The following is a 114,109-nucleotide window of genomic DNA, read 5'->3' on the forward strand; positions in this document are numbered from 1 at the left end:
CGGGACATCAAGCAAGTCAGGGAAGCCCGCCGCATGACCTTGAAGGGGCTTGGGCAAGCGACGGGCTACTCAGAGGGCTACGTGAGCAAGGTTGAGAACGGGCATGTCCTGCCCAGCGCCAAGTTTGTCCAGGGGTGCGACCGGGCGTTTGCTCTGGGAGACGTCTTCACGAACCAGCGCGAACGGCTGCTTGAGGGGGCCTACCCAAGATGGGTCGCCACCTACTTGGAGATGGAGCGCCGAGCATGGCGGATCTCGGACTACTCCCCGATGTACGTGATGGGGATGCTTCAGACAGAGGAGTACGCCCGTGCAGTGCTGCGTGCCGACCCCCGGGAAAGCGCGGACTCCTTGGAGGGCCGTGTTGCCTCGCGGTTACGCCGTCGCGAAGTCATGAAGCGTGAAGTGCCGCCTCACCTCTGGGTCATCGTTCACGAAGCGGCACTACGAACCGTGGTAGGTGATGCGGCAGTTATGGCACGGCAGCTTGAGCATCTAGTGCACGAGGCCGGGGCGCCGAACATCACCCTTCAACTGTTTCCCTTCGATGCAGGGCCACCGCCGACCGGGGCCGCCTTCACATTGCTGACCTTCACGAAGGGCCCTACCGTGGCTTACGCCGAGGGAGTTCAGGGGGGACGTCCGTACGACAACGCGGAGATCGTCAGCGCCGCAACGGACACCTACAGCCAGCTTCAGGCCGAAGCCCTGGGCGTAGCCCGCTCGACAGCCCGCATCATGGATATCTGCAAGGAGTACAGACGCGATGAGTAACCAATACGACTGGGTCAAGTCGTCGTACAGCGGGCCGGACGGTGGCCAGTGCCTTGAGTGGGCGCCGGAGTACGCGTCTGCCCATGGCGTCGTCCCAGTCCGCGACAGCAAGAACGCCACCGGCCCGATACTCAGCCTCTCGCCCGGCGCCTTCGCCGGTCTGGTGGCGTACGCCAAGCAAGACCGCTAGCCCAGCCTGAGCGAGCCCCGCCACTCCACCCCCTCCGGAGCGGCGGGGCTTCTCAGTTCCTGAAGCGGCTGGGTCCCGAGGCAAGGATCTACTTCGGTCGACGAAACGGCAGCAAGCGGAGATGGCCTGAGGGGCGAGGATCACGGGTGCCCAAAGCGGCACCGCCCCATAGAATCCCCTGCATGGCACAGAAGATCGTAACCATCTACACAGATGACCTCACGGGCGAAGAGTCCGCCGAGGCCACCACACACCAGCTCGTCATTGACGGGGTGGCTTACGAGGTCGACCTTGGCCCCGACAGCTACGACAAGCTCATGGAGGCCGTGGGTCCCTTCCTCAAGGCTGGCCGACGCGTCCGTGGCAACCGTGCAAAGTCCGCCCCTTCCCGCCACGCTGGCGGCAACAAGGACACTGCAGAAATCCGGGCCTGGGCCAAGGCGCAGGGGTACAAGGTGAATGACCGCGGTCGAGTGCCGGCCGACATTCGTGAGGCCTTCGAGAAGGCCAACTGAACACGGCGCATCATAAAGAAGGCCCCCAGCAATGGGGGCCTTCTTGCGTCTCAGGCCAGTACTCCGAGGGTCGTGAGCACTCGGAGCGGGAGCGTCAGGGAGCCATCGAAGGCCAAGGTGCACCGTGTGATGCGTGCAAGCAGCCGACTGCCGTCAAGCTGGGCAAGCATCCCTACGACCCCCGACGCCAGCCACACGAGGACGTCACCCATTCAGGGCCAGTGACTGTCAGTCATTGCGCCAGATCTGAAGTGTCCACCGCCAGGAACCGGAGTTGTCTCCGATGTTGTCGTCATTCATTCCTACCCCCATGCGCACCGGAAGCGCGGGAGCGGCCCAGCACCGCTCGATGTTGAGTTCCCGGAGGAAGTGGGGGTTCCAGGGATTGGAGTCGTTTCCGCTAGCCACCCAGCCGCCCGGATTGTTGTTCATCCGGAAGAAATTCGCATACTTCTTCCAGCCGGGGAAGGGGTAGCCAGAGGTCGCTGCCTCGTTCTTGCCGTCGATGCCGTAAAACTCGGTGTTCCAGTTGGAGATCGAGACCTTCGCGGACTCGTTCACCACCACATGCAGGGCATTCCCAGGGAAAATCCCGTTCGGCGGGTTGGGGCCTCCAGGAAAGCCGTCGTTCCCTCCACCTAGCTGGGTGAAGGGAACAGACACATCAGGTTGACGTCCATTCAGGCATTTCTGTATGCCTGTCTGGCCGGCGACCGCAGGAGCCGGATGCAGAAGCATTGATGTGCTGACTGCGGCCGCGATCAACGCAGCTGCTGTAACGTATCGACCGCGTCGGCCGAACGGTAAGAGGGTGGATGGAGTGCTCATGCATTCCTCGCATGCCTCGGGCTGTTGAGCCTGGTTGACGGGGTGCCAGTAAACCCGTGATGGTCGGCCCTTGGTAGAGCGCGCGAGGTCTTATGGGAGCGCATGGCAGTGCCGGGTGAATTGTTCCTGGTGTTGGTCGGACTCCGGGTTTGGATGGGACACGTGGGCAACGTGTGACGTTGGTCAGGCAGGGGCAACGCTATGGCCTGCGGCCACCGCACGATCTTCAGGAGTTCACACAACTCTCGATGATCACGCGGTGGCTGCACTTGTATCCAACCGGGGCCGCCTCAAGATTGCGAAACCAGATGGGAGTGCTAGATCAGTAAGGTCGGTCGGCGAGTTGAGTAAATATCTCGTCACTGGTGATCGCCAGATGCGTACGTAGAGCGAGGACGGGCCTCGGCTGGCGGTTCCGACTGAGGTAGCAAAACATTACCCCACCTAACCTTCTACCTATTTAATTCTTCATGGCCCAAGCGTGTGCATTTAAAGCGTGAGGCGACTTAAGGGTGTAAGCCTAAAGGTCTCGGGTTGAGTAGTTAAGTCGAACGCCGTGTAAATTCCGACCATCGCTGATGGTGGGCATGGCTGCCGGATCGAGCACGGGAAGTGTTGATATGAGTAGCACCGGAATGGGCCCCAGGTGCCCCACTGAGGGGCAAACTCCGACCGCGAAAGCAACAGGTCATTGCTGCAATTCTAGGCCGTCAGGCGGTCGGAGAATGGGCTGGGGATTCTCCCCGTAGGGACTTTCTTAAGTGTGCACAGTGGGCTATAGTTAAGACATCGCCGAGAGGGAAAGGCGAAAACCGGGGCCGTAAGGCTCATGGGGTCCTCTCTCGAAGCGTGTATGGCGCCCGGAAGGGAGGTCACGTGTAGAGCCTGAGTCGTGCTTACAAAGGCGCTCGTTAAGGTCAATCAAATCGTGGCTGAACGAAAGGAAGCGTGCGTTCATTGTGAACTAAATACTGCTTGTTCGCGGGTGGATACCTTTACTAGCGATGCGGCGATACGGCAGACGGGATACTTGTATCCCTGACTAGCTCCATAGGCTTGCCTGGGGATGACTACCGTAGTGCGCGTCAATGGTACGGCCTTGTGTCGTGATCCCATCTGTTTTCGATCCCGCGAACTTCTCCAATTCTTTCTTTCTCTCTTTGCGCTTCGGTGCAGCGTGGAGGATAGGTCGAGGTGTCTGCCTGCCTAGGTAGTCCTCTTATGCCAGTCCTATCCTCGGCGCTGCCCTTGCAGGCCTTTGCGGCCTGCCGGGCAACTCGAATCGGAGAGAGTGGTGGGTATTTTTTTGGCCACTTTCTTAAGTGTGCACACCTTGATTGAGGGGGACGTTGATGGACTGCTGGGACTGCGAAGACGGACGCCTCGCGTGTCTAGATGACCGCTACCCGAAGGAACTGCCCTGCACTTTTATTGCGCCGGGCAGTACTGGAGATCAGGCGATGGAATATCTCGCTGAGTTCTACGAGCCCTATGAGTACTAGCCGAAACACCCTCTTTCCTCGCAGCCGGCCAGGGGAGAGGTGTGTCCGCGGGAGGTGGCCTACCCGCGCTGATGAGGCAGGCCGAAGGAAAGGGAAGGTGACCCTTCGATGATTGATTGGGATTACGGATACGTGGTTCTGGCGAAGGTGACACGCCGAAAGGAGTTCACTCTTGGCAAGTCGACTGTTCTGAAGAGTCGCGCGGTCATTGTGCTGGATAGCGGGCAGATACGAACTGTCGTCAAGCGTTGCGATGGGCTGGTTGTGTCTTCCAGGTTGTGGGCCCAGTCCTTTGAGGTGGCAGTCCATCAGGCTCGCGAGTTCGAGCGGGCTTACATAACTGAGGAACTGCCCGAACAGATCTTGTGGAAGGGCAAGTGGGTCAACCATTAGCGATGCCGAAACACCCCAGTTTGGGGTGTCCGTGGGAATTGGCTTACCCACGCTGATGAGGCAGGCCGCTGGAAGACAGGAGATCTGTGATGACTCGGAGCATCGATTCAAATGATGGCTTTGTCGAGGCGGGCGAACAAGAATATTCGCCCTGTTCAGGGTGCTGGCGGTGTCACGGATCGCGGGACGTCTTGGCGGAAGTTGAGCAGTCGATAGAAGAGGACCGAGTGAAGAGCTACGTCCTTGATGTCTTCGATAGCGACACTGACGAGACGGTGCATTTCGTCACCCTCAGGTGTAGGCAGTCTGACTATGTAACCCGGATCACTGAACTTGTTAACGCTCTCAGCGCCGTTACGGGACGGGGCGTCGAAGTCTCGATGGTCCACGAGAAATAGCCGAAACGTCATTCCGGGGGTCTTCTCTGGAATGACGTCCACGGGAGTTCGCCTACCCGTGTTGATGAGGCAGGCGTAAGAGAAAGGAGAAAATCGTGTCTTGTGTCCCGGTCATCTGTGCCACTTGCAATATTGGCCTGTTCAAGGAAACGGTTTGGGGGCCATACAGGTGCACTCATTGCGATGAGCCTCTGCTCCCCGTTGATCTCATACTTGAACGAGGTGAGAGGACTCTCATGATTCACAGTCGACTCTATATCGAGCGCACAGATGAAGGGGAGTCCGCTGATGGCTAACTCTGCAATGGCTGCCTACCGTGATTTGGTGCTCAAACGGCTTTACGGGAGTGGAGTCAGTCGTACTGAGGCGATTCGTCGTAAGCAGCACGGTGCCCGTCTGACGGCCACGAAGATGGAGGCCCGACGGGTCGACTGTGTTTCGGGTAAGTGGATCGGTGAGTTCTTATATCACTTCGGTGATCGAACTTATGGATTCACCGTTGGGCGTCTGGGCCGTGGAAGTGGTCATGGCTACAAGGTGTTCGCGTATTGGCCTGGCGAGTACTCGGCGGTGAGTCAAACGTATCTGTTCCGCGATAGGCGGGAGGCGATACGTGCTGTTCAGCACCGCAGGGTTCAGGAAACGGCAGCCTACGTGTATTGGTCGGTTCGAGCTTATCGACGTGCGGAGAAACGGCGTCGCTATGTCGGTGACCAGCCGTTCCAACGCACGGTTCTTTGGCACAGCGAGGAGCAGTGGTGACGTAGAAATAGCCCCGGATCACCCATGGGTGAACTGGCACACGTGCAGGTTCGATTCCTGCCCGGGGCGCCGCAGCCAGAAGGTTGCGAGAGAAAGATCGGAGAACAATGGAATATCGAAACGTGGCATTCGGGTACGTTCCGCAGGCTGGTTATGTCCGTCTGCAATGGAACCCCGAGGGAGGCATCCGCGCCACCCGCGTTTTCACAGGCCAGACCATGGACCTGTGCGCGCGATGCGATTTCCCGATACCTCATGAGGCGGAGCCCGAGCACCTATTCATGGCTCTGGCGACGTGCAACAAGCACAGCCTCTTTGGTGCGCCATCCGCTTGGGACCGGTACGACGCCCTGTGGGGCGACGAGTCCATGCACCGTCGTGCCCGTCATGGGCACGGACTGGGCATCACCTCTGACGATCTCCTGCGGGTGCTGGAGACGGCAGCCAAGTGGGGTCGGATCAGGGTGGAGGTGGAGCACCTACAGGGGCCACAGGTTTGGCAGGCCCGTATGTGGGTGCGTCACCCCGACGAGGACCAGGAGGCCGAGCTCGGGCCGGTGGTTGTCGATGCCGGCGACGTGCGCACGATGCTGCGTGCTGCCGACTACCTCATGCCCAAGGACAGCTATGCCGCAGGCGAGTTGATCGACCTGATGCAGCTGGATGCGGACCGGATCACGCAGTTCATTGACGAGGAACTGCATCCGGCTCAGGCGGACGCGATTCTGTGCCTAGCCATCTTTGGCGGCGATCTGTACGGCCCACCTTTCTGATTCAACTGATTTAAATCAGCCCCTACCCCGCATGGGGAGGCGAACCGGTTCGATTCCGGATAGGGGCACTGTGGCCTGCCCAGGTCACGCGAGAGAAGAAGGAGAAGGATGAACACTGACGACTTAAGGTTCGGCAACCTCAAGCACATGCAGACCGCATGGAGCGAAAGGACTCCGGGTGTGGCGCATGCCTCGTGGTCAGGCCACCTCACCGCATGTGGGGTACCAGTGATCAAGGCCAAGCCTGTCAATGACTCGCACCCTCGTGACATCACGTGTGCGGAGTGTGGTGCAACGGCAGTTTTCGACCTGAATACTGCAAGAGGCGGGGCCAGGGCCGTTACTGAGAAGTATGAGGCCAGGGGTGCCATCACGCATTCCTTCGCATTGAGCTTTCGAGAGGAGGCCCTTGCGGCTATCGCCCCGAAGGCTTTTGAGATGCGCAGGAACGGTGACTCGTGGAACAAGATCACCACGGATTTCCTGATGATTGCCGCACCGGGCGAGGACGGCACGTCGACATTTGTCGGAAAGGTCGGCCTGGCCGTGATTGAGGGCCTGGAAAAGTCCGAGTATCAAGGGGGTTACTGATGTGGGTTCGATATCACGGTCGTGATGTCCATCCCGCTGAGCCCTTGAACGAGATGGCGGTAGAGCTGAAAGAGCGCCGGGTTGAATACCGTCTGCTCATCGGCCTCGGTGCCCTTCTCGTCACCTCGGGTGTGTGGGCTGAACGAATGCTGATCTCCTACGACAGTGATCGGAGATTCTTCGTGGCGGATGTGATTCCGTTCGGAGAGTCCGATTGGCGGCAAGTGGGATTTCTGCCCCCAACATCAAATGCGCGCTACTTCGCGCAGCGAACCTTCGAGAAGTAGGGGGATCGGTGCGTACACAGCAGATCAGTCCCAGGTCTCTCGTACTCAGTGAAGATCTCGGGTGGAACTGCACGGTTCAGGTTCACATGGACCGGCGTGGCTCACTCGTCTCCCAAAGCGATGTGACGTTCTGGATCAGGGACAAGCCATTCGACGGCGGCCCCTGCCCAGCAATGCCCGGAGATCATTGGGACATCGGACTCATGCGGGTCACGTGGTGGCTCTCCGGCAATGTGAAGTACCGAGCGAACATCGTGCTGCCCAAGCACGGATACTCCCCGCTCTATTGCACCGGCCAGCCCGGATGCAACTGTGAAGTACACGCGAGTTAGATAAATACTCGCAGCCCCCCTAGGTGGATCAGGCCGGTTGCAAATACCGGCCGGGGCACAATGCTGCCTTCTTCAGGCAGTAGAGAGAGAAAAGGAGAAGGTCATGCGATGTGGACCCTGCGCAATGGAGGGAACCACTACCGCTGCCGTAGGTCTGCTCAGCATGACCTTCGGCAGCGTGGCCGAGACCGGAATGTGTCAACGCCATGGAAAGGTCTTCTGGGACTTCTTCATGGAGGCATTCGGCTCGGTCGCCGTGATCGACGGAGAGGAACAATGAACGGATCGCGGGACGTAGAACTCTACGGACCCATCGGTGATGCTGTGAAGCGCATCGCTCCGTATGTGGAAACGGATCCCGTCGGCATCTATGCGGCATGCCTGTCCATGTGGTCAATGGCCATCGGGAACAGGGTCTTCATGGATGCTGGCCGACGGCGTAGCCCCCTTGTGTCCACGGCCCTCGTGGCTGACACGGGTACAGGTAAGGGCGTGTCGCTTGAGGCATCTCGACACATCATGGCCGAGTCAATCGGCCGTGACATCGAGCTGCGGGAGACCTCCGGCCTGACATCTGGTGCCGCCCTGGTGGACCACGTGTACAGGCAGATGGTCAAGACGGAGGAAGCCTACGGAATTGCTGACACCCGGGTCCTGGTCATCGAGGAGGAGTGGCGGGAGATCCTTGAACGGACCTCTCGGGACTCGTCTTTCACGTCCAAGATCCGGCACTGCTGGGACTGTGCCACTCTGCGGAACACGACGAAGAAGAAGTCCGAGAACGACGTCCCCCAGGAAGTGCGTAACGCGCGGGTGGTCTTCCACACGCACATCACGCCCTCCGACTGGAGGAAGTTCGTCAGCTTCACGGACGCGGCGGGCGGGTCCTTCAACAGGATCCTGCCCATCGCCCTGGATGACGTGCCGCTTTTGCGGAAGCGCAAGCTTCCCCCTGTGGACACCACGCGCCTGATAGACGCGTGGGACTGGGCCTCAAGCGAACGACACGTCATGCAGCTCACGACCAGCGCGGACAACCTCAACTGGGTATTGCGCCGGGGGGAGCGGGTTCTTCTGAAGGCTCTGCCTGCACATCAGGGGGACTTCGTTGCCCGAACTGCCGAGCAGACCACGCGTGTTGCGGCTCTGCTCGCGACGTCGGAGGGCACGGACCGTATTACGCGGGCCCACATGAACGCCGCCGTCACCTTCGTGCGGCACAGCGTGAGAACCGTCCTCGACCTGACGAAGGACGGGCCTGGCAAAAAGGCGAAGGCGACACCGGAAGACCGGGTGCTGGCCGAGCTGGGCAGGCATCCCGGAGGGATGCGCTCAGCCGTCTTGCAGCGGGCCTCGGGGGCACTTGCTCACGACCTCCAGAGCATGGAGGAGCGCGGTCTCATCATGCATCGCGAGATCAAGGACGGCCCTGGGCGACCGGTGAAGCTGTATCAGCTCATCGGCAAGTCCGGTCTGCTCCCGCGGCCGGCCCCGGGCAAAGCCATGCCCTCTGCCGGGTCCGTAAACCCGTTCCTGATGGCGCTTCAAAGCGCCTGACCTCTCCGTGGTCACACCGTACCCCCGCCGAGGGGTAGCGGTATTCAGTATAAGAAATAGGGAGAACACATGCTGTACAAGGCGCCGACAGGCAAGGTGCATTCGTCGCTGACGGATCACGACCTGTGTGTCTTCGTTCGCAACAACGCGAAGACGGACTTCGCGGGAGCGGAAGAACTCCCGATCGGTGACTACCAGCCCGGGGACGACTGCGTCAACTGCGCAGAGGGAATCCGGCAGGAAGTCAAGGTCGAGAACCGAAGGGCTCACCCTGACCTCGGCACCGATGCTGTGGAAAAGGGAGGCCTCCCGTCAGCCGTCAGCGATGAGCCGGACGACGAGGAAGACGACTGGGAGGACGAGAGTGAATATGTCGTCGACCCCGAAAAGAAGGCTGCCGTAGAGGCCGAAATGGGCCTCTTGGATGCCGAGGAAGCAATGGAGAACTGGACCTACATCGCATCGCGGTCGAGGTCCGAACACGGGCGCACCTTCTGGAACGACAAGGTCGCGGCGCTGAGGGCTGCCATCGAATTTGTTCCCGGCCAGGACGAGCAGGCTACTGAGCCTCCTGCCGAAGACGATGTCCCCTCAGCAGAGGAAGAGGCAGAGGTGACTTCGGAACTGCCCTTCATTGAGGAACCTGAGAAGAAGACCCCGGCCCGCCGACGTACGGCGAAGAAGCCGGAACCCGTAAAGGCCTAGTGATCAGCCCGCCTAGCTTGGGTGAACCGGGGTGCAAATCCCCGGCGGGCACCATGCCGGAAAACTCCGGCAGCAGATAGAAGGACAGGGAGACGAAGATGGCTAGGAACGTGCGTCAGGTCATCGACTACACGGACGACATGACAGGCAAGGGCCTGGAAGAACAGTTCGTTGACGAACGCTTCTCGTTCTCAATCGACGGCGCTCACTTCAGCCTTGACACACACTGCGAGACGGCAAACAAGATCAGAGAGCTGCTCGCCCTTGCGGCGGCCCATGCCGAAATCGATTACTACCGGACCAAGCCCCAGGCTCCGACCGTGAAGCCGAAGAGGAAGAGCAACCCGGAACGCGACCGGCTTTTGAAGAAGATCCGTCACTGGGCCAACGAGAACAACTTTGACTGCAAGGAAACAGGCAAGATCCCGGACCGGATCATCGAAGCCTACAAGTCCTCGAATCCCGGCGTGGATATGAGTGTCTACACGATGACTGCCTAATAGTCGGCCTCGATAGGGGCGCGGTCACCCAGTGGGGTGGTCGCGCCCTTTGTCGTGGCCGCCTATCGGAGACGGCCAAGAAGAGAGGCAGGCCATGGGAACGTGGGGATACGAAGTATGGAGATGTACGACCGGATACACACGGCCGTACGAGCATGACGGGAGCTGCGGTAGCTGGGAGCGGGATTCCATGGTTTGGAATTCCGGCTGGTTCACCGCGATTCAGAAGGCTTCCACCCACGCGCACGCCTTCGTGCAGCGCGTCAACACCGTCAACCGCTCGACGGACACCATCTTCGAGCATGTAGAGGGCGGCGGGCTGTGCAAGGGGTGCTGGAAGCAGCACGAGAACACGCACGCCGATCACGTCCTGGACGAGCTCGGCGTGTGCCTGCCCTGCGTCGAGGCACAGCAGCGGCGCGGGCCACTCACCCGGACACCTTCCGGGCGGGAGTTCATGTGTGAGCCCTGCCGGGACGACGCTCGGAGCATGCACGTTGTGCTGGCGTACATCGAGGGCAGGGACCCGAACCCGCGCCTGTACCGGCCTGAGTTCGACATCGCCCGGGAGGATGCGGAGACAGCGAGTGAGTGAGGAGCCAACAGCCCACACCGTCGTCCAGTTCCTCGCGGACAGCGGGACACCGGTCCGGGCGACCACCCTTCTGCGGGCGACAGGTCTGAGGGCGAAGGACCTGTTAGACCTGGAGAGCCAGGGCGTGATCTTGGGCGAGCTGGTGTACGCCGATGGGCCTGGTCGGCTTGTCCGTCTGTACCGGCTGCCGTGCGCGCCGCTCGATCCTGTGGCGGTCCGGGCTTATACGGTCTCCAAAGGGCTCTGTGAGGCGGATAGCCCTGCTCCTGTGGGGCCTCCGGAGTTCCGGGCCTACGAGTCCCATCTGCAACACCTGGACCGCCTTGCTCAAGCACAGAGGGCACGTGAGATGAGGCAGGCCGCTGATACTCGGCGGCAGCACCGCAGGGACCTCGTGGCGAGCTGGCCAAGCAAGAGGATCCCGCGCATCCGCGCGTGGGCCGAGAAGCAGAGGCTTGACGTGGGCACCCGGGGCCGCTTGCCGCAGTGGGTTGTCGACAAGTACGACCAGGAGGTAGACGACCAAGCAGAGCTTCAGTCCTTACTGAAGAGCCTGGGGCTATCCGATGAGGGCAACGAACGGGATGGTGCCGATGCCTAACAGACAGGGCACCCGCTCGAACGAGTACATGCTCAACGGGCGTCACATCGTGGTTCGAAACCACGACGGCAGGACCGTAGGCGTTGAGATGGATGGGCAGGAGGTTGCTAGAGGCCGAGAGTCCTACATGGCGGAGATCATCACGCGGGTGCTTTTCGAGGCCGGCCAGGAGGGCAACGCCATACGCCTAGGGTCGACCACTGCGTGGTTGTCGCCGGTCGTCGTCAACCGGGATGACCTGTGGTGCCTGGTCTTCCGCAACGGATACGGCGCCCGCTCGCACCTCATCACAGACCTCGACCAGATACAGAAGCTCCTCGACGACGTGAACCGGTAGAACGCAGAAAAGCCCCCAAGGCACGCCGTAATGGCACGCCTTGGGGGCTTCTGTTTTAGGGAAGAGGAATGGGCTCGTTGGTGGTAGTGGGCTCCTGAGCCGCTGCTGTGGTCTTGCTGTCCTCGGTGCGCTGGACGGCTTCACCGGTACCGAGGATGGCCGCAGCCAGGCCGAGGATCAGTGCCGAGGGGAGATCAGGCACGTAGTGCACGACCAGGGCGAGGGCCGCGACTAGGACGGCGTAGAGGCGTGCGGGGTGCTGCTTGATGAACTGCAAGAAGAACCTTTGCTGTTGAGGGAACAGGGATGGGAAACGGGTGGGCTAAACGGCGGGGACCTTGAGGGCGTCCCAGGATGCACGGCCCGGCCAGCCGTCGGCGTCGCTCCCGGCATAACCAAGGTGGCGCTGCCACTTTGCGTACGAGCGCTGGTCGGCAGCAGTCCACTGCGGGCCGGGACCGTCCTCGTAGGCGGAGCAGCCCTCAGAAACCAGACGCTTGCCCATGGCGGTGATCAGCGCGGAGCGCGGTTCGCCCTTGAACCAGGCAGGCCCCGGAAACTCTGCGTACCGAGCACCGGTGCCCGTGGAGCCGCCACTGGGGATGTCTGCCTCGCTCGCCTCCTGGCCGAAGTAGACGACACCCGCGCGACCCTTCCAAGCCGGATCGGCCACTACCACCCCCTCGGGAAAGTCCGGGATGCCGTACCCGTAGATCCACGCACTCTTGCGGGGACGCTGACGCAGGTACACGCCGTCCCCCTCAGCGCTGCCGTTGGTGTTGGTGTTGCCTTCGATGGTGAAGATGGTGTCCGCGTTGTAGGCGTAGACGATGCCGGTGTGCACGCTGCCCTGCGGGCCGTAGAAGGCCTGGCCGCCGATGATGGGGTACTCGCTGAACCGGCCGCGCCGCTGGAACCAGGCAACTCCCTCAGAGCAGGAAGCGGTTCGCGGGTACAGGGCTGCCGCGCCCGCCTTCAGGGCTACCCATGAGGTGAAGACGGCGCACCACGGCTCTTCGTCGTCACTGACCCAGCCAAGCCCAGGAACTTCATGGGCGTACTTTTCCTTGTTGTTCCAATGGCCATTACTGCGGCCTTCGCGATATCCCTCCTCGGCCTTGGCGATGCGGATGACGTCCTTAGCGACGGACAAGTGTTTCTTCCTCTGTTCGGTGACATGAAAAAGGCCCGCTATAGCGGGCCGTTGTGTGTTGCGGTGGGGGTTAGCTGCGTGCGATCTGAACGAGGGCTACAAGCGCGGATGCCGTCGATGTAACGACCGATGCGGAGATGGCGTACTTCCATCGTTCGACGCCTCGGATACGTGTCTCATGGTCGTCAAGCCGGTTGGCATTACCGTCCATGGTCTGACCGATCCTCTGTACCTCGATCGACAGCGTCCTGAGTTCCAGGTAGATATCGCGTGCGGTAATCGTCACGATCGCGTCATTGTCTTCGGAAATCGTTGAGCCTTAGCTGTGCGTGCCTCCGGGCGAAAGAAGGATCGCGGAGAACATGCTGACTGGTGGCGATGGGTTCTTAGGGATGGTCCAGGGCTTGGCGCTTGAAGCGGGCGTCTCTACGGAGAACGAGAGACGCGCCCCCCGCACTGCGTAGGTAATACCTCTGAGGGAGCACGTCACGTAGGCGGTCGGCGCGTTGGTGTAGTTGCCCGAGCGGAACCACTCAACGCGTGCGGAGTCCGTGCCCCAGGCCGTGAGACTCAGGCGGGTGTCAACGGCCTGGGGAGCTGCGGGCGAGATGGCTGTAAAGGACGCCGTGACGTAGTAGTACCCGGATCTGGGTATGGTGAATTCGTCAGCAGTGTTGTACGTCCATCCGCCGTACTGTTCGACCGCATCCCAAGGAATAGTGAGGGATGGTTGGTCCGAGGAGGCGGGGATCTGACTTATCTTACTTACGCCGGTTCCGGTGATGCGCACCGGATTGGCGAGCTCTCGCAGTGGATCGCGGATACGGCCATTGAATAGGGCCGCCGTAGTGAGATCTCTGGACTTCCATTCGGAAAGATCTATAGCTCATCCCTGCATGCTGGTGGCGGATGGGGCAAGAAGAACCCCAGAGAATGAGTGCCATACTTCGTTTGTGCCGCTATCTTGCGTCGGATTCCTCCACGTCGTACCAGCCGTCGCCGCGGAAAGTTCAACCGAGAGGGCGTCGCCAGCCTTGAGAAACACGAGCTCGCTCCCAATGCCAGATGCCCACATGCCGGTACGCGTGTGCTGCCGGTGATGCACTGCGATCGGTACGCCGTTGCGAACCAGGTAGATCTGAAAGGACGATCCGGCGGTACCCGAAGTACCAGCGCGCTCGACCGCCGTAAAGTAGGAGATGAGGTAGACGCCGGATCTTGGGGCGGTGAGGGTGGTACCGCCCGCGCCCAGGATCCATCCTCCTGCCTGCTCAAACGCGGACCCTCGCCAAGGGATCGAGCGACGCTGTCCGGCTGACGCCGTGTACGAGTAGTCGAGTACCGACTGCACAAGGAACGCCGGGGGAGAGTAGAGGACTTGAAGCGGAGTGGTGATCCGGCTCGCCAAGTCGGACGGCGCCAGAACCTCGCTGTCTGCCCAGCTGGGGATCGTGATCGGCGGGTTCGTCGGCCCGCTCTGTAACGTGGCCGCCGCACCCACCATGTGAGCACTGATGGAGTGCTGTGCCTCGCTGCCTGCCGTAAGTCGGTAGGCGTCGCTCGGTGATCCGCTGTCGAGGTAGAGGGCTACACCGATGGACTCTCCGGCCTGGAGGTAGGCGAGGGTCTGGACGGAGTAGAGCTGTGGAATGCCGGGCCGTTGATAGATCTCCCGGACAATCGCCATGCTGGTCTGTGTACCAGGCGTTGCCCGCTTGGTCAGGAAGAGGACGACACCGTCACCATCGACCTGAGTTGAGCCGATGGAGTCCACAGTCACCGAGGCGGATACGAGGTAGATGCCGCTGTCGGGGACGGTGAACCACTGTGCGCCCGCGTCGGTGGGAAAGCTGCTGTCACTGCTGTTCGGGGGAGTCCATCGCACGTAGAGCTGTTGGCCACGCGGCACCTTCTGGCCGGAGGCCACACCACGGCAGATCAGGCGTGGAGGGTTGGATAGATAAGTCAGGGGGTCGCGGACGGCGGCGTTCATCTTGTCGGCGGTGACGACCTCGCGTCGCGTCCAGGCGGGCAGTGGTGGTGCGGGAATGCCTACTCCAGGATGGTGGTCTTTCCCAGGACGGATGCGGCCTGGTCGCCGAGGATCCACACTCCGCGGCCATCGGCATTGGGTTTGCCGGGGATGGTGATCAGAGCAACGGCCAGCTGTTGCACGGTGGCGTCGAGCTGGAGGATGCCGGGGGATGCCGGGGCACCCACCGTGTTCGCGGTCATCATGTGGACCTGAAGATCACCGAACCGCCCGAATGATTCGCGGGGGGAGGTGAAGCCTTCGGGCCACTGGTTGCCGGTCAGTTCCGTGGAGAGGGCGACCGCCACGTACAGGGACTGGAAGTCCGTGCCGGCCTGGAGACTGATGCGGTCCGTGTTCATCGCGGTCTGGTAGTCAACGACTGGTTCCGCGGGCAGCTTGGTGCTGTCTGCCTTCCGGTAGACCAGGTTCATGACGATGGCATTGGTGTCCTGCTTGCCGGACACTCGCCAGGACACGGAGCGGCCCATGTCGGGCGTCCACTGGAACATCGACGTCTTCAACCGGAGCCTCGTCGGATCCAGGGTCGCGGCATGCGCTGCCCGCAGCGGATCGAACTCCGTCTCGCTCAACGGTTCCGGTGCCAAGGCGAAAGCGCGGGCCGATGGGGTGGGCTCGGTGTCGCTGTGCGAGGCGCAGATGGACACCACAAGGTCGCCGAACCGAAGCGTGTCAGGCAGGCGCAGCGTGGCGACATCGCTGTTGGTGAAGCTGCCACTCGTGCTGTCAGAGAAAGCCGGAAACTCAACAGGCGGAGGCGTGTCCCAGGCCCATGTCGTCCCGTCCCAGACTGCAAAGCCGGGGTTGAGTTGCCAATCTGACCCGGTCCACACGTACTTGGACATCTCAGCCCACGCCACCCCGTCCCAGACGAGCACCGGATTGTAGTTAGCCAAACTTCACCCACACATCCCCAACCTGTGGATTGGTCGGTGGGGTTGGACCGGAGAAGAGGCGCGCCGTGCCGAGGTTCTTGCCCGTGACGGTTCCGGCTGCGATGACCGAGCCGTCCGAGGTGACGGTGAAGACGGAACCCGCAGTTGCGGGTGTCGACCGTCCGTTGTGGGCGGTGATGAAGTTGCCCGTTGCCGTCGACCCGAGGGAGAGGGAAGTGGGGGCTCCCATGGTGTCCACGTGCAAGGCGCCATTGTTGTAGAGCCGAGTGAAGGCCGTGGTGCCATCGGTAAGTTGGTAAGCGGTACCGACACCGTCACCGGGACCACCTGTGCCGTCGCCGGGTACGCGAATGGTGAGCCAGTCGCGTTTCTCCGGGGCTTGGACGGTCCCGCCGGCCTTCGGCAATGCCCGGTCGAAGACGCTGTTGGCGTAGCTGCGATCGCCGTGGGGATCAATACCCTGAAGGTGCTCGTCGAGACGGGTAACCGTGTCGGTGGGCACGAGCATGTACTTGCCCGCGCCGAAGTCCACCCACAGGTAGCGGTACCCATCGGGGCCGTAGAAGGCCGGAAGCATGCCGGTCTTGTCGGCGGTGATCAGACTCATCGGGTTGCCGTTGATGTCAATCAGGTCCGTGAGCTGGACGGCGTCAGTTGCTCCCGAGGCCCATACAGTGCCCACGGCATTGGGCAGTCGTGCACCGGTGGCCGTCTCAGCGGCGGTATCGGTGGTGCCGCCGAAGAGGTAGCGCATCAGGTCCCCTCGTGAAAGTAATCAGCGATGAAGGTGCCACTGACGATCATGGTGGAGCCCTTGGGGAAGTGCATCCACCAGTCACCTCCGCGGCTCGGATCGCCCGTCGTCTGGAGAACGGGCTGGCAGGTGGATCCTCCGGCGAGATATGCCGTGCCGATGACGTAGTTCGGCATGCCGCCCGTGTTGTCGTTCGTCTGCGACTTGTTGTTGAGCAGGGTGCAGGTGACGACCTGGAACAGCCCACCCCGGCTCTTGGTAGGGAGCGTGATGGAGAACGGCGGACGCCCCTCGGACGCGATCCAGGTGAAGCCGGAAATGTTGGTGACGTTCGCGGAGAAGGCCATGGTGTTGGAGGAGAGCCACTGATAGCGGCCGATCGAGGTGTACCGGTCCTGGAGGCTCCAGTTCAGCAGCGGCGTGTAGGTGCGGTCCCGGCCGACCGAGGCGGCGATGGACCATCCGCCGTTGGCCGCGTACATGTGTAGCTCTTCAGCACCCGTGCTCGCACTCTTGTAGTAGGCCAGATCGCCGGGCACCGGGTTGGTGGGAACGCCTGTCGCTGCCACAGCGGGCGGCCGTCCCGCATCGAGGAGTGTGCGCACATCGCGGATGGATTCGACCGCGGTAACTCCACGCCGCACGGTCACTTGCGCCAGCGGGTATTGCCAGACGCCACCGTCGATCTGCCGGACACCAGGTGGGACCGGCGTGGTGGCGGGCTGGCCCTTGAGGATCCGTGCCTGGGCCTTCCTGGCGGCCATGTCGAGCTCAATGACTACAAGGTCGATGCGGGGAACAGGCTCAGTCTGGGCATTGAGCGTGAGAGTCACCGGCTGATCCGTCTGGTAGACGACGCCCCGGATAAGGGCCTTGCCGGGCGCGACTTCGACGGCACCGTCCTGTGCGGTCGACACCGAAACAGACAGGGCGTTGTCGCCCCACCGGCCGATCACACCACTGGCGGCGCCGGGGGTGACGAGGGACTGCCAGCGAACCGGATCAACGCGTGCGCCATCGCCGGTGTCGAAGGGCCAGGACGTCTCAGTCAAACAAATCCTTTCGTCAGCCCAGGTAGGAGAGATACCGGGGCGTGTAGTGCAGGCGGATGAGCGTGCTCGGTGTGCCATCGCGCGCGGTCACCCGCACGGTGTTACGGCCGGGGCGCAGCGACCACAAGGCGGAGTCGGCCCGCATCTGCGGCCACGCGTTCACGCCGTCCAAGGTCACGCTCTTGATGCCAGGACGCGTGTCGATGATCAAGGTTTTGCCCGGCGGTACGGTCGCGTCATCACGGAGCCGAAAGGTCTGTCCAGTCGCGGTGTTCTCCAGGGACAGGCCCGCGATCGGCCCGGTACAGGTCCACACGGGCCAGGCCACCACGGAGGAATCGTGGATGATGTCGACCAGGCCGCCGGAGTTGAGGGCGCTTGCGCTGATCCGCAGGGGAAAGAACGCCGGGTAGTTGCTGTTCGACAGGAACGGCCGGGACACCGCGGTGGGGTCGACGCTCCAGTCGTATTGGCGCTCCGCATCGGAGTACCAATAGGGGTCCATGGCGCGCAGAACGAGGGCTGTCTTGATCCAGGTGAACCCGGCGTTCTCCTGCGTTTCTGAGCCTTCGGCGCCGGACACGTAGTAGCACTCCAGATGCCGGGCGATGCCGTCGCCCTCGGTTGCAGTGATCCAGCCCGGTCCCAGCGTCGGATTGAGCGCACGCAGAAGCCGGTTGTGCATCTTGAGCAGACTCGTGCGGTCAACACCCCTGATGATCAGCGGAATCGTAATGTCCCGCGTGGTCGCCCTTGTCGAGCGGAACAAGCCGCCGTCCATGTTGGGCAGTTGATCGTTCTTGAGGTCGAACGTGGGCATTCCCAGCCCTGCGGGCCCCTTGGTCAGGGCAATGCCGGCCGGTGATGTCCGACCGGTGATGTCACCGGTCAGGGGAATGATGTCCCCGGCGGCACCGGTCCAGGTCAGGAACGTTCGCGGCCACCCAACAGGCGTGTACGTCGGGTCGCGTGGCTGCCCCGGATCAGGTTGGACGTTGTAGGTTGCCGGAATCGGCATCAATCACCTCACATTCTGGTGCTGAGCTGGTTGACCCGACGCCACAGCGCCTTGATCTCCGAAAAAACGTTGCTCGGCTGGTCGGTTCCCTGATTGCCGATGTTGGGCGTGATGGTCGAACCGTCGGCGGAGTCCGAGATGGTGACCTGGCGGACGATGTCCTGATGCACCGTGCCGTCGACAAGGCAGGTGACCTTGTCGCCCAGGCGCCAGTGCACGCCGTACGTGCAGGTGGGTGTGTCGATGGGGTAGACCTGCATGTTCCCCACGGCCTGACCTTCACTGAGAGCGGCTGCCGCGCGCTGATCCATGGTGGCCTGAGCAGTTGCCACAGTGGTTCCCTCCTCTGTCTTGGCAGCGAGAGCGGCCTTGCCGTCCGCGCCTTTCACCAGCGGAATGTCGCGGGCGTCAACGAAAGCTTCCGCGATCAACCCCCAGTACGCTTCCGCGTCGGCATCGGTGTACTGCTTGATCCACCGGTCCTTGCCCTCACCCTGGGCCGCGACGATTACGCGGGTGACCTTGGGTGCGGTCTGGCTGTAGACGATCTGCTTGAGGTTCCCCAGGTCCGGGCTGAAGCGGACAACGTCTGAGCGGTCTTGGACCCGGTAGGTCTCCAGGCGGATGCTGCGGGACTCAGGGTCATAGACGTTGCGCCATCCCAGCTGGCCAGCCTCAGCAATGGGTCGTACAACATCGCGAAGATTATCGAACCGAACACTGAACGGAACCTTCGGGCCCCAATGGTCGTAGGGCCACGTGGACCCGTTCGGCGTCGCGTAGTTGATGGGCCGACGGTCACTGCGGGAGTGCGATCCCGCGTTCCAGTCGATGAGGGATTGCAGCGCGTAGGCGGCTTCCCTATCGGTTGCACTGTCGCTTACCCGTGTCTGCTGATCGGCTGGGTTGCCCGGGGCGGGGAAGGCGAGACGGCTGGCAACGAGCTGGTTGTCGTCGACTCCAGTAATGAACAGAGCGCCATCGCCCGAGTCGGTGTCGACGGTCCAGTACTTCTGAATCCCCTGGACCGGGCCACTCAAGATGGGGGCCGTAACGCCCTCGCGGTAGACGGCAATGCCGCATCCGGGCTGAAAGAGCTTGGCATGGTAACGCCCAGCGTTGATCTTCAGGGTCCATGCCCCGACGTCGTTGAACTTCGAGACCATCTCAAGCGAGAGGTAGTCATCGACCATGCCGATCGGCACAAGCTGGGCGTCACGGACGATGACGCGGTACTCGCCCAACGTCCCCCTTCCCTCAGGCTGAAACTGCACGTTAAGGCGGGTGATAGCCATCAACCAACTCACCGACTGGGAAACTGGCTAAATATGCCCTGTCGAGCAAATGTCAAGCGGGGCATAGTTGGGTGTACGGCTGGTCACTCAAAGGTAGGAGATATGGAAACCAGGAGTCTCAAAACTCTGATCAAAGTGGCGGCTGCGCTAACGCTCACTGTTAGTGTATTCGCCACACCTCAGGCGGCATTTGCGTCACCGCAGAGTAAATCTGACGACATTCCATCACTTCAGGTCAGAATTCAGACGACCTATTCGGATCAAGTTGATATCCATGGATGGAATCAGCATGACACGCGTGTAAACACGGGCTGGGAATACACGCCCAATGAATACACGTCCTTCCCGGGGTGGTGGTGGCAGATCAATCAGCCGATCGACATCCACTATCGTGGGAAGCACAACGGCAAGTGGGAATCCGGAGAAACCAGGTGCGTGATCAAGAAGTCCGGCACAAAGTATTGGGCAAAGGACTGCTCCACCTGGTAGAGGAATTGCAGGCGGCCCGCACAGGTAGTGCGGGCCGCTCACAGTCCGTGCATGATGTGCGCGCGTTCCAGAGCCCGAAGGATGGTCTCCTCGGTGGGTACGTCGGGAGCGGCGTACACGTTCACCGTGACGTTCCGGCCTCCCAGCATGGAGGCGGTGTCACGAGCGGAGAAGACCTGCTCTCCGCCCTTCATGTTGATCAGTTCGGGTCCTTGCTCGCCGACCAGGGCAAGGCCCGGCGACGCGCTCTTGGTGCCTTTGGCATACCAGTGGTTGCGCTTCCAGAAATCCCAGGCCTTCGCCGGGTCCCCGTAGCGGTCCTTGATGTAGCCGAGGCCCCACTGCTCCTGTGTGACAGGGTTGGTGAGCCAGTCCCGACCAGACGATGCCATCTTGCTTGCGGGCAGCGACTGCGGGATGCCGTACGCCCCGCTGCTGGGGTTCTTGGCGAACTGGTTCCATCCGGACTCGCGCGACCAGATCGCATCGAGCGCCCCGAACTGGGTGCCCCAACCCATCTGGTTGAGGAGCTGCTTGGCGACGCCCTCGTTCTGCTGGGGAGTGCCGCCATCCAGCCCACCAGATGTCGGGATGTCCACCCCGGTCGGGTAGGCGCCGGGCCAGCCAGAGAAGGAGGCTCCTTCGGCCTGGCCGCCCTTGGGCCGGAACACGTGATCCGGATCCGTGAATGCCCTTGTGAGGCGTCGGACGGACGGGCCGGTGTTGCCTTCGATGGTGTGCAGGACGCCATTGGCGACTGATTCCACCAGGCCGATGTGCCCGCCGTTTCGGAAGGAGACGACGTCGCCGGCACGGGCCTGCAATCCGGAGATCTGCGAGCCTGCGGCCTCGCTGTTCCAGGTGGAAACACTGGGCCACCGGTTGTCCGGCGTGCCCGTCGGGCTGTTCCAGTACGACGAGTTCGCGGATGCCTTGTCGACGACCCAGGAGAGGAAGTCGGCACACCATTCCTCGCCGTTGAACTGGTTGTACTTGACCATGTTCGGGCCGGTCTCGGTGTAGCCAAGCTCCTTCTGTGCCTGCTTCACCACGGCCGATGCGCCGCCTACGTGGTCATCGAGGTACTTGCCCCAGGACAGGACGGAGCCCTTGAAGTGCTCCACTGTCCCCGAGCTGACGACACCCGCTGTGGCGAACGCATCCTTGACCGTCGCTGTCATCGCCTCGACGATCAGAGACCAGCCGTGCTCCAGCGCATCGGTGTAACCGGTGTAGGCGTCGTTCTTGTGCGCCTGAACCCATGTGCTACCAGTCGGGGACTTCCAGCCGATGGGCTGAACGATCCCGCCGTTGGCGAACATGTTGCCGCCCAGACGAGCCGCCCGGTTCCACGCGTGGATCACATCCGGACCGAGAGCTCGGACGACTTCCGGGCGCAGGATTCCCTCACCGGGACTCAGGACAGCCGGCACCGTGTCGTTGCCCGGCGAATAGCCCGGAACAACACCACCGCGGGCGAACTGGAGCGGCTTCAACGGGGCCGAGGCACCCGAGAGGGATGCCATGGCCGACGTCATCGACACGACACCAGCGTTGTACGGACCGGTGAGTGTCGAGCGGGTGGAGGAGTCCACATAGGACATGGCGGTACGCCATGAACTGGTGATCTCCGAACCCGCCGACCCGAATACGTCCCGCAGCCCGCCGACACCGGACGCCAGGGAGGTGAACGACGACAGTGACGACGCCTTCGACTGATCCACTTGCTGAGCAGCAGCCGACCACACGCCCTGATGTGCGATGAGGAATCCCTGCTCGGCGGTGGTGAGTTCACCACGTACGCGCGAGGACCAGGCGCTCATCGCCGGAAGGATGCCGGTTTGCCACGCTGTCCGTACCGTCGTGCCCACGGTCGTCCAGGTGTCCACCGAAGTGGCCTTGAACTGCTCCGTGGTCGGACTCAGGTCGGTCTTGACCTCCTGCGACATCGACACGAAAGAGGGCTGGATCAGCGTGCGCCACATGCGCTCGATCAGCTCGGCCAGGCCCTGGAAATTCCCGGCCCGTGCGGCGGCGTTCATGCCGTCGATCTGATCCGTACCGAGCATCCGAGTGATCTCCGGACGCAGAACCGCCTCGCCAGGGCTCAGCATCGCTCGGACGCTGTCGCGGCCTGGCGCAAAGCCGGGCACGACACCACCAGTGGCGTAGCCCTGGGAGAAGTCGAACAGCCCGGCCAGGTTCGGGAGTGCGTCCTTGAGGCCCTGGAGGAGGTCGTCAAGGACTTCCTTGGCGTACTCCGAGGGGCTGGAGGCGATCGTCTGCACGACCTTCCACGCGTCCGAGAACATGCCAACAAAGCCCGCGAACTGATCAGTTGCCCAGGACTTCAGGTCACCGAGCACACCACCCGGGTCGGTGACGAACCGTCCCGCGAGCGACACGAGACTCTTCACACCGGTCCACGTGTCCTTGATCAGACTCAAGAGGTTGCTGAAGACCTCCTTGAGCGTGTCCAAGGTGAAGATCTCCCCAGCCATCCGCTTGGAGCGGCCCACGATGTTGCCTTCACCGTGGTAGACCTGCGACATGAAGGCATCGCCCACTGCCGGAGCCGCCAGGCCCATTCCCAGGCCCGCGAGCTGAGCCCAGGGTGTTGCCTCCGCCTGCCCCATCAGGGCGGACGGGAGCTTCTTCGTGACCCACTGCTGAAGCTGGTCAGGCAGGCCCCGGAATCGGCTGCCTGCCCAGGTGACCTTGGTACCAACGAAGTCACGGATGCCCGCACCCGTCCGCCCCAGCCGTGTGGTGGCACCGTCCACCCCCAGAGCGGCCGTAGCCGTACGGGCAAGGCTGGACAGGTCGAGCATCCGGCGCAGCTCGTCAAACTGCGCGAAGAACCCGCCGAGTCGGCCGCCTGCACCACTGTGGCCCCGTGCTCCTGGCACTCCCGCAGCACGTGCCATCGTCGGCGCCGCCATGAAGGAGAACCCGGCACGCGGAGCCGCCGCAGGCGCGGCCATCAGACCGGAGGATCCCGCACCGCCGACCCCGGCGGCCGGACCGATCCCACCGCCACCAAATGAGGCGTGCACCCCAGTGTCGACGAATCCGCGGACACGGGGAGCAGGGGCGGAACGGGTCTTCTTGCCCCCGTCCTTCCCCTTGCCTCCGCCACCGCCGCCACTGCCCTTGGTGTCACTGCCGCCGGTGGCTTCGTCCACCGACTTCAGCGCAAGCAGAAGGGAGCCGGTCGCCTTTGTGACCGCATCAACCTTCGCCTTGAGGTCGTCGAGCTTGCCCTCAATGCCCTTGAAGGTGACTTTATTGATCTTATCCAGCGCCGGGTTCAGGCCCGCCCTGGACGAGGGAAGGCCAACGGCGTTCTTGGTGTCGTTGACTGCGGACGTGAGGCTGTTCGCCCCGTTGAACTTGGCCTTGATCCCCTCCAGGCTAATGCCCTTCAGGTTGTCGATCGCGGTCGCAAGGCGCGTCACTGCTGCCTTGGAGTTCTGCACAGCAGCACGCAGTGACGTTTCTGCGCCGTCGAACTCACGGCGCACCCGATCCGTGGAAGCGGTCTGATTAAGATCAGTAAGCGCAGTACGAACCCCAGCCACGTGCCGTTCAGTCGTACCAGCCGAGGCGGCAACAGAGCCCGCTTCGCCACCAAGTTCGGCCTGAACACGGCCCAGGCTGGTGCTGTTGAGTGGTTCCAGCGCCTGGGTTTTGATTGCCTTGACGGCGTTCTCGGCCTTGGCTGCCGAGGACTCCAGAGAGTCGCCGCCGTTCTGTCCCGCCAGTCGGCCCCGGAGCTGGTTCACGTCCGCGTTGTTCAACGGTGTGATACCGAGGGTGCGGATGTGGTCAATGCCCTCCTGAGCCTTGACCGCCAGGTGAGAAATCGACTGGGGCTGACCGTCGAACTCCCCCTGAACGTGGGCCAGTCGAACATCATTGACGCGCCGCAGGTCCAGATCGAGGGCCTTGATCTTCTCCTGGAGCTGCTTGATCGCCTTCTCGGCGTCCGAGACATCAAGCCTCAGCCGCTCCTCCGGCGGCATCGGCACCGCAGGCAAGTGATCACCCGCAGCCCGCCGGGACGTCCGGCGCCGCTCCTGACGCTCTCGATCTCGGTCAGTGCGCAGCTGGCGGGCCAGGGAAGCACGCTCATCCTCGGAGATGTCCCCCCGGCTCCTGGAGCGTGCAAGGCCGTCAATGGCGGCCGAATACCGTTCGTTCTCTCGCTGCCGTGGAGTCCGGCGCGCGTCTCGCCACTGCTGCCGGTTGTCCCGGATAGCCCGCTCTGCCTGAACGTGATCCATCCCGTGTTCAGCGGTCTGCGGAAGGCGGTCCCGGCGCAACCGCAACGCTCGATCGCGCTGCTGGAACTCCCGGGAAGCAGTTCTACGGACTTCACGTTCGTCCAGGTCAATGCGACCGCCCGAACCGTACTGGAGGGCAGCACGCGTGTATCCGCGCACTGTGTCAATCCGACTGGCTCCCCAACGGCGACGGGCATTGTCACGCTGATCGCGCAGGTTGTTGGTCCGGTCCCAGCCCTGTTCGCGGGCCGTGGCGGACCGGGTACGCGAGGCGCGGTATCCGGCGAGAAACCCCTCCCCGTTGCGACTGGAGAGCGCCCCGGATGCGGTGTGCTTGAGGCTGCGGGAGACGGCCATTCCCGCTCTTCCGATGCCCTTCGCGGCTCCCGTGATGGTCTTGCCGGCCCCGGCAATGCCACCGACGATGCCACCCAACTTGCCCAGGACCTTCGCGGCCACACCGAAGGCAATGAGCAGCGGCAGAGCCTTCACGGAGAACAGCGCGACGGTACTCAGCGCGCGCTGGATCGCCGGGTGGTCCCGGATGAACTCGACCGCGGATGTGGCGATCGAGATGACCGTGTTCACCCCGTCGACGAACGCCTTCGCGGCAGCCTTCAGGCCAGGAAACGAGACCTGCCACAGCTCTTGCAGGCCGTCCAACACCTTGAGGACCTGCTTGTACAGGTCGGTCTGGACGTGCGTGAGCATGCCCGTGGCGGGGTCGCGGCGAACCATGAAGTTGCCATCCGCATCACGCTGGGCGAACAGGCCCATGAGGTCTCTCTGCGCACTCTCCTTCATCGCCTGAAGGCGGCCCTTGACCGTGGCGTTCTGCGCACGCTTGGCCGCGTCGTCGATCTCCACGCCGCTCTTGATCAGCGCCTCAATGAAGGTGTGACCGGACGGTGCGGCCGATGCGGTCATGGCGGCCATCAGCTGGGCCGACGCGCTCTGACCCTTGCCTGTGGCCTTGTCGGCCGCATAGGCGGGCTTGCCGTCCTGGAAGCCGGTCTTAAGGAACTTGCCGTCGTCGTCCTTGACCCACTTGCCCTTGATCTTGCTGTAGTGCTGGCCCTTGCTTCGCGCCGGGCCCGGCAGATCCTTGTACCCGAGCATGGTCGCGATCTGCTCCATGCTCATGTTCGTGGCGTTCTCGAATGGCTTGAGGTTGCGAAGCGTCAGCTTGTCGGTGTCGAGGATGTACGCGATCTGCTGCATCGCCCGCGCCAGCTTGTCAGGGTCGGTGATACCGCCCTTGGCCGCGTTGTTCGCGATGGCCTTGATCAGCGCCTCGGACTGCCGTGCTGCCGCGTCCGGCTTGGCGCCATGAGACGTCAGAATTCGCACGTACTGCGGTGCGAACTCGTTCATGTCCTCCAGCGAAAAGCTGGAGTTGATGGCGAACTGCTGAAGGTCGTTCAGCATGACCTTCGTCGCCTGGATGGACACCCCGAGCCCGCCAAGGGCGTTGGCCGCCTTGTCGAAGCTGTCGGTCGCCTTAACACCAAAGGCGGTGGCCAGACCGCCCGCAGTGGCCAGCGGCGTAACCACGTTACGGTTGAGCAGGTTGCCGAGTTCCACGGACTGGGTTCCCAGGTGCTCGATCTGCTGAGAGCCACGCTTCCATCGTGTGGCGGCCGTGGCAAATAGCCCGGCCTGAGCCACAGAAGCGGTGTCCTGAGCGGCGGTAGCGGCGGCAAGCTCGGAACGCAGAGCGGTAAGACGCTCCGTCAGCTCAGCCTTGTAGGCAAGCGTGGCCTCGCGCTCAGCCGCGATCTCCTGGCCCTTCGCGGCCTTGTAATCGCGCAGTCCCTCACGGAGGTTGGCAACCAGGGTCGACTGGTTCTCCCGAAGGATCGCCTTGTACTGAAGGCCGGTCTCCTTGAAGGCCTGCTGCTTGCGGGCCTCGCCAAGCTGACTCGCACGAACCATGGCCTTGACGGCCGACTCTTCGTCCAGGCCCATCGTCGACAGAATCCGCTTGTGCCGGGCGCTCAGGCCCTGCAACGCGCGGTGCTTTTCATCGGCCGCGCTGAACGCCATCTTCACGACGGCGGCGACGGCCTGACCTTCCTTCTCCACCACCCAGTCAATGGCCCGAGCCTGGGCCTGCGACGCACGTGTTGCAGACGTCTTCAGGGCTGCTTCGGAGCGGCGGCCGGCCTCCGCGGAAGAGGCAGCGAATCCCACAAGCGCGCGGTCCACCTTGGGAACAAAGCCGAGATCAAAAGCACGTCCCGCGCCTTCACCGGCCTGACCCATGGCTCGTTCGACGGCCTGCCGCATGCGCCGGGCGCCGGATTCATCCAGCGTTGGCGTAACGGGGACCTTGGCCCGTGCTACGGGGATACCCGAGTCTTCACCAGCCAAGTTCACGTTCCTTAAAGCGAGTTCATGTGACCGAACCAGGCCGCCACATCGGCGCCGGACGCCGTTACCGGCGCGGGGGGTTCGGAAGGTGCAATGCCGGGGCGCCACATCGGTTCGGGCGCATCGAGGGTGTTGTCACTCGTCGAGTTGGCGCTGATGAACAGCCAGTTGGCGGCCTCAAGCGCGTCGGAGATCCGCGCGAGGATGTGTGCCTCGTGGCTCCAGATGGCCGACGCGTCAACGGCGGCGACCAGGGCGCCGGTGCCCTGCCGGAGCAGGAGAGAGGAGATCAGTACGTGCAGGCGGCGCAGCGAGAGCCGACCTGTCCAGAGGTCCAGCAGATCAATGCCGAAGAACTCCAACAGGTCGGCTTCGAGGGCGTCACTGTGGTCCCTCACCACGGTGAGGGTGCGGATCAGTTTCCCGAATCACCGAACCCAGCCGCAGAGGCTACAGCCTGGGCGAACTCCTCGAAGCCCTCGATGTCGGTGTCCAGGTCGAGGAAGGTCTCCCACTGGGTCGGGCCAACGATCGCCTGAATGATGGCGACCTCGCTGCGGTCCTCCTCGATGGCCAGAAGCACCTTGAACGGGAGTCGCTTCGCGGACGGAATGGTGAACTCGGCATCGTGGAACTCGAAGGTGGTCGGGGCGTCGGTGGCCTCAGCCTCCTTCGAGGCGGTGGTCTTGTTCGTGGTGGTGGCAGCCATGGGTGTACTCCGTAGACAGAGGTGAGGGAAGAAGAAGGCCGAGGCGGTTACAGCCAGCCCCGGGAAGGCTTTGAATCAATAAGTCAGACGCCGATCGGGTTCTTACCGCCGCCGATCTCCAGGGGGTTCTCAATCGGTGAGGAGGTATCGGAGTCGGTCAGAGACTTCGGGGCCGGAGGGATGACCGGAGGGGGAGTCGGAGAGACCGACGGGTCATCGCTCAGGAGGTAGCCAAGGAGGCTGTCCGAGTCGAGCGCGTCAATGGTGAGCTCCAGGCCCTGGTTCTTCGTGCGCGTCAGGGAGATGGATCCGCGGTCGGAGACCATTGCCCGGCCGATCACCGCACGGTAGGAGGCGGCGTCGTCGGACCAGTCGACCGCGAGGGTGATCTCCGCGAGGTCCGGATTGGAGGACAGGTCGAGCCGGTACTGATCCCGGCCGCTCTTCGTCTTCTCGGTCGTCTTGACCCACTCGGCACCGTAGAACAGACGAGTTGTGCTCGCGTTGACCTGCTGAAGGGTGCTCTTGATCTGGAACGAAGCGGACTTCACGTATCGGAGCACGGGAACACTGGACTGCCACACGGACAGTTCGTCGGTCTCGATCTTCGGCGTGATCTCCACGCCGTCCTCCGACGTGTAGCCAAGTTCGATGAAGCCGGACGCGGCAAGGTCCTCATCGACGGCCTTGGGCAGAGAGACGCCGGGTAGGGCGCCGAAGTGAACGGACAGCTTGCCCTTGGGGGCGAAGCGGATCTGAGAGGCGTTGTTGGCATCGGCCACAGGCAGGCGGTTCCTTACGAAGTCTGGGCATGCGAAAGAGCGGCCATCCAGTGAGGTGGCCGCTCAAGGTTGGCGAAGGCGGGGGCCGTACGGGCTTGCAACCCCGGTCGGCGCACTCCAAGTTGGAGCCGGTTACTGATGGGCGGTACGGCCCCCTGCGCTGCCTCACGACCCTGGCAGACCGCCCCAATGAGCACGGGGCGCGTGGTGCATGGGCAGCAAGTCAGGCAGTTGTGGCGGTGAGATAGAGCGCGATGGCCGCGATGTAGCGGTACTCACCGGAGGTCATGTCGGCCAGGAAGACGGGGCTGTGGACCTCGTTGACGTCGAGCACCTGGCCGCCGCCAACAACCGTGCCGGGAAGGTCTTCAAGGAGGCGTTCGCGCAGTGCAAATGCCAGGTCGGCGGCCTCGTGCATGGTGCGGTGGTAGACGTTGATCGTGAAGTCTGCGCGGTCGGCGCGATGGCGTACGACGCGATATCCGCCGGTGCCATCGAGGATCACGGACGGCTGTCCTTTGACCCGGTCGACCAGTGAGGCGGAGACAAGGATCCCGGCAGTTTCGGGGAGAGCGGTGAGGTAGGCGTGCAGGACACGCATCGGATCAGTCCGCATGCGTGGTCCGCTCGCGCATCACCGCGTCCCGAAGAAGATGTCTGCCGGGCGTCTTCCCGGTGCCGTACTCCAAATGCATTGCGTGTGCAGCGCCGTTGGGAACGTCGGCATCGGGGACGACCCCACCAACCGGTTTCCCATCGACCCACACCACCGCGGTGCGTACGTTGATGGAGGCGGCCGTCTTGTTGCCCTTGGGGCGCTGTCGGTTGTAGCGGGCCAGCATGGCGCGGTACCGGCGGGCAATGCGCAGAGTGGCTTTATCCACCTCGGCCGCGGCTTGGGTGCTGCCCTCAAGGCGGACCAGTGCGCGGGGGTCCCACTCAATCTCGAAGGGCTGTCGGCTCAGTGGGTCACACCCCACAGGCGGACCTTCACGTGCCGAAGCCGTCCCTGGTCCCAGCGGGCGGGTTCACCAAGCACCTCGTACCAGACCCCGTTATAGAGGACGCGGTCAGACGATTTTGGCTCGGCCGAGATGGGGAGGTAGGCGGTCAGAGTCGTGGATGCCGTTTCGTTCGACGGGTCTTGGTCCTCGAAGGTGTTGTAGGGCTGGACGCTGGCGGGACCGGACCAGATCCGGTGTGCGGCGTCCCAGTCGCGACGCCGGGTATAGGCGTCCTGAACGACGGGGGCCCGGTAAATGTCGAGGAGATCGTCAAAGCGCATGGGACCTCCGAACGTGGGTGGATGTGACACGGCGCCGGTAGTGGCGGAGCGCCTGGTCAGCGGCGGGGGACAGGCTCTGTGTGGGGGCGGCTGTGCCGTAGTGCGTTTCCAGTTCACCGACCTTTTCGGCGGTGATGCCGGGCTGTACGGCGAGCCAGCGAATGACCTCGGTGCACACCACGGCGGTCACGGTGGGTGGGGTGGTGAGGTAGCCGTAGGAGGCCCGCACGGTGATCGTGCGGGCCTTCCCACTGGTGGGAGGCTGCCACCCCCCAGCACGCCACAGTGAGCGGCGGCTGTACGACCAGTCCTCGATGAGGGTTCCGTCACCCCACCTGACCTCGGTGACCGAGGCGAGTGGAAGCATGAAGCGGGGCAGCGTCAGCTCGATCCCCGATACGGGGTCGAGTTGGACCAGGACGTCATCATGGTGCCGGAAGTCGGTGCCGCAGTAGTCGACGACGAGGGCGGATACGTCGATGAGGAAGGCAGCGATGCGCGGTCGTTCCTCATCGCTGAGGGGGCGGCCCATTCGGGCTGCCACGTCCTCAATTGTTGCGAGGCTCGGCATCAGCCTCCTTGGGAACGGCCTGCTTGCGTGCTCGGCGGACCGGCTTCTTCACCGCAGGTGCGGCGGATTCGTCACCCTCTTCCCTGCCGTCAATCCGTTCCGCGGTGCGCAGGGCGGAGACGGCACTCCTCGGGGAGAGGGTCAGGAAGAAGGGCCTGCCGGCTTCGGTCCCACCGCGATCAGCTGCTCCGGGCGAATGATCTTCGCGTCGTAGTGGATGCGGCTCTTGATGGCGTCGGTGAACTTCTTCTCCGGCTTGTACGCGGCCATCTCCGCGTGCGGGATCACGACCGACACGCAATTGGTCGCGCCCAACAGCATGTCCACGTTGCGGAGGTTGTCGATCGCGGGCTTGACCAGCGGCTTCGCGGGTGTCTTGACGGTTCCGAGCTGGTTGGAGACGTACACCGGGACACCGAGGATCTGCCCGATGTGGCCGGTCGGGATGACGGGCTGGCCGCCGTAGAAGGAGGCGTTGATGAACTGCGGATCCTTCAGGAGCTCCTTGCGCAGCGACGGCGAGATGATCAGGTACCGGTCTTCCGGCGCCTCGATGTAGTCGAGCTGCATCATCGCCTCAAGAACCATGTCGTACGCGGAGTCCTTGGCGGTGCGGTCGATCTTCTCGACCTTGGAGTGCAGGTCGAGCATCTTGGTCTCATCGGTGATGCCGGACGCGGCGCTGTTGTAGTCCTTGCCGTTCATCGCGTGCACGATCGTGTCGGCAACGAGCTTGTCGAGGGACTTGGCGGCCTGCTTGCCACGCTGGCGCACCAGGTTGGTCATCTTGTCGATGCCGGGCTGGGTGAACAGCTGATCAAGCGAGTCGATCTCGATGTGGAAGGACGAGCCCTTCTGCACCGTCATACGGATGTAGTCCAGCTCCGCGTGGTCTGCGGTACCGATCTCGCCGTACGACGGCACCACGCCCTTGTCGGTCACGGTGTCGAGGAAGTGGGGGATACGGATCGTGTCGCCGCCGCGCCTGAACTCACCTTCATAGGTCGAGTTCACGATGAGCGGGGAAGACAGGATGGAGTGCTGTTCGAGGTCCTGGAGGAGCTGAGCCGTCCAGATCTCAGGGGAGAAGACGCCCTGCACGCCAGCGTTGAGACGCTGGCCGGCGTCCTTGTAAAAGCCAGTAGCCAAGTCGGGAAGCGTTCCTTCTAAGGGTTAGAGCTCTCCGCGCATCACAGCGTCAAGGAGGCCCTTGGACCGGGCCTCGTTGATCTGTGCACGGGACATGTGGGAGAGACGGGAGCGGGTTACCTGTCCGGCCTGGCTGGTGCCCTGACGGCCAAGACCGATGTTCTGGCGGTACTCGGGTTCCTTCGAGGTGGACAGAGTGGTGATGAAGGCGGCGATGGCCTCGCCGTCTGGCTGGCCGTCCTCGCCAAGGAAGCGGGAGAGGTTCAGGAATTCGGCGGCCGGAAGCGTGGTTCCGGCGCTTGCGGCCTGGGCGCGCAGTTCAGCAGTCACCAGCTGGCTGCCGAACTCGGAGAGCGCGGCTGTGCGGGCCTCGGCGCGGGCGGTTTCGATCGCGCGTTCCTGGTCGGTCACGGCGGCCTGGCGGAACTGTTCCAGTTCGCGGCTGGCGTCCTTGAACGCCTTCTCGTTCTTGCGGCTCATTGAGCGCCACTTGTCGACCTCGGCTGTAAGGGCAGCAGCATCCGGAGCCTGCGGCAGCTCCGAAGGAAGGACAGGCTCGGCGGCCGGAAGCGGGGTGGGGGTGGGTTCAGTCATGAAGGGCAGTCCGTTTCGGAAGATGAGGAAGGCCCCCGTTGCGGGAGCCGTAGAGGGGGAACGTTGTGTCAGCGGCGTGAGCCGTCATCGCCTGCGATCTTGCGTGCGGCGTTTCCGGCGTTGCCTTGCGGCGCCGTGGCGGCTTTCTCGGCCGGGTCGGTCGACCGGTCCTTGCCAGAGGATCCGACGCTGCTGAGGGCGGAGGGGTAGGAGTCGATCACCGCCTCCTGGTCTTCCAGGAGCGCGGGGAAGCGGTCGATCTCCTGCGGGGTGAATCCAGCGCGTTCCCACAGGACAGCGGCGGGCACACCGAGCGAGAAGAGCTTGACGAGCGCATCCATGTGCTGGGCTTCCGACCTGTTCTCCACGTCGGCCCAGATGACCGAGGCATCGAAGGCGTCCGCTCGTGGATCCTTTTTGACCTTGAAGCAGAGGCGCATGACCTCGACCCAGGCCCGGCCGAAGTGCAGGATCCGCTCTCGGATCTTGGCAACAAGGCTGTACTCCGCGGCTTCCGCGCCTTCGCCGGTTGCGGGCTGCCCGGTGGAGTCGATCATCCAGTGCGGCAGACGGGCGATGCTGGCCAGGTGTTTGGTCAGCAGGTCCACCAGTGTCCCGTAGTTCGACAGGTCAGCGGCGGCGAACTGGCCGAAACGGGCGGCCGGGTCCTCGGCCTGGAGGACCTTGTCAATGGCCACACGGAAGGGCTCGATCGGGTTGCCGTCGGCGTCCTCCGCGATCTCCAGACCTGTCACAAAGCGGGCCGGGAAGGCCGCCATTTCGGAGGCCACCAGCGCGTCAGTGATCGTTTTGTTGATCGCGTCCTGGAGCGGGATGATCGCCTTGAGGTCGGACTGAGCAGCACCCGTCAGTCGCAGACGGTTGGAGATCGGCACGACAGGAACCACCCCGAGCGGGTTGGGCGTCCGTACGGGGTCAAGCCATTCGTGGTCGCTGGTCACCGACGTGTAGAGGTATTTCGGGGTCCACAGCGTGATGTGCTGGCGGCCCCAGTCGTCCGTAAAGATCTTGGCTGCGGCGTCCAGTTCGGTGCGGCTGCCAACCTTGTACTGCACCACCACATGCTCGGCGGACTCGCAGGAGATGACCGGCTCGCCATCGGCATCGGCCCACACAATGGCGTAGGACTCGCCGTGAACCATGGCGTCAAGATGGGCGGCGCTGGACTCCACGTCCATCTTGTTGCGCTGCCAGATCACATGGGCGTCCTCGTCGGCGTCCGGATCCTTGGTCATGCGGAAGCCGATGACTCTCATACGCTCGTTGACCGCGTCGATGATCAACGCACAGAAGTTGTCCGACCAGGAACGGAAGGTGTCGCCGAAGGCCGTGTTGTAGATGGCCTGGGAGAACGGCATCGTCTCCTGGTTGCCGTCGTAGTAGTCGGCATACCGGCGGATCTGTGCGAGCTGTGAAGTGTGCTTTCCCTGGAGGTAGTTGATCCACTCCAGGGCGGTGGCGGGTGGGGAATCAAAGTTGCTGATCTCATCCAAAGCCGACTACGCGTCTCCTCTTCCTTGTCAGTCGCCCGTCGGCTATCGCATCGGCCCGCGCCTCGAACGCGAGGATCGCGCACACGGCCAGGTCGATCTTCCGTTTGGACTTGGGGGAGTCCTTGCGGATCAGCACGCCTTGGGGGACCTCGCGGGCGACGGCGTTCAACACGTGGCGCGTCAGCTTCGTCTCGTCGGAGTGGCTGAGGTCCTTCGTGGTCACAGCAGTACGGAACCGCTCGATCGCGTTGACCATGCGCGAGGGCTTGTTGGTCCAGTACTCGAAGACCTTGTCATCGCCGTAGGCGAGTGCCCACCGGCCAATGGCTTCCTGCCAGTACGGCGGGTCGGCATACATCCACTCAACGGCATAGTCCGTGAAGGCACGTTGAACGGCGGCCTCCACGGCCAGGACGTCAACCTCCCAGTCGATGCCGGCCTTCTCCGGCTTCTCCCACACAGCGATCGTGAACAGGCGGCCGTCACGGAGCCTGCACCCCACAATTCCCGTGCTGTCCCCGAAGAGGCTGCCGTCGAACCCGAGAGTGATCTGATCGCCAGGGCGGATCGGATCCTCGTCGGTGAAGCAGGCGTCCCACTCGGTCTTGCTCATCCACGAATCGGCCGACTCCGCGATGTTGTTCAGGTAGAACCGGTAGTCGTGGGCCGGGTTGGTGCCGTACACGATGACACTGACAAGCTGGTCAATTGGCGCCCACCAGGAGTCTCCGTACGCCTCGACCAGTCCGGCGCGGACTGCATCCGAGTCCTTGAGGTCGATGTTCGGTGGAGCCTCACGGCAGTCGTAGAGGATCAGCGGGTTGCCGTTCAGCACCTTCTCGTGCGTGAGCTGGGCAACGGACTCTTCGTTGGGGTCGTAGGCGTTCGTGGTCTGGACGACGCGTGAACCCTGGCTCAATGTCTTGTTGGTGTTGCGGCCCAGGGTCTCGAAGAACCCCGGGCCCGCGTTGCTGTGCACCCAGTGGTGCGTTTCGTCGGCTACGACGAACACCACGCGGCCCCGGCAGGCAGACAGTCTGCCGGGGCCGCGCAAAGCTTGGCCTCGCCCCCTCGTTGCCCCTAGTCGACGACGTAACCGGGGTGATTTTTCCGGGGCGATTGCCTTTGAACTGGATCATCGTCTTCGAGATGTCCAGGTCGTATTCACGCTCGGCCGGCGACTCCGAGAGCATGCCGCGGATCATGTCCATCGTCTGGGCCGTCTGGTCCAGGGATGTCGCAGCAAGCTGCACGAGTGGCAGATGAACCGGCTTCCCTACCGGGATCAGTGTCCCGTCCTTGGCTGTCTTGATCTGCCCCGTCCACCGGCACGGGCCGATGAACTCGATGATCGCGAGGGACGCCAGGAGCGGGGTCTTACCAAATCCCTTGGCACGACGCAGTGTTGCCTCGGTGTAGAGCCAACCACCCTCAGGTTTCAGGGCATAGAGCCAGAGAATGAAGTGTCTCTGCTCACGGGTGAAGCGCCAAGGTGCACCGGCGTTCTCCCCGTCAGGCTGGACTATGTAGCGCTCGGCCCAGGCAAGGATGTGATGCCCGAGGGTCAGGTCAGGCTCGTGTGCGGGGAGGTTTCCCGTCTGCGGCACGGCCCTCCCTCGGTCTTATTTATCCAATGAGGTCGTCCAGGACGTCATCCCCGGTCGACTGTTCTTCCTTCTTCACCTTCATGCGGAGACGTTGACGGTCGAGGACCGTGCCGCCGAGAAGAGACTCCTGCTGCCGGAGTTCGGCATAGGCCTTAAGGTCTGCGCCTTCCATCTCGTAGATGCGCTGGACCAGAAGGACCAGCATCCTCAGGCGCTGAACGTCTGTAGGAAGGAACTGTTCAGCCTGTGCGGACAGTCGCCAGGTCTCCCACCACTCCCGTACTGCCGGAAGGTAGCGATGGGCGTTGGGAAGCTCAGGAACGATGCTGGAACCTGCACCCGTGAGGGGTGCTTCCATGTGCTTGTTGCGGCGTACCGCGTTCGTTTTTGGCGGCACACCCCTGCCAGCCATGCAGGCTCCTTTGAGTTAAATAAATCAGTGTCCGTATCGGCCCTGGCGGGCCTCACGACGGGTCTTGTCCTGATGGCAAGTCCGGCAGCAGGCCGCAAGATTGAGCGGAGACTCAGTGCCACCGAAGGCCACGGGAACGATGTGGTCCACCTCGTTCGCTTTCGCTCCGCAGAGGTAGCAACGGTGGCTATCTCGCCGAAGGATTGCCAGGCGAATCCTGTTCCAACCGGTGGAACGGGACTGGTTCCTCTTGGACTTGTTGGCCCAGGGCTTGCGATGGTCAACGTACTTCGGTGCGTGCTCTGCACACCCGCCGGCCTTGATAGCAACCTGTGGACATCCAGAACGAAAGCAGATCTGTCGAGCTCTTGGCAGTTGAAATTCCCGAGGCTCCGCCCCGGGTGAGACCAGACCGCACAGCCTTTGTCGACGTGTTGGAATCTCACCCGGGGAAAAGAAACCCCGCAGGGGTGCTCATACCTTGGAGGGAGCAACAACCCTGCGGGGAGTTCTTAAGTATTGAAAATGAAGGATCTTATTACCTCTGAGAACTTCCCAGTTCTCAAGAAGTGGATGTCTTGTATTTTTCTTACCTTTCATACTTGGAGGCATGGTCACGGAGCTGGAACCCAGGCCTTGCAGGGGTGTGACTGTCGTCACACCATCTCGGGTTGCAGATGCGTGCACGCTTAAGTAATGTTTGCGATGTCGCCGCACCGAGAGTGCACAGGCAGCCCCGGTCAAGCCGGACTTGAAAACCGAAGAGCATCACCCAGAGGCCACCCCGAGAGCGCGGGAGGCCCACTTGAACATCAGGCGTCGGTTTGGCCGACGCCGTGCCAGTCGACCGCAGGGCTTTGCTGCTCACGGAATTTCACCCACCTTGCCATCATCGCAACCTCAACCGCCGGTTCGCCGGATGCCCAGTGCGGGCGCTTTAAACGCACCGGTGCTAGGGATGGAGAGGAAGGGTCCTTGTGGAAATGCCTCGCGGCCGACTGGTGAGACCTTTCTGAGAGTCCTGCGGATCCACTCCACATGTGTGAGTGGTCCCGCTAGATTCTCAGCGCACTAATGAGGATCACGATGAGTAGCAGCATCCGCAAGCGCGAGAAGTGGCGAGAGAAACGGCGTCAGAGCCGTGAGGAGTACCAAGTGTTCTCCACATCGCGACCTGTCTCGTGCAACAGTAATGGGCGCACCAGGCACACGGCAGCTGAATGGTCGGCGATCCAAAAGGGAATCTACGACATCAACAACATGGCAGTGCGTCCCAATGCGAAAGGAACTTGAGCGACGGCCTCACTGTTGAGTCGATTGAGATGCAGCGGAAAATTCTACGGCGAGAGGTGGAGATTTTCTCTGACGAGGGAAGTGGGCACAGTCAGTATATATTTGACGAATGGAGTGCACCCATGGCGGGGAAGCGTATGGATCTGCCCACGGCAAGGGAGATGTCTGATCTCCTAGCCAAGGGGGTCTACAAGACCAAGCAGGAAATGGCTGATGCCTTCGGAGTCAGCGAGGGAACCATCCGGGCGAGGCTAACTCAGCCCTCCCAAGGTGGGGGTATAGGGCGTCCGCCGGAGCTTCCCACTCCTGCGGAGATCTTCAAGCTCCTAGCGCGGGGTGACTTCAAGAACCAGAAGGAAGTCGCAGCTCATTATAAAGTGACAGAAGCAGCGGTTAGCCTTCGACTCGCGCCCTTCAAGGATTCGAAAATCGACTTCCAGGCACTGATGCCGTGGAAGGTAGCTTCCAAGCATCGGTCCGGGCGGCCTGGACGCGCACTCAGACTTCATTTGCGTGCTCGTCGTGAGAACCACACGCTCACCGAAACAGAAGCTCAACAGCATGCAGCATGGCTAACCCGTATGAAGCGTCAGGTCGTTACGTACAGCCAGGTTGACGGCTGGGCATATGTGGAGAGGAAACCGGAACACGGTGACCTCCTCATTGTACTGCCAGCTGACCAATCGATTCCTCCCGAGATAGTAGACCTGTATCGCATGGAGTGATGCAGGCGTAGTGCTTCTCATGCAGTGCAACGAGCCGCCCCGTCCTCGGGAAGCGGCTCGTTGGTGTTTCAAGGCCTAGGAAGGGCGTGCGTTAACTCACATGTTCAACTCCGTTGAAATGTGGAGCCGTTGAAAGTGGCTGGTAGTGATCGTTCAATATTCATTGACGAACCGTTAGTCGTTGCATAGGTTGACGTGGGGTCTCCGTCGGGGGAGGGGGGAGACTGATGGGAAGTGCGAGGGTGTGCTCTCGTGAAATCCCTGCGTCAGCAGGGAAAGGGGAAAGATAGCAGTGGCAACACCGACCATGGTTTCTTCTAGCTATCGGTCACTGTTCGAAGGGACTTCGGAAGTATCTCGGATCATCGGGGGGATGGGGGCCGTGGCTGGTCTAGTTGTGCACATTGAGCACAGCGGCGGCGATCACATTGTTCACTATCACTGCGAAAAAACTGACGGACGGCAGCACCGTGCCCACTTCAACGCCATTCCCGAGGGATACAACTTCCTCCGGACGGAAAAAGTCGAAGGGTTCGAGTACATGCCCGTAAATGGAGGGGAAAGGTTTGCCGACGTCTACCGGCGTTCCCAAGCCGCGTAGTCATAGCCAATACAACCGCTACGCCCAGTGCGGCGAGGCTTACAAACTTGAGCGAGTTGAAAAACGCCCCAGCGATCCGGCCGGATGGTTCGTACAAGGCACCGCAGTACACAGCGGAGTCGAAGCGTACGAGCGATCCGGCCGTACCATTTCCCGGGCCGCTACCATCGGCCACTACCACCAGGCATGGGAGCGGGAACTTGCGGCCGGCCTGGCGGTGCAGAGGGACATCACCCAGTGGATGACCGGCGGCTTCAAAACAGGAACCAAGGACCTGTCTGACCGGCGCGAACTTGGCGAACACCAGGTACTCGACTACATCGACTACGCCGAACAGTCCGGGGAGTCCATCTGGGTCACCCCCGACGGCAAACAGGCCATTGAGTTGGAGTTCACCATCCGCCTCGGCAAGGTGCCTGTCCGAGGGGTCATTGACCAAGTTGTACAGACGCCCTATGGGCTCACCGTCCGAGACATTAAGACCGGCACGAAGAAACAGCCTTCCGCTCTCCAACTTGCCCTTTACCGGCGAGCGATTTGGGACCTGTACCGCGTGGACATCACATGGGGAGACTTCTTCACCTGCGCCCGAAAAGGCCGCTCGCCAAAGAACGGCGGACCCACCGAACCCTACGACCTGACCCGTATCAGTCAGGACTGGCTAGAGAACCAGTACGCAGCAATGGACGCAGCGGAGCGCAATGGTGTCTACCTTGCTAACCCTGGAGACCACTGCGGAACATGCGGTGTCCGCCGCCACTGCAAGGCGAAAGGAAACTGAGTGAACAACCCGCATGCCTTCACCTGCACCTTCCGGCCAGCCCCCAACGTTGAGGTGACCTTTCATGGAGAAACCCCCATGACAGTCGGACCAAATGTCGAAGCCTTCTCCATCGCCGCATCCCGGTACGCCGACCTCCTTACCCAGGCCCAGGCCGCATTCAACATGGGCGAACTCGGCGCAACCGTCATAGCCACCGCCAACACCCCGCAGTAAGGATCCGCTTTGCACGACGACACCAACGATTTTGCTCCGAGTGCCCCCACGGGCAAGACCTTTAAGTTCAGCAACGTCGGCGACAGCGTCAACGGCTACGTAGAGAATGTTTCGTCGCGCATCCCGCTCAACAAGTTCGGCACTGATGTGCAAGACACAGACCGCGACGGCAACCCGCGCTGGCAGCGCGTCATTACCCTGGCAACACCGGAGGGGGACGACACGGACGATGGCCTCCGCACTGTCTGGATGCCCGTGGGCTCCCAGATGGCCACCGCTATTGGTGACGCCATGAAGCGCGCAGGCGCCGCCACCGGGAGCCCTGCCTCTGGTGCGTATCTCAAGCTGACTTTCGCGAGGACGCGCCCCAGTAAGTTCGGCAACCCCGCCAAGATCTATGTCGCGGAATACACCCAGCCCGCCAACGCTCAGACCAAGCCGGTGCCCGAAGCGGCAGCCACCTCATGGCCCACCAACGGCACGTGGGCACCTCCGCAGAACGCTGCTCCGGCTTCCTGGCAGCAGTAGGAGCCCCTTTTTTCTCCACTTTCTTAAGTGTGCACACTGTGTGTTGGTGGCCAGCATTGCAATGCCGCTGGCCACCAACACAGGAAGGCCGCCCATACTCACCCTCACGCAAGCGCTCCACAAGCGAGGCTCGGCAGGTGAGCCCATCCCGACCGGCCTCAAGGCCCTACACGACCTCGGCGTGCACATCCGCCGGGGCCAACTCCACCTCATCGCAGCAGGGCCAGGTACAGGCAAGTCCGCACTGGCTCTGAACATCGCGATCAAGTCGGGCGTACCGACCATGTACTTCTCGGCGGACTCCGACGCCTTCACGCAGTACGTCCGCAGTGCAGCACACGTCAGCGGCTGGACCACCACCCAGGTAGAAGACGCCATCGAGCAGCAGCGGACCGAGGGCTTCGACAACGCCCTGGCCGGCCTCGACATCCGATGGAACTTCGACGCCTCGCCCGACCTGGACGAGATTGAACAATCCCTCATCGCCTACGCCATGATCTACGGCTGGCCCGCCCTCGTTGTCATCGACAACGTGACCAACGTCAGTGCCCCCGAGATGGGCGAAGGACACGCCGCACTCGATGAACTCTGCGCCTTCTTCCATGATTTGGCCCGGCGCACCGGAAGCGCAGTTGTCCTCCTGCACCACGTCACCGGCCCCTACAACGACGGCGTGAACCCGATTCCACTGTCCGGCATCAAGGGTCAGGTCGGCCGCGTCCCCGAAGTCATCCTCACCCTGCACCGGGGAGGCACGGAGTTTGAGGGCTACGACTTGCGGGTTTCCAACGTAAAAAACCGAGGCGGTCGCGCTGACGCGAGCGGCTTCACCTTTGCCCGGCTCCAGTGGCAGCCCGAAAGGATGCAAATCATTGGCTAACCCCAAGCCTCGCAAGCTCAGCAAGCCCAACGGCGCCGCAGTCAAGGCCCGGGGCCGCAACTGGGAGAACGACCTCGTCAAGGTCTTCCATGACCTCGGATACGAAGAGGCCAAGCGTAACGGCGCCATCTACGGATCGCACGACCGCGGTGACATCGGCAACGTTCCACTCACAGTTCAGGCCAAGGCAGTTGACCGTATCCAGCTGTGGAAACACCTCGACGATGCCCTAGCCCAAGCCCACAACAACGGCACCGGATCCGATACATGCGTGGTCTACAAACGTCATCAGGCCGCCACCGGAGAGGCCGCTTGGGTATTCCCTGGAAACTTCGCAATGCGACTCCTCGATGCCTACTACGCCGAGTGAAAAGCCTCCCATCGTCGCCGTGCTGAAACATTACTTCTCCGACTGGGAAACGCCACGCCGCGACAGCGGTACCTGGCAGCCCTGCAAATGTCCGGCGCTTGATCACGACGACACCACCCCCAGCGCCTCAATCAACATCGACAAAAACGTTATCCACTGCCACGGCTGCGACTTCAGCCATGACAGCTGGGGCGTGATTATGGAAGTGGAGAGGTGTGACTTTCTCGCCGCCATCGAAGCAGCGAATCGCCTTTTTGGACCAGGCGGCAGCCAGCTACCACAAGCAGCTGGAGGGTTCACCCGCCGCCGAGTATTTGAAGAAGCGGGGCCTATCCCAGGACAGCGTTCGATACTTTCGGCTCGGGTACGTCGGAAACCCAGTATCGGGGCATGAGCGCTATAGCGGACTGCTCGCCATCCCCTACATCAACCGACAGGGTGTCATTGCGATCCGGTTCCGGTGCATCGCCGATCACGACTGCAAGACCATCGACAAGCACAGCAAGTACACCCGGGAGCCAGGCGACGACGCCAAGCTCTACAACATTCTCGCCCTCACGCTTCCAGTCACCCGTCTCGCCATCTGTGAAGGTGAGATCGACACCATCACCGCATGGCAGGCAGGATTTCCTGCCGTCGTCGGTACAGCGGGTGCCCAGAATTGGAAGCCCATTTTCAATCGGCTGATCAGTGGTTACGTAGAAGTAATCACACTCGCTGACGGGGACGTGGCAGGCCTGAAGCTTGCAGACGTGATTGCCGAGAAGAACGAGCATGCAACAACACGTCAGATGCCCAACAAATCAGACGTGAACCAGTACTACCGAGACCACGGCCAAGAGGCCCTTCGAGAAAAGGCAGGCTTCTGATACTTCCTGTGTGGACGGGCGCCAGCGCATGAAGCGAATCGTCCTGATCTCCGACCTCCAAATGCCCCTTGAGAACAAGCGGGCCAACCGAAACCTCGTCGCCTTCATCCACGACTCACAGCCGGACGAAGTCATCAACATTGGTGACATCAACGACTACACAGCGCCCGGAAGATGGTCGGCCGGCCAGCGTGCCGAGTACGGGATGACCGTCCGCGAGGAAGCCGCCTACACCCGCAGGAACCACATCGAACCCCTGCGCTCCGGCTACAGCGGTCCCTACACCCTGCTCGGCTCCAACCACGGCGAACGGCCACAGCGGTACCTCGTCGACCGCGCACCCGCCCTGTACGACGCGGAATTGTTCCGGGAGGACAAGCTTCTCCGCCTGGACGACTACGGCATGCGCTTCGAGGCGAGCCGCTATGACTTCGCCCCCGGCTGGTCCGCCATTCACGGCCACGCCCGAGGCATCAGCCTTGCCCGCTACGCAGGCGGCACCGCCATCAACGCGGCCAAAAAATACGGCCGTTCCATCGTCATGGGACACACCCACCGGGCAGGCATCGTCTCCGAAACTACAGGCCCCGCAGGCACCAAGACCATTACCGGCGTCGAGCTCGGCCACCTCATGGACATCAACAAGGCCGCCTACCTCGGCCCCGAACGACTCGCCAACTGGCAGTCGGCCTTTGGCCTGTTCTACATCGACGGCACCACCGTCACACCCCACATCATCCCAGTCAGCCGCACCGGCAGCTTCATCGTGGAGGGCGAACGCTACAAGTGACCCAGATCAACCCCGAGATCATCAACACCGCCCGCAAGGCCGCAGCCAAGCTCCACCGCGAAAACTCCTACTGCGAAGCCGACGACATCGAGCAGTACATCCTCCTCAAGTACTGGGAGTGCAAGACCCGCTTCGACAGCTACGAGCCCCGCGCCCTCTACACGGTCTTCCAAGGGATTGGCGTTGAGCACTGCAAGGCCGAACGCCTGCACTACACCTACAACACCGCAGCGTGGATCTACACACCCAAGGAAGTACGCAACGTCCTCCAGCACGCCTACTACCGCGAGGAAGCCCGCGAGATCATCCCGAATCGCAAGGATGACCTCATGCGGGTGGCCAACGATCCCACGAGCATCGCCCTCAGCATCTGGGACATCGACGAAGCCATGGGCCGCCTCTCCGACGCCCACCAGGCCGCCATCGAACGGGCCTTTCTCCACGAGGAGAAGCCTTCTCACGGCAGTGCCGAACACAAGCAGCTTCAGCGCGCCATCGACCGCCTCACCGAGCGACTGAACAGCAAGACCGACCAGCGAGGCCGCGAACGAGCCGCCGCGCAAGGGAACGCCGGCCGAATGGGATCCGCAGCTGCAACAGCAGCCGCGGACACCACCTATCACGGGACCGGTGGAGCCTCCATGGCCTACGTCATCACCGAACGAATCGGAGCCTAGAACCACCCATGCTCGACGCCATCCTCTCGTGGATCAGCGCCAACCAAGAGGCCATCGCTTTCAGCTTCAGCGGCGCCATCCTCGCCCTGACCGCCTGGACATGCGGCCTCATCACGCGAACCGTCATCGAAACCATCGCGAAGGAAGACTGTGACTGTTGACCCCCTCGGCCCCATGCCCGACCCCGACGACTTCGCCGCCTACCTCAAGAGCCTTGATGGCGACGGCCTAGCTCTCAAGCTCAAGGACGAAGCCTTCAAGCGCGCCGCCGAAGAGGCCGAGACCGTCATCCGCCACGCGGCAACAGTTCGCCAGGCCGCCATCGAAGCCGGGTTCTCCCTGCCAATCGCAGAACACATGGCCCTCGACTACTGGGACGTTGCCAGCGGTCTGGGGGACGCATGACCGAACCGATCAGCAACCACCGAGACGAGCGTTCCGTCGCGCACTACTGCCCAGGATGTCAGGACTGGGGGAGTGTGTCGGAAGCCGTCTCCGTGACCACGCCAACCGGCAAGACAACGATCTGCTGGTCCTGCCGCGAGATCCTGGACAATCTTAGCTTTGCTGACTGACCTTACTGATCTAACTCCGGCGCCCGAACTAGCTCTGTTGCCGGAAGCGCAGGAGAAGGCTCTTCTCGACGCTTGGATAGATGAACAAGTGAAAGCTGCTCCCCGCCTTGGCGAGGAGCAGCTAGAGGTTATTCGCGTGTTGCTAGGCTAGTGTGTTTTCTTAAATACCACCTCGATGAGTGAGGGGTCGAATGGAGCTCGACGAGACCGTCCTTTGGGAATCGGGTGAATAATCACCGCCTGAAGGACGGTCTCTATTGCTATTCCCTTTTGCTCTAGGTCGAACTTATCCCAGCGAGCCTTTGTGAATCCGGCCAGGAAGTTCTTGCTCGCCTGTTCGCTTAGGAAGGATTCTCGGTCGTCTTCGGACGCCTTTACTTGGAGGTCGAGGCTATCCTTGAATTCGAGGTAATCACTTAGGTCGATGGCGCCTTCCTTGTAACTGTCCTTGAGCTCTTGGCGGCGTAGCAGAAGGCTTTCCAGCGTGCCTTGGCCGTGCCAGGGCTTCTCGTCGGGCGTGATAGTTGAGAATTGCTCCTCAAGGATGCCGACGACGATGCCCTCGACGATCTTGTCTACCTTGTCCATTCGGCGGCTCACTCTTCGGCATGAGGCTGAGTTGCAGACGTAGTTGCCCCACTTGTGATTTCCGTGGGGTGGGCGTCCAACCATGCCGTGCAGGCACATTTCCTCTGCGCCCTGTCCCTCCTCGACCCAACCGCAGCGCGCAATTCCGGTAGAGAGATGCTTTCGCGCGCTTCTCTTCCCCTTGATCTTCTTTGCCGCAACCTTCCCCTCGGGCCAGCGCATGCGGCAGATCTCATCCCATGCTTCGAAGTCGTACCCATCGCCCAGGTTCTCCCACAGGCCGATCTTAGGCTGACCGGTCTTTCGGTCGAGGACGATCTCTCCGTTGAGAATGCGACCACCCCACCACGCAGGATTGGTAAGCATCTGTGCGACGGTCGATGCAGACCACTGGCCCCCGCGTACGGTTGGAATGTTCTCGTCGATGAGCCACCGGGCGATGGTGTTGAAGCCCTTCTTAGCCCGCTTCATGTCGATGGCCTTGCGGAGGTAGGGGGCTTCGCTCGGGTTGAGCTTTTCGTTCCGCTTGCGCCCGGTCTTCTGATCTTCGTCCAGCCAGCCGAAGCGGCGGGCCCCGCCTGTGTACTTGCCCTCTGCTGCGCGGTCTGCCGTTGAGCGCTTGGTCCGCCGTTTGACCTTCCGAACCTCTGTCTCTCCCATGGACGATGACATGAGGCCGCGCGTCTGCTCCACCTCTGCGTGGATGTCGACGAGTTGCCGTTTGTCCGTGTAGTACAGGAGGCCGTTCTCGTCGACTGTCAGAGCGCGGTACAGCTTCAGGTAGTCCTCGGGTAGGCGGACGACGCGCTCTTCCTCGACTGCTATGACGCCGAGGATTGGTATGCCGTCCTCGGTCTGGCGGGCGCGGAGGTCGCGCACCATCTGGAGGAATGCCGGGCGTGGGATGTCTGGGTCGGCTGCTGTGATGTTGTTGTCTGTGTAGCGGTACACGACGGCCCAGCCCAGCTCACCGGCGGCGGCGTCGTTGTGGAAGCTGTGTTGGCGGGTTACGCCGATCTGTTCGACCTGTTGAAGGTCCCTGCTGATGCGTGCGTACGAGCAGACGGGGGAGCGCCCGTCGAGCCACTCTTCGATCGTCTGTCCTACTGCCAGAGCTTTGGTGAGCTCTGGGTGCATCTCCCATGTGGAGGCCGTTGCCATACCTTCCCCTGCTATTGTGCTATTTACAGGATATGGGGACCACGCGCTGTTCGACGCCTATACGGGAGTGATCGTCGACGCCGAGGAGGGGCGCCGGATCGCGGCCGCGCTCGGCCCCTACAAGGCGGTCATCCTGCGCAACCACGGGCTGCTGACCGTGGGGGACTCGGTGGACGCGGCGGCCTGGTGGTTCCTTTCGATGGAGCGGTGCGCCGAGGTGCAGCTGGCCGCGCGGGCGGCCGGGAAGCCGGTGCCGATCGAACGCCGGGACGCGGTCGCCACCCGCGACCAGCTGGGCAGCGACCTGGTCGCGTGGATCAACTACCAGCCGCTGTGGCACCAGATCAGTGGGTCGGAGCCCGAACTCCTGTCGTAGTACGTCAATTTGATGGTGCGTCAATCACTCGCGCCGCGTGCCCCTGCCGACCGGGAGAGCGTTTTCGTACGGCACAATTCCCTGACAGTCGACATGACTTGAGGGAAGGGCGAGATTTCCGTGGCGGTGCAGGAGGCTCGGCAATGCGGTGGTGACTGCGGTCCCGGTGCGCGGAACGGCCACCGGCGCGCGGTGGCGGAGTTCCTGGCCAAGCGCGACGGGCTCGCCGCCGGGGAAGGGCTGCCCGCAGCCGTCGCGCACTCCGCCGGGGCGTCCCGCCAGTGGGTGTCGGACGAGCTCACCCAGTCCGCCCGGGCGCTCGCCGAACACGGCCGGGAGGCGGGGCAGGCCTGGCCGGGCGCGGTCTGGCGGGCCACCCTGGTGACCGTGTGGGGGAGCGTCGCGGCGCTGGCGCTCGTGGAGGCGTTCACGGCGATCGGCGCGGGCTGGAGCCACGCCCGGACCGCCGGGCTGGTCGCCGCGCTCGTCGTGGCGGTCGCGCTGACCGGCGCTGGATGGCTGCACCGGGCGCGCGGCGGACTGCTCGCGCCCGTCGTCGGCGAGGACAACCGGCTCTCCACCTCACGCGCGGTGGCCGCCGCCTGGGTGCTCCTGGTGGCCTTCGCGGTGCTCCTGCTCGCCGTACGGCTGGCCGGGGCGTCCGGGGCGAAGGAGCGCGACGCGCTGATCGAGGGCCTCGGGCTCTCCCGTGGTGCGGGCCTGCTGGCGGTGGTCGCGCTGGTCAGCGCGGTGACCGTGGTGGTGCGCCGGGTCGTGGCCGTACGCATCGCGGGGCAGCGGCTGCAGAAGGTGCGCGCCGAGCGGCCGCGCGCCGCCGACCTGCTCACCGACGACGCCGGGCGCGGCAGCTTCGCGGACGTCCAGTACGTCCTGGTCTCCACGGTCGCCGTGCTCTTCGCCGCGGTGCGCCTCGCCCGGCGGCCCGACCGGCTGCCCGATCTGCCGTGGGCGCTGGCCTTCCTGGTGGCCGTGTCCGCGCTGACGTACTTCGCCGGGAAGTACGCCGAAGGCGGTCGTCCCGTCGTGCTCTCGGTGGTCCGGGCGCGCGAGGCGGGCGATCTGGACGCGCCGATCCGTACCGGTGACGACATCGAGATCCGCGGCGCCGGATTCGTACCGCCCGGAGCGGGCACCCCCGACCGGCTCGCCCGGATGGTCGTGCGGATCGGCGCGGTCCACGTCCATGTGCCGCTGATCCCGGTCACCGGAGGCTTCGCCAACCCCAGCGACACCGTGCTGACCGTGCCGGTCCCGGTGGACGTCGAGCCGGGCCGGGTGGAGGTGCGGGTGGTCACGGCCGCGGGCGTCGAGACGAACCGGGTCGCGATCGACGTCACCGGCGACTGAACCCCACCGGATCCGGGTCACCGACCGAACCGGCCCCGCCAGCAGGGGAAACCGGTTGAGGGGTGAACCGGTTGAGCCGCCCGTCCCTCCCGTACGTATGGTCAGGTGACAGGGGTTACGGAAGGCGGGAACGGCGATGGCACACGGAAATCTCACCCGGACGCGAGGCGGGGCGGCCACCGGCGGGGGCCTGCGGGGCCTGAAGGAGACGGCGGGCAGGTACGCGCTGCTGCCGCTGCGCGTCTTCCTCGGCGTCACCTTCGTCTACGCCGGGTTCGACAAGCTCACCGGCGGCACCACCAGCCTCAAGGCGAGCGGCCCCGGCTCGATCGGGGAGCTGATGCACTCGGTGCGGGACAGCTCCGCGATCCCCGCCCTCGTCGACCTCGCCCTGAAGAGCCCGGTCGGCTTCGGGTACGCCATCGCCATCGGCGAGATCGCCGTCGGACTCGGCATCCTGGTCGGCCTGTTCGGCCGGCTCGCGGCGACCGGCGGCGCGCTGATCTCGCTGAGCCTGTGGCTGACCGTGAGCTGGGCGACCACGCCGTACTACTACGGCAACGACCTGGCCTATCTGATGGCCTGGCTGCCGCTGGTGCTCGCCGGGACACCGCTGCTGTCCGCCGACGCCTGGCTGGCGTCGCGGCGCCGTTTGCGCACCTCGTAGGCGACCCAGCTGGCGAGCCCGGCGAGGCCGAGGCCGCCGCAGAGCAGCGGGATCACCACGTACCAGGGCGTCTGCCATTCGTCGGCCGCGTCGCCCGCGAACAGCACGGCGGTCGCCAGCATCACCGTCCCGAGGATGAGGCGGCCGGGGCGGAACTCATGACTCCGCACGGTCCACCTCCGCCTGGCCGATGGAGACGTGCAGATCGAGCTCCAGGGTCCCGGCCGGTTTCGCCCCGGCGGGCGGCGGCAGGGTCACGGTCTTCTTCTGGTTGGGCTGGATGTCGACGTCCTCCGGCTTCTCGGTCGGCAACTGCACGTCACCGACCCCGACCACGATGTGCGCCTTCACGGTCGCGCCCAGCGGCACGACCACCTTGAGCCGCCCCGCGCCGACCTCCGCGCGCGTCTTCACGCTCTGCCCCGCGGGCACCACGACCTTGCTCAGGTCGAGGGTGCCCTCGCCCGAACCCAGTGCGTACGACGGCCGTACGTCCGCCGCCGCGGCAGGGGTCCAGTCGGTCCTGGTCCACTGGGTGGTGATGGTCTTGGGCATCGCCGAGGCCCCGGCGAGCAGGGCGGCCGTGAGCACCGCCATGAACAGCGTGCCGAACCCGGTGCGCCCCACGAACGCGCTGATCACGAGGCCGAGGCCGAACACCACCAGGGCGGCGGTGAGGCCGATCTGGAGCGCGGTGCCCAGCGGCTGGTGGTCCCAGGCGCCCGCGGTGCCGGCGCCGCCCGCGAGCAGCGCGAGCAGGAAGACGAACCCGCCGATGGAACGCGGGCCCCGGGTGGCCCGGTCGGCCGCCTTCTTGTCGCGGTACTTCCCGGCGCGCGCCCAGGCCCCGGACGACGGCACCGCGTCGGCGCCCTCGGCGCCCCACAGATAGCCGGTGCCGACCGGGCCCGTGGTGCCGTCCTTGACGATCGGGTCGCGCCACCAGGAGGGCGAGACGGGTGTGGGCGGAGCCTTGGTCTCGGGCGGGGCCGCCCCGGGGCCGAAGGCGGGGGCGGTCCCGGCCGCCGTCTGGGCGGCCGTCGTGTCCGGCGGGGCGTCCGGGGGCGTGACCGAGCGGCGCTGGGACCAGACGCCGATGCCCGCGACGGCCAGCGTCAGCAGCGACGCGAAGGTCATCACCGAGCCGTTGCTCAGCATCGACAGGAAGATCCCGCAGCCCGCCAGCGCCATCAGCACGGCGACCAGCGCCGGGCCCTCCACCCGGCCGGACAGCAGCCGCCGGGCCTCGTTCTCGTCCTCGTCGTCCATCGGGAGCAGCAGCCAGGCGAACCCGTAGAAGACCAGGCCGAGGCCGCTGATGACGGTGAGCACGCCGAACGCGATCCGGAAGATCACCGGGTCGATGTCGCAGTACCGCCCGAGCCCGCCGCAGACGCCGCCGATCACCTTGTTGCGACCGCTGCGGCGCGGCGGCGGCGCGGCGGGCGCCGGGTCCGGATCCGGGTCCGGCGGCGCGACGGGGGTCTCGGTCGGCTGAGTCATGACTCCATGGTGACGGGCGGTGCGCGGGTCCGGCACCCGCCCCGACCCTGGCCTCTCCCTGAGATTGCCCCTGATGCGGAGCCGGGGCCTCCCCCGAGCGGGGGAGTGCGGCTCCCCCGTGCGGGGACCGCGGATCAGGGGCGTCCTGGGGGATTGCCCTGATGCCCGCACCGGCACGGACGTGTGACGATCGGTGCATGCCAGTCGCCGCTTCCCGAACCGCGCCCACCGAGGCCGACGAACCCCCCGTGCGCAAGCTCTACCGCTCGGCCGAGGGGCGGATGCTCGGTGGCGTGGCGCGCGGCCTCGCCGGACACCTCGGGCTGCCGGTCGTCTGGGTGCGGATCGTCTTCCTCGGCCTGTTCATGATCGACGGCCTGGGGGCGCTGCTGTACGCGGTGTTCTGGTTCGTGGTGCCGCTGGGCCTGGGCGGTACGGCGGCGGAGCCGCGCTCGGCGTTCGAGGTCAGCCCCGACGGCCGCAGACGGCTGCGCAAACCCGACAAGGGCCAGGTCGTCGCCCTGATCGCGCTCTGCGTCGGCGCGGCGATCTTCGCGAGCAATGTGAACGTGGGCGGCTGGGCCAGTCCGTACATCTGGCCGACGCTGCTGGTCGGCGCCGGTGTGATCCTGGTGTGGCGGCAGGCGGACAACGCCCGGCGGGCCCGCTGGACCGAGGGCGCCCGACGCCACCGGCTGCTGCCGGTGGCCCGGGGGTTGGCCGGGGTGGCGCTGGTCGGCGCGGGCTTCACCGGGTTCGTGGTGGTGCGCGGCTCGGCGGCCCAGCTCGGGAACGTCCTGACGGCGGCGCTCGCGGTCATCGCGGGCATAGCCCTGCTGGCGGGCCCCTATCTCGTCCGGATGACCCAGGACCTCTCCGAGGAGCGCCTGATGCGCATCCGCGCCCAGGAGCGCGCCGAAGTCGCCGCCCATGTCCACGACTCGGTGCTCCACACCCTCACGCTGATCCAGCGCAACGCGGAGAACGTGGGGGAGGTGCGCCGCCTCGCCCGCGCCCAGGAGCGCGAGTTGCGGGCCTGGCTCTACAAGCCGGGGGGCACCGGCAAGGACGAGTCGGAGGAGCCGGAGACCCTGGCCGAGGCGGTGAAGAAGGCCGCGGCCGAGGTGGAGGACAAGCACGGCGTGCCGCTGGAGGTCGTGGTCGTCGGCGACTGCCCGCTCGACGAGCGGCTGTCCGCACAGATGCAGGCCGCGCGCGAGGCGATGGTGAACGCCGCCAAGTACGGTGGCGAGGGCGGCGCCGTCCAGGTCTTCGCGGAGGTCGAGGGCCGTACGGTCTTCGTGTCCGTACGGGACCGGGGCCCCGGCTTCGATCTGGACGCGGTGCCGGACGACCGCATGGGCGTACGAGAATCGATCATCGGCCGGATGCAGCGCAACGGCGGAACGGCGAGGCTGCGTTCGGTGCCCGGTGGGGGCACCGAGGTCGAGCTGGAGATGGAGAGGGCGGACGGATGACGACGGAGCAGACCCAGGGAACCCAGGGCGGTGCCGAGCGGCGGGTGCGGGTCGTCCTGGTCGACGACCACCGCATGTTCCGCACGGGGGTCCAGGCGGAGATCGGCCGTACCGAGGAGACGGGCGTGGAGGTCGTCGGCGAGGCGGCCGACGTGGACCAGGCGATCACCGTCATCACCGCGACGCGGCCGGAGGTCGTCCTCCTGGACGTGCACCTGCCGGGCGGCGGCGGGGTGGAAGTCCTGCGCCGTTCGGCCCCGTTGATGGCGGCCGCGGAGAACCCGGTGCGCTTCCTCGCGCTGTCCGTCTCGGACGCGGCGGAGGACGTGATCGGGGTGATCCGGGGCGGTGCGCGCGGCTACGTCACCAAGACGATCACGGGTACGGACCTGGTCGACTCGATCTTCCGGGTCCAGGAGGGCGACGCGGTGTTCTCGCCGCGGCTGGCGGGCTTCGTCCTGGACGCGTTCGCGTCGACGGACGCGCCGCCGGTCGACGAGGACCTGGACCGCCTCACCCAGCGCGAGCGGGAGGTGCTGCGGCTGATCGCGCGCGGCTACGCGTACAAGGAGATTGCCAAGCAGCTGTTCATCTCGGTGAAGACGGTCGAGTCGCACGTCTCGGCGGTGCTGCGCAAGCTCCAGCTGTCCAACCGGCACGAGCTGACGCGGTGGGCCACGGCTCGACGGCTGGTCTGACGGGGCGGGGGCTCCGGGAGGGGGTGGGCGGAACCGGGATTGTCAGGATGGCGTCAAGACTCAACGTGCACTCCTTGCACGGCAGTTGGGATCCACGATGATCGTCGGACACGGGGGAGGGACTGTCCATGGGCTTCGAGGAAGAGTGGGCGTCGAGCAAGGCGGCCGCGGCGCGGCAGCCGGGGGGCATGCGGCTCGACGGGGCGTACGACGGGCCGTTCCCGCCGTCGGGGCCGGGCGGTGACAAGGACCTGAACTCCAGCCCCGCGCGGAAGACCGCCGCCGCCAACGACATCGAGACCGACTTCGAGCCGCACACGAAGACGGCCGGTGCGTGGGCGGACGAGGCCACGGGGACGGCGGCCAAGGCGTTCGCCGGGTGGGCGACCGCGGCCGGGCTGACGAAGGCCCAGGAGCGGTGGGGGAAGTCGGTCACCGCGTTACTCGGCCGGCTGGCCGGGGAGAAGTCCGCGCTGCGCGGCACGACGGGCTACTTCCAGAAGAACGACTTCGGCGTCGGCAACGACTTCGCGCCGCTCCTCAGACCGTCCTCGCTCAGCCAGTTCTCGCCGCCGCCGCACGCGTAGGAGTCCTCTGATGCTGACCTACGAACTGATCATGAAGACGGACTTCTCGCAGCTCACCACGGCCGCCACCAAGTGGGACGACATGGCAGGGGAGCTCAAGAAGCTGGAGGAGCGCTACAAGACCCAGGTCCAGAACGTGAGTCTGGACGGCACCTGGACCGGCCAGGCCTCGCTCTACTCCCGGCCGAACTTCGCGGCGACGCACACGCAGTACGTCGCCGCGCAGACCGAGGCCAAGGCCGTCGCCTCCCTGTTACGCGATGCCCACGCCCAGTTCGTGGACCTGAAGAAGCGGGTGGAGTCCGCGCGGGACGACGCCGTCAAGGCGGGGATGAAGGTCTCCGAGACGGGCGCCGCGACCTTCGACTACAGCAAGGTCAGCGCGACGGAGGCCGATTCGGTCCGCCACGACCCGGGCCTGCGCACCACCGAGAACTCGTGGTCGCAGCACATCGCGCAGGCCGTGACGGCCATGAACGACGCCGACCAGGGCGTGAAGATCGCCCTGGAGGCGGTCGGCGCCGACCTCGACCTGTTCGACGACACGGCGAACGGCTTCAACGCCAAGGCCAACGGCGACGTGGAGTTCTACGAGGCCAAGGCCATGATCCCGCTGGCCGAGAAGATCAAGGACGGCGACAAGCTGTCCCCCGAGGAGCTGGCCGAGGCCGAGTCGCTCTTCCGGGACAACTCCCACGACAAGGGCTTCACCCAGACGCTGTTGCAGAGCCTGGGCCCGGACGGCGCGGTCCAGTTCACCCGGCACATCAACGACTGGTCGCTCTCCGACAAGTCCCACAAGGACGACTACGCGACTCTGGAACGCGGCTTCGCCACCTCCCTGGCCACCGCGACGACGGTCCCGGGCAAGGTCACGGACATGCCGCCGGGCTCCGCCAAGTACAACGAGTGGCTCAACAGCCCGGACGGGAAGTTCTACAAGGGGTGGATGGAGGGGATGGAGAAGACGGGGGTCCACGACTACGGGAGCAACACCCGGCCGCTGCTCGGCTACCAGCTCCTCACCACGCTGATGCAGAAGGCCGACGGTATGTACGACGACCAGTATCTGAACGCGCTGGGCGACCAGATGATCGCGGCGGAGCGCGGCCAGAAGTCCAACATCTTCGACACCTGGGGCGCCGACTACAAGGGCGTCACCCCGGACCCGGTCGACGCGCTGCTCGGCGTCATGAGCAAGAACCCGGACGCGGCGACGTTCTTCTTCGACCCGGCGGACAAGACGGGCGCGGACCACCTGCACTACCTCGCGGGGCACGGGGGCGGCACGCGCGACTGGCCGCAGCACATGGTGTCGGGCGGGGTGGCCACGGCGACGTACGACCTGCCCGACAGCCATGCCGGGCTGGGGCTCGCCCTGGAGGCCGCGGCGACCGGACACCCGCCCTTCGGCCCGAACCAGGACCCCTGGCCGGTGCCCACGCACACCGAGGCCCAGGCCCGGGTGATGAACGGGATCATCGGCCAGCTCGACCAGGGCACCAGCACCGAGGTGCACAAGAACATGCAGGCGGCGGTGGCCAAGGCCCTGGCGGAGTACACCCCGGACACCCACCAGATCCTCGGCAACGCGGGCGGCGGCTACATCCGCGGCATGAACGACGGGTTCTTCGTGGACGACAAGGGCATGGCGCACCTGGCCACGACACCGGACAAGCTGGTGCACGTCATGCGGGGGCTCTCCGAGGATCCGGCCGCCTTCGCGGACCTCAGCAAGACGGAACTGCGCTATCTGGACCACGAGCTGAGCACGCTCCCGAAGGGCGCCAGTCCGCTCGACCAGAACGACCTCATCGCCAAGTCGGGCAACGCCCTGGGCACGTACACGGCGATCCGCGAGGACGTGCTCAACGACGGCCGTGTGAACGCCTATTCGTCGGCGGACTGGAAGGCGAAGGTGGCCTACCACATCATCGGCGGAGTCGTGACGCCGATGACGATCCCCACGACCGGCGGCGGGTCGATCGTCGTCGGAGACGCGCTGCAGCGCGGTGTGGACACACTGGCGTGGATGTGGGGCAACGAGATGAAGGCGGGTGCGGACGCCGAGGCCAACGCGAAGATCTCCGACACCTTCCTCAACGCCGACACCCAGATGCGCACGGTGGTGAACACCTGGGGGGAGGACCGCTACGGCACCGGTGACCCGGAGGCGCGGAAGCTGGTGGACGAGTACATCCGGCGCATGCACGACAGCCACACCACGGGCCTGTCCCAGGCCAAGGGCTATCTGACCGACACCACCAACTGACGCCGGGACGCCACGGAGCCGTGACAGTGACGAACTCGCAAGCGCCGTCGGCGCCGCGCGCGTCCCGGCGCCCTCCGACGGGGGTGCTCGCGGCCGCCGCGGCCGTGGTCGTGCTCGCCGCAGGGGCGGGGACCTGGCTGCTCGTGCGGTCCGGCGGCGAGGAGGGGCCCTCCTGCGCCACCGTCGGCGAGGACGCCCGCATCCGGAAGGACCTGGCCCCCGCCGACGCGTCGGGCATGAACTGCCGGGAGCTGGCGGCCGCGTTGAAGAAGGCGGCGGCCCCGGACGGCTCCGGGCGGCACACCCTGGAGCAGGCGGGGGTGATGCGCGACCTCGTCAACACGCTCGACGACGACTTCCGGGACCGCTCCACGGCGGACCTCGCGGCGCCCCTGCGGGAGCCGGTCGCGGAGCTGCTCGCCGACTACGCGACGGACATGCACACCATGCTCGTGCACTACTCGGAGTCGATGGCCTACATCAGGCACGCGGGACCGAACGGCGGCCCGTGGCGCGACGAGAAGGGAGTCGTCCGCATGCCGGTGGAGAACCAGTCGCTCATCCGGGTCATGCGGGCGGTCTCCGACGACCCCGCCGCGTACGCGACGCTCCGGAAGGCCGAGACCGGGCGCTCGGCGGAGGATCTGGCCCGTATCACCAAGACGTCGGCCGGGGACGCCGTCTCCGTTCCGGTCGGCGCCACGGCCACCGCGCTGGGGCTGCTCGACGCCATGGCCGAGGAGGTCCTCGCCACCGGCTCGAAGAGCGAGGCGGCCCGGTGGAAGGCGGACGTGGTGAAGGGTCTGTCGGACGGGGGCGCGAGTGAGGTGCCCGCGTTCTCCGCCGACCCGGCGCGGTACATCGCCGGCACCTGGGAGCGCGGCACCGCCGCCGGCGGCTACCCGGCCCTGGGCGGCCAGACGCGGGACATGGTCGGCATCCTGGTGAAGGCGAGCGGCCGCCCGGCCGAGTCCGTCGCGGAGCCCCTGCGGGAGGCCGTGGCCGCCGGCCGGGTCGGGCGGGACTGGCTGGCCGAGGCGCTGATCACCATAGGCTCCCCGCCCAGGAGCCCCCGCACGTAAAAACCCGGCAAACCAGTCAACCCACACATCCCCGTCACCCCTCTCCCCCCACGTGAGCACCCCGCACCACCTGACCGACCTGACCGGCACCCCCTTCCTCGCCGTCACCCTCTTCGCCGCCGTGCTGGCCGTCGTCCTGCCGCTCGCGGTGTGGGGGCGGGTGCGGGGGCCACGGGTCGTGCGTGCCGGGGTGCGGCTCGGGATGGTCGTCGTGGCGCAGGTCAGTGCCGTGCTCGTGGTGTTCGTGGCCGTCAACGACCAGTACGGGCTCTACGACAGCTGGGGCGATCTGCTCGGCACCGAGAGCCACGTCGCGGCCGCGCCCGACCTCGGGGCGGACGGGACCGGAGGGCGGGACATCTCCGCCGCCCCCCGCGTCCGGCAGGCCTTCTCGCCCGTCACCGGGGACCCGGACATCGGCCCGGGGCTGCGGCTCACCCACCTCAAGGGGGCGCTCTCCGGCGCCGAGGGGGAGGTGTACGTGTGGCTGCCGCCGCAGTACGGGGAGCCGAAGTACAAGAACATGGACTTCCCCGTCGTCGAGCTGCTCGCCGGGTACCCCGGCTCCGCCCGCGACTGGTGGGGCAACCTCGACGTACAGACGCAGCTGGAGCCGATGATGGAGCACGGGGAGGTCGCGCCGTTCATCCTCGTCTCGCCGCGCACCACGCTGCTGCCCGGCAAGGACACCGGCTGCGCCAACGTGCCGGGCACCGTCAACGCCGACACCTGGCTCAGCGTGGACGTACGGAAGATGGTCACCGACACCTTCCGGGCGCGGAAGGACGCCGACGGCTGGGCCGTCGCCGGGTTCTCCGCCGGGGCCCACTGCGCGGCCAAGCTCGCGATCGAGCACCCCGACCGCTACCGCGCGGCCATCGGCTTCTCCGGCTACAACGACCCCGCCGCCGAGCCCGACTCCATCGCCGCCCACGACGCCCGGCTGCGGCGCACCACGAACCCGCTGTGGACGCTCACCCACGCCCGCCGCCCGCCCCGCACCTCCCTCTACCTCACCGGCGAGCCCAAGGACGGGTACGACGACGGCCTTGCGATCCAGCGGGCCGCGCAGCCGCCCACCCGCGTCACCGTCCTGCCCTCCACGGGCGGGCACCGCGTGACCGTCTGGAGGCCATTGGTGCCGGCGGCCTTCCGCTGGCTCAGCGGGGTCGTCGGGGGACCGATGGGCGCGGAAGCAAGCACCGGGAAAGTAAAGGCCTCGCAAAGCGGGGCAACTCCAGTCAGCGCAACCGGCTCTTCACGGGCGTGATGAGCCTGACCGGTACCCCCTTCCTGCTGACCGCCGTCGTCGTGGCGGTGGCGGCCCTGCTGCTGCCCCTGTTCCTGTGGAGCAGGATCGGCGGGCCGGCCGTGGTGCGCGGGGCCTCCCGGCTGCTCATGCTGCTGTTCGCGCAGTTCACCGCCATCCTCGTCGTCTTCGTGATGGTCAACAACGCCAACGGGCTCTACGACACCTGGGACGACCTGCTGGGCACCGGCAACCACGTCAACGCCGCCCCCGACCTCGGCCCCGACGGCACCGGAGGCAAGAAGGCCGCCTCCGCGCCCAAGGTCAAGCAGGCCTTCAAGGAGTACAAGGGCAAGGTCGGCAACGGCGTCATGAAGACCACGCTCAAGGGCGCGATCTCCGGCGTCGAGGGCGACGTGGCGGTCTGGCTGCCGCCGCAGTACAACGACCCCGCGTACAAGGACAAGACGTTCCCCGTGGTCGAGCTGCTGCCCGGCTACCCGGGCTCGATCGGCGCCTGGTTCGGCTCGCTGCACACCCAGCGCCAGCTCACGCCGATGATGCAGCGCGGCGAGGTCGCGCCGTTCATCCTCGTCTCGCCGCGCACCACGCTGCTGGACGGCCGCGACACCGGCTGCGCCAACGTGCCGGGCACCGTCAACGCCGACACCTGGATCAGCGTGGACGTACGCAAGATGATCACCGACAACTTCCGGGCCGCCACCGGGCCCGAGGGCTGGGCCGTCGCCGGGTACTCGGCGGGCGGCCACTGCGCCGCCAAGCTCGCCATAGCGCACCCCGACCGCTACCGCGCCGGCGTCGACCTCTCCGGCTACAACGACCCGGCCGCCGAGGGCGCCTCGATCACCGCGCACGACCCGAAGCTGCGCCGCGAGTCCAACCCGCTGTGGATCCTCAAGAACGCCACGACCCCGCCGCACACCTCGTTGTTCGTCTCCGGCGACCTGGGCGACGGCTACAACGACGGCCTGGCCCTGAAGAAGGCCGCCAAGGCCCCGACCACCGTCCACGTCGTGCGGCTGAACGGCGGCGGCCACCGCAGCAGCGTCTGGGAGCACCAGGTGCCCGACGTCTTCCGCTGGCTCACCAAGGAGCTCGGTCAGGCGGGCCGGGTGGCGCCCGCGAACGGCATCTGATCGATCGGCGCGATCCGCACCGGCGCCCCCGGGTGCGGCGCGTGGATCATCTGGCCGCCGCCGATGTAGAGCCCGACGTGGCTGATGCCCGAGTAGAAGAAGACCAGGTCGCCGGGGGCGAGCGCGGAACGGGACACCCGGGCGCCCGAGTTGATCTGCGTGTACGTGGTCCGGGGCAGCGCGACGCCCGCCGCGCCCCAGGCCGCCTGGGTCAGCCCCGAGCAGTCGAACGAGGACGGCCCGGTCGCGCCCCACACGTACGGCTTGCCGAGCGCGGTGTACGCGAACGCCACGGCGGCCGCCGCCCGGCCGCTGGGGGCCGGGAGCAGCCCGGCGGGCGCGGCGGGCGCACCGGGGGCGGAGGAGCGGCTGGCGCGGCCCGGGGCGCCCGCGTCGGCGCGGTCGCCGTCCTCGCCGTCGTACGCGGCCCGCTGCTCGGCGGTCAGCTGCGCCAGCAGCGCCTGCGCCGAGTCGATCTTCGACTTGATGGTCTCCTTCTGGCGCCTGAGCTCGGCCTGCCGCTCGCGCAGTTCGCCGAGCCTGCCGTCGGCGGCGGTGTGCAGCCGCTTCAGCTCGGCGAGCTGCTTGCGGACCCCGGCCACCGCGGTCGCCGTCCGGTCCCCGGCCCGCTCCTGGAAGGCCGCGTCGTCCAGGTACCGCTGCGGGTCGGACGACAGCATCAGCTGGAGCGCGGGGGCGACCCCGCCGGTGCGGTACTGGGCGGTGGCGATCGAGCCCAGCGCGTTGCGCGCGCTGTTGAGCCGGTCGGTCTTGCGCGCGGCCTCGTCCTGGAGCGCGGCGACGGACTTCTGGGTGTCGTCCGCCTTCTCCTTGGCGCCGTTGTACGCCTCGGTGGCGACCTCCGCGTCGTGGTAGAGCGCGTCCACCTTGGCCTTGACCTGGGCCGGGGTCAGGCGGGGCTCGGCGTGGCCGGAGCCCTCGAAGGCGGTGGCGGTGGCGGCTCCGGCCAGTGCGAGGGTCGCCGCGGTGCGGGCGGCGGGGCCGGTGAGCGGGTGCTGCCTGGGCTTTCGGTGTGCAGCCACTAGGGCCTTCACGTCCTTCCGTGCACATCCGGCGACGGACCGCACAGGGGGGGACGGCCCGCCGCCGGATCTCTCGGCTTGGCGACCGATGACCGCCCTTGAGGGGGCGGCGATGGGGAGTCGGTCACCTGGGGGAGGACGCTAAACCTGGGTGACACGGGGGAGTGAAGCAAAGCTGTGAAGTGTTCTTTTCCGGCGCTCAAGTGACCGTGTGCGACCGGTCGACCGTCGAGCGGGCCCGGTTCCTGGTGCCGGTGTGACCGAAGAGCCGGGGGCCCACCTGCCCGCCGCGCCCGGACACGGGGTGGCTAGGCTCGCCAACCATGGACGTACTGATCAATGTCTTCGTCGCCCTGCACATCATCGGCATCGCCTCGCTGCTCGGAGGCTTTCTGACCCAGATGAAGGCGATGGGTGCCGGGACCGCGCGGTTCGTGCCCGCCATGCTGCACGGCGCGCTGACGATGCTGGTCACGGGCGTCGCCCTGGTCGGCCTCAACCAGGCCGACGACAACTCCGTGAACACCGCCAAGATCGGGCTGAAGCTGGCGGTCCTGGTGGTGATCCTCGGCCTGGTCTATGTGAAGCGGGACGACGAGAAGGTGGAGAAGGCGCTGTTCGGCGCGGTCGGCGGCCTCACCGTGGCGAACATCTTCATCGCGACGCTGTGGACGTGAGCCGCGCCGGGGGTCACGCTGGGCGCACGCTCCCGTAGATCGGCATGTAGTAGATCGACTCCTCGCGGACGTACGCACCCGGCTTCGGCGCGTGGATCATCATCCCGTTGCCGATGTACATGCCGACGTGGCTGATGTCGTCGTAGAAGAACACCAGGTCACCGGGGCGCAGCTCGGCCGTGGCGACCCGGGTGCCGGCCTTCACCTGGTCCCAGGTGGTGCGCGGCAGATCGACCCCGGCGGCCTTCCAGGCGGCCTGGGTGAGCCCGGAGCAGTCGTACGAGGACGGCCCGGTCGCGCCCCACACGTACGGCTTGCCGATCTGCTCGCGGGCGAACGCGAGCGCCTTGGCGGCCTTGGTGGAGGCGGACGGGGTGCCGGTGCCCGTGCCCGGCTTCGTCGGGGGCTTCTTCGCGGCCTCCGCCGCCTTGGCCGCCTCGGCGGCCTTGCGGGCGGCCGCCTCCTGCCGCGCCGCCAGCTCCGCCGCCTTCTTCCGCGCCTCCTCGCGCTTCTTCTCCTCCAGCGCCGCCAGGCGCGCCTTCTCCTGCGCGGTGAGCGTGCTCAGCAGCGTGCGCGCGGACGCCAGCTTCGTCTGGACGTCCTGCTTGCCCGCCCGCAGCGCCTCCTGTGAGGCGGTCAGCCGCTCCAGGCCCCGGGTCGCGTCCGCGCGCTTCTTCGCGATGCCCGCCCGCTCGGTCTCGAAGTCCCGCAGCGCCTGCTCCTCGCGGCCGGTCAGCTGCTTCATCAGGTGGTTGCGGTCGAAGAACGCCTGCGGGTCGTCCGCGAGCATCAGGGTCACGGTCGAGGCCATGCCGCCGGTGCGGTACTGCTCGGCGGCGTAGTTGCCGAGGACCCGGCGGGTGTCGTTCAGCCGGGCGGTGCCCCGGGCGACCTCGTCGAGCAGGCCGTCGACCTTCTCGCGCTGGTCGTCGGTGGCCTCCTTGGCCCGGTTGTACGACTCGGTGGCCGTGCCCGCCTGCCGGTAGAGGTCGTCCACCTTGCGCTGGACCTCCTCGACCGTCGGCTTGGGCCTGCCCGGCGCCGCGCCCGCGCTCTGGGCCAGCAGGCTCACCGAGGCGAGCGCGGCCGTGGTGATGCCGACGGCGGGAGCGGCGTTGCGAATGCGGGTGCGCGGCTTGCGATGGGAGGGCAAGGCCGACACCTCCTTCCGGATCGTTCCGGACGGGGGCGGTCCCCGGACGGGTGCGTTCCCCGGTTGAGGCGGCACGCTAGCCAACTCGCGTGGCCGCTGGGAAGGTTGATGTCCGACAGGCCCGATACATTCCCGTGACCTTTACGCTCCGTAGTCGTTGGTTCGTCTCTCCGAAGGCGGCAGCGGGCTGTCAGAGCGGGGTCCTAGACTCGGGAGACGATGAGCAGCCTCTTTGACGACAGCTTCCTGGCGGACCTCCAGCCCTCCGAGGAGGAGCACCCGCCGCCGCCCGAGGACGGTCCGGTCCGGGAGGAGGTGCCGGACGACCTGTTCCAGGGCCGTTTCGACGCACTCCCGAGCCACGACGCGTACTACCGGGACGGCGCCCCGCGCCCGGTGGTCGACCCGGCGACCCTGCTTGAGGGGCTGAACGAGAACCAGCGCGCGGCCGTGGTCCACGCCGGCTCCCCGCTGCTCATCGTGGCCGGCGCGGGCTCCGGCAAGACCCGCGTGCTCACGCACCGCATCGCCCATCTGCTGGCCACCCGCGGCGTCCACCCCGGCCAGATCCTCGCGATCACCTTCACCAACAAGGCCGCGGGCGAGATGAAGGAGCGCGTCGAGCAGCTGGTCGGCCCGCGCGCGCACGCGATGTGGGTGATGACCTTCCACAGCGCCTGTGTGCGGATCCTGCGCCGCGAGTCCAAGAAGCTCGGCTTCACCTCGTCGTTCTCGATCTACGACGCGGCCGACTCCAAGCGCTTGATGGCGCTGGTCTGCCGCGACCTCGACCTGGACCCCAAGAAGTTCCCGCCGAAGTCCTTCAGCGCCAAGATCTCGAACCTGAAGAACGAGCTGATCGACGAGGAGACCTTCGCCGGCCAGGCCGTCGACGGCTTCGAGAAGACCCTGGCGCAGGCGTACGCGATGTACCAGGCGAGGCTGCGCGAGGCCAACGCGCTGGACTTCGACGACATCATCATGACGACGGTCCACCTGCTCCAGGCGTTCCCGGACGTCGCCGAGCACTACCGCCGCCGCTTCCGCCACGTGATGGTCGACGAGTACCAGGACACCAACCACGCCCAGTACACGCTGGTCCGGGAGCTGGTCGGCCCGGCCGGGCAGGACGAGGCGCCGGGCGAGCTGTGCGTGGTCGGTGACGCCGACCAGTCGATCTACGCCTTCCGGGGCGCGACGATCCGCAACATCCTCCAGTTCGAGGAGGACTACCCGGACGCGACGACGATCATGCTGGAGCAGAACTACCGCTCCACGCAGACCATCCTGTCCGCAGCCAACGCGGTCATCGAGCGCAACGAGAGCCGCCGCCCCAAGAACCTGTGGACGGACGCGGGCGCGGGCGCGCGGATCACCGGCTACGTGGCCGACACCGAGCACGACGAGGCGCAGTTCGTCGCCGACGAGATCGACCGGCTCACCGACGCGGGCGACGCCAAGGCGGGCGACGTAGCGATCTTCTACCGGACCAACGCCCAGTCCCGTGTCTTCGAAGAGATCTTCATCCGCGTCGGCCTGCCGTACAAGGTCGTCGGCGGCGTGCGCTTCTACGAGCGCAAGGAGGTCCGCGACGTCCTCGCCTATCTGCGCGTCCTCGCCAACCCGGAGGACGCGGTCCCGCTGCGCCGGATCCTCAACGTCCCCAAGCGCGGCATCGGCGACCGCGCCGAGGCGATGATCGACGCGCTGTCGCTGCGCGAGAGGATCACCTTCCCGCAGGCGCTGCGCCGCGTCGACGAGGCGTACGGAATGGCGGCCCGCTCGGCCAACGCCGTCAAGCGCTTCAACCAGCTCATGGACGACCTGCGCACGATCGTCGACTCGGGCGCGGGTCCCGCCGTCGTCCTGGAGGCGGTCCTGGAGCAGACCGGCTATCTGGCCGAGCTCCAGGCCTCCACCGACCCCCAGGACGAGACCCGGATCGAGAACCTCCAGGAACTCGCCGCCGTGGCCCTGGAGTTCGAGCAGGCGCGCGGCGAGGCGGAGGGCGTCGACGCCGCCCCCACCCCGACCCTCGCCGAGTTCCTGGAGCAGGTGGCGCTGGTCGCCGACTCCGACCAGATCCCGGACGAGGACGAGGAGGGCTCCGGCGTCATCACGCTGATGACCCTCCACACCGCCAAGGGCCTGGAGTTCCCGGTGGTGTTCCTGACCGGCATGGAGGACGGCGTCTTCCCGCACATGCGCGCGCTCGGCCAGGTCAAGGAGCTGGAGGAGGAGCGCCGCCTGGCGTACGTGGGCATCACGCGCGCCCGCGAGCGGCTGTATCTGACGCGCTCCTCGATGCGCAGCGCCTGGGGCCAGCCCTCGTACAACCCGCCGTCCCGGTTCCTGGAGGAGATCCCTGCCCAGCACCTGGACTGGAAGCGGACGGGCCCGATGGCCGCCCCGGCCGGTCCGGTCTCGGGCAAGGGCCTGGGCGGGGGCGCGGGGCTGTCCTCCTCGCGGGCGCGCTCGGGCCCCTCGGGCTTCGCGACCCGGCGCACCAGCGACAAGCCGGTGATCGCGCTGACCATCGGCGACCGCGTCACCCACGACCAGTTCGGTCTGGGCACGGTGGTGTCGGTGACCGGTTCCGGCTCGGACGCGCAGGCGACGATCGACTTCGGCGACGAGCGCCCCAAGAAGCTGCTGCTGCGGTACGCACCGGTGGAGAAACTCTAAAGGGCCCTGAGCGGTACGGCGGATCCCCGCGTCCCTTCGGGGGCGCGGGGATCCGGAAGCCGCAAATCGTTTCTGTGACTGACTACGTCGGGTCGAGCCCGTGCCCGCGCAGCCACGGCAGCGGGTCTATCGGCGACCCGCCGCCGGGGCGCACCTCGAAGTGCAGGTGTGGACCGGTGGAGTTGCCCGAGTTGCCCGAGTACGCGATGACGTCACCGGCCTTGACCGGCCCCGACCGCAGCTTGGTGCTGGAGAGGTGGCAGTACCAGGTCTCGGTGCCGTCGGCGGCGGTCACTATGGCCATGTTGCCGTAGGCGCTGTTCCACTGCGTACGGATGGTGCCGTCCATCGCCGACATCACCGGAGTGCCGTACGAGACCGGGAAGTCGATGCCGGTGTGCACCGACATCCAGTTGACGCCCGCCTGGCCGAAGTACGCGCTCAGGCCCCGCTGCGCGACCGGCAGCAGGAACTTGGGGCGCGCGGCCTCCTTGCGCGCGGCCGCCTCGGCCTTGCGCTGCTTCTCCGCGGCCTGGCGGGCCTTGAGGTCGAGACGTTCCTGCGTACGGCTGGCGCGGTCGGCGAAGTTGCCCGCCTCCGCGCTGAGGTTGGCGAGCTGGGTGTCCAGCTTGCTGTTGGCGGCGACCGGCTTGACCGAGGACGGGTCGGAGGCGGTGACCGCCGTGCCGTCGTCCTTGCCCTCGCCGCCGAGCCCGCTCACCGACGCGGCCGCGACCCCGGCGACCCCCATCACGCACACCGACGGCACGGCGACGGTGAGCAGCGCGGACCGCTTGGCCGGACTGCGCCGACGGCTGCGGCTGCCTGCGGCGGGACGGCGGGGGGCGACGGGAGCGGCGGCGACCAGGGGCTCGGCCGCGAGCCGGTCCTCCGACTCCCCTTCGGGGAGCGGGGCTTCGGCCTCGTCGGACTCCAGGTCGAGCGCGGGGAACTGAGCGGTGCTCTCGGCCGGGGCCTCGGCGTGCTCGTGTTCCTGCTCGCTCTCGTACCCGGGCTCGTAGCCCTGCTGCTGCTCGTACGCCTCGACGCCGACGTTCCAGGCGGCCGTGTTGTACGTCCCCGTCTCGTCGTACGAACCGGCCGCGTACCCCGCGCCGGGCACGGTCCACTGCCCGGTCGTGTCGTAGGCGGCGTCGTACGCGAACGCGGTGGTCTCGAACTGCCCGGTCTGCTGCGCCTGGTTCCAGGCGCTGGCGTCCCACTGCCCGGTGACGTCGGGCCCGGCCGACTGGGCCGGGATGGTCCACTGCCCGGTGGTGTCGTACGAGGTCTGCTGCTGCGGGTACTGCTGCGCGCCGTAGGCGTTCCACTGGCCCGTGTCGTACGTACCGGTGTGATCCGTGTCGTAACCGCCGGGCAGGGCACCGAAGAGCGGGTCGGTGTTGAGGGCGCCGGTGGCGTCCGCCGTGGAATAGCCGTCGTACCCGGCGTATCCGGCGTGGGCGTGCTGGTCAGTCACCAACTTCTCTCTCGCCTCGGCAACAGGACCTGGGTCCGGGGGCCCTGGGGAGGGGCTCCCGTGGGGGAAGCAGTGGCGTGACTGTACCCGGCGGTACGCGACAGCGACAATCTTCCGCAGGTTTTATTGGATGAGGAAACGGGCAATCAGCGTCTTTCGGCGGACTGCGGGCAGAGGCTTGGCCTTTCGTTCGACAATTGTTCGAGAAAACGGGTGCTGAGCGGCCCGTTCGGAGCCTCGGGCATCGACTCCTCAAGCGACGGAGAACGCACCGCGCGCGTCGGCCGCTTCCTGGCCCTCCGCCTTCTCCACGGTCAAGGCCTGACATATGCCGTTCGCGACGGCCGGGTGGACCGGCAGGGCGAGGTGCCCGATCCCCGACACCCGTACGTTCTGAACGGTCAGATCGGGGTGGTCGATACGGGCCGTCTCCACCGGGACCATCAGCGTGTCGAGGTCGCTCCAGAAGCTCACGAACCGCGTCCGGCAGCCGGGGGCGGGCCGGCGCAGCTCCTCGACGACGTCGGAGCCGGGGCACATCTGGCGGACGATCGGGTGCGCGCTGATGAGCTGCGCCGAGCGGGTGCCCGCGTGCGGGGTGCCGAGCGTGACGAGCGTACGGACGCGCGCGTCGCCGCCGAGGCACTGGACGTAGTACCGGGCGATCAGACCGCCGAGGCTGTGCCCGACGATGTCCACCTCGGCGTGTCCGGTGCGGGCGCAGATCTCCTCGATGTGGCGGCCCAGCAGCTCGGCGGCCGCGCGGATGTCGCAGGTCAGCGGCGAGTAGTTGAGCGATTCGAGGTGGCGCCAGCCGTGCCGGGACAGCGAGCGGCGCAGCAGGACGAAGACCGACCGGTTGTCGATGAAGCCGTGCAGCAGCACGACGGGCGGGCGGGCGCGCCCGGCGGTGGGCAGCTGCGGCGCCCCTTCCGGGGGCGGGTCTCTGCGCTCGGCCGCCATGCCCGAGGGATAGAGGACGAGATGGCCGGCGAGGACGGCGAGGTCGAGTGCGGTGGCGCGCAGCATCGCGGCGGAGACCCAGGCGCGGCGCAGACACAGCGGAAGGAGCGGAAAGAACTGCACGGACGACCTCCCGAACGGCACGCCGGAAGGACGACTCTGTCCCCCGTGTGCCCTCATGGGGCGCCCCCGCGAAAACGCGCTCGTCCGGAACGCCGTGGGCCGGACCTCCGTGCTGTGCGGCTGACGGCACGGTGGTCCGGCGCCTTACGGTGGTCCGGCGCCTTCAGAGCGGCTCCCCTTGCAGCCGACCCGGCGGGTCCGGCCGACGAGCGGGCGGACAAACGGGTACGGCGACGCAAAACGAACATGTCCCACCGTGTGATTTCCCCCTCCCCGCCCACCGCGAAACGGCGGCGTGCGCGATGCTGTAGATAACGTTCGTTCACTTCAGTTCGTCCACTTCAGTTCGTCCACTTCAGTTTGTTCACCTCGTGTGGAGGCAGTGATGGGTGTTACCGGTCCGATCCGCGTGGTGGTGGCCAAGCCGGGGCTCGACGGGCACGACCGGGGCGCCAAGGTCATCGCGCGGGCGCTGCGCGACGCGGGCATGGAGGTCATCTACACGGGCCTGCACCAGACGCCCGAGCAGATCGTCGACACGGCCATCCAGGAGGACGCCGACGCGATCGGCCTCTCCATCCTGTCCGGCGCCCACAACACGCTCTTCGCCAAGGTCCTGGAACTCCTGAAGGAACGCGACGCGGAGGACATCAAGGTCTTCGGCGGCGGCATCATCCCCGAGGCGGACATCCCCCCGCTGAAGTCCCTCGGCGTGGCCGAAATCTTCACGCCCGGGGCGACGACGACGTCGATTGTGGAGTGGGTCAATGCGAATGTTCGTGAGGGGGCGGGGGCGTAGGGGCCCGGGGTTCGTCTGCGGCTGAGTGGTGGGCTGGTCGCGCAGTTCCCCGCGCCCCTGAGATGCGCCCCTTCGGGACGCCCCAGGGGATTGCCGCGGAGCGGCATCTTCAGGGGCGCGGGGAACTGCGCGACCAGTTGGGGACGGCCCGCAGACGAACGCGAAGCGGGGTGCAGGGGCCGCAGGCCCCGCAACGGGGTCCGGGGCGTAGCCCCGGGAGCGCCACCTCCACCCCCACCCACCCCCGGAGGCCACGCGGCGGAGCCGTAAATGTTTCAGCGGGAAGGGGCGGGGTGGGGGGCTCACCCACCCAGTTCGGCCAGCATGGCCCCGCGCAACCGCAACGTCCCCACCAACCGCTGAAACGCCTCAGCCCAATACCCCCCCCGCCCCCGGCGACGCCCCCTCCTCCTCCACCGGCACAGCCGTGAGCGCATCGAGCCGCCCCGCCTCCCCAGGCGCCAGGCACCGCTCCGCCAACCCCATCACCCCACTGAAGCTCCACGGATAGCTGCCCGCGTCCCGCGCGATCTCCAGCGCGTCGACGACGGCCCGCCCCAGCCCCGCCGACCACGGCACCAGACACACCCCCAGCAGCTGGAACGCCTCCGACAGCCCGTGCGCGGCTATGAACGCGGCGACCCACTCCGCCCGTTCCCCCTCCGGCAGCGTCGACAGCAGCTTGGCCCGCTCGGCCAGCGACACCGTCCCCGCGTTCCCGCCCGGCGGGGCGGACGGGGTGCCGAGCAGCGCCCGCGCCCACTCCGCGTCCCCCTGCCGCACCGCCGCCCGGCACCACGCCGCGTGCAGCTCGTCCCCCCAGTCGTCGGCGACCGGCAACGCCACGATCTCCCGCGCCGAACGCCCCCCGAGCCGCCCCGCCCAGCCCCCCAGCGGCGCCGCCTCCACCAACTGGCCAAGCCACCACGACCGTTCGCCCCGCCCGGTCGGCGGCTTGGGCGCCACCCCGTCGCGCTGCATCCCGGCGTCGCACTCGTGCGGCGCCTCCACCGCGATCCGCGCCCCGTCCCCGTCCCCGTCCCCCGACCGGTCGAGCGCGACGCACGACGCCGCCCGCGCGGCCATCCGCCCGGCCAGCGCGGACGCGGGCAGCGCCGAAAGCAGCTCGGCGGCCGTGGCCCGGACGTTGCGGCTGCGGTCGGCGAGCGCCCGCTCCAGGAACGGCTCGTCCTCCCCACCGAGCCCGGTCCGCAGCGAGTCGAGGAACATCAGCCGGTCCTCGGCCCGCTCGGCCGCCCACGTCGTGGCGAGCAACTCCCGCGCCGCCCCCGGCTCGTACGCCCGTACCGCCGCGAGCAGCGCCACCCGCTCGGCGAACAGCCCCTCCTCCCACAGCCGCCGCACCGCCTCGGTGTCCGAGGCCTCGGGCAGGACCGCGCTGCCGGACCCGCCACGCAGCGCGAACCGCCACTCCGGGTTCAGCCGGGCCAGCCACGTCCCGCGCGGCCCGGCGAACGCCAGTGCCTGCGGCCGCAGGTCCGTACGCGCGCGGGCCGCGTCAAGGAGTGCGGGCAGCAGGGCGGGCGGCGCCTTGAAGCCCCGCTCGGCCGCCGCGCTCAGCCACTGCGGCAACAGCTCCGCGAGATCCGGCGCGGCCCCCCGCCGCCCCCCGGAGTGCGCCGCCGCCGAACGGTCCGCCAGCAGTTGCCCCAGCCTGCGCCGCGCGACTTCCGGCAGCTCCGGCCGCCCGTCGTCCGGTGCCCTCTCGGGCCGGACGGGCGCGGGTGCGGGCAGCAGTCCGGCCCGGCGGCGGACGGTGTGCCGCGCGGCCTCGTCGAGGAGCGCGGCGGGCTCCCCGGCGACGGGCCGCCGCTCGGTGCCGAGCAACGCGGCGGTGACGAGCTCCTCCCAGGAACCGGCCCTGGACCCTGCCCCGGTCGCGGCAGCGGACATCGTGGCCTCCCCTCCATACATATGCGCACCCTCCTGTACCTGTACGTGCCTACGCGATGAGGTGAAGGCCGTCGTCACAGCAGCCGCACCGCCTCCGCCTCGCCCTCCGCCCACCCCGCCAGCGGCGCGACCCCCCGGTGCCCGCACTCGCCGAACACCGTCACCGGGTCGCCGCCCGACAGCGCGACGAGCTTCCACAGGCCCGCCCGGTCGGCCGCGCCCGGGGCTACGGGAAGCGCCAACTCGCCGTCCGGGTCGGCAAGTTGCCAGCCCACCCCGCCGCCCTCGCCCGGCGGCACCGGTATCACCCCGCTCAGCGTCACCGGCCAGGCGTCCAACCACGGGTCGTCCCGCAGTGCCCTCCCGTACCGCTCCAGTGCCTCGGCCGTCGTGTCGCCGGGCGGCGGGCCCCCGGCCGCCAGCGGCGCCCCGTACCGCTCGCCCAGCGCGGCACGCAGCTGCCCGCCGCCCGGGTACGGCGTGAGCTCGGCGTCGATCGCCAGGCCGACCGGCAGGGCGAGCTCGGGCGCCCGGCCCGCCGCGCCGAAGTCGAGCAGCATCGCCGCGCGGCCCGACTCCCGTCCGTACAGCCATATCCGGCGCGTGGTCAGCTTGGCGTCGGCCGTGTCGTACTGGGCCAGGACCTGCCATATGTCCCGCACCGGCGGGCCCTGCGGCGGCGTGGGCACCCCGACCCGCGCCCGGACCGTGGCGGCCAGCGGCTCCGGCAGGCCCTCGCGACCCAGCCAGGCCCGGTCGAGCAGATGCAGCAGCGCGCACTCCTCCAGGAGCCGCACCGGCCAGCCCGGCCCGGAGCCCGGTATCGACCCCAACTCCCTTACCCGGCCCGCCAGTCCAGGCGCCTGCGCGTCGACCATGCGGGCGGCCGTCTCCTCCCACAGCCCGTACCCGGGCCGCTCGGCCGCCGCCAGGCCGCCGCGCAGCAGGTCCTCAAGCCGCTGCTCCAGCTCGCTCGCCCCGGCCGTGACCCGCTCGGCGCGCTTCTCCGCGCGGCGCCGGGCCGCCTCGGGATCCGCGGTCCTCGTCTCGGCGGGACCCGCCGCCCCGCTCTCCTTCTTCTCCGCGCGCTCCCGCCGCCCGCGCAGCCACTGCCCGGCCCAGTCGGGCACCTCCCCGTCCGCGACGGCCGGCACCGCCCGCTCGTCCGCCGCCCAGAGCAGCAGCAGCCCCAGCGCGTGCTTGCACGGGAACTTGCGGCTCGGGCAACTGCACTTGTAGCCGAGCCCGCCCGTGTCGACCACCGTCTGGTACGGCTTGCTGCCGCTGCCCTTGCACAGCCCCCACACGCTCGAGTTGTCGCAGCCGCTCTCCGACCACGGTCCGGCCGTGCCGAGCTTGCTGCCCGCCTTGCGTGACGAGGCGTCAGGAGCCAGAGCCAGCACCTGTTCCGCCGTCCAGCGCACCCCCTGCTGATTCATGGTTCCGAAGGTAGATGGCCCCACTGACAATCGCCCTGACCTGCGCTTTCCCCCTCGCCGAGGTCGATTGTCAGTGGCGTGGTGCACGGTGGAGTCACATCGGGTCGACTGATCTGGAGGGGGATCCATGACCGTGTCCGAAATCAATTCCGCGGGTGCCGGAAGCGGCGTCGAGGCGGCCGCCGCCGAGGCCCTGCGCCCGCACGCCGAGCACGCGTTCGCGCATGAACTCAAGGCGCTGGCGGCCGCCGACGACCGGCCCAGGCCCGCCCGTTGGCAGCTCTCGCCGTGGGCCGTCGCCACGTATCTGCTCGGCGGCACCCTGCCCGACGGCACGGTGATCACGCCGAAGTACGTGGGCCCGCGCCGCATCGTCGAGGTCGCGGTCACCACGCTCGCCACCGACCGGGCGCTGCTGCTGCTCGGCGTCCCCGGCACGGCCAAGACCTGGGTGTCCGAGCACCTCGCCGCCGCCGTCAGCGGCGACTCCACGCTGCTGGTGCAGGGCACGGCCGGCACCCCGGAGGAGGCGATCCGGTACGGGTGGAACTACGCGCAACTGCTGGCGCACGGCCCCAGCCGGGACGCCCTGGTGCCCAGCCCGGTCATGCGGGCGATGGCCGAGGGGATGACGGCCCGGGTCGAGGAGCTCACCCGTATCCCCGCCGACGTGCAGGACACGCTGATCACGATCCTGTCGGAGAAGACGCTGCCCATCCCCGAGTTGGGCCAGGAGACGCAGGCGGTGCGCGGCTTCAACCTCATCGCCACGGCCAACGACCGCGACCGGGGGGTCAACGAGCTGTCGAGCGCGCTGCGCCGCCGCTTCAACACGGTGGTGCTGCCGCTCCCGGCGACCGCCGAGGAGGAGGTCGACATCGTCTCGCGCCGGGTCGACCAGCTCGGGCGCTCGCTCGACCTGCCCGCGGCCCCCGAGGGCATGGACGAGATCCGCCGGGTCGTCACCGTCTTCCGCGAGCTGCGGGACGGGGTCACCGGCGACGGCCGCACCAAGCTCAAGTCCCCTTCGGGGACGCTCTCCACGGCCGAGGCGATCTCGGTGGTGACGGGCGGCCTGGCGCTCGCCGCGCACTTCGGCGACGGCGTGCTGCGCTCCGGCGACGTGGCGGCGGGCATCCTCGGCGCGGTCGTCCGCGACCCGGCGGCGGACCGCGTCATCTGGCAGGAGTACCTGGAAACGGTGGTGCGCGAGCGCGACGGCTGGAAGGACTTCTACCGCGCCTGCCGTGAGGTGTCGGCATGACCGCCCTGCCCTCGGCCGCGCCGGATACGGCCGCGCCGGACGCGGGCGGGCCCGCCGCCACGGACTCGGCACCCCCCGGCCCCTGGCTGCTCGGGGTGCGGCACCACGGGCCCGGGTCGGCGCGGGCCGTGCGGGCGGCGCTTGAGGCGGCGCGGCCCCGGGCCGTGCTGATCGAGGGCCCGCCCGAGGCCGACGGGCTGCTCGCGCTCGCCGCCGACCCGGACATGCGGCCGCCGGTCGCGCTGCTCGCCCATGTGGTGGACGACCCGCGCCGGGCCTCGTTCTGGCCGATGGCGGAGTTCTCCCCGGAGTGGGTGGCACTGCGCTGGGCCCTGGACGCGGGCGCGGAGGTCCGCTTCATCGACCTCCCGGCGGCCCACTCCCTGGCGGCGGGCGAAGAAAGCCCGGAGAACGAGCCGGAAGCCGAGGACGGCGCGCCGGACGAGCGGCCCACGCTGCGGATCGACCCCATCGGCGTCCTCGCCGAAACCGCCGGATACGACGACCCGGAGGCCTGGTGGGAGGACGTCGTGGAGCACCGCGACGGCACGCCGGGAGCCGATCCGTACGGCCCGTTCGCCGTCCTGGGCGAAGCCATGACGGCGCTGCGCGAGGCGTACGGGGACGGCGGCCACGCGCGCGACCTGATCCGCGAGGCCCATATGCGCCAGCAGCTGCGCGCCGCCCGACGGGAGTTCGGGGACGATGTCGCGGTGGTGTGCGGGGCCTGGCACGTGCCCGCGCTCGCCGAGAAGACCACGGTCGCCGCCGACCGCGCGCTGCTCAAGGGCCTGCCCAAGGTGAAGGCCGAGCTGACCTGGGTGCCCTGGACCCACCGCCGCCTGGCCCGGCGCAGCGGCTACGGCGCGGGCATCGACTCGCCCGGCTGGTACGGGCACTTGTTCGGCGCCCCCGACCGGCCCGTCGAGCGCTGGATGACCAAGGTCGCCGGGCTGCTGCGTGAGGAGGACCGGCAGGTCTCGTCCGCCCACGTCATCGAGGCGGTACGGCTCGCCGGGACGCTCGCCGCGATGCGCGGCCGTCCGCTGCCGGGCCTGACCGAGACGACCGACGCGGTGCGGGCGGTGATGTGCGAGGGCTCCGACATGCCGCTCGCCCTCGTCCAGGACCGGCTCGTCGTCGGCGATGTGCTCGGCGAGGTCCCGGACGCCGCCCCGGCCGTCCCGCTCCAGCGCGACCTCACCCGCTCCCAGCGCTCCCTGCGGCTCAAACCGGAGGCGCTGGAGCGGGAGTTGGAGCTCGATCTGCGCAAGGAGACCGACGCCGCGCGCAGCCGGCTGCTGCACCGGCTGAGCCTGCTCGGCATCGGCTGGGGCGAGCGGTCGGCGTCCCGGGGCAGCACCGGCACGTTCCGGGAGAGCTGGCGGCTGCGCTGGGAGCCCGAGCTGTCGGTGCGGGTGGCCGAGGCCGGGGTGTGGGGCACCACGGTCCTGGCCGCCGCCACCGCGCGGGCCGAGTCGGAGGCCGTGGAGGCCACGGTCCTGGGTGAGATCACCGCGCTGGCCGAGCGGTGTCTGCTCGCCGAGCTCTCCGACGCGCTGCCGGTGGTGATGCGCGCGCTCGCCGACCGGGCCGCGCTCGACACGGACGTCGCCCACCTCGCCCAGGCGCTGCCCGCCCTGGCCCGCACACTGCGGTACGGAGACGTGCGGGGCACGGAGACGGCCGCGCTAGGGGAGGTCGCGACCGGGCTCGCCGAGCGGATCTGCGTCGGCCTGCCGCCCGCCTGCACGGGCCTGGACGCGGACGGCGCCACCGAGATGCGCCGCCGCATCGACGACGTCCACACGGCCATGGCGCTGCTCCCGGAGGCACCCGAGGGCCCGACGACCCTGCGGGACCGCTGGGCGGCGGTCCTGACCAGGCTGGCCGGGCGGGACACGGTGGCGGGGGAGATCCGCGGCCGCGCCGTCCGCCTGCTCCTGGACGACGGACGGCTCGACGACACCGAGGTGGAGCGCCACATGGGCCTGGCGCTCTCGGTGGGGACACCACCCGGCGAAGCGGCCGCCTGGATCGAGGGGTTCGTCGGGGGCGCCTCGGGCGGCGGGATGCTCCTGGTCCACGACGAGCGGCTGCTCGCCCTGGTCGACACCTGGCTGACCGGCGTCCCGGCCGACGCCTTCACGGACGTACTGCCGCTGCTGCGCCGCACCTTCTCGGCGTACGAACCGGGCGTGCGCCGCACCCTCGGCGAGCTCGTCCGGCGCGGCCCCGGCACCACCGGTCCGGCCCCGGCCGACGCGGGCGCCCCCGGCTTCGGCGCCGGGCTCGACGAGGAGCGCGCCGCCGCCGTGGAGCCACTGCTGCGGCTGCTGCTCGGCGCGAGCACCCACGGCCCCGGCGCCCCGCTGGAGCCGTCCGACCACCCGGCATCCGACCACCTGGCAGGAGTGGGGAAGTGACCACAGAACAACTCGATGCGGCCGCCGGTGAGCGGCTGCGCCGCTGGCGGATGGTGTTCGGCGGGGAGCAGGGCGCCGACGGCACCGGCTGCACGCTCGCCGGGCGCGACGCCGCGATGGACGGCGCCCTGTCCGCGCTCTACGGCGGCTCCGCCGGGCGCGGGACGTCGAAGGAGCGAGGCGCCGGGCTCGGCGCCTCCGCCCCCAGCGTCGCCCGCTGGCTGGGTGACATCCGTACGTACTTCCCCAGCTCGGTCGTCCAGGTGATGCAGCGCGACGCCATCGACCGGCTTGGGCTCTCCGCGCTGCTCCTGGAGCCGGAGATGCTGGAGGCCGTCGAGGCGGACGTGCACCTGGTGGGCACGCTGCTCTCGCTCAACAAAGCGATGCCGGAGACCACCAAGGAGACCGCCCGCGCGGTCGTCCGCAAGGTCGTCGAGGATCTGGAGAAGCGGCTCGCCACCCGGACGAAGGCGACGCTGACGGGCGCCCTGGACCGTTCGGCGCGGATCAGCCGCCCCCGCCACCGGGACATCGACTGGGACCGCACCATCCGGGCGAACCTGAAGAACTACCTGCCGGAGTACGACACGGTCGTCCCGGACCGGCTGATCGGGTACGGGCGGGCCGCCCAGTCCGTCAAGAAGGACGTGGTCCTCTGCATCGACCAGTCCGGCTCGATGGCCGCCTCGGTCGTCTACGCCTCGGTCTTCGGCGCCGTCCTCGCCTCCATGCGCGCGATCGCCACCCGGCTCGTCGTGTTCGACACGGCCGTCGTCGACCTCACCGACCAGCTCGACGACCCGGTGGACGTGCTGTTCGGCACCCAGCTGGGCGGCGGCACCGACATCAACCGCGCCCTCGCCTACTGCCAGTCGCAGATCACCCGTCCTGCCGACACCGTCGTCGTACTGATCAGTGATCTTTACGAGGGAGGGATCCGGGACGAGATGCTGAAGCGGGTGGCGGCGATGAAGGCGTCCGGAGTGCAGTTCGTGGCCCTGCTCGCCCTCTCGGACGAGGGCGCCCCGGCGTACGACCACGAGCACGCGGCGGCCCTGTCCGCCCTGGGAGCACCCGCCTTCGCCTGCACCCCCGACCTCTTCCCGGAGATCATGGCTGCGGCGATCGAGAAGCGGGCTCTGCCGATACCTGACACGCTGTGAGCAGGTGATCTGTGACAGGTATCACCGCTCCGGTGTGATCTGCGATTTAGGGAGCTCGCTCTGGCGGGGATAACCTGCGAGACGGACATGCCGCGTACCCGGCCACCGTGTACGCCTCCCTCAGTGACAGCGCCGTCACGTTGCCCTTCGCGGCACGCCCACGCAGAAAACGAACCGCGAGACCACTGAAAAGGGACGGACGCGCGTGGACCTGTTCGAGTACCAGGCGAGGGACCTCTTCGCCAAGCACGGTGTACCGGTGCTGGCCGGTGAAGTGATCGACACGCCTGAGGCAGCCCGCGAGGCGACCGAGCGGCTGGGCGGCAAGTCCGTCGTCAAGGCGCAGGTGAAGGTAGGCGGCCGCGGCAAGGCCGGCGGCGTGAAGCTGGCGGCGAACCCGGACGAGGCCGTCGCTCGCGCGACGGACATCCTCGGCATGGACATCAAGGGCCACACGGTCCACAAGGTGATGATCGCCGAGCTGTCCCCGGAGATCGAGGCGGAGTACTACGTCTCGTACCTCCTGGACCGCACCAACCGCACCTTCCTCGCCATGGCGTCGGTGCAGGGCGGCATGGACATCGAGGAGGTCGCGGAGAAGACCCCCGAGGCCCTCGCGAAGGTCCCGGTCAACGCCGTCGAGGGCGTGGACATCGAGAAGGCCCGCGAGATCGTGGCCCTGGCGAAGTTCCCGGCCGAGGTGGCCGAGGGCGTCGCCGAGGCGATGGTGACCCTGTGGAAGACCTTCGTCGCCGAGGACGCGCTCCTCGTCGAGGTCAACCCGCTGGTGAAGACCAAGGACGGCCGCATCCTGGCGCTGGACGGCAAGGTCTCGCTCGACGAGAACGCCGAGTTCCGCCAGCCGGAGCACGAGGCCCTCGAGGACAAGGACGCGGCCGACCCGCTCGAGGCCGCGGCCAAGGCCAAGGGCCTCAACTACGTCAAGCTCGACGGCGAGGTCGGCATCATCGGCAACGGCGCGGGTCTCGTCATGAGCACCCTGGACGTCGTCGCGTACGCCGGTGAGAACCACGGCGGCGTGAAGCCGGCCAACTTCCTCGACATCGGTGGCGGCGCGTCCGCCCAGGTGATGGCGAACGGCCTGGAGATCATCCTCGGCGACGCGGACGTCAAGTCCGTGTTCGTCAACGTCTTCGGTGGCATCACCGCCTGCGACGAGGTCGCCAACGGCATCGTCCAGGCGCTGCAGCTCCTCGCCGACAAGGGCGAAGAGGTCACCAAGCCGCTGGTCGTGCGCCTCGACGGCAACAACGCGGAGCTGGGTCGCAAGATCCTGTCGGACGCGAACCACCCGCTGGTCCAGCGCGTGGACACCATGGACGGCGCGGCCGACAAGGCCGCCGAGCTCGCGGCCGCGAAGTAAGGGACGAGGGAAAACCACAGCCATGGCTATCTTCCTCAACAAGGACAGCAAGGTCATCGTCCAGGGCATGACCGGTGCCACGGGCATGAAGCACACCAAGCTCATGCTCGCCGACGGCAGCAACATCGTCGGCGGTGTCAACCCGCGCAAGGCGGGCACGTCCGTCGACATCGACGGCCACGAGATCCCGGTCTTCGGCACGGTCGCCGAGGCGATGGAGAAGACCGGCGCCAACGTGTCCGTCCTCTTCGTGCCGCCGGCGTTCGCCAAGGCCGCCGTGGTCGAGGCGATCGACGCCGAGATCCCGCTCGCCGTGGTCATCACCGAGGGCATCGCGGTCCACGACTCCGCCGCCTTCTGGGCGTACGCGAAGGCCAAGGGCAACAAGACCCGCATCATCGGCCCGAACTGCCCCGGTCTGATCACGCCGGGCCAGTCCAACGCCGGCATCATCCCGGGCGACATCACCAAGCCGGGCCGTATCGGCTTGGTCTCGAAGTCCGGCACGCTGACGTACCAGATGATGTACGAGCTCCGTGACATCGGCTTCTCGTCCGCCGTCGGCATCGGTGGCGACCCGGTCATCGGCACCACGCACATCGACGCGCTCGCCGCGTTCGAGGCCGACCCCGACACCGACCTGATCGTCATGATCGGTGAGATCGGCGGCGACGCCGAGGAGCGCGCGGCCGACTTCATCAAGGCCAACGTGACCAAGCCGGTCGTCGGCTACGTCGCGGGCTTCACCGCTCCCGAGGGCAAGACCATGGGCCACGCCGGCGCCATCGTCTCCGGCTCCTCCGGCACGGCCCAGGCCAAGAAGGAGGCCCTGGAGGCCGCGGGCGTCAAGGTCGGCAAGACGCCGACCGAGACGGCCAAGCTGGCGCGCGAGATCCTCGCGGGCTGACCTTCCGGTCGGTAGTTCTGTACGCGCGTGGGCCCGCACCCCTGAACGGGGGTGCGGGCCCACGCGCGTTTCTGCGGGCCCGACAGGCGTCAACGGGCCTCAGCGGAACTCCGGGACCAGCCGCTGCGGCCCGTGGACGGGCTCTTCCAGCAGCTTGCGGTGGAGCCGCACGTCCTCATCGCCGCGCCGCTGCGGGCCACTGTTGAGCGGGACATCGCCGATGCGCTGGCCCGGGGCGATCGGCGGGATGTAGTGGGTGGGCGCGTTGGAGAGCGTGAAGGCCGTCGCGCCGACGATGACGGCGGTCAGGGTCACGGTGGCGCGCGTCCAGACCCGGACGCGCCGCTCGCCGCCGGTGCGCACGCTCTGGGGGCCGGGCAGTACGGTCACGGCCGCGGGCTCGGCCAGGGCGAGCTCGCCAATGCGCCGCCGCAGCAGTTCGGAGAGCGCCTCGGGGGTGGCGGCCGCGGCGAGCTCCGGTACGCGCACGGCGACGGCCTCGCGGGCGTGCAGCAGCCGGTTCGCGGCGGCCGGGGTGCTGGCCTCGGTCTCGGCGGCGGTCTCGGGCAGGTCGAGGCCTAGGCCGTCGTAGAGCAGGAGGGTGCGGCGGTAGCGGGGCGGCAGGTCGAGCAGCGCGCGCAGCAGCGCACGGAGCTCGGGGTCGGCCGGGGGGTGGTCGGGGTGCTTGTGCGCGCGGCGGAACCGGTGCCAGGGGGAGAGGGCGTACTCGTGCGCCGCCGCCCGCAGCCAGCCCGCCGGGTCGGCGTCGGTGGCGACCTCGGGCCACCGCTGCCAGGCGAGGTGGAAGGTGCGCTCGACGGCCTCCTTCGCCAGTCGCCGCCGCCCGGTGAGCAGGTACGTCTGCTGGACGAGGGCGGTGGAGTGGGCGGCGTAGAGCGCGTCGAAGGCGTCGCCGGGGGTGTCGAAGACGGGCCGCGGAGGCCTCGGGGGCGGCTCTTGTGACGCCTCGTCAGCCTCGTCCGTATCGGCGGGGGGTGCGGCGGCGACCAAGGGGACCTGCGCCGGGGCGTGGGCGTGGGCCGCGTCATGGCGGACCGGCACCCCGGCCGGGGGCTTGGCGGCGCGCTTCGCGGCGGGGCGTGGGCGGCGGGTGCTCAGCGGCTTGGCGGGCGCGCCGGGTTTCACGCGGGTGGCGGGGGCGCCGGGCCCGACGTCCGCGTCCGGGGCGGGCGGGGCCCCGCCGGAGCCCGTGCCGGACCGTTCCTCCGGGGTCGGCAGGGGCGGCGGCGACATGGCGGCACCGGTGTCGGACGTGCGCTCTGTCATGAAGGGCTCCCAGAACTCCCCGCGAAGGCCGAGACGGCCGTACCGCCCGCAGTCTTACCCCGGTTAGAAAAGCATATAAACGCATATTGAGCGACACGGCGGGCATTTTCCCCTTACGGGAAGAAAGCGCGTGTCGTTGGCAGCATTGCGGCGTGACACAAGTGACCGATCGCGGCCTGATGTTGTCGGCGGCCCGGGGCCGCTCGTCCGTGCTGGCCACCTGCGTGCTGCGCGGGGCGATGGCGGCGGGGCTGGGACTCGGCGCGCTCGCCGTGCTGGTGACAGTGGTGTGGATCAGCTCGCCGTACCCCGACAGCGGACCCGGCGGCGCGCTGCGCTCGGCCGCCTCGCTGTGGCTGCTCGCCCATGGGGCGCGGCTGGTCAGACCCGACACGCTCAGCGGCGTGCCCGCCCCCGTGGGGATCGTGCCGCTGCTGCTCGTCGGGCTGCCGGTGTGGCTGGCGCACCGGGCGGCGCGGGACGCGCTGGGCGAGGAGCCGGAGTGCGCGTACGAGGAGGAGGCCGAGGAGGACGACGGGCATCCGTCGCTGCCGCCCGGCTGGATCCCCTTCGCGGCGGTGACGGGCGGATATCTGCTGGTGGGCGGGGCGGCGGTGCTGTACGCGTCCGACGGGCCGCTGCCCGCCGCGCCGCTGAGCGCCGCATTGCACCTGACCCTGGTGGCCTCGTGCGCGGTGGGCGCCGGGCTCTGGAGCGCGTACGGCCGTCCGCGCGCCCCGCTGCCGCGTTGGATGCCCGCCGCCGTCCGTCGGATGCTGCTCCATCGTCGTACGCATACGGCTGTACGAGCCGGGTCGGCCGGGGTCGCCGTGCTGCTGGCGGGCGGGGCGCTGCTCGCCGGGACGGCGCTGGTGTGGCACGTGGGCGCGGCCCAGGACACGTTCCTACGGCTGGCGCAGGACTGGCCGGGGCGGCTCGCGGTGATGCTGCTGGCGCTGGCGCTGGTGCCGAACGCGGCGGTGTGGGGGGCGGCGTACGGGCTGGGGCCGGGGTTCCTGCTGGGCACGGGCGCGGTGGCGACGCCGCTGGGGGTGGCGGGCACGCCGACGGTGCCGCACTTCCCGCTGCTGAGCGCGTTGCCGACGGAGGCGCGCGGGAGCTGGCTGACCTGGTCGGTGGTGGCGCTGCCGGTGCTCGCCGGGCTGGTGGTCGGATGGTGGACGGCGCGGCGGGCGACGGGCGAGGCGTGGAGGCGCGGGGAGACGGCGCTGGCGGCGGCGTGCGGGGCGTTGGCGTGCGGGGTGGCGCTCGCGCTCCTGGCCGCGCTCTCGGGCGGCCCCCTGGGCACGGAGCGCCTGGCGGCGCTGGGCCCGGTGTGGTGGCGCACGGGCGCGGCGGCGCTGCTGTGGACGGCGGCGGTGGGAGTGCCGGGGGCGCTGGTGCTGCGGTGGTGGTGGGGGAGGGAGATGGTGCCCGACGCGCCCCGGGGCCGGTGGTGGTCGCGCCTCGCCTGGTGGCGGAGGAAGGGCGGGGTGGTGGAGCCGGGGGAGGTCGAGCCGTACGACTTCCTGCCGGTGGCGTCGTGGCACGACAGCGGGGCACGGGAGGTGCGGTGGGCCGCGCTGCGGGAGGCGTCGGGGGGCCTGATGCCGGACATCGCGCCGCCGGCTCCGCCGGTGTTGGGGGAGGCGGGGGTGCTTCCTGAGCCCGGGGTGCCGGCCGAGCCCGAATCCGAGCCCGAATCCGAGCCCGAGCCCGAGGTCGAGCCCCCAGCCCCCCACTGAGCGCTTCGCGGGAGTGGAGCGTGTTTGTCTGCGGGTCGGTGGTGGGCTGGTCGCGCAGTTCCCCGCGCCCCTGGAAGCGCCCCTCCGGGGCGCCCAGGGGATTGCCGCGGAGCGGCATTTGAGGGGCGCGGGGAACTGCGCGAGCAACCACATACAACCCGCAGACGACCCCCGGGCCCCTCCCTACTCCTTCACCCCGAACAACGGCACCAACGGATCCGGCAGCAAGTCGTTGCACGACAGGGAGCCCGTCTTCGTCAGGGCGTCGTCCACGCACGTGTAGTAGTCGCGGTACACGAGCTGCATCGTGAACGTCGCCGCCACGATCGACAGCGACAGGATCGCCGTCACCAGGCCCGTGACCGCCGCCGTCGTCTGGGGCTTGGACGGGGGCGCGGGCGGGGCCGCGGGGTGCGCCTCGGGCGTCTGCGGGGGCTTCGGCTTGGCGCGCAGCGAGCTGATCGCCCAGTACAGCGCCAGCGAGCCGAGCAGCAGCGCGATCTCCGTCATGTCGAACAGGGCGAAGAAGAACGCCCACATGCCCGAGAGCAGCGCGTAGCGCGCCCGGCGCTGGGCCGGGTCCGTGGGGTCCCAGCGCAGGCCGGGGCCCGGCGGCGGGTTCTGGCCGGGGCCGGGGCCGGAGCCGCGCTCCGGGTCCTCCGGGCGGTTGCCGAAACCGCCCTGGCCGGGGCCGGGCTGGCGGCTGCTCCACTGGCTGCCCCAGGGGGACGAGCCGTCCGCCGGGCGGCGCGGCCGCCACGGCTGATCCGGCCGCCCCTCCGGCGGCGGCGCGAACGGGTTGTCGTCGGCGGGCGCCCGGTCCGAGCCCCCGTCGGCAGGGCCTCCGCCGGCCGGGGTCCCGCCAGCGGTGTCCCCGCCCGTGGCGCCGGTGCCCCCCGGTGCCTGCCCCGCACCCTCTCCCCGGTCCCCGTCTCCCCGCGCCTCCCGCGCGTTCGTCGGGTCCGGCGATTCCGTCGTCGCGGGGGACTGGCGTTCTGCGAACGGCTGGTCGCGTCGGTCCGGCATCTGGTGAACGTCTTCCCCTCGGACCCCTGGCCAAGGGGGTCGCATTCGTCGAGCATCCAAGCCGAGTGCCGAACGGCTCCCCGCGGGTTCCCGCGCGGGAGTCCGGCCGGACTCCCGGCGTGCTCATATCCGTGCTCATGTCGTCGTCGCGGCGCCGTCCGGGGACCGCGCCTCCCCAGACGCTACCTGCCGGGCCTGCCCCCGTCCCGTGGGGGCGGTTCGGTGTGCCGGTATCGTTGCTGACGGTCGGCGCATTCGTAGGGTTCCCCGTATCGAGGGGGGCGACTCGTTCGTACGACCATACAAAGGTGCGTCGCGGGCGGTGTTCCGACCGGGCGCCAGGCCCCGCACGGCGGGGCACACCGCACGCACCGGCACAGACCCACCACGCCGCACCCCGTACGCGAGAAAGGGCCCAGCCGTGGCCTCCCCGCCCCCCGCCGCCGCACCGGCACGCCTCGTCGTGCTGGTCTCCGGATCCGGTACGAACCTCCAAGCCCTGCTCGACGCCATCGCCGCCGACCCGGACGGGTACGGCGCGCGGATCGTGGCCGTGGGGGCCGACCGGGACGGGATCGCCGGGCTGGAGCGGGCCGAAAAGGCCGGTCTGCCCACGTTTGTCTGCCGGGTGAAGGATCACTCCACCCGGGACGCCTGGGACCTCGCACTCGCCGAGGCAACCGCAGCGTACGACCCGGACCTCGTCGTGTCCGCGGGTTTCATGAAGATCGTGGGGAAGCACTTCCTCGCCCGGTTCGGCGGGAAGGTCGTCAACACGCACCCCGCCCTGCTGCCCAGTTTTCCCGGTGCCCACGGCGTCCGTGACGCCCTCGCGTACGGCGCCAAGGTCACCGGATGCACCGTCCACTTCGTCGACGACGGCGTCGACACCGGCCCGATCATCGCCCAGGGCGTGGTCGAGGTCCGGGCGGACGACACGGAGGACGCGCTCCACGAGCGCATCAAGGAAGTCGAGCGAAGGCTGCTCGTCGACGTCGTGGGGCGGCTGGCCCGCGACGGATATCGCATTGAGGGACGAAAGGTTCTGTTGCCGTGAGTAGCAAGCGGGAGATCCGTCGCGCGCTGGTCAGCGTCTATGACAAGAGTGGGCTGGAGGAGCTGGCCCGGGGGCTGCACGCGGCCGGGGTCGAGCTCGTCTCCACCGGGTCGACGGCCGGGCGCATCGCGGCCGCCGGGGTGCCCGTCACCAAGGTCGAGGAGCTGACCGGCTTCCCCGAGTGCCTGGACGGGCGGGTCAAGACGCTGCACCCGCGCGTGCACGCCGGGATCCTCGCCGACCTGCGCCTGGACTCGCACCGCGAGCAGTTGGCGGAGCTGGGCGTGGAGCCGTTCGACCTGGTCGTGGTGAACCTGTACCCGTTCAAGGAGACCGTCGCCTCGGGCGCCTCCGCCGACGAGTGCGTCGAGCAGATCGACATCGGCGGGCCCTCGATGGTCCGGGCCGCCGCCAAGAACCACCCGTCGGTGGCCGTCGTCACCAGCCCCGAGCGGTACGCGGACGTGCTCGCGGCCGTCGAGGGCGGCGGCTTCGACCTGGACGCCCGCAAGCACCTGGCCGCCGAAGCGTTTCAGCACACCGCCGCGTACGACGTGGCGGTGGCCTCCTGGATGACCAACGTGTACGCGCCGGAGGACGGCGCCGCACTGCCCGGCTTCCTCGGCGGGACCTGGGAGCGCAAGTCCACCCTGCGCTACGGCGAGAACCCGCACCAGGCCGCCGCGCTCTACACGGACGGCCAGCCGGGCGGCATCGCCAACGCCGAGCAGCTGCACGGCAAGGAGATGTCCTTCAACAACTACGTGGACACCGAGGCCGCCCGGCGCGCCGCCTACGACCACGACGAGCCCTGCGTCGCGATCATCAAGCACGCCAACCCGTGCGGCATCGCGGTCGACGCCGACCTCGCCACCGCCCACCGCAAGGCCCACGAGTGCGACCCGCTGTCCGCCTTCGGCGGGGTCATCGCGGTCAACCGGCCGGTGACGGTGGCCATGGCCGAGCAGGTCGCGGAGATCTTCACCGAGGTCATCGCGGCCCCGGCGTACGAGGACGGCGCGGTCGAGGTCCTGGCGCGCAAGAAGAACATCCGCGTCCTCAAGGTCGACGGCACCCCGCACCAGCCCGGCGACCTCAAGCCGGTCTCGGGCGGCGCCGTGCTCCAGCAGACCGACGTGTTCCAGGCCGAGGGCGACGACCCGGCGAACTGGACGCTGGCCACCGGCGAGGCGCTCTCCGAGGCCGAGCTGAAGGAGCTGGCGTTCGCCTGGAAGGCGTGCCGGGCCGTCAAGTCCAACGCGATCCTGCTCGCCAAGGACGGCGCCTCGGTCGGCGTCGGCATGGGCCAGGTCAACCGGGTCGACTCGGCGAAGCTGGCCGTGGAGCGGGCCGGCGAGGAGCGCGCGCGGGGCTCGTACGCCGCCTCGGACGCGTTCTTCCCGTTCCCCGACGGTCTGGAGATCCTGACCGCCGCGGGCGTGAAGGCGGTCGTGCAGCCGGGCGGTTCGGTCCGCGACGAGCTGGTGGTCGAGGCCGCGAAGAAGGCGGGCGTGACGATGTACTTCACCGGCACGCGCCACTTCTTCCACTGATCGCACACGCGAAAGGCCGCACCCAGGGTGCGGGGTGCGGCCTTTCGCGAAGCGACGCGGCAAGCGGCTCAGTAGCGCGGGCGGTTGAACCAGGCGCTGCCGTCCCGGGTCATCATGGCCGCCGCCATGATGCCGCCGAAGGAGATCCACAGGATCGCCCAGATCAGGCCGCCCGAGGAGTCGTTGTTGGCGGACCCGACCAGGGCGAGCACGCCGACCACGGCGCCCAGGATGCCGTAGACCATCGTCGTGATGCGGACGCCCTGGCGACCCTTGGACAGCCTTACGCCGAGCGTGATCGACAGCGCGGACAGGCCGAGGAAGAGCAGCGCGACGACGACCATGATCCCGGCGGCGGCGTGGCCGATGTCACCGAACGGGGTGTCGCCGAAGGTGTCGTCCGACTTGTTCGACACGTCGTTGGCCGCGGCGGCGACGAACAGGAACAGGATGCCGATCAGCACCTGGACCGCGCCGACGATGAACAGGAAGACGCGGGCCGTCTGCATCAGGCCCGGCATCTGCGGCGGCATCACCATGCCGCCGGGGTAGGCCGGGTAGCCCGGCTGCTGCGGGTAGCCGTACGCCTGCTGCGGCGGGACGCCCTGGGGCGGTGCGGCCGGGTAGCCGTAGCCGGGCGGAGCCTGCGGCGGCGGGGGTGCCTGGCCGTACGGGTTGTTCGGGTCGCCGAAGCTCATGGCGGGTTTCCTCCGTTGTTCCTTGCGGGGACGACGCGGCCCGAGCGGAGGAAAGGTGATGTGTGAGCGGTTCGCCCCCCGGCACTGCCCGCGGTACTGCGCAGATCATCGTTCTAAACGAGACATAAGTTTGTCCAGCCGGAAGCTGGATGTGTTGTGCAAGTGCAACTTGGGCGATCATGAGTCGCCCTGGAAGAATGGGAAACATGACCGCCCAGATTCTCGATGGCAAGGCCACCGCCGCAGCGATCAAGTCCGATCTGGCCGTCCGCGTGGCGGCCCTCAAGGAGAGGGGCATCCACCCCGGTCTCGGCACCGTCCTGGTCGGTGAGGACCCCGCCAGCCAGAAGTACGTGGCGGGCAAGCACCGCGACTGCGCCGAGGTGGGCATCGCCTCCATCCAGCGCGAACTGCCCGCCACCGCCACGCAGGAGGAGATCGAGGCGGTCGTCCGGGAGCTGAACGAGGACCCGGAGTGCACCGGCTACATCGTCCAACTCCCGCTCCCCAAGGGCATCGACGAGAACCGCATCCTGACGCTGATGGACCCGGCCAAGGACGCGGACGGGCTGCACCCGACCAACCTGGGCCGACTGGTGCTCAACGAGCCGGGCCCGCTGCCCTGCACGCCGTACGGGATCATCCAGCTGCTGCGCAAGCACGGCGTGGAGATCAACGGCGCCGAGGTCGTGGTGATCGGCCGCGGTGTCACCATCGGGCGCCCGATGCCGCTGCTGCTGACCCGCCGCTCCGAGAACGCGACGGTGACGCAGTGCCACACCGGCACCCGCGACCTCGCCGCCCATCTGCGCCGGGCCGACATCATCGTGGCCGCCGCCGGGGTGCCGCACCTGGTCAAGCCCGAGGACGTCAAGCCGGGCGCGGCCGTCCTGGACGTCGGCGTCAGCCGCGACGAGAACGGCAAGATCCTCGGCGATGTGCACCCCGGGGTCACCGAGGTGGCGGGCTGGATCTCCCCGAACCCGGGCGGCGTCGGCCCGATGACCCGCGCCCAGCTGCTGGTGAACGTCGTGGAAGCGGCGGAGCGCGGCGTGGCCGCGAGCTGACCGGAAGGGACCGAGGCATGGACGCCGATACGAGTACGGGGGACGGCGGCACCGGTGGGGGAGACCCCGCGGAGCCGTCGTCGAGCGGCGTCCAGCCGTCCCCGGGGGCCGGTTCCCTGAACGGGGCCGGGCCCTCCGTGAACGGCCACGGCCCGGCCGTGGCCGCCGCCACCCCCGCCCCCCGCAAGGCCTCCCGACGCTTCCCCTCGGTCACGCGGGACACCGCGCGGCCCGAGGGCGGCGGGCGGGCGGCCTCCGGGGCCTCGCCCGCGCCCGCGCGCCAGTGGCCGCTGCTGACCGTGCTCGGGTCGACCGGGCTCGGGCTGCTGCTCGTCTCGGTGGACCTGTTCCGGGTCGGGCTGATCATCATCGGCCTGGCCCTGCTGGCGGGCGGCGTGCTGCGCTGGATGCTGCCGTCGGTGGGCATGCTCGCGGTGCGCTCCCGGTTCACCGACATCACCACGTACGGCGTGCTCGGCGTGCTGATCGTGCTGCTCGCGCTGGTGGCGCAGCCCCGGCCCTGGCTGGACATCCCGTTCCTGGAGGACGCGGTCCGGTTCACCGTGCGCTGAGCGGGGCGCGGGTGAACACCCGCGCGCCCCGGCGCGTACACCCGTACGTAAAACAGCACGGCGCCCGTCCTCTCCCCCGTGGGAAGACGGGCGCCGGCTGTCCCCCGTGGATGTAAGAGTCATGGACGCGCCAAGGCGGCTACAAGGGAAGCCGGAGGCCTGTGGCGCGGAGGTGACCGTTCCGCAACTGTGTGTGCGTCCGGCAACAGCCGCCCCCGGGCGGCGGGGGCCTTGGTGACGGCACCCCGCGCCGATGGGAGTATGGGGGCGGAACAGGGGCCAAGGGTGTGCCGGGGGCGGCACCGGTCTCGGGGGTACATCGGGCACGTATGGGGGGACAAGGGGGAAGCACATGCCTCGCTGGAAGGCGCTGCCGGAGGAACTCGACCCGCAGGTGAGGGAGTTCGCGAGCCAGCTGCGCAGGCTGGTCGACCGCAGCGGACTGAGCCTGGCGGCGGTCGCCGACCGCACCGGCTACAGCAAGACATCGTGGGAGCGCTATCTGGGCGGGCGGCTGCTCGCGCCCAAGGGCGCGATCGTCGCGCTCGCCGAGGTCACCGGCACCAATCCCATCCATCTGACCACCATGTGGGAGCTCGCGGAGCGCGCCTGGAGCCGCGCCGAGATGCGCCACGACCTGACGATGGAGCAGATCCGGATATCCCAGGCGCGGGCGGCGCTCGGCGAGTTCGGCCCGGCCCCCGGGGGCGGCGGGCCGCAGGCCCCGGTGACCCAGCGCGCCGCCGAACCGCTGCCGACCGCGCCCCGGCCGTCCGGGCTCGGCGTCCCCTTGGCCGAGCCGGGCGCGGGCCGACGCATACCGCCGCAGGGACCCGACCGGGGGCCGGGCGGAGGCGGCCCGGGGACCGGCGGGCGGCGCAGGCTGATGATGTTCGTGGCGGGCGTCGTCGGCGCCCTGCTCGTCATCGCCGCGGCCGTGCTGCTCACCGATCTGGGGGGCGGCGACGACAAGGCGGCCCCGAAGCCGTCGGTCACCCCCACCACCGCCGCGCCCTCGCTGCCCGCGGGCGTGAAGTGCGTGCGCGACAGCTGCACCGGGCAGGACCCGGAAGTGATGGGGTGCGGCGGCGCGTTCGCCAAGACCGTGGCGTCCGCGAAGATCGGCGCCGCGCTGGTCCAGGTCCGCTACAGCCAGACCTGCCAGGCCGCCTGGGCCCGCATCCAGCAGGCCGCGCCCGGCGACAAGGTGACGATCAGCGCGGGCACCACGCCCGGCGGGTCCGGAACGGTGGACGCCGACAAGGAGGCGTACACCAAGATGCTCGCGGCGGACGGCCCCGGGTCGGCGAAGGCGTGCGCCACGCTCGTCTCCGGCAAGAAGGGCTGCACGGTACGGCAGTGACCCGCCCGGAGGACGGGGTGAGGCGTCCCACAGGGGGGTGGGGGTTCGAGGTGGCCGGGGTCGGATAGCCTGACCGCTGGATATCTCTTCACGTCAAGATTCAGTTCGGGTTCCCCCTCGTGAGCCCGGGTGAGCACCGAGCCGGACCTTGACGTGAAGAGATAGCCGGAACTAGGGGCCACCCCCCATCACCTGCTGTTCTAAACGGAGATCGCCATGACCCGCACTCCCGTGAATGTCACCGTCACCGGCGCGGCCGGACAGATCGGCTACGCGCTGCTCTTCCGTATCGCCTCCGGTCACCTGCTCGGCGCGGATGTGCCGGTCAACCTCCGTCTCCTGGAGATCCCGCAGGGCCTGAAGGCCGCCGAGGGCACCGCCATGGAGCTCGACGACTGCGCCTTCCCGCTGCTGCGCGGCATCGAGATCACCGACGACGCCAACAAGGCGTTCGACGGCGCGAACGTCGCCCTCCTGGTCGGCGCCCGCCCGCGCACCGCCGGCATGGAGCGCGGTGACCTGCTCTCCGCCAACGGCGGCATCTTCAAGCCGCAGGGCAAGGCCATCAACGACAACGCCGCGGACGACATCAAGGTCCTCGTCGTCGGCAACCCGGCCAACACCAACGCGCTCATCGCGCAGGCGTCGGCCCCGGACATCCCGGCCGAGCGCTTCACCGCGATGACCCGTCTGGACCACAACCGGGCGATCTCGCAGCTCGCGAAGAAGACCGGCGCGGCCGTCTCGGACATCAAGCGCCTGACGATCTGGGGCAACCACTCGGCCACCCAGTACCCGGACGTCTTCCACGCCGAGGTCGCCGGCAAGAACGCCGCCGAGCTCGTCAACGACGAGGCGTGGCTGGCCGACACCTTCATCCCGACCGTCGCCAAGCGCGGCGCCGCGATCATCGAGGCCCGTGGCGCGTCCTCGGCCGCCTCGGCCGCCAACGCCGCCATCGACCACGTGTACACGTGGGTCAACGGCACCGCCGAGGGCGACTGGACCTCCATGGGCATCCCGTCGGACGGCTCCTACGGCGTCCCCGAGGGCCTCATCTCCTCCTTCCCGGTCACGGTCAAGGACGGCAAGTACGAGATCGTCCAGGGCCTGGAGATCAACGACTTCTCGCGCGCCCGCATCGACGCGTCGGTGCAGGAGCTCGCGGAGGAGCGCGACGCGGTGCGCGCGCTCGGCCTCATCTGAGCCCGGCCTCATCTGAGCCCGGCCTGATTCGAGCATCCGCTCGGACACAGCCGTAACGCTGTGAACGCCACCCCCGGCAGCCCCACCAGGCCGCCGGGGGTGGTCTTTTTGGCGTACGACACGGAGAGTGCGCCTCCTCTACGCTGTGGCCTTCGTCACAGGCAACTCGCCTGTGCGCGTGGGGAGTTCGCCGCATCGGGGGGACCGTTGACGCAGACCTACCTGCCGCAGCCGCCGGGCCGTCCGGGGCCGGGCGGTCCGGCCGGTCCGAAGGCGCCCGGCGCGAGCGAGGCCACCCGGCTGCTGTGCGCCGGCGCGTATCTGGACGGGGCCTTCCGCGACGCCGTCATCGACGAGCTGTACGTCCACGAGGAGCGCATCGCCGCCCCCTCGCTCGGCATCGACGCGGCGCGCGTGCTCGCGCACGCCCTGCGCGCCCGGCGCCTGGAGCTCGGCTGGTCCGCCGCCATCGTGCTGCTGTGGATCGTGGCCGTCCCGCTCACCCAGTGGCTGATCCTGCTCTACGTCCCGGCGTTCCTGTTCTTCACCCTGGCGGGCTGGGTCCGGGGCCCGCTGGAGCGGCCGCTCTGGTACCGCAGGATCGCCGCCTGGTACGTGCGCTGGATCGGGTGGGGGTTCTACCTGTTCGCCCTGGTCGTCCTGTTCGGGCCCGCTATCGGGGGCGGTTCGGCGGGGCTCTCGGGGCTGCCCGGGCCCCTCGGCAATCGCCCCTCCGGCGACGAGCGCATCCAGGCCTGGTGCGCGCTCGTCCTGCCGCTGCTGCTCGCCTGGGCGGTCGCCATGCAGCGCGGTCAGTTCGCCAAGTCGCTCACCGAGGAGCTGTCCAGACCCCGGTTCCCGGCGCTGGAGGCCGACCCGGCCGAGGCGGCGGACGGCGTCCGCTTCCGGCGCCTGTCCCGCCGCATCCGCGCCGAGCAGCACGCGCCGCTGGTGCTCTACCGCGTCGCCAACCCGTTCTGCGGCGCCGGACGGCCGTACGAGCCGTGGTCGCTTTCCGTCGAGCTGCGGCCCGGCAAGGACCGCGAGCCCGAGCCGCTCGACAACAGCGCGATCCTGCGCCGGATCGTCCCGCTCCTGGAGGCGCTGCGCGTCCCCTCCCCGCACGGCTCGCCGGAGCTCGCCGACGCGGTCCGCGACCGGCTGCGGGACCTGGAGCTCGACGAGATCGTGTTCCTGCCGGTCGTCGGCCTGCCGACCCGCGCCGCCGCCCCGTACACCGCCCGCGCCTTCGAGGAGCACCGCGCGCACGCCATCGAGGAGGGCGGCGAGACCCGGCGGCACTTCCTGCGGATCCGGGTCGGCGGCTGGGGCGAGGAGATCGTCACCACCGTCTTCGTACGGGTCCACACGCAGGGCGGGATGCTGATGCTGGAGGTCGCCCCGCACGTGCTGCGCCCGGTGAAGCAGCTGTACCAGGACGCCGACCGGGTCGCCCACCGCTACCGGCACAACAACCGCTTCGGCAAGGCCGCCTGGGCGATGGGGCACACCCCGGCCGCCGCCGGGCGCGCGGTGCTCACGCTGTGGCGCGGGGCCGTGTCGCTGTGGCGGCTGGCCACCGGAGGGCACGGCAGGGCGCTGCCGGAGGGGCCGGTCCGGGCGGTGCGCGAGCTCGGCTCCGACAACGACGCCTCGCTCTTCCAGGAGATGGACGTCAGCCGTTATCTGAAGTCGATCCAGGACCGGGTGAACAACGGGGTGCGGCTCGCGCTCCAGGAGGCGGGCTGGGAGACGGACGAGTTCGTCCAGAAGATCGTCAACGTCGCCGAGGGGGCGACGTTCATCGAGACCGCCAAGGGAGCCATCGCCATCGGCAACCGCAACAAGGTGGTCAACCGCACGGAGAGAGCGGGAACGGGAGGCGGCCGTGGCGAAGGATGACGGGCAGGGCAAGCGGCACAGCGGGATCAGCATCGGCAGTGTGGTGGGCGCGATGGCCATCGGCGACCACAACACCGTCACCAACCAGCAGGGCGGCACACCCGCCGACCCCGTCCAGGCCGAACTCCTCGAAGCGCTACGGGAGTTGCGCACCGACCTCGCCCGGGTCGTCGCGGGCGAGCGCACCCGGGCGCTGGACGGCGCGGCGGCCGACGCGGAGGCCGAGATCGCCTCGGCGGGCGCGGCGAGCCCGGGGCGCCTGGCCCGGCTGCGCCAGGCGCTCGCCGACGCGGAGGGCCTCACGGGCGTCCTCGCCTCGGCGGCCGCCGTGGGTCGGACGGTCGCCGCGCTCCTGGGCGGCTGAGCCATGAGCGCACGACGCGGTGGGGGCGCCCACTGGAACGACGAGACGCAGAGCTGGGAGCAGGGCGAACCCCAGCCGAGGGCTCCCCGGACGCCGGCTCCGCCCGCGGGCCCGCCCCCGTCGCCGCCGGTGTTCGGGGCGCCGCCGCCCGAGCCTCCGTACGTCGCGCCGCCCTGGCTGGGCCCGGGGGCGGGATCGGGGCCGTACCACGAGGCGGAGACCCAGGGGGCGTACGAGCTGCCGCGCGATCCGGCGCCCCCGCCCCCGTACGCGCCGCCGGTGGACCCGGGGCGGCGCAGACAGCGGGCGATCGTCGCCGCGGTCGCGACCGCCGTCCTCGCGGGCGGGCTGGCGGGCGGCTGGCTGATGTGGGGCCGGGACGACGGCTCCGGGGGAGCGGCGCACGCCTCCTCGTCGGCATCGGTGCAGGGGAGCGACTCCGGGACACCGACGGACAGCGCGACGGACACGGAGACGGGCACCGCGACGGACACCCCCACCGACACGCCCGGCGAGTCGCCCACCGACAGCGGGTCGCCCGGCACGAGCACCGCCGCCGCCGTGCCCGACGGCTTCCGCCTGGTGGCGGACCCGCTCGGCTGGAGCGTCGCCGTACCGGCCACCTGGACCCGCACCGAGGAGCGCAGCAGCGCCCTCTACCGCTCGCCCGACCAGCGGTACCTGCTCCAGATGTTCCGCCTCACCGAACCCGGCATCACCCCGTACGAGGCCCTGCGCATCACCTCGCAGAACCTCGCCTCCAACCGGGGGTACGAGCAGATCTCGCTGCGCCGGATGGCCGAGGTCACCACCACGGACGCGGCCGAGCTGGTCTACGCGTACAACCGCACCGTCCAGAGCGACCGCATCCAGGGCATCGCCCGCTCCTTCGTCGCCGGGAACGGGGTGCCGTACACGGTGCTCGTGTACGGCCCCGACGAGGACTGGCCCGCCCAGCTCGGCGTCCTGAACAAGGTGCTCGGCACGTTCACGCCGGACTGAGGGGTACGGCCCCGGCTCAGCCCGCGCGCAGCTGCTCCGCGATCTCCCGTACGGCCTTCATCGCGCGGCGCTGGAGGCCGGGGCCGAACGTGACGCGGGCGGCGCCCAGTTCGCCCAGGCGGCGCGGGGTCGGGCCGTCGGCCAGGGCGACCTGGTTGACCGGGGCCGGTACGGCGGCGGCGATCTTCGGCAGGTGGTCGGCGGGCGCCCCGTACGGGTAGACGCAGTCGGCGCCCGCCGCCACGTACGCGCGCGCCCGCGCGATCGTCTCGTCCAGATCGGTGACGCCCTCGATGTACGTGTCCACGCGCGCGTTGATGAAGAGCCGGTTCCCGGCCTCCGCGCGCACCTCCGCCAGCCAGTCGGCGTGCCGCGCCGGGTCCTTGAGGGCGCCGTCGGCTGAGTCCTCCAGGTTGCAGCCGACCGCGCCGGTGTCGAGCAGCCGGGCCACCAGCTCCTTGGGGGCCAGGCCGTAGCCGCCCTCGACGTCCGCCGAGACGGGCACGGAGACGGCCCGGACGATCCGGGCGACCGCTGCGAACATCTCGTCGCCGGGCGTCTCGCCGTCCGCGTACCCCAGCGAGGCGGCGACCCCCGCGCTCGGCGTGGCGAGCGCCTCGAAGCCCGCCTCCTCGAAGGCCCGGGCGCTGCCCGCGTCCCACGGGCCGGGCAGGATCAGGGGGTCGCCCGGGGTGCGCCCGTGGTGCAGGGCGCGGAAGGAGGCGACGGGGGTCAGCTGTGCCATTCGGTCTCTCCGGGTGCGGTGCGGCGGGCCACCATCAGCCGGTTCCAGCTGTTGATGGCGGTGATCGCGGCGATGAGATGGGCCAGTTGGGTCTCGTCGAAGTGCTTGGCCGCCTGCTCGTACAGCTCGTCGGGAACGAAACCGTCGGTCAGGACCGTTATGCCCTCGGTGAGGGCGAGGGCCGCACGCTCCCGCTCGCTGAAGCGGTCGCCCGCGTCGTGCCAGGCCGCGACGAGATCGAGCCGTCCCTCGGTCTCGCCGTGGTCGCGCGCGAGGTCGAGGTGCATGTCGAGGCAGAAGGCGCAGTGGTTGAGCTGCGAGGCGCGGACCATGACCAGCTCCGTCAGGGTCGGGTCGAGCGCCTTCTTGGCCGCCGCGCTCACGCCCGCCAGCGCTCGGTAGACCTCCTGCGGAACCTGCCAGGCGCGGGCCGTCACTTGTACATCCCCGGGGTGTAGTGGCCCGGGGTCATCCGGGTGGTGACGCCGAAGCGGTTCCAGGCGTTGATCACGGTGATCGCGGCGATCAGATGGCCCAGCTCGGTGGCGTCGAACTGCGCGGCCGCCTTCGCGTACACCTCGTCCGGCACGAAGCCGTCGGTGAGGACGGTGATCGCCTCGGTCAGCTCGATCGCCGCCAGCTCCTTCGCGGTGTAGAAGTGCTGGGACTCCTCCCAGGCGCTGAGCTGCACGATCCGCTCGACCGACTCGCCCGCCGCGAGCGCGTCCTTGGTGTGCATGTCGAGGCAGAACGCGCAGTGGTTGAGCTGCGAGGCACGGATCTTGACCAGCTCGTGGATCACCGGGTCGACCCCGCGCCCGGCCGCCGCCTCCAGCTTGACCATGGCCTTGTAGACCTCGGGGGCGGCCTTGGCCCAGTGCAGCCGGGGGGCCTGCTCGGCCGCGTAAGGCGCTTCCTTGCCGTCCTGGCCCTCGTCGTTCTCGCCCACCGTGTTCCCGTTCGTCGTCATGGAAGTGACGGTACGCCGCACATGTCACACGGGTATGGTCCATTTTCATGGTGGAATCCTGGGCCACTTCCTCTGGAACTCCGGCCAAAGTCTTCGGTGTCGACCTCCATGTGGAGGTGGGCGCGGGCGGGCTGCGCGCCGGTCTCATGGACGCGCTGCGCGAGGCCGTACGCAGCGGTCGGCTCGCCCCCGGCGCCCGGCTGCCCTCGTCGCGCTCGCTCGCGGCCGACCTGGGCGTCGCGCGCAACACGGTGGCCGACGCGTACGCCGAACTCGTCGCCGAGGGCTGGCTCACCGCCCGCCAGGGCTCCGGGACCCGGGTCGCCCAGCGGACCGCGCCGCGCCGCCCCCAGCCGGCCGGCCCCCGGCAGTCGGCGCGCCGCACCCCCGCGTACAGCCTGATCGCGGGCAGCCCCGACCTGGCGTCCTTCCCGCGCGCCGAGTGGCTGAAGGCGTCCCGGCGGGCGCTGACGGCCGCGCCCCACGAGGCCTTCGGCTACGGCGACCCGCGCGGCCGCATCGAGCTGCGCACGGTCCTGGCCGACTATCTGGCGCGGGCGCGCGGCGTCCACGCGGACCCCGAGCGGATCGTCGTCTGCGCGGGCTTCGTGCACGGCCTGATGCTGCTGGGACGGGTGCTGCGGGCGCGCCGGGTGAGGGAGGTGGGCGTCGAGTCGTACGGCCTCGACGTCCACCGGGACCTGCTGACCCGGGCGGGCCTGCGCACCCCACCGCTCCCCTTCGACGAACACGGCACGCTCACGGCCGGGTTGGGTGCGGCGAAGGGGCTGGGGGCGGTGCTGCTGACCCCCGCGCACCAGTTCCCGGTCGGGGTCGCGCTGCCGCCGGACCGGCGGGCCGAGGTCGTCGACTGGGCCCGGGCCACGGACGGGCTGATCCTGGAGGACGACTACGACGGCGAGTTCCGCTACGACCGCCAGCCCGTCGGTGCCCTCCAGGGCCTGGACCCCGACCACGTCGTCTACCTCGGCACGGCAAGCAAGTCGCTGGCGCCCGGGCTGCGGCTGGCGTGGATGGTGCTGCCGGAGCGGCTGGCGGGGGAGGTGGCGGAGGAGAAGGGGAACGTGGACTGGTCGTGCGGCGCGCTGGACCAACTGACCCTGGCGGAGTTCGTTTCCTCCGGGGCGTACGACCGCCACGTGCGCGGGATGCGTCTGCGCTACCGGCGCCGCCGGGACCAGCTGGTGGCGGCGCTGGCCGAGCGGGCGCCGGAGGTCCGGGTCTCGGGGATCGCGGCGGGCCTGCACGCGGTGCTTGAGCTCCCGCCCGGCACCGAGCGCGCGGTCATCCAGGCCGCGGCCTGGCAGGGCCTGGCCCTCCAGGGCCTCTCAGCCTTCCGCCATCCGCGTACGGCTGTGGCGCGGGATGCGTTGGTGGTGGGGTATGCGGCGCCTACGGATAGTGGGTGGGCGGGGGCGCTGGATGCGCTGTGCAGGGTGCTGCCGTAGCCCTGCGGGGTGCGGTGCTTCGTCTGCGGGCCGTCCCCAACTGGTCGCGCAGTTCCCCGCGCCCCTAAATGCGGGGATTGCCGCGGAGCGGCATTCTTAGGGGCGCTGGGAACTGCGCGAGCAACCCAGCACGGTCCGCAGACGAACGAAGCGCGGGGTGCAGGGGCCGCAGGCCCCGCGAAGGGGTGCAGGGGGCGGAGCCCCCGCCTCGGGGGCCGGGGCGTAGCCCGGGAGAGCCACCCTCACCTCCACCCACCCCCGGAGGGTTTAGGCGAAGGGGCGGGGTGGGGCCTACTCCGCCGTGTCCACCTGCGGCGCCTCCCCGAACCGCGCCAGCGCCAGCGCCCCCGCCACCGCCACCACGAACCCCGACACCACCAGCCACCCGAGGCCGGCACGCGTGTGGTCGCCCAGCCATCCCACCCCCACCAGCGCCGGCCCGATCGTCTCCCCCAGCACCATCCCCGCCGTAGCCGTCGTCACCGACCCCCGCTGCAGCGCCGACGTCAGCAGCAGAAACGCCGCACCCCCGCCCAGCAGCAACGCGTACAACGCCGGGTTGGCGAGGTCGAAGGAGTCGATGAGCCGCACCGCGACCTCCACCACCCCGAACCCGCACCCCGCCCCCAGCCCGAGCACCAGCGCCCGCGCGCGCCCCGGCAGCCGCCCGGCCACCGCCCCGGCCAGCAGGATCGCGGCCGCGACCGCCAGCAGCGCCCAGGGCAGTGCGGCGGGCCCGTCCTCGTGGCCCTCCTCGCCGGACGCGAGCCCCAGCATCGCGAGCCCGGCGCAGACGACGCCGACGGCCGCCCACTCCGTACCGGACAGCCGCACCGCGAGCACCCGCGCCGCGACCACCGCCGTCACCGCGAGCGACGCGGCGAGTGCCGCCCCGACCGCGTAGATCGGGACCGCCCGCAGCGCCACGATCTGGAGGACGAACCCGAGCCCGTCGAGCCCGAGCCCGGCGACGTAACGCCACTGCCGCACGGCCCGCAGCAGCAGCGCGGGATCGACCCCGGCGTCCCCGGACCCGGAGTCCGACGCCGCCCGCGCCGCGACGGCCTGCAGAACGGTCGCGGTGCCGTAGCAGACCGCCGACCCCAGCGCGCAGATCATCCCAAAGAGCACAGACGGACTGTAGTGGAAGGTGGTTCGGGGGAGTGGAGTGAACGGATTCCGCCTCCCGTACGGCCGGGAACTAGGGTGTGGCCGGATCACGTCCCAGACATACGTACGAGATCACGAGGGGGAGGCCCGCACATGCGCAGATTCCGGTCCACAACGGTCGTGCTCGGCGGCATGGGGGTGCTCGCCGCCACGCTGACGGCCTGCTCCCACGAGCCGGACCGCCGCTGCGTCGACCCCGTCTCGCACAAGGAACTCCCCAAGTACGAGTGCAAGAGCGGCGGCAGCGGCTCGTACTACTACGGCGGCTACACCCGCAACGGCGTCGTCCACGGCGGCTCCTTCAGGTCAGGATCCGGATCCGGATCCAGTTCCTCCGGCACCTCGGGTTCCTCCGCCTCCTCCGGCTCCTCCGGCGGCGTCGACCGGGGCGGCTTCGGCGGCCACTCCGGCTCGGGCGGCGGCTGACCGATGCAGCGGCACCGCATCGACCCGCGCCCCGGCTGGCAGCAGACCGTCGAGGCCCAGGGCCTGATCTACCCCCTGACCCGCTACCCGGACGGTTCGCTCCGCCCGTACTGGGACGAGAGCGCGTACTACTCCTTCACGCTCCCCGAGGTCGAGGCCCTGGAGGAGGTCGTCGAGGAGCTGCACGGGATGTGCCTGGCCGCGGCCGCGTACATCGTCGAGCACAACCGGTTCGCCGACCTCGGCATCACCGACCCGCACCTCGCCGCCCGCGTGGCCGAATCCTGGCACCGCCGCGCCGAACTCCCGTCGATCTACGGCCGCTTCGACCTCCGTTACGACGGTACGGGCCCGGCCAAGATGCTGGAGTACAACGCCGACACCCCCACCTCCCTGGTCGAGGCGGCGAGCCCGCAGTGGTTCTGGATGGAGGAGCGCTTCCCCGGCGCCGACCAGTGGAACTCGCTCCACGAACGCCTGATCGCCGCCTGGAAGCGGCAGGCCCCGCTGCTCCCGCCCGGCCCGCTCCACTTCGCCCACTCGGACGACGACGAGCTCGGCGAGGACCTGATGACCGTCGCGTATCTGCGCGAGACAGCGGAGCAGGCGGGCATCGAGACGGCGGCGCTGTCGGTGGAGCGGATCGGCTGGGACGCTCTGACCGGCCGTTTCGTCGACGACCGGCTCCGGTTCATCCGCAGCTGCTTCAAGCTCTACCCGTGGGAGTGGCTGACCACGGACCGGTTCGCCCCGCACGTCCTGGAGACCCTGGACAACGGCGGCGGCACCGGCAGCACCTGCTGGATCGAGCCCGCCTGGAAGATGCTGCTCTCCAACAAGGCGCTGCTCGCGGTCCTGTGGGAGCTGTTCCCCGGTCACCCGAATCTGCTCCCGGCGTATCTGGACGGCCCGCGCGAGCTGGCGCACACCACCGGATACGTCTCCAAGCCGCTGCTCGGCCGGGAGGGCGCCGGGGTCGAGATCCACACCCCGGGCGCACCGCCCGTCCTGCGCGACGAACCCGCGTGCTACCAGGCCCTCTCCCCGCTCCCGGACTTCGACGGGAACCGGGTAGTCCTCGGCGCCTGGGTCGTCGAGGACGAGGCGGCGGGCCTGGGCATCCGCGAGTCGGCCGGGCCGGTCACGGACGGGTACGCGCGCTTCATCCCGCACGTGATCCGCTAGCGGAGGTCCGGCCGGGCGGCTACTCCGCGATGTAGTCGCGCAGTAGCGCGGGCTTCAGCCCCGCCGCGTCGGCCGCCGCCAGCACCCGGGTCAGGTCGGCCGTCACCGTGTCGTTGAAGTGCAGCAGCACGATGTCCCCGGCCTTCAACTGGGGTGTCGGCGGCGTCCACTGCCCCCAGGTCGTGAGGTCGTACGTCCACGTCACCAGCGCCTTGGACCCGCAGGCCCGGGCCGTGGTCCGAGTGGTGTCGTCGTACGCCCCGTACGGCGGACGGGCCAGCCGGGGACCGTCCCCGAACTGCGCGAGGTGCGCGTCCCGCGCCCCGCACAGCTGCGCCCGCTGGCCCGCCGCGTCGAGCTTCGTCAGGTCCGGGTGGTCGACCGTGTGGTTCTCGATCCGCGACGGCCCGTGGTCGAGGAGCGTGTGGAAGTACCCGGCGTCGTACGAGTACGCCCCCGGCAGCACGAACAGCGAAGCAGGAACCTGCCGTTCGAGCAGCAGCCGCTGGGCGGCCGGGTCGTGGTTCCAGCCGTCGTCGATGGTGATGAAGACGACCGGCTTGTCGGTCTGGACGTGGGTGACGACGGGCACCGGCTCGGGCCAGTCCGCCCGCGCGGGCCCGACGGGCCCGGCGAGCACCAGCAGCGGAACGAGCAGGGCGAACGCGGCGCGGGCCACGGAGGCGACGCGCGCTGTGCGGGGTCTCGGCATGGCGGCATCATTGGTCTGGACCATCGCTGTTGTCAACGGTCTTGTTCCAGAAGCCGGTTGTGCCGGTGACCGGCCGAGCCCCGCACAGCCCGCCCCGGGCTACTCGTGCGCCAGCACCGCCCGCAGCTGGTCGAGCCCCCAGTCCAGGTCCTCCTTGCTGATCACCAGCGGCGGGGCGATCCGGATCGTCGAGCCATGGGTGTCCTTGACCAGGACGCCCCGGTCCATGAGCTGTTCGGAGATCTGCCGCCCCGTCCCGTACGACGGGTTGATGTCGACGCCCGCCCACAGGCCGCGCCCGCGCACCGCCTCGACCGCGCCGGTGCCGGCCAGCAGCCCCAGCTCGTGGTGGAGGTGCTCACCGAGCTCGGTCGCCCGCTGCTGGTACTCACCGGTGCGCAGCATCGCGATGACCTCCAGGCCGACCGCGCACGCCAGCGGGTTGCCGCCGAAGGTCGACCCGTGCTCGCCGGGGCGGAACACCCCGAGCACCTCCGCCGAGCCCACCACCGCCGAGACCGGCACGACCCCGCCGCCGAGCGCCTTGCCCAGCACATACAGATCGGGCACCACGTCCTCGTGCTCGCACGCGAACGTCTTCCCGGTCCGGCCGAGCCCCGACTGGATCTCGTCCGCGATGAACAGCACGTTCCGCTCGCGCGTCAACTTCCGTACGCCCGGCAGATATCCGTGCGGCGGCACCAGCACCCCGGCCTCGCCCTGGATCGGCTCAAGGAGCACCGCCACGGTGTTCTCCGTGACGGCCGCCGAGAGTGCGGTCAGGTCCCCGTACGGCACGATCTCGAACCCCGGGGTGTACGGCCCGTAGTCCGCGCGGGCCTCCGGGTCCGTGGAGAAGCTGACGATCGTGGTGGTGCGCCCGTGGAAGTTGTTGGCGGCGACCACGATCTTCGCCATCCCGTCCGGCACGCCCTTGACCCGGTACCCCCACTTCCGGGCGGTCTTCACGGCCGTCTCGACGGCCTCCGCCCCGGTGTTCATGGGCAGCACCATCTCCTTGCCGCACAGCTCGGCGAGCTGTCCGCAGAACTCGGCGAACCGGTCGTGGTGGAACGCCCTCGACGTCAGCGTCACTCTCTCCAGCTGCGCCTTGGCCGCGTCGATCAGCCGGCGGTTGCCGTGCCCGAAGTTCAGCGCCGAGTACCCGGCGAGCATGTCGAGGAAGCGGCGCCCCTCGACATCGGTCATCCACGCGCCCTCGGCCGAGGCGACGACGACGGGCAACGGATGGTAGTTGTGCGCACTGTGAGCCTCGGCAGAGCGGATGGCGTCCGATGTAGTAGACACGGGGTCTCCGTTTCATCGTGCGGCGTGGGACTGGGGTTGCGCCCAGTTTCCCTCGTCGCTCGGATGCTGGACGAGGAAACCTTGATTCTCGGCGCGCCCGTTAGGGTGGGTGGTACGTACGGCGACTGGCGCACGGGGAAGCGACCCCGGGGAAGCCGTGCGTGACATGCGCACGAGGTGCCGCCCGCCTGGGCACCCCGGGACCACGACGGACCCCGGAGGACGCCATGAGCCTGCCCCTTTCCCACCCGGCCCTTTCCGCCACCGACCCCGAACTCGCCGCGCTCGTCGCCGCCGAGGAACGGCTGCAGTCGGACACCCTGCGGCTGATCCCCAGCGAGAACTACGTCTCGCAGGCCGTCCTCGAAGCCTCCGGCACGGTGCTGCAGAACAAGTACAGCGAGGGCTACTCGGGGCGCCGGTACTACGAGGGCCAGCAGAACATCGACCAGGTCGAGACGCTCGCCGTGGAGCGGGCCAAGACGCTGTTCGGCGTCGAGCACGCCAACGTCCAGCCCTACTCCGGCTCGCCCGCCAACCTCGCCGTCTACCTCGCCTTCGCCGAGCCCGGCGACACCGTGATGGGCATGGCCCTGCCGATGGGCGGCCACCTCACCCATGGCTGGGGCGTCTCCGCGACCGGCAAGTGGTTCCGCGGCGTCCAGTACGGCGTACGCCACGACACCGGCCTCATCGACTTCGACGAGGTACGCGAACTCGCCCTCAAGGAACGACCGAAGATCATTTTCTGTGGTGGCACCGCCCTTCCCCGCACCATCGACTTCGCGGCCTTCGCGGAGATCGCCCGGGAGGCGGGCTCCGTCCTGGTCGCCGACGTCGCGCACATCGCGGGCCTGATCGCCGGTGGCGCCCACCCGTCCCCGGTCCCGCACACGGACGTGATCTCCACGACCACCCACAAAACCCTGCGCGGCCCGCGCGGCGCGATGCTCATGTCCCGCGAGCAGCACGCCAAGGCCATCGACAAGGCCGTCTTCCCCGGCCTCCAGGGCGGCCCGCACAACCAGACCACCGCCGCGATCGCCGTCGCCCTCCACGAGGCGGCCCAGCCCTCCTTCCGCGACTACGCCCAGGCCGTCGTCGCCAACGCCGGGGCCCTCGCCGAGCAGCTCCTCGCGCGCGGCTTCGACCTGGTCTCCGGCGGCACGGACAACCATCTGATCCTGATGGACCTCACCCCCAAGGACGTCCCCGGCAAGGTCGCCGCGAAGGCCCTCGACCGGGCGGGGATCGTCGTCAACTACAACACCGTCCCGTACGACCCGAGGAAGCCGTTTGACCCCTCGGGCATCCGGATCGGCACCCCGTCGCTCACCTCCCGCGGTCTCGGTACGCAGCACATGGCTGCCGTGGCCGACTGGATCGACCGGGGCGTCACCGCGGCCCGCACCGGCGACGAGGACGCCCTCGCGGCCATCCGCGCCGAGGTGGCCGAACTGATGGCGGCGTTCCCGGCACCGGGCCTTCCGACGGACTAGGCACCACCGTCCCGGCCGTCTCCGCCTTCCCGGTCGTCCACGTCCCGTAGCTCCTGGCGCGGCCCCTTGTCGCGGTTGCGCCAGGAGGCGGTGACGGTGGCCGGGAGGTGGGTTGCCCACGGTCGTATGAGCAGGGCGAGTGCGGCGCCGATGGTCAGGCCCGGCAGGGCCCACCACCAGCCGGTCGTCGTCGAGTTGGTGGAGGCGCTCTTGCCGGCCGTTATGGTCGCCGACTCCACCTGCTCCGGCTCCGGCTCGGCCGGTGGCGTCGTCCACTCCTGTGGCGCCACCCCGGTGGAGCCGGTGCCCGTGACCGGGCCCATCACCCCCAGTTTCTTCAGCAGTGCCCGCAGTTCGGCGGGGCTCTGGGAGCGGTGCCAGTAGCCGTTGAAGGTGCGGGAGAGGTCGGCCGCCGTGTGTATCCAGACCGTGGTGGTGTCGTCGCTGGTGAACACGCGGTCCAGCCGCCATGGGGCAATGTCGTGGGCCATCCAGGTCACATTGATCTGGCGGGAGTGCATCGCCGCGTCCAGCGACGGCGGGCGCTCCTTCTGACCCTGGTTCGGCTGGCCGAGCAGGGTCATCAGCGTCGAGTAGTCCGCGTCCGAGGAGTAGCGCGCGGCCGTCTGCTGGCTCTCCGGGGACACGATCAGCACGCTGGTCGGGCCGCCCGCGTGTGCGGTCGGTGCGGCCAGCAGGCCCAGTGCCACAGCCACGGCGAGGGACAGGATCCCCCGCACCACGGGCCCGCCGCGCCTTCGCCCGCCCGGGCCCCGGCCCCGTACCGCCGAACCAGTCCTCGTCGTCCCCGTCCGTGCTCCTCGCCACCGCATGGGATCCCCCAGCCGCCCCCGGTACGGGCCCTCCGTACCGCGTCACTTCTGGTACACCGCCCGAGCCGCCGGGGTTCCCGGTTTCAGGGGGTCGAATTCGCGATCTCCTGTGCCCGGGACTTCGACGGCTCGCCCTCAAGGCGCAGGGTCAGCTCGCCGTGCTTCTGCCAGACCAGCGTCGGGCCCGCCGTCCGCACCACCGGCTCGTACGGCTTCCCCTCCTCGTCCTGGAGGAGCATCCGCAGCTCATGGGGCTCGGCGAACCACAGCGCCGAGTCGTCGCCGTGCACCCGCGCCGACTCCCAGGGCACGTGGATCGTCTTGTAGAAGAGCGGGGCGGGTGTCGCCCGGAACTCATCGATCCGGATCGTCCGGCCGCCGTCCGGGTGCCAGCAGACCGACAGGATCCGGCGGTCCGCCGAGACCGAGGCGCCCGCCGGTCGGCCCAGCGCCGACGGCAGCAGCGGATCGAACCCGGCCCGCGCCGCCGCCTCCAGCACCGAGAGCGGACCCGTCCCGCCCGTGCACTCCGGCGCCCCGCCACCGGGCGATCCGGCGCGCGTCGCCGTGGGGTCGACCCGGGCGGCCACACCGCCGAAGCCGAACCAGTCCGCCACCGCCGCGCGGACCGGGGGAGTGAGGACGAGGATCACCAGCAGGCCCGAGAGCGCGGCCGCGAGGGCGCGCCGGCGGCGCCGGGCCCAGGCGCGGGCCCTTGCCCAGCGGCCCGGCGGCTCGGCCACCGGCACCGGCACGTGCTCCGCGAGGATCCGGGCCAGCACCCGCTCGGCCATCGACTCGCCGTCCACATCGGGCACGCGGATGCCGCGGCCCAGCGCCCGCAGCTCCTCCGGCAGCGAGGTGCCGCCGGGGCGGCCATCGGTGTGGCCGCCGTCCTTGCGACGGTCGTCGGCGTCTTCACTCATCCCCCTTCTCACCTCCTCCCAGGACGTCCGGCGGCAGGATCCGGCCCAGTTTCCGCAGCGCCCGGTTGAGCCGGGACTTCACCGTGCCGCGCGCCCAGCCCAGCGCGGCCGCCGTCTCCGCCTCGTCCATCTCCAGGAGATAGCGGCAGGTCACGACCTGGCGGTGCTCCTCGCTCAGCTCGTCGAGCGCGGCCGTGAGCTGCGCGCGGCGCTCCTCCTCGACCGCGGCGACCGCCGGGTCCGCCGATTCCGGTATCAACGGCTCGGCCTCCGTCAGCGCCGCCTCCCGGCCCGTGGCGGCGCGGTGGCGGGCCGAGGAGCGCACTGTGTTCCTCGTCTCATTCACCACGATCCGTATCAACCAGGGCCGGAACGGCGAGCCGTCCCGGAAGCGGCCCAGCGTGCAGTACGCCTTGAAGAACGCGGACTGCACCACGTCCTCCGCGTCCGCCCCCGCGCCGAACGCCGCCGCGACCCGTAGCGCCGGGGCCGTGTGGGCGCGCACCAGCTCCGCGTACGCCTCCGCCTCCCCGGCGCGTACGCGTGCGATCACCGCGGCCTCGTCGACGTCGATCCGGCCCCCCTCCCGCGTCCTCACACCTCACATACACCGCCCGGCGCGGATCGGTTCCCACTCGTTCCGGACACGTTCCCGGTGCCCGCGCCGACTCGTTCGTGTGGAGCCCCCGGCCCCTTCGTGGGTTCGTCCCTGGAGCCGGGTGCGGGTTCGTATCCACAACCGTTTCCGACCTCTCCGCACCACCTGAGAGAATGATGAGCATGGCCTCTGATCGCCCGCCCGTCGCCCACCACCACCCTCAAGGGAATGGCTTCGCCATGCAGCATCGCCCGCGAGTGCTCTCCGGAATCCAGCCCACCGCAGGCTCGTTCCACCTCGGCAACTACCTCGGCGCGGTCCGCCAGTGGGTGGCGCTGCAGGAGTCCCACGACGCGTTCTACATGGTCGTGGACCTGCATGCGATCACCGTTCCGCAGGACCCGAAGGAGCTGCGGGCCAACACGCGGCTCGCCGCCGCCCAGCTGCTGGCCGCCGGGCTCGACCCGGAGCGCTGCACGCTCTTCGTGCAGAGCCACGTGCCGGAGCACGCCCAGCTCGCCTGGGTCATGAACTGTCTGGCGGGCTTCGGCGAGGCGTCCCGTATGACGCAGTTCAAGGACAAGTCGGCGAAGCAGGGCGCCGACCGCGCCACCGTCGGCCTCTTCACGTACCCGATCCTCCAGGTCGCGGACATCCTGCTCTACCAGGCCAACGAGGTCCCGGTCGGCGAGGACCAGCGCCAGCACGTCGAGCTCACCCGTGACCTGGCCGAGCGGTTCAACGGCCGGTTCGGGGACACGTTCAAGATCCCCAAGCCGTACATCCTCAAGGAGACGGCGAAGATCTACGACCTGCAGGACCCGTCGATCAAGATGAGCAAGTCGGCGTCCACGCCGAAGGGCCTGATCAACCTGCTCGACGAGCCGAAGACCACGGCCAAGAAGGTCAAGAGCGCGGTCACCGACACGGACACGGTGATCAAGTACGACGCCGAGAACAAGCCGGGCGTCTCCAACCTGCTGACCATCTACTCCACCCTCACCGGCAAGACGATCGCCGAGCTGGAGACGGAGTACGAGGGCAAGATGTACGGGGCGCTGAAGACGGACCTCGCCGAGGTGATGGTGGAGTTCGTCACGCCGTTCCGGGACCGGACGCAGGAATATCTGGACGACCCCGAGACGCTGGACTCGGTCCTGGCCAAGGGTGCGGAGAAGGCGCGGGCGGTCGCCGCCGAGACGCTGGCCACGGCATATGAGCGGGTCGGGTTCCTGCCCGCCAAGCACTGAGCCGCGCGGTGGGGCGGGGCGGGGGGGCGTGCGGCGCGCGGGCATGGCCCGTGGGCCGGGGCGTGCCCCGGGCCGTGTGACCTGTGGCCCCGCCGAGGGCTCTGGCCAGAACGGCGGCGCGCCCGCCACACTGCACACTGACGGACACAGACGTACCCGGACAACGACGGAGGAGAACGACGTGGGGACCGTAACGCTCGGCGTTTCGATCGCGGTCCCGGAGCCGTACGGCAGCCTGCTCCAGGAGCGGCGCGCGGGCTTCGGGGATCCCGCCGCGTACGGGATTCCCACGCACGTCACCCTCCTTCCGCCGACCGAGGTCGACGCGGCGTGCCTGCCCGCGATCCGGGCGCATCTGGCCGAGGTCGCCGCGGCGGGGCGGGCGTTTCCGATGCGGCTGTCCGGGACGGGGACGTTCCGGCCACTGTCGCCGGTGGTGTTCGTGCAGGTCGTCGAGGGTGGGGCGGACTGTGCGTGGTTGCAGCAGCGGGTGCGGGATTCGGCGGGGCCGCTCGTGCGTGATCTGCAGTTTCCATACCACCCGCATGTGACCGTGGCGCACGGGATCTCCGAGGAGGGGATGGACCGGGCGTTCGCCGAGCTGGGGGGGTTCGAGGCGGAGTGGACGTGTGGGGGGTTCGCTCTGTATGAGCAGGGTGGGGACGGGGTGTGGCGGAAGCTGTACGAGTATGGGTTTGGGTTGAGTGGGGTGCCGGTGCAGGGCGGGTCTCGGGATGAGCCGTCTGTTCGGGCGTGAGGCTTCCCCACCCCGCCCCTTCCCTTAACCCTCCGGGGGTGAGGGGGAGGAAGGTTCGTTCCCGGGGGCTTCGCCCCCGGACCCCCTTGCGGGGGCCTGCGGCCCCTGCGCCCCGCTTCGGGGCTCCGCCCCGGACCCCGTTCGTTCGTCTGCGGACCGTGCTGGGCTGGTCGCGCAGTTCCCCGCGCCCGTGAAGGGCGGGGCCTGCGGCCCCTGCCCCCGTCTGTGCGGATGGCCCTGCGCGCCGCCTCGCTGGCGGGTGGGTGGGTTTCTCGGGGCTCTGCCCCCTACACCGGCAACCTCCGGAAAATCGGCCGCGGCACATGCCTCAGTGCCGACATCACCACCCTCAGGGCCCCGGGCACCCACACCACCTCCGACCGCCTTCTCAGGCCCGTCTCGATCGACTCCGCCACCGCCTCGGGGGTCGTCGCCAGGGGGGTCTCCGGGAGGCCCAGGGTCATCTTGGTGCGGACGTAGCCGGGGCGGACCACCATGACGTGGACGCCGGAGCCGTGGAGGGCGTCGCCGAGGCCTTGGGTGAAGGCGTCCAGGCCCGCCTTGCTGGAGCCGTAGATGAAGTTGGTGCGGCGGGCGCGTTCGCCCGCTACCGAGGAGAGCACCACCAGGGAGCCGTGGCCCTGGGTCTGGAGGGCCTTCGCGCAGATCAGGGACGCCGAGACCGCGCCCGTGTAGTTCGTCTGCGCGACCCGTACCGCCGCAAGGGGCGACCCCTCGTCCCGTACCTGGTCGCCCAGGATCCCGAACGCCAGCAGGACCATGTCGATGTCGCCCTGGGCGAAGACCTTGTCCAGGGCCGTCTCGTGCGAGGCCGCGTCCAGCGCGTCGAACGCCAGCGTGTGCACGTCCGCGCCCAGCTCCCGCAGCCCCGCCGCGGCCGCGTCCAGCGCGGGCGACGGGCGGCCCGCCAGCCAGACCGTACGGGTCCGGCGGGCCACCAGCCGGCGCGCCGTCGCCAGGCCGATCTCGGACGTACCGCCCAGGACCAGCAGGGACTGCGGGGCGCCGAATGCGTCCTTCATCTCGTAACTCCTCACTCCTCAGTGGATGGCGAACGTCAGAGGTTCAGGCGGCGGGAGAGGTCTGAGGTGAAGACCCCCTCCGGGTCCAGTTCGCGGCGCAGGCGGCGGAATTCCGGCAGCTTCGGATACATCCCCACCAGTACCTCCGGGCGTACCCTCGCGTCCTTCGCCAGGTAGACCCGGCCACCCGCTGCCGCCACCTCCTCGTCCAGCTCGTCCAGGAAGCCGCCCAGGCCCGGCAGGGTCGCCGGGATGTCCAGGGCCAGGGTCCAGCCGGGGCGCGGGAAGGAGAGCCAGCCGGGGTCGGACTCGCCGAAGCGTTTGAGGACCGCCAGGAAGGACGGGCAGCCCCGATGCGCGATGCGGCGTACCACGCGGCGCAGCGCCTCCTCCTGGCCGTGGCCGACCACGAACTGGTACTGGACGAAGCCGCCCCTGCCGTAGATCCGGTTCCAGTGCGGGACGCCGTCCAGGGGGTGGAAGAACGCCGCGATCGACTGGAGCTCGCCCGTGCGGTGCCTCGGGGCCTTGCGGTACCAGAGTTCGTTGAACGCCCTGACTGTTGCCTTGGTCAGGAGGCCCGGTGGGAAGTGGCTTGGCACGAAGGGGAGGTGGGGCGCTTTGAAGCGTAGGGGGGCGCCCTGCGCGCGCCTTGGTAGTGCCTCCAGTGGTGCGTGGTCGCCCCTCGTCAGGACCGCTCTGCCCGTCCTCGCGCCCCGCGCCAGCAGGTCGATCCACGCCACCGAGTAGCGGTAGCGGTGGTCCGTCGCCGTCAGCCTCGCCATCAAGTCGTCGAGGTCCGTCGCCCGTTCCGTGTCCACCGTCATCAACGACGTCTGTACGGGGTGGAGTTGGAGCTCGGACGCGAGGATCACCCCCGTCAGGCCCATTCCGCCCGCCGTCGCCCTGAAGAGGTCGTCCGTGGGCTTCAGCCTGCGGACCTCGCCGTTCGCCGTCAGCAGGTCCAGCTCGCGCACATGGCGCGAGAACGCGCCCGAGCCGTGGTGGTTCTTGCCGTGGATGTCCGCGCCGATCGCGCCGCCGACCGTGACGTACCGCGTCCCGGGCGTCACCGGCACAAACCAGCCCAGCGGCAGCAGGACTTCCATCAGGCGGTGCAGGCTGACGCCCGCCTCGCAGACCACCACGCCCGCCTCGGCATCGATCGTGCGGATGCGATCCAGGCCGGTCATGTCCAGGACGGCGCCGCCCGCGTTCTGCGCGGCGTCGCCGTACGCCCGGCCCAGGCCCCGTGCGATGGACCCGCGCGCCCCGCCCGCGAGGACGGCGGCCACCGCCTCCTCGTACGTACGCGGGCGGACCAGCCGGGCGGCCGTCGGGGCGGTGCGGCCCCAGCCGGTCACGGGGGTCGGGGGAGTGGCGGCAGGCATGGGAGCGACCGTAGCGAGGGTTCTGCTCTACGTGCGGTGCTATGCCCTATTCATTGAGATACTCACCGAAATGGGTGATTGAGTGAGTGTCAAGCGGCATTGACGCGCATCTGGCGTCGCCGCCGGGGAGAGTCGCGTACGGCTGACGGCCGATCGGCGGGGCTGTCTCACGGAATTGGGGTGGCAGATGCGGTACTCCGACGCGGACCACCGGCTGCTTTCGGCGCTGCGCGACTGCGGGGCGCAGCCACGGGTGGCCGCCGTCGCCCGCGCGTTCTCGCTCGCCGGGGAGCACGGAGCGGTGTGGCTGGCGGGCGGGGCGCTCGCCGCCGCCGTCGACCGGGAGCGGCGCGCGGGCTGGCTGCGGGGCGCGGTGGTGGTCGCGGGGGCGCATCTGATCAGCATGGGCGTGAAGCGGGTGGTGCGGCGGCCCCGGCCGACCGCACGGGAGCCGCTGGTGCGCACCGCCGGACGGCACTCCTTCCCCAGCTCGCACGCCACCTCGGCGGCCGCCGCGACCGTCGCGTACGGCGCGCTGCGGCCCGCCGGGGCGCGGCTGGTGCCGCCGCTCGCCGCCGCGATGTGCGTGTCCCGGCTGGTCGTGGGCGTCCACTACCCCTCGGACGTGCTGGCCGGAGCCCTCCTCGGCGCGGCCACGGCCCGGCTGGGGGCGGGGTGGGTGGGCAGCCCGCAGTTCCCGGGCGGCTCGCAGCCCCTGAGCAACCCGCAGCCCCCCGGCCACCCGCGCCCCCCGCTCCGGACCACCGGAGCCCCCGCATGACCCGCCCCGGCCTCGTCGTTCTCGAAGAGCGGGCCGCCCGGCACCCGGGGCGGCGCGCGCTCGGGGTGCCCGCGGGCGTGCTCAGGACCGCGCGCCCCCGGCAGTGGATCAAGAACGTGCTGGTGGCCGCCGCGCCCGCCGCCGCCGGGCAGCTCGACTCCCGGCACACCCTGCGCCAACTCGCCCTGGTCTTCGTGCTGTTCACGGCCGCCGCCTCCGCCGTGTACCTCGTCAACGACGCGCGGGACGCCGCCGCCGACCGCGCGCATCCGCAGAAGTGCCACCGGCCGGTGGCCACCGGGCAGGTGCCGGTGCCGGTCGCGTACGCCGTCGGGGGGCTGCTCGCCCTGCTCGCTCCGCTCGGCGCGGCCCTCACCTGCAACGCCATGACGGCGACCCTGCTCACCGGGTACGTGGTGATGCAGCTCGCCTACTGCGTCAAGCTCAAGCACGTCCTCGTCGTCGACCTCGTCGTGGTCACCGCCGGGTTCCTGATGCGGGCCATGATCGGCGGGGTCGCGCTCGCCATCCCGCTCTCGCGCTGGTTCCTGATCACCGCCGGGTTCGGCGCGCTGTTCATGGTCGCGGCCAAGCGGTACTCCGAAGCCGTCCAGATGGAGGGGCGTGGCGGCGCGACCCGCGCGCTCCTGGACGCGTACACCACCGGCTACCTGCGGTTCGTCTGGCAGCTCGCGGCCGGCGTCGCGGTCCTCGCGTACTGCATGTGGGCGCTGGAGAGCGGCGGCATGGCGGGCGGCTCGCTGCTGCCGTGGCGGCAGCTGTCGATGGTCCCGTTCATCGGCGGGATCCTGCGGTACGCCGTGTTCGCCGACCGGGGGAGCGCCGGCGCCCCCGAGGACGTGGTCCTGCACGACCGGGCGCTGGTGGTCATCGGTCTGGTGTGGGTCGCGCTGTACGGGCTCGCGGTGGCCGACCTGTGAGGCGTGCGGCGGGGGCGGGAACGCGGGCGCGCGGGGCGCTCGGAGGCGTGCGCCGGGCCGAGCTCATCGGGTTCGCGCTGGCCGGGATCTGCGCGTACGCCGTCGACCTCGGCCTCTTCGTCTGGCTGCGCTCGGGCCTCGCGTGGGACCCGGTCACCGCCAAGTGCCTCTCCTTCGTGGCGGGGTGCACCGTCGCGTACCTCGGCAACGCCTTCGGTACCTACCGGGGCAGCCGGGCCGGGGGCCGCGAGTACGCCGTGTTCTTCGCGGTGAACATCGCGGGCGCGCTGGTACAACTGCTCTGCCTCACCGTCACGCACTACGGCCTCGGCTTCACCTCGCCGCGCGCCGATACGCTCTCGGGCGCCGTGTTCGGCATGGCACTCGCCACCTGCCTGCGCTTTTGGGGGACACGGACGCTTGTCTTCCGGTCCCGGAGGGGTACTCGGACGTCATGGACTGGCTGAAGAATCTTCCCGTCGTCGGACCGTGGGTGGTCCGGCTGACGCGGACGCACGCCTGGCGTTCGTACGAGAGGCTCGACCGGGTGCGCTGGTCCCGGCTCGCCGCGGCGATCACCTTCATCAGCTTCCTCGCGCTCTTCCCGCTGCTGACCGTGAGCGCGGCGATCGCCGCCGCCGTGCTCACCCCGGGTCGCGTCGAGAAGCTCCAGAAGACCCTCGCCGAGCAGGTCCCCGGCATCTCCGACCAGCTCGATCTGCAGGACCTGACCCGCAACGCGGGCACGGTCGGGGTGGTCGCCGGGGCGCTGCTGCTGTTCACCGGCATCGGCTGGATCGGCGCGATGCGCGGCTGTCTGCGGGCGGTGTGGGACCGCGACGACGAGGAGGGCGAGAACCCGTTCCTGCGCACGCTCAAGGACGGCGGGGTGCTGGTCGGCCTCGGCGGCGCGGGCCTCGCCTCGTTCGTCGCCTCCTCGATCGGCTCGACGGCCGTCGGCTGGACCGCCGACCAGCTGGGCATCGACGAGAACGGCGTCGGCCGGGTGTTCCTGCGGATCGCGGCGATCGCGGTGGCGGCCGCCGCCGACTTCCTGGTCCTGATGTACGTGCTGACCCTGCTGCCCGGGGTCTCCCCGCCGCGCCGCCATCTGGTGACCGCCGGGATCATTGGCGCGGTGGGGTTCGAGCTGCTGAAGCTGCTGCTCGGCGGATATATGCAGGGGGTCGCCGCCAAGAGCATGTACGGCGCGTTCGGGGTGCCCATCGCGCTGCTGCTGTGGATCAACTTCACCGCGAAGCTGCTGCTGTTCTGCGCCGCCTGGACGGCCACCCCGGCCAAACCCGACGACCCCGACCTCACCGCTTCCGACGCACCAGCTCCGGCAGGGGCCAACGCCGGTTGAGCAGGAACACCCCGGCGGCGACGACCACGAGCGCGCCGCCCGCGATGGCGAGCGCGGTGCCGATGCCGCCGGAGCCCGGCCCCTTCTTCGTGGTGACGGCCACCTTGGCGGTGCCCTGGGCGCCGGACGCCGAGGGCTGCGAGCCCTGCGGGGCGCCGCTGGGGGCCGCCGACTTGGGCGGGACCAGCTCGCCCACCGGGGTGACCTTGCCGGCCGCCGCGAAGCCCCAGTCAAGGAGGCGGGCGGCCTCCTTGTAGACGGCCTGGCCCTCGGAGGAGTCCGGGTTCATCACGGTGACGAGCAGCACCCGGCCGTCGCGCTCGGCGACCCCGGTGAAGGTCGAGCCCGCGTTGGTGGTGTTGCCGTTCTTGACGCCCGCGATGCCCTTGTACGGGCTGAGGCCGTTCTCGCCGGTGAGCAGCCGGTTGGTGTTCTGGATCTCGAAGTAGTCCCGCTCGTTGTTCTTGCCCTCGGCGCCGGGGAACTTGGCGGAGGCGGTCGAGCAGTACTCGCGGAAGTCCTGCTTCTGCAGGCCCGAGCGGGCGAACAGGGTGAGGTCGTACGCGCTGGAGACCTGGCCGGGTGCGTCGTAGCCGTCCGGCGAGACCACATGGGTGTCGAGCGCCTGGAGGTCGTCGGCGTGCGCCTGCATGTCCTGGACGGTCTTGGGCACACCGCCGTTCATCGCCGCCAGGGCGTGCACGGCGTCGTTGCCCGAGCGCAGGAAGACGCCGAGCCACAGGTCGTGCACGGTGTACGGCAGGTTCGCGTGGACGGGGACGACGCTGCTGCCCTCGCCCATGCCTTCAAGGTCGGCCGCGGTGACCGTGTGCACGTCCGTCTTGGGGAACTTCGGCAGCACCGTGTCCGCGAAGAGCATCTTCAGGGTGGAGGCGGGGGGCAGCCGCCAGTGCGCGTTGTGCGAGGCCAGCACCTGGCCGTTCTCGGCGTCCGCGACGATCCACGAGCGGCCCGTCAGGTCCATCGGCAGCACCGGGGCGCCCGCGCCCAGCTTCACCTGGGTGCCGGGCTGCCCGAGCTGCGCGCCGCCGACCGTCGACATGGCGGCCGGCGGCGGGTCGGGGTCCTTGCGCGTCTTGCCCGCCTTGCCGGGGCCGGTCGGCTTGCCGGGCTGCCCTTGGGTGCCCGGTTTGTCATCGTTCGGCACGGCCGACGCGGGCGCGGCGGTGAGCGCGGGCAGCAGCGCGGCGACGGCGACCGCCAGTGCGATTTTCGCGGGCTTCTTCACAGCAGACACGGACGAGAACGTACAGGTCCGGGGCGCCGATCCGAACACCGGAGGGGGGACCCGCCGGGAGCCGCCACCCGCCCGGCTGTGCCCGCTTCGCCCCGGTGATACTGATTCCATGAAGCTCAGCAACCGCGTCTCCTGGTTCCTGCTCGCGTTCGGAGTGTGGAGCTGGATCATCTGGATCACTTTCGTCAAGAACCTGTGGAAGGACGGCAGCGGGCTGGCCTTCGACGACGCGGGCGACCCGACGGCGTACTTCTGGGTGCACCTCACCCTCGCCGTCGTGTCCTTTCTCCTGGGGACGGGCGTCGGCCTCATCGGGTTCCGTTCGGTACGCCGACTGCGCGAGGAAACCGCTGGTGCCGCCGGGTCACGGACCGCTAACGAGTAGCCCCGACCCCCTTGTCACGCGCGGCTAACGAGTAGCTGTGTAGTGAAGATTTCCTCTTCCGAATGTGAAACCCGTGTGATTGGGTGATCGCCATCACAGGTGTGCCCGGGGGGTCGGGCCGCCTGAAGGGTGGGGCGTTCCGAGGAGAGCACGGCGATGCGGTCGATCCGTATGCGGGTTCTGGCGATATGCGCGGTAGTGGTGGTCGCCGGTGTGGGGGGATGGCAGCTGCTGCCGTCCGACGGAGAGAAGAAGGACCCGATCACGGTCGGGACGACGGACGCGATCACGTCCCTGGACCCGGCCGGTGCCTATGACGCCGGATCCTGGGCCCTGTACAGCAACGTCTACCAGTCGCTGCTGACGTTCAAGCCCGGCTCGGCGGTGCCGGTGCCGGACGCGGCCCGCAGCTGCAAGTTCATCGGGCTGAAGCTGATGACGTATCAGTGCGAGCTGCGCGACGGGCTGACGTTCTCGTCCGGCCGGAAGATCACCGCGGACGACGTGAAGTTCTCGTTCGACCGGGTGATGAAGATCAAGAGCGATGTGGGGCCCGCCTCGCTGCTCTCCTCCCTCGGCTCTGTCCAGGCCGACGGCGACACCGTCACCTTCAATCTGAAGACCAAGGACGCGACCTTCCCGTCGAAGCTCGCGACCGGCGCCGGGTCGATCGTCGACAGCAGCGCGTACCCGGACAAGTCGCTGCGC

111 protein-coding genes, 2 other RNA genes, 3 pseudogenes and 1 riboswitch (2 of these 117 running past the window's edge) are annotated in these 114,109 nt (G+C 68.5%); of the genes and pseudogenes, 68 read left to right on the top strand and 48 right to left on the bottom strand.

Going from position 1 to position 114,109, the window contains the following annotated elements; translation table 11 throughout:
• The 3 genes from IE252_RS28415 to IE252_RS28425 all read left to right on the top strand — a co-directional run.
• On the top strand, positions 1–774 hold the 3' portion of the coding sequence (locus tag IE252_RS28415) for a helix-turn-helix domain-containing protein (RefSeq protein WP_190092273.1). The gene continues 51 nt to the left of window position 1, outside the view; 774 of the gene's 825 nt are visible here — the last part of the coding sequence; the start codon falls outside the window, past its left edge; it ends in the stop codon at positions 772–774.
• The gene (locus IE252_RS28420) at positions 767–964 is read left to right on the top strand and encodes a DUF397 domain-containing protein (protein ID WP_190092274.1); all 198 of its coding nucleotides are present in this window, start codon (positions 767–769) and stop codon (positions 962–964) included. The genes IE252_RS28415 and IE252_RS28420 overlap by 8 nt, the downstream gene beginning before the upstream one ends.
• Before the next feature lie 182 nt (positions 965–1,146).
• Entirely contained in the window at positions 1,147–1,479 is a 333-nt protein-coding gene (locus IE252_RS28425) for a histone-like nucleoid-structuring protein Lsr2 (protein ID WP_190092275.1), read from the top strand.
• A 228-nt stretch (positions 1,480–1,707) separates the two neighbouring features.
• On the opposite strand, the gene IE252_RS28430 is transcribed toward IE252_RS28425, so the two are convergent.
• Positions 1,708–2,244, bottom strand: a complete 537-nt coding sequence (locus IE252_RS28430; protein WP_190092276.1) for a hypothetical protein — start codon at positions 2,242–2,244, stop codon at positions 1,708–1,710.
• 1,563 nt (positions 2,245–3,807) lie between these two features.
• Here IE252_RS28430 and IE252_RS28435 point away from each other — a divergent pair.
• From IE252_RS28435 to IE252_RS28490, 12 genes are all read left to right on the top strand, one after another.
• Positions 3,808–3,895: hammerhead ribozyme type II (locus IE252_RS28435), an RNA gene on the top strand.
• 310 nt (positions 3,896–4,205) lie between these two features.
• Positions 4,206–4,272, top strand: an RNA gene (locus tag IE252_RS28440) — hammerhead ribozyme type II.
• A gap of 616 nt (positions 4,273–4,888) precedes the next feature.
• The gene (locus IE252_RS28445) at positions 4,889–5,362 is read left to right on the top strand and encodes a hypothetical protein (protein WP_190092277.1); all 474 of its coding nucleotides are present in this window, start codon (positions 4,889–4,891) and stop codon (positions 5,360–5,362) included.
• A 122-nt stretch (positions 5,363–5,484) separates the two neighbouring features.
• The gene (locus IE252_RS28450; RefSeq protein ID WP_190092278.1) at positions 5,485–6,135 is read left to right on the top strand and encodes a hypothetical protein; all 651 of its coding nucleotides are present in this window, start codon (positions 5,485–5,487) and stop codon (positions 6,133–6,135) included.
• Between the two features lie 108 nt (positions 6,136–6,243).
• A complete protein-coding gene (locus IE252_RS28455) occupies positions 6,244–6,726 on the top strand; it encodes a hypothetical protein (RefSeq protein ID WP_190092279.1) in 483 nt (160 codons plus the stop codon).
• Between the two features lie 44 nt (positions 6,727–6,770).
• The gene (locus tag IE252_RS28460; protein ID WP_190092280.1) at positions 6,771–7,013 is read left to right on the top strand and encodes a hypothetical protein; all 243 of its coding nucleotides are present in this window, start codon (positions 6,771–6,773) and stop codon (positions 7,011–7,013) included.
• Positions 7,014–7,621: 608 nt separating this feature from the next.
• Complete coding sequence (locus IE252_RS28465) at positions 7,622–8,902, top strand: DUF3987 domain-containing protein (protein WP_190092281.1); 1,281 nt, start codon at positions 7,622–7,624, stop codon at positions 8,900–8,902.
• 69 nt (positions 8,903–8,971) lie between these two features.
• A complete protein-coding gene (locus IE252_RS28470) occupies positions 8,972–9,607 on the top strand; it encodes a hypothetical protein (protein WP_190092282.1) in 636 nt (211 codons plus the stop codon).
• A gap of 98 nt (positions 9,608–9,705) precedes the next feature.
• A complete protein-coding gene (locus IE252_RS28475; RefSeq protein WP_190092283.1) occupies positions 9,706–10,107 on the top strand; it encodes an Lsr2 family DNA-binding protein in 402 nt (133 codons plus the stop codon).
• Between the two features lie 190 nt (positions 10,108–10,297).
• Positions 10,298–10,702, top strand: coding sequence for a hypothetical protein (locus IE252_RS28480; protein ID WP_229848833.1), 405 nt, complete (start codon positions 10,298–10,300; stop codon positions 10,700–10,702).
• Positions 10,695–11,303: an Lsr2 family DNA-binding protein gene (locus IE252_RS28485; RefSeq protein WP_190092285.1), complete on the top strand. Its 609-nt coding sequence runs from the start codon at positions 10,695–10,697 to the stop codon at positions 11,301–11,303. The genes IE252_RS28480 and IE252_RS28485 overlap by 8 nt, the downstream gene beginning before the upstream one ends.
• Positions 11,296–11,640, top strand: coding sequence for a ubiquitin family protein (locus IE252_RS28490; RefSeq protein WP_190092286.1), 345 nt, complete (start codon positions 11,296–11,298; stop codon positions 11,638–11,640). The genes IE252_RS28485 and IE252_RS28490 overlap by 8 nt, the downstream gene beginning before the upstream one ends.
• Before the next feature lie 55 nt (positions 11,641–11,695).
• Here the strand turns inward: IE252_RS28490 and IE252_RS28495 are convergent, their stop codons facing one another.
• The 9 genes from IE252_RS28495 to IE252_RS28535 all read right to left on the bottom strand — a co-directional run bounded on the left by IE252_RS28495 (position 11,696) and on the right by IE252_RS28535 (position 19,861).
• Positions 11,696–11,917 carry a hypothetical protein gene (locus IE252_RS28495; protein ID WP_190092287.1) on the bottom strand — a complete coding sequence of 74 codons (222 nt, stop codon included), beginning with the start codon at positions 11,915–11,917 and terminating at the stop codon, positions 11,696–11,698.
• A 45-nt stretch (positions 11,918–11,962) separates the two neighbouring features.
• Entirely contained in the window at positions 11,963–12,793 is an 831-nt protein-coding gene (locus IE252_RS28500) for a peptidoglycan-binding protein (RefSeq protein ID WP_190092288.1), read from the bottom strand.
• Between the two features lie 70 nt (positions 12,794–12,863).
• The gene (locus IE252_RS28505) at positions 12,864–13,079 is read right to left on the bottom strand and encodes a hypothetical protein (RefSeq protein WP_190092289.1); all 216 of its coding nucleotides are present in this window, start codon (positions 13,077–13,079) and stop codon (positions 12,864–12,866) included.
• 600 nt (positions 13,080–13,679) lie between these two features.
• On the bottom strand, positions 13,680–14,786 hold the full coding sequence (locus IE252_RS28510; RefSeq protein ID WP_190092290.1) for a hypothetical protein: 1,107 nt from the start codon (positions 14,784–14,786) through the stop codon (positions 13,680–13,682).
• A gap of 59 nt (positions 14,787–14,845) precedes the next feature.
• A complete protein-coding gene (locus IE252_RS28515; protein ID WP_190092291.1) occupies positions 14,846–15,724 on the bottom strand; it encodes a hypothetical protein in 879 nt (292 codons plus the stop codon).
• A 10-nt stretch (positions 15,725–15,734) separates the two neighbouring features.
• The gene (locus IE252_RS28520) at positions 15,735–16,496 is read right to left on the bottom strand and encodes a hypothetical protein (protein WP_190092292.1); all 762 of its coding nucleotides are present in this window, start codon (positions 16,494–16,496) and stop codon (positions 15,735–15,737) included.
• Positions 16,496–17,548 (bottom strand): hypothetical protein, encoded by a 1,053-nt coding sequence (locus tag IE252_RS28525; protein WP_190092293.1) that lies wholly within the window; start codon positions 17,546–17,548, stop codon positions 16,496–16,498. Before IE252_RS28525 ends, IE252_RS28520 begins: the two co-directional genes overlap by 1 nt.
• A gap of 13 nt (positions 17,549–17,561) precedes the next feature.
• On the bottom strand, positions 17,562–18,566 hold the full coding sequence (locus IE252_RS28530) for a phage distal tail protein (protein WP_190092294.1): 1,005 nt from the start codon (positions 18,564–18,566) through the stop codon (positions 17,562–17,564).
• A gap of 8 nt (positions 18,567–18,574) precedes the next feature.
• Positions 18,575–19,861 carry a siphovirus ReqiPepy6 Gp37-like family protein gene (locus IE252_RS28535; protein WP_190092295.1) on the bottom strand — a complete coding sequence of 429 codons (1,287 nt, stop codon included), beginning with the start codon at positions 19,859–19,861 and terminating at the stop codon, positions 18,575–18,577.
• Between the two features lie 102 nt (positions 19,862–19,963).
• Between IE252_RS28535 and IE252_RS28540 the strand changes: the two genes are divergently transcribed.
• Entirely contained in the window at positions 19,964–20,350 is a 387-nt protein-coding gene (locus tag IE252_RS28540; RefSeq protein WP_190092296.1) for a hypothetical protein, read from the top strand.
• A gap of 38 nt (positions 20,351–20,388) precedes the next feature.
• Here the strand turns inward: IE252_RS28540 and IE252_RS28545 are convergent, their stop codons facing one another.
• From IE252_RS28545 to IE252_RS44340, 14 genes are all read right to left on the bottom strand, one after another.
• On the bottom strand, positions 20,389–27,009 hold the full coding sequence (locus tag IE252_RS28545) for an aggregation-promoting factor C-terminal-like domain-containing protein (protein WP_190092297.1): 6,621 nt from the start codon (positions 27,007–27,009) through the stop codon (positions 20,389–20,391).
• A gap of 11 nt (positions 27,010–27,020) precedes the next feature.
• Positions 27,021–27,407: a hypothetical protein gene (locus tag IE252_RS28550; RefSeq protein ID WP_190092298.1), complete on the bottom strand. Its 387-nt coding sequence runs from the start codon at positions 27,405–27,407 to the stop codon at positions 27,021–27,023.
• Positions 27,408–27,424: 17 nt separating this feature from the next.
• Complete coding sequence (locus IE252_RS28555; protein ID WP_190092299.1) at positions 27,425–27,718, bottom strand: hypothetical protein; 294 nt, start codon at positions 27,716–27,718, stop codon at positions 27,425–27,427.
• An 83-nt stretch (positions 27,719–27,801) separates the two neighbouring features.
• A complete protein-coding gene (locus tag IE252_RS28560) occupies positions 27,802–28,500 on the bottom strand; it encodes a phage tail tube protein (RefSeq protein WP_190092300.1) in 699 nt (232 codons plus the stop codon).
• A gap of 223 nt (positions 28,501–28,723) precedes the next feature.
• On the bottom strand, positions 28,724–29,101 hold the full coding sequence (locus IE252_RS28565) for a hypothetical protein (RefSeq protein ID WP_190092301.1): 378 nt from the start codon (positions 29,099–29,101) through the stop codon (positions 28,724–28,726).
• Between the two features lie 4 nt (positions 29,102–29,105).
• Positions 29,106–29,384 carry a hypothetical protein gene (locus IE252_RS28570; protein WP_229848834.1) on the bottom strand — a complete coding sequence of 93 codons (279 nt, stop codon included), beginning with the start codon at positions 29,382–29,384 and terminating at the stop codon, positions 29,106–29,108.
• Between the two features lie 77 nt (positions 29,385–29,461).
• The gene (locus tag IE252_RS28575) at positions 29,462–29,785 is read right to left on the bottom strand and encodes a hypothetical protein (RefSeq protein WP_190092303.1); all 324 of its coding nucleotides are present in this window, start codon (positions 29,783–29,785) and stop codon (positions 29,462–29,464) included.
• Positions 29,775–30,329 carry a phage gp6-like head-tail connector protein gene (locus IE252_RS28580; protein WP_190092304.1) on the bottom strand — a complete coding sequence of 185 codons (555 nt, stop codon included), beginning with the start codon at positions 30,327–30,329 and terminating at the stop codon, positions 29,775–29,777. The genes IE252_RS28575 and IE252_RS28580 overlap by 11 nt, the downstream gene beginning before the upstream one ends.
• A gap of 168 nt (positions 30,330–30,497) precedes the next feature.
• Entirely contained in the window at positions 30,498–31,505 is a 1,008-nt protein-coding gene (locus IE252_RS28585; RefSeq protein WP_190092305.1) for a phage major capsid protein, read from the bottom strand.
• 24 nt (positions 31,506–31,529) lie between these two features.
• The gene (locus IE252_RS28590) at positions 31,530–32,099 is read right to left on the bottom strand and encodes a hypothetical protein (protein ID WP_190092306.1); all 570 of its coding nucleotides are present in this window, start codon (positions 32,097–32,099) and stop codon (positions 31,530–31,532) included.
• A 68-nt stretch (positions 32,100–32,167) separates the two neighbouring features.
• A complete protein-coding gene (locus IE252_RS28595) occupies positions 32,168–33,613 on the bottom strand; it encodes a phage portal protein (protein ID WP_229848835.1) in 1,446 nt (481 codons plus the stop codon).
• Positions 33,606–34,628: a terminase TerL endonuclease subunit gene (locus IE252_RS28600; RefSeq protein WP_229848836.1), complete on the bottom strand. Its 1,023-nt coding sequence runs from the start codon at positions 34,626–34,628 to the stop codon at positions 33,606–33,608. Before IE252_RS28600 ends, IE252_RS28595 begins: the two co-directional genes overlap by 8 nt.
• Positions 34,629–35,239: 611 nt before the next feature.
• Entirely contained in the window at positions 35,240–35,632 is a 393-nt protein-coding gene (locus tag IE252_RS28605) for a phage terminase small subunit (protein WP_190092307.1), read from the bottom strand.
• A 24-nt stretch (positions 35,633–35,656) separates the two neighbouring features.
• Positions 35,657–36,100 (bottom strand): HNH endonuclease, encoded by a 444-nt coding sequence (locus IE252_RS44340; protein ID WP_373298632.1) that lies wholly within the window; start codon positions 36,098–36,100, stop codon positions 35,657–35,659.
• An 821-nt stretch (positions 36,101–36,921) separates the two neighbouring features.
• On the opposite strand from IE252_RS44340, the gene IE252_RS28615 reads away from it, so the two are divergent.
• The 12 genes and pseudogenes from IE252_RS28615 to IE252_RS28670 all read left to right on the top strand — a co-directional run bounded on the left by IE252_RS28615 (position 36,922) and on the right by IE252_RS28670 (position 43,767).
• Entirely contained in the window at positions 36,922–37,650 is a 729-nt protein-coding gene (locus IE252_RS28615) for a hypothetical protein (protein ID WP_190092309.1), read from the top strand.
• A gap of 551 nt (positions 37,651–38,201) precedes the next feature.
• Positions 38,202–39,032: a RecB family exonuclease gene (locus tag IE252_RS28620; RefSeq protein WP_190092310.1), complete on the top strand. Its 831-nt coding sequence runs from the start codon at positions 38,202–38,204 to the stop codon at positions 39,030–39,032.
• Between the two features lie 78 nt (positions 39,033–39,110).
• Entirely contained in the window at positions 39,111–39,248 is a 138-nt protein-coding gene (locus IE252_RS28625) for a hypothetical protein (RefSeq protein ID WP_190092311.1), read from the top strand.
• Between the two features lie 9 nt (positions 39,249–39,257).
• Positions 39,258–39,776 (top strand): hypothetical protein, encoded by a 519-nt coding sequence (locus tag IE252_RS28630; protein WP_190092312.1) that lies wholly within the window; start codon positions 39,258–39,260, stop codon positions 39,774–39,776.
• Positions 39,777–39,822: 46 nt separating this feature from the next.
• Positions 39,823–40,656 carry an AAA family ATPase gene (locus IE252_RS28635; RefSeq protein WP_229848837.1) on the top strand — a complete coding sequence of 278 codons (834 nt, stop codon included), beginning with the start codon at positions 39,823–39,825 and terminating at the stop codon, positions 40,654–40,656.
• Positions 40,649–41,026: a hypothetical protein gene (locus IE252_RS28640; protein WP_190092313.1), complete on the top strand. Its 378-nt coding sequence runs from the start codon at positions 40,649–40,651 to the stop codon at positions 41,024–41,026. The genes IE252_RS28635 and IE252_RS28640 overlap by 8 nt, the downstream gene beginning before the upstream one ends.
• Positions 41,007–41,213, top strand: a pseudogene (locus IE252_RS44345) (hypothetical protein); the annotation flags it as partial. The gene IE252_RS28640 and the pseudogene IE252_RS44345, both read left to right, overlap by 20 nt.
• A 28-nt stretch (positions 41,214–41,241) precedes the next feature.
• The gene (locus IE252_RS28650; protein ID WP_229848838.1) at positions 41,242–41,895 is read left to right on the top strand and encodes a toprim domain-containing protein; all 654 of its coding nucleotides are present in this window, start codon (positions 41,242–41,244) and stop codon (positions 41,893–41,895) included.
• Positions 41,896–41,905: 10 nt separating this feature from the next.
• On the top strand, positions 41,906–42,685 hold the full coding sequence (locus IE252_RS28655) for a hypothetical protein (protein WP_229848839.1): 780 nt from the start codon (positions 41,906–41,908) through the stop codon (positions 42,683–42,685).
• Positions 42,682–43,362 carry a hypothetical protein gene (locus IE252_RS28660; protein ID WP_190092316.1) on the top strand — a complete coding sequence of 227 codons (681 nt, stop codon included), beginning with the start codon at positions 42,682–42,684 and terminating at the stop codon, positions 43,360–43,362. The genes IE252_RS28655 and IE252_RS28660 overlap by 4 nt, the downstream gene beginning before the upstream one ends.
• Before the next feature lie 8 nt (positions 43,363–43,370).
• Positions 43,371–43,523: a hypothetical protein gene (locus tag IE252_RS28665; protein WP_190092317.1), complete on the top strand. Its 153-nt coding sequence runs from the start codon at positions 43,371–43,373 to the stop codon at positions 43,521–43,523.
• A 13-nt stretch (positions 43,524–43,536) separates the two neighbouring features.
• Positions 43,537–43,767, top strand: a complete 231-nt coding sequence (locus IE252_RS28670) for a hypothetical protein (RefSeq protein WP_190092318.1) — start codon at positions 43,537–43,539, stop codon at positions 43,765–43,767.
• 317 nt (positions 43,768–44,084) lie between these two features.
• Here IE252_RS28670 and IE252_RS28675 read toward each other — a convergent pair whose 3' ends face one another.
• Positions 44,085–45,686 (bottom strand): recombinase family protein, encoded by a 1,602-nt coding sequence (locus IE252_RS28675; protein WP_190092319.1) that lies wholly within the window; start codon positions 45,684–45,686, stop codon positions 44,085–44,087.
• Between the two features lie 31 nt (positions 45,687–45,717).
• Between IE252_RS28675 and IE252_RS28680 the strand changes: the two are divergent.
• The 3 genes and pseudogenes from IE252_RS28680 to IE252_RS28690 form a co-directional block, all read left to right on the top strand.
• Positions 45,718–46,062 (top strand): annotated as a pseudogene (locus IE252_RS28680) (class II aldolase/adducin family protein); the annotation flags it as partial.
• Positions 46,063–46,182: 120 nt separating this feature from the next.
• Positions 46,183–47,430 (top strand): hypothetical protein, encoded by a 1,248-nt coding sequence (locus IE252_RS28685; RefSeq protein WP_373298629.1) that lies wholly within the window; start codon positions 46,183–46,185, stop codon positions 47,428–47,430.
• Positions 47,431–47,566: 136 nt separating this feature from the next.
• Entirely contained in the window at positions 47,567–48,097 is a 531-nt protein-coding gene (locus IE252_RS28690) for a DoxX family protein (RefSeq protein ID WP_190092320.1), read from the top strand.
• On the opposite strand, the gene IE252_RS28695 is transcribed toward IE252_RS28690, so the two are convergent.
• Both IE252_RS28695 and IE252_RS28700 read right to left on the bottom strand, forming a co-directional pair.
• On the bottom strand, positions 48,001–48,267 hold the full coding sequence (locus IE252_RS28695) for a hypothetical protein (RefSeq protein ID WP_190092321.1): 267 nt from the start codon (positions 48,265–48,267) through the stop codon (positions 48,001–48,003). The genes IE252_RS28690 and IE252_RS28695 overlap by 97 nt on opposite strands.
• A complete protein-coding gene (locus IE252_RS28700; RefSeq protein WP_190092322.1) occupies positions 48,254–49,600 on the bottom strand; it encodes a PspC domain-containing protein in 1,347 nt (448 codons plus the stop codon). Before IE252_RS28700 ends, IE252_RS28695 begins: the two co-directional genes overlap by 14 nt.
• Before the next feature lie 197 nt (positions 49,601–49,797).
• Between IE252_RS28700 and IE252_RS28705 the strand changes: the two genes are divergently transcribed.
• The 7 genes from IE252_RS28705 to IE252_RS28735 all read left to right on the top strand — a co-directional run bounded on the left by IE252_RS28705 (position 49,798) and on the right by IE252_RS28735 (position 58,123).
• Positions 49,798–51,078, top strand: coding sequence for an ATP-binding protein (locus IE252_RS28705; protein ID WP_190092323.1), 1,281 nt, complete (start codon positions 49,798–49,800; stop codon positions 51,076–51,078).
• On the top strand, positions 51,075–51,776 hold the full coding sequence (locus tag IE252_RS28710; protein ID WP_190092324.1) for a LuxR C-terminal-related transcriptional regulator: 702 nt from the start codon (positions 51,075–51,077) through the stop codon (positions 51,774–51,776). The genes IE252_RS28705 and IE252_RS28710 overlap by 4 nt, the downstream gene beginning before the upstream one ends.
• 128 nt (positions 51,777–51,904) lie before the next feature.
• Positions 51,905–52,363, top strand: a complete 459-nt coding sequence (locus tag IE252_RS28715; RefSeq protein WP_190092325.1) for a hypothetical protein — start codon at positions 51,905–51,907, stop codon at positions 52,361–52,363.
• Positions 52,364–52,373: 10 nt separating this feature from the next.
• On the top strand, positions 52,374–54,635 hold the full coding sequence (locus tag IE252_RS28720) for a WXG100 family type VII secretion target (RefSeq protein ID WP_190092326.1): 2,262 nt from the start codon (positions 52,374–52,376) through the stop codon (positions 54,633–54,635).
• Positions 54,636–54,661: 26 nt separating this feature from the next.
• The gene (locus tag IE252_RS28725; RefSeq protein WP_190092327.1) at positions 54,662–55,717 is read left to right on the top strand and encodes a hypothetical protein; all 1,056 of its coding nucleotides are present in this window, start codon (positions 54,662–54,664) and stop codon (positions 55,715–55,717) included.
• A gap of 52 nt (positions 55,718–55,769) precedes the next feature.
• Entirely contained in the window at positions 55,770–56,987 is a 1,218-nt protein-coding gene (locus tag IE252_RS28730) for an alpha/beta hydrolase (RefSeq protein WP_229848840.1), read from the top strand.
• Positions 56,987–58,123 carry an alpha/beta hydrolase gene (locus IE252_RS28735; protein WP_190092328.1) on the top strand — a complete coding sequence of 379 codons (1,137 nt, stop codon included), beginning with the start codon at positions 56,987–56,989 and terminating at the stop codon, positions 58,121–58,123. The genes IE252_RS28730 and IE252_RS28735 overlap by 1 nt, the downstream gene beginning before the upstream one ends.
• On the opposite strand, the gene IE252_RS28740 is transcribed toward IE252_RS28735, so the two are convergent.
• Positions 58,087–59,166 carry a C40 family peptidase gene (locus tag IE252_RS28740; protein WP_190092329.1) on the bottom strand — a complete coding sequence of 360 codons (1,080 nt, stop codon included), beginning with the start codon at positions 59,164–59,166 and terminating at the stop codon, positions 58,087–58,089. The two genes, IE252_RS28735 and IE252_RS28740, sit on opposite strands and share 37 nt — an antisense overlap.
• A gap of 323 nt (positions 59,167–59,489) precedes the next feature.
• Here IE252_RS28740 and IE252_RS28745 point away from each other — a divergent pair, with 323 nt between their 5' ends.
• Positions 59,490–59,843, top strand: a complete 354-nt coding sequence (locus IE252_RS28745) for a hypothetical protein (protein ID WP_067163281.1) — start codon at positions 59,490–59,492, stop codon at positions 59,841–59,843.
• Between the two features lie 13 nt (positions 59,844–59,856).
• On the opposite strand, the gene IE252_RS28750 is transcribed toward IE252_RS28745, so the two are convergent.
• Positions 59,857–60,996: a C40 family peptidase gene (locus IE252_RS28750; protein ID WP_190092330.1), complete on the bottom strand. Its 1,140-nt coding sequence runs from the start codon at positions 60,994–60,996 to the stop codon at positions 59,857–59,859.
• A 219-nt stretch (positions 60,997–61,215) separates the two neighbouring features.
• On the opposite strand from IE252_RS28750, the gene pcrA reads away from it, so the two are divergent.
• On the top strand, positions 61,216–63,681 hold the full coding sequence (gene pcrA, locus IE252_RS28755) for a DNA helicase PcrA (RefSeq protein ID WP_190092331.1): 2,466 nt from the start codon (positions 61,216–61,218) through the stop codon (positions 63,679–63,681).
• Between the two features lie 82 nt (positions 63,682–63,763).
• On the opposite strand, the gene IE252_RS28760 is transcribed toward pcrA, so the two are convergent.
• Together IE252_RS28760 and IE252_RS28765 are read right to left on the bottom strand one after the other, a co-directional pair.
• Positions 63,764–65,161 (bottom strand): M23 family metallopeptidase, encoded by a 1,398-nt coding sequence (locus tag IE252_RS28760; protein WP_190092332.1) that lies wholly within the window; start codon positions 65,159–65,161, stop codon positions 63,764–63,766.
• 252 nt (positions 65,162–65,413) lie between these two features.
• Positions 65,414–66,190, bottom strand: a complete 777-nt coding sequence (locus tag IE252_RS28765; RefSeq protein WP_373298633.1) for an esterase/lipase family protein — start codon at positions 66,188–66,190, stop codon at positions 65,414–65,416.
• A 442-nt stretch (positions 66,191–66,632) separates the two neighbouring features.
• Here IE252_RS28765 and icmB point away from each other — a divergent pair, with 442 nt between their 5' ends.
• Complete coding sequence (gene icmB, locus IE252_RS28770) at positions 66,633–67,046, top strand: coenzyme B12-dependent isobutyryl CoA mutase small subunit (protein WP_190092334.1); 414 nt, start codon at positions 66,633–66,635, stop codon at positions 67,044–67,046.
• A gap of 302 nt (positions 67,047–67,348) precedes the next feature.
• On the opposite strand, the pseudogene IE252_RS28775 reads toward icmB, so the two are convergent.
• A pseudogene (locus IE252_RS28775) lies at positions 67,349–68,960 on the bottom strand (DUF5691 domain-containing protein).
• 74 nt (positions 68,961–69,034) lie between these two features.
• Positions 69,035–70,399: an SWIM zinc finger family protein gene (locus IE252_RS28780; RefSeq protein ID WP_190092335.1), complete on the bottom strand. Its 1,365-nt coding sequence runs from the start codon at positions 70,397–70,399 to the stop codon at positions 69,035–69,037.
• Positions 70,400–70,526: 127 nt separating this feature from the next.
• Between IE252_RS28780 and IE252_RS28785 the strand changes: the two genes are divergently transcribed.
• From IE252_RS28785 to sucD, 5 genes are all read left to right on the top strand, one after another.
• Positions 70,527–71,663, top strand: coding sequence for an ATP-binding protein (locus IE252_RS28785; RefSeq protein WP_190092336.1), 1,137 nt, complete (start codon positions 70,527–70,529; stop codon positions 71,661–71,663).
• Positions 71,660–74,089 carry a DUF5682 family protein gene (locus tag IE252_RS28790; RefSeq protein WP_229848842.1) on the top strand — a complete coding sequence of 810 codons (2,430 nt, stop codon included), beginning with the start codon at positions 71,660–71,662 and terminating at the stop codon, positions 74,087–74,089. The genes IE252_RS28785 and IE252_RS28790 overlap by 4 nt, the downstream gene beginning before the upstream one ends.
• Positions 74,090–74,139: 50 nt before the next feature.
• Positions 74,140–75,255, top strand: coding sequence for a vWA domain-containing protein (locus IE252_RS28795; RefSeq protein ID WP_190092392.1), 1,116 nt, complete (start codon positions 74,140–74,142; stop codon positions 75,253–75,255).
• 205 nt (positions 75,256–75,460) lie between these two features.
• The gene (gene sucC, locus IE252_RS28800; protein ID WP_190092337.1) at positions 75,461–76,639 is read left to right on the top strand and encodes an ADP-forming succinate--CoA ligase subunit beta; all 1,179 of its coding nucleotides are present in this window, start codon (positions 75,461–75,463) and stop codon (positions 76,637–76,639) included.
• 22 nt (positions 76,640–76,661) lie between these two features.
• Positions 76,662–77,546 carry a succinate--CoA ligase subunit alpha gene (gene sucD / locus IE252_RS28805; protein WP_101389682.1) on the top strand — a complete coding sequence of 295 codons (885 nt, stop codon included), beginning with the start codon at positions 76,662–76,664 and terminating at the stop codon, positions 77,544–77,546.
• A 99-nt stretch (positions 77,547–77,645) separates the two neighbouring features.
• Here the strand turns inward: sucD and IE252_RS28810 are convergent, their stop codons facing one another.
• A complete protein-coding gene (locus IE252_RS28810; protein WP_190092338.1) occupies positions 77,646–78,833 on the bottom strand; it encodes a sigma factor-like helix-turn-helix DNA-binding protein in 1,188 nt (395 codons plus the stop codon).
• A gap of 152 nt (positions 78,834–78,985) precedes the next feature.
• On the opposite strand from IE252_RS28810, the gene IE252_RS28815 reads away from it, so the two are divergent.
• Positions 78,986–80,578: a cell division protein PerM gene (locus IE252_RS28815; protein WP_229848843.1), complete on the top strand. Its 1,593-nt coding sequence runs from the start codon at positions 78,986–78,988 to the stop codon at positions 80,576–80,578.
• A gap of 183 nt (positions 80,579–80,761) precedes the next feature.
• On the opposite strand, the gene IE252_RS28820 is transcribed toward IE252_RS28815, so the two are convergent.
• Entirely contained in the window at positions 80,762–81,604 is an 843-nt protein-coding gene (locus tag IE252_RS28820) for a hypothetical protein (RefSeq protein ID WP_229848844.1), read from the bottom strand.
• 421 nt (positions 81,605–82,025) lie between these two features.
• Here IE252_RS28820 and purN point away from each other — a divergent pair, with 421 nt between their 5' ends.
• Positions 82,026–82,661, top strand: a complete 636-nt coding sequence (gene purN, locus IE252_RS28825; RefSeq protein WP_229848845.1) for a phosphoribosylglycinamide formyltransferase — start codon at positions 82,026–82,028, stop codon at positions 82,659–82,661.
• Entirely contained in the window at positions 82,658–84,214 is a 1,557-nt protein-coding gene (purH, locus tag IE252_RS28830; RefSeq protein WP_190092340.1) for a bifunctional phosphoribosylaminoimidazolecarboxamide formyltransferase/IMP cyclohydrolase, read from the top strand. The genes purN and purH overlap by 4 nt, the downstream gene beginning before the upstream one ends.
• 68 nt (positions 84,215–84,282) lie before the next feature.
• On the opposite strand, the gene IE252_RS28835 is transcribed toward purH, so the two are convergent.
• Positions 84,283–84,912 carry a hypothetical protein gene (locus IE252_RS28835; RefSeq protein WP_190092341.1) on the bottom strand — a complete coding sequence of 210 codons (630 nt, stop codon included), beginning with the start codon at positions 84,910–84,912 and terminating at the stop codon, positions 84,283–84,285.
• Positions 84,913–85,118: 206 nt separating this feature from the next.
• Here IE252_RS28835 and IE252_RS28840 point away from each other — a divergent pair, with 206 nt between their 5' ends.
• From IE252_RS28840 to IE252_RS28870, 7 genes are all read left to right on the top strand, one after another.
• Positions 85,119–85,979, top strand: coding sequence for a bifunctional methylenetetrahydrofolate dehydrogenase/methenyltetrahydrofolate cyclohydrolase (locus IE252_RS28840; RefSeq protein ID WP_190092342.1), 861 nt, complete (start codon positions 85,119–85,121; stop codon positions 85,977–85,979).
• Positions 85,980–85,996: 17 nt separating this feature from the next.
• Positions 85,997–86,551 carry a DUF3017 domain-containing protein gene (locus tag IE252_RS28845; protein WP_190092343.1) on the top strand — a complete coding sequence of 185 codons (555 nt, stop codon included), beginning with the start codon at positions 85,997–85,999 and terminating at the stop codon, positions 86,549–86,551.
• Between the two features lie 352 nt (positions 86,552–86,903).
• On the top strand, positions 86,904–87,914 hold the full coding sequence (locus IE252_RS28850; RefSeq protein ID WP_190092344.1) for a helix-turn-helix domain-containing protein: 1,011 nt from the start codon (positions 86,904–86,906) through the stop codon (positions 87,912–87,914).
• A gap of 216 nt (positions 87,915–88,130) precedes the next feature.
• Positions 88,131–89,120 (top strand): malate dehydrogenase, encoded by a 990-nt coding sequence (locus IE252_RS28855; RefSeq protein ID WP_190092345.1) that lies wholly within the window; start codon positions 88,131–88,133, stop codon positions 89,118–89,120.
• Between the two features lie 207 nt (positions 89,121–89,327).
• Positions 89,328–91,022 (top strand): AbeC-like domain-containing protein, encoded by a 1,695-nt coding sequence (locus tag IE252_RS28860; protein WP_190092346.1) that lies wholly within the window; start codon positions 89,328–89,330, stop codon positions 91,020–91,022.
• Positions 91,009–91,386, top strand: a complete 378-nt coding sequence (locus IE252_RS28865) for a hypothetical protein (RefSeq protein WP_190092347.1) — start codon at positions 91,009–91,011, stop codon at positions 91,384–91,386. The genes IE252_RS28860 and IE252_RS28865 overlap by 14 nt, the downstream gene beginning before the upstream one ends.
• A 3-nt stretch (positions 91,387–91,389) precedes the next feature.
• A complete protein-coding gene (locus tag IE252_RS28870; protein WP_190092348.1) occupies positions 91,390–92,388 on the top strand; it encodes a serine/threonine kinase C-terminal domain-containing protein in 999 nt (332 codons plus the stop codon).
• A gap of 16 nt (positions 92,389–92,404) precedes the next feature.
• Here IE252_RS28870 and IE252_RS28875 read toward each other — a convergent pair whose 3' ends face one another.
• From IE252_RS28875 to IE252_RS28885, 3 genes are read right to left on the bottom strand one after another with little or no spacing between them, the layout of a single operon-like run.
• Entirely contained in the window at positions 92,405–93,133 is a 729-nt protein-coding gene (locus IE252_RS28875; RefSeq protein ID WP_190092349.1) for an isocitrate lyase/PEP mutase family protein, read from the bottom strand.
• Positions 93,121–93,570 (bottom strand): carboxymuconolactone decarboxylase family protein, encoded by a 450-nt coding sequence (locus IE252_RS28880; protein WP_190092350.1) that lies wholly within the window; start codon positions 93,568–93,570, stop codon positions 93,121–93,123. Before IE252_RS28880 ends, IE252_RS28875 begins: the two co-directional genes overlap by 13 nt.
• Entirely contained in the window at positions 93,567–94,103 is a 537-nt protein-coding gene (locus IE252_RS28885) for a carboxymuconolactone decarboxylase family protein (protein ID WP_190092351.1), read from the bottom strand. Before IE252_RS28885 ends, IE252_RS28880 begins: the two co-directional genes overlap by 4 nt.
• A gap of 47 nt (positions 94,104–94,150) precedes the next feature.
• On the opposite strand from IE252_RS28885, the gene pdxR reads away from it, so the two are divergent.
• The gene (gene pdxR / locus IE252_RS28890) at positions 94,151–95,572 is read left to right on the top strand and encodes a MocR-like pyridoxine biosynthesis transcription factor PdxR (RefSeq protein WP_190092352.1); all 1,422 of its coding nucleotides are present in this window, start codon (positions 94,151–94,153) and stop codon (positions 95,570–95,572) included.
• Positions 95,573–95,863: 291 nt separating this feature from the next.
• On the opposite strand, the gene IE252_RS28895 is transcribed toward pdxR, so the two are convergent.
• Positions 95,864–96,691, bottom strand: coding sequence for a hypothetical protein (locus IE252_RS28895; protein ID WP_190092394.1), 828 nt, complete (start codon positions 96,689–96,691; stop codon positions 95,864–95,866).
• 144 nt (positions 96,692–96,835) lie between these two features.
• Between IE252_RS28895 and IE252_RS28900 the strand changes: the two genes are divergently transcribed.
• Both IE252_RS28900 and IE252_RS28905 read left to right on the top strand, forming a co-directional pair.
• Positions 96,836–97,168 carry a hypothetical protein gene (locus tag IE252_RS28900; RefSeq protein WP_190092353.1) on the top strand — a complete coding sequence of 111 codons (333 nt, stop codon included), beginning with the start codon at positions 96,836–96,838 and terminating at the stop codon, positions 97,166–97,168.
• A 3-nt stretch (positions 97,169–97,171) separates the two neighbouring features.
• Positions 97,172–98,353, top strand: a complete 1,182-nt coding sequence (locus IE252_RS28905) for a glutathionylspermidine synthase family protein (protein ID WP_190092354.1) — start codon at positions 97,172–97,174, stop codon at positions 98,351–98,353.
• Between the two features lie 19 nt (positions 98,354–98,372).
• On the opposite strand, the gene IE252_RS28910 is transcribed toward IE252_RS28905, so the two are convergent.
• The gene (locus IE252_RS28910) at positions 98,373–99,065 is read right to left on the bottom strand and encodes a polysaccharide deacetylase family protein (protein ID WP_190092355.1); all 693 of its coding nucleotides are present in this window, start codon (positions 99,063–99,065) and stop codon (positions 98,373–98,375) included.
• A gap of 99 nt (positions 99,066–99,164) precedes the next feature.
• Entirely contained in the window at positions 99,165–100,373 is a 1,209-nt protein-coding gene (rocD, locus tag IE252_RS28915; protein WP_190092356.1) for an ornithine--oxo-acid transaminase, read from the bottom strand.
• Between the two features lie 111 nt (positions 100,374–100,484).
• Positions 100,485–100,574: riboswitch (ZMP/ZTP riboswitch) on the top strand.
• Positions 100,575–100,600: 26 nt separating this feature from the next.
• Here rocD and glyA point away from each other — a divergent pair.
• Positions 100,601–101,872 (top strand): serine hydroxymethyltransferase, encoded by a 1,272-nt coding sequence (glyA, locus tag IE252_RS28920; RefSeq protein ID WP_190092357.1) that lies wholly within the window; start codon positions 100,601–100,603, stop codon positions 101,870–101,872.
• Here glyA and IE252_RS28925 read toward each other — a convergent pair.
• The 3 genes from IE252_RS28925 to IE252_RS28935 form a co-directional block, all read right to left on the bottom strand.
• Positions 101,869–102,588, bottom strand: a complete 720-nt coding sequence (locus IE252_RS28925; protein ID WP_190092358.1) for a hypothetical protein — start codon at positions 102,586–102,588, stop codon at positions 101,869–101,871. The two genes, glyA and IE252_RS28925, sit on opposite strands and share 4 nt — an antisense overlap.
• A gap of 200 nt (positions 102,589–102,788) precedes the next feature.
• Positions 102,789–103,631 carry a hypothetical protein gene (locus tag IE252_RS28930; RefSeq protein WP_229848846.1) on the bottom strand — a complete coding sequence of 281 codons (843 nt, stop codon included), beginning with the start codon at positions 103,629–103,631 and terminating at the stop codon, positions 102,789–102,791.
• Positions 103,624–104,229 carry an RNA polymerase sigma factor gene (locus IE252_RS28935; protein WP_190092359.1) on the bottom strand — a complete coding sequence of 202 codons (606 nt, stop codon included), beginning with the start codon at positions 104,227–104,229 and terminating at the stop codon, positions 103,624–103,626. The genes IE252_RS28930 and IE252_RS28935 overlap by 8 nt, the downstream gene beginning before the upstream one ends.
• A 239-nt stretch (positions 104,230–104,468) precedes the next feature.
• Here IE252_RS28935 and trpS point away from each other — a divergent pair, with 239 nt between their 5' ends.
• Positions 104,469–105,479: a tryptophan--tRNA ligase gene (gene trpS / locus IE252_RS28940; protein WP_190092360.1), complete on the top strand. Its 1,011-nt coding sequence runs from the start codon at positions 104,469–104,471 to the stop codon at positions 105,477–105,479.
• A 181-nt stretch (positions 105,480–105,660) separates the two neighbouring features.
• On the top strand, positions 105,661–106,236 hold the full coding sequence (locus tag IE252_RS28945) for a 2'-5' RNA ligase family protein (protein ID WP_190092361.1): 576 nt from the start codon (positions 105,661–105,663) through the stop codon (positions 106,234–106,236).
• 287 nt (positions 106,237–106,523) lie between these two features.
• Here IE252_RS28945 and dprE2 read toward each other — a convergent pair whose 3' ends face one another.
• Positions 106,524–107,279, bottom strand: a complete 756-nt coding sequence (gene dprE2, locus IE252_RS28950) for a decaprenylphospho-beta-D-erythro-pentofuranosid-2-ulose 2-reductase (RefSeq protein WP_190092362.1) — start codon at positions 107,277–107,279, stop codon at positions 106,524–106,526.
• Positions 107,280–107,314: 35 nt separating this feature from the next.
• Positions 107,315–108,670, bottom strand: coding sequence for a decaprenylphosphoryl-beta-D-ribose oxidase (gene dprE1, locus IE252_RS28955; RefSeq protein WP_190092363.1), 1,356 nt, complete (start codon positions 108,668–108,670; stop codon positions 107,315–107,317).
• A 187-nt stretch (positions 108,671–108,857) separates the two neighbouring features.
• Between dprE1 and IE252_RS28960 the strand changes: the two genes are divergently transcribed.
• From IE252_RS28960 to IE252_RS28975, 4 genes are read left to right on the top strand one after another with little or no spacing between them, the layout of a single operon-like run.
• Entirely contained in the window at positions 108,858–109,451 is a 594-nt protein-coding gene (locus IE252_RS28960; protein WP_190092364.1) for a phosphatase PAP2 family protein, read from the top strand.
• Positions 109,448–110,392, top strand: coding sequence for a decaprenyl-phosphate phosphoribosyltransferase (locus tag IE252_RS28965; protein ID WP_190092365.1), 945 nt, complete (start codon positions 109,448–109,450; stop codon positions 110,390–110,392). The genes IE252_RS28960 and IE252_RS28965 overlap by 4 nt, the downstream gene beginning before the upstream one ends.
• 47 nt (positions 110,393–110,439) lie before the next feature.
• Positions 110,440–110,859, top strand: coding sequence for a GtrA family protein (locus IE252_RS28970; protein WP_229848847.1), 420 nt, complete (start codon positions 110,440–110,442; stop codon positions 110,857–110,859).
• Positions 110,847–111,758 carry a YihY/virulence factor BrkB family protein gene (locus IE252_RS28975; protein ID WP_190092367.1) on the top strand — a complete coding sequence of 304 codons (912 nt, stop codon included), beginning with the start codon at positions 110,847–110,849 and terminating at the stop codon, positions 111,756–111,758. The genes IE252_RS28970 and IE252_RS28975 overlap by 13 nt, the downstream gene beginning before the upstream one ends.
• Here the strand turns inward: IE252_RS28975 and IE252_RS28980 are convergent.
• The gene (locus IE252_RS28980) at positions 111,712–113,016 is read right to left on the bottom strand and encodes a D-alanyl-D-alanine carboxypeptidase family protein (RefSeq protein ID WP_506417295.1); all 1,305 of its coding nucleotides are present in this window, start codon (positions 113,014–113,016) and stop codon (positions 111,712–111,714) included. The genes IE252_RS28975 and IE252_RS28980 overlap by 47 nt on opposite strands.
• Positions 113,017–113,125: 109 nt before the next feature.
• On the opposite strand from IE252_RS28980, the gene IE252_RS43440 reads away from it, so the two are divergent.
• Both IE252_RS43440 and IE252_RS28985 read left to right on the top strand, forming a co-directional pair.
• On the top strand, positions 113,126–113,401 hold the full coding sequence (locus IE252_RS43440) for an SCO4848 family membrane protein (protein WP_229848849.1): 276 nt from the start codon (positions 113,126–113,128) through the stop codon (positions 113,399–113,401).
• 156 nt (positions 113,402–113,557) lie between these two features.
• A protein-coding gene (locus tag IE252_RS28985; RefSeq protein WP_190092369.1) for an ABC transporter substrate-binding protein crosses the window boundary here: on the top strand, positions 113,558–114,109 show its beginning. The gene runs 1,005 nt beyond the window's last position; the window shows 552 of its 1,557 coding nt (coding positions 1–552); its start codon is at positions 113,558–113,560; its stop codon lies beyond the right edge, outside the window.

It is taken from the genome of Streptomyces melanogenes (genome assembly GCF_014649795.1).
GTDB classification, from domain to species: Bacteria; Actinomycetota; Actinomycetes; order Streptomycetales; family Streptomycetaceae; genus Streptomyces; species Streptomyces noboritoensis.

Coding starts and splice junctions, on each gene's coding strand:
- dprE1 (WP_190092363.1), bottom strand. CDS start 108,670: ATGCCTGCCGCCACTCCCCCGACCCCCGTGACCGGCTGGGGCCGCACC.
- IE252_RS28965 (WP_190092365.1), top strand. CDS start 109,448: ATGACCCGCCCCGGCCTCGTCGTTCTCGAAGAGCGGGCCGCCCGGCAC.
- IE252_RS28470 (WP_190092282.1), top strand. CDS start 8,972: ATGCTGTACAAGGCGCCGACAGGCAAGGTGCATTCGTCGCTGACGGAT.
- dprE2 (WP_190092362.1), bottom strand. CDS start 107,279: ATGAAGGACGCATTCGGCGCCCCGCAGTCCCTGCTGGTCCTGGGCGGT.
- IE252_RS28930 (WP_229848846.1), bottom strand. CDS start 103,631: ATGAGTGAAGACGCCGACGACCGTCGCAAGGACGGCGGCCACACCGAT.
- IE252_RS28790 (WP_229848842.1), top strand. CDS start 71,660: ATGACCGCCCTGCCCTCGGCCGCGCCGGATACGGCCGCGCCGGACGCG.
- IE252_RS28620 (WP_190092310.1), top strand. CDS start 38,202: ATGGAGGGGAAAGGTTTGCCGACGTCTACCGGCGTTCCCAAGCCGCGT.
- IE252_RS28425 (WP_190092275.1), top strand. CDS start 1,147: ATGGCACAGAAGATCGTAACCATCTACACAGATGACCTCACGGGCGAA.
- IE252_RS28475 (WP_190092283.1), top strand. CDS start 9,706: ATGGCTAGGAACGTGCGTCAGGTCATCGACTACACGGACGACATGACA.
- IE252_RS28530 (WP_190092294.1), bottom strand. CDS start 18,566: ATGCCGATTCCGGCAACCTACAACGTCCAACCTGATCCGGGGCAGCCA.
- IE252_RS43440 (WP_229848849.1), top strand. CDS start 113,126: ATGAAGCTCAGCAACCGCGTCTCCTGGTTCCTGCTCGCGTTCGGAGTG.
- glyA (WP_190092357.1), top strand. CDS start 100,601: ATGAGCCTGCCCCTTTCCCACCCGGCCCTTTCCGCCACCGACCCCGAA.
- IE252_RS28855 (WP_190092345.1), top strand. CDS start 88,131: ATGACCCGCACTCCCGTGAATGTCACCGTCACCGGCGCGGCCGGACAG.
- IE252_RS28780 (WP_190092335.1), bottom strand. CDS start 70,399: ATGAATCAGCAGGGGGTGCGCTGGACGGCGGAACAGGTGCTGGCTCTG.
- IE252_RS28705 (WP_190092323.1), top strand. CDS start 49,798: ATGCCAGTCGCCGCTTCCCGAACCGCGCCCACCGAGGCCGACGAACCC.
- IE252_RS28465 (WP_190092281.1), top strand. CDS start 7,622: ATGAACGGATCGCGGGACGTAGAACTCTACGGACCCATCGGTGATGCT.
- IE252_RS28905 (WP_190092354.1), top strand. CDS start 97,172: ATGCAGCGGCACCGCATCGACCCGCGCCCCGGCTGGCAGCAGACCGTC.
- IE252_RS28575 (WP_190092303.1), bottom strand. CDS start 29,785: ATGCGCTTTGACGATCTCCTCGACATTTACCGGGCCCCCGTCGTTCAG.
- IE252_RS28820 (WP_229848844.1), bottom strand. CDS start 81,604: ATGCCGGACCGACGCGACCAGCCGTTCGCAGAACGCCAGTCCCCCGCG.
- icmB (WP_190092334.1), top strand. CDS start 66,633: ATGGGTGTTACCGGTCCGATCCGCGTGGTGGTGGCCAAGCCGGGGCTC.
- IE252_RS28975 (WP_190092367.1), top strand. CDS start 110,847: ATGGACTGGCTGAAGAATCTTCCCGTCGTCGGACCGTGGGTGGTCCGG.
- IE252_RS28835 (WP_190092341.1), bottom strand. CDS start 84,912: ATGAGCTTCGGCGACCCGAACAACCCGTACGGCCAGGCACCCCCGCCG.
- IE252_RS28900 (WP_190092353.1), top strand. CDS start 96,836: ATGCGCAGATTCCGGTCCACAACGGTCGTGCTCGGCGGCATGGGGGTG.
- pcrA (WP_190092331.1), top strand. CDS start 61,216: ATGAGCAGCCTCTTTGACGACAGCTTCCTGGCGGACCTCCAGCCCTCC.
- IE252_RS28535 (WP_190092295.1), bottom strand. CDS start 19,861: ATGGCTATCACCCGCCTTAACGTGCAGTTTCAGCCTGAGGGAAGGGGG.
- IE252_RS28520 (WP_190092292.1), bottom strand. CDS start 16,496: ATGCGCTACCTCTTCGGCGGCACCACCGATACCGCCGCTGAGACGGCC.
- IE252_RS28540 (WP_190092296.1), top strand. CDS start 19,964: ATGGAAACCAGGAGTCTCAAAACTCTGATCAAAGTGGCGGCTGCGCTA.
- IE252_RS28675 (WP_190092319.1), bottom strand. CDS start 45,686: ATGGCAACGGCCTCCACATGGGAGATGCACCCAGAGCTCACCAAAGCT.
- IE252_RS28810 (WP_190092338.1), bottom strand. CDS start 78,833: ATGACAGAGCGCACGTCCGACACCGGTGCCGCCATGTCGCCGCCGCCC.
- IE252_RS28565 (WP_190092301.1), bottom strand. CDS start 29,101: ATGCGTGTCCTGCACGCCTACCTCACCGCTCTCCCCGAAACTGCCGGG.
- IE252_RS28715 (WP_190092325.1), top strand. CDS start 51,905: ATGGGCTTCGAGGAAGAGTGGGCGTCGAGCAAGGCGGCCGCGGCGCGG.
- IE252_RS28710 (WP_190092324.1), top strand. CDS start 51,075: ATGACGACGGAGCAGACCCAGGGAACCCAGGGCGGTGCCGAGCGGCGG.
- IE252_RS28735 (WP_190092328.1), top strand. CDS start 56,987: ATGAGCCTGACCGGTACCCCCTTCCTGCTGACCGCCGTCGTCGTGGCG.
- IE252_RS28420 (WP_190092274.1), top strand. CDS start 767: ATGAGTAACCAATACGACTGGGTCAAGTCGTCGTACAGCGGGCCGGAC.
- IE252_RS28480 (WP_229848833.1), top strand. CDS start 10,298: ATGGTTTGGAATTCCGGCTGGTTCACCGCGATTCAGAAGGCTTCCACC.
- sucD (WP_101389682.1), top strand. CDS start 76,662: ATGGCTATCTTCCTCAACAAGGACAGCAAGGTCATCGTCCAGGGCATG.
- IE252_RS28590 (WP_190092306.1), bottom strand. CDS start 32,099: ATGACTGAACCCACCCCCACCCCGCTTCCGGCCGCCGAGCCTGTCCTT.
- IE252_RS28840 (WP_190092342.1), top strand. CDS start 85,119: ATGACCGCCCAGATTCTCGATGGCAAGGCCACCGCCGCAGCGATCAAG.
- IE252_RS28455 (WP_190092279.1), top strand. CDS start 6,244: ATGAACACTGACGACTTAAGGTTCGGCAACCTCAAGCACATGCAGACC.
- IE252_RS28555 (WP_190092299.1), bottom strand. CDS start 27,718: ATGGCTGCCACCACCACGAACAAGACCACCGCCTCGAAGGAGGCTGAG.
- IE252_RS28885 (WP_190092351.1), bottom strand. CDS start 94,103: ATGACGACGAACGGGAACACGGTGGGCGAGAACGACGAGGGCCAGGAC.
- IE252_RS28510 (WP_190092290.1), bottom strand. CDS start 14,786: ATGAACGCCGCCGTCCGCGACCCCCTGACTTATCTATCCAACCCTCCA.
- IE252_RS28445 (WP_190092277.1), top strand. CDS start 4,889: ATGGCTAACTCTGCAATGGCTGCCTACCGTGATTTGGTGCTCAAACGG.
- IE252_RS28720 (WP_190092326.1), top strand. CDS start 52,374: ATGCTGACCTACGAACTGATCATGAAGACGGACTTCTCGCAGCTCACC.
- IE252_RS28785 (WP_190092336.1), top strand. CDS start 70,527: ATGACCGTGTCCGAAATCAATTCCGCGGGTGCCGGAAGCGGCGTCGAG.
- IE252_RS28845 (WP_190092343.1), top strand. CDS start 85,997: ATGGACGCCGATACGAGTACGGGGGACGGCGGCACCGGTGGGGGAGAC.
- IE252_RS28745 (WP_067163281.1), top strand. CDS start 59,490: ATGGACGTACTGATCAATGTCTTCGTCGCCCTGCACATCATCGGCATC.
- IE252_RS28700 (WP_190092322.1), bottom strand. CDS start 49,600: ATGACTCAGCCGACCGAGACCCCCGTCGCGCCGCCGGACCCGGATCCG.
- IE252_RS28960 (WP_190092364.1), top strand. CDS start 108,858: ATGCGGTACTCCGACGCGGACCACCGGCTGCTTTCGGCGCTGCGCGAC.
- IE252_RS28910 (WP_190092355.1), bottom strand. CDS start 99,065: ATGCCGAGACCCCGCACAGCGCGCGTCGCCTCCGTGGCCCGCGCCGCG.
- IE252_RS28490 (WP_190092286.1), top strand. CDS start 11,296: ATGCCTAACAGACAGGGCACCCGCTCGAACGAGTACATGCTCAACGGG.
- IE252_RS28690 (WP_190092320.1), top strand. CDS start 47,567: ATGGCACACGGAAATCTCACCCGGACGCGAGGCGGGGCGGCCACCGGC.
- IE252_RS28625 (WP_190092311.1), top strand. CDS start 39,111: ATGACAGTCGGACCAAATGTCGAAGCCTTCTCCATCGCCGCATCCCGG.
- IE252_RS28850 (WP_190092344.1), top strand. CDS start 86,904: ATGCCTCGCTGGAAGGCGCTGCCGGAGGAACTCGACCCGCAGGTGAGG.
- trpS (WP_190092360.1), top strand. CDS start 104,469: ATGCAGCATCGCCCGCGAGTGCTCTCCGGAATCCAGCCCACCGCAGGC.
- pdxR (WP_190092352.1), top strand. CDS start 94,151: ATGGTGGAATCCTGGGCCACTTCCTCTGGAACTCCGGCCAAAGTCTTC.
- IE252_RS28870 (WP_190092348.1), top strand. CDS start 91,390: ATGAGCGCACGACGCGGTGGGGGCGCCCACTGGAACGACGAGACGCAG.
- IE252_RS28670 (WP_190092318.1), top strand. CDS start 43,537: ATGCCCGACCCCGACGACTTCGCCGCCTACCTCAAGAGCCTTGATGGC.
- IE252_RS28765 (WP_373298633.1), bottom strand. CDS start 66,190: ATGCTGCGCGCCACCGCACTCGACCTCGCCGTCCTCGCCGGCCATCTC.
- IE252_RS28795 (WP_190092392.1), top strand. CDS start 74,140: ATGGTGTTCGGCGGGGAGCAGGGCGCCGACGGCACCGGCTGCACGCTC.
- IE252_RS28875 (WP_190092349.1), bottom strand. CDS start 93,133: ATGGCACAGCTGACCCCCGTCGCCTCCTTCCGCGCCCTGCACCACGGG.
- IE252_RS28665 (WP_190092317.1), top strand. CDS start 43,371: ATGCTCGACGCCATCCTCTCGTGGATCAGCGCCAACCAAGAGGCCATC.
- IE252_RS28895 (WP_190092394.1), bottom strand. CDS start 96,691: ATGATCTGCGCGCTGGGGTCGGCGGTCTGCTACGGCACCGCGACCGTT.
- IE252_RS28605 (WP_190092307.1), bottom strand. CDS start 35,632: ATGGCTGGCAGGGGTGTGCCGCCAAAAACGAACGCGGTACGCCGCAAC.